Raw genomic sequence first — 100370 nt, 5'->3', positions numbered from 1 at the left:
CGGAAGGAGAGTGCGTGATGAGTGCCGACTGCGGAATGACCTCGGTCATCCCAAATCTCCCGTGGCTCGGAAGATTCCTCCTTGCTATGCTTTGCGCCGTTTGGTTGTTAAATTCAAACGAGAGCACGATGATGGCAAAAATAAAAAACTGGTTTTGCAAAAACCTGAACTTTGGATGCGTGAAAGGATCGGAAGTGGACGAGGTCAAGGCCCTGACGCGCCAGTTCCATACCACCCTGCGCGCCTATATCACCAAGATCGAGACCAAGATCAAGGAAACGGCACCGAATTCGGTTCCAGAGGCCCTGGAGCGGATACGGGAAATAAAGAAGGAAGATAAGGATCTGTCCTGGCAGGATGCCTATGAGATCGAGCAACAGCTGGTGCAGCTCTACGACGAGCCGACCCTACACGTCGAGATCGAACGGCGGCTCCTGGATGCGGAACAGTTACTGCCTGCGCCTGTCACAGATTGGTATCGGAAACGCGCCGAAGCGCTGCAGGAGGATCCCGAGGGCTTAGCAGCGCTCCTATCGGGCCTGATCAGTGACCTACAATGGCGACATACGAAGAACGAAGCGCGACGCGCATACACGAGAGAGATTACGGGCCGTACGGAGACGGTCTACATGCTCACCTTTGGGCTCGTGTTCGTACTCCTAATGTCACAGGGGTTGGTGTTTGGGGATAAGGTAAGCCCGGACAACCCCTGGCTGCTGCCATTCGTCGCGCTCGCCGGGGCGTTCGGCGCGGCCTTCAGCATGATGACCGGTCTGAGAAAGCGCCTCGCCGACAGTACGTTCGACGATCTCAAGCTGAACCGCTGCTGGTGGTTGATCCTCACCCGTGTCCTGGTCGGCATCGGAGCAGGCTTCATCTTGTTTTTTTTCGTCCGCTCCGAACTAGTTGACGGCGAGATATTTCCGAATCTTTCACCGGAATCCGATGGTTCAAACTATCTCTTAGACTATAAGGATTTCGCGAAGTTGTTCCTCGGTTGCTTCATTGCCGGGTTTTCAGAGAAGCTCGTCCCGAATCTGTTGTCCCGAACGCAGCAACGCTCAAGCGAGATGGCCGTCGGGCCGCCAGCTCATATGGCCCCACCTACGGGCCGGAGCCAGGGCCACTCGAAAGAGGGCACCGGGGGACAATCCAGGGCGGCGGATGTGACCCGGAGCCAAGGTCAAGACCATTCGAAAGAAGACACCGGGAAACAATCCGATGCGGGTAATGGGTAAATAGGGACGGAAAAGCGCCGAATCCGGCGCCTGTCGGTTGCCCTTGAACCAGTCTCGGCTTCCCACCGATTCAGACCTCGATGCCTGTCTGCTGCGCGACCGGCATGGTTTCCGGCGCCGACTGCGCGGCCTGAGACGGCGCACGCAGCAGGGGCAAGCCTGCGAGGGCGACCGCGCCGAGCTGTGGCGTTCCATGCGCCGTTCTCAGGCCGTTCTCGATCTGCGCGCATCCCTGGTCCCCGGGATCTCGTATCCCCCGGAGCTGCCCGTCAGCGAGCACCGCGATGAGGTGGCGGCGCTGATCCGTGACCATCAGGTGGTGGTGCTGTGCGGCGAGACCGGCTCCGGTAAGTCCACTCAGTTGCCCAAGCTCTGCCTCGACCTGGGGCGGGGGATCGCCGGGCGTATCGGCCATACCCAGCCGCGGCGGATTGCCGCCCGTAGCCTTGCCGGCCGCCTGTCCCAGGAGCTCGGGACCGAACCGGGGACGCTGGTGGGCTACAAGGTGCGCTTCCAGGATCGGATCCGGCCTGAGACCTGCGTCAAGCTGATGACCGACGGCATCCTGTTAGCGGAGATTCGGCAGGATCGGTTTCTCAATGAATATGACACCCTCATCATCGATGAGGCCCATGAGCGCAGCCTCAATATCGACTTCCTGCTGGGCTATCTGAAGGGGCTGCTGCCCCGGCGGCCCGACCTCAAGCTCATCGTCACCTCGGCCACTATCGACCCTGGGCGCTTCGCCGAGCATTTCGGGAGCACCGCGGGTCCGGCGCCCGTCATCGAGATCTCCGGGCGCACCTATCCGGTGGAGGTGCGTTACCGACCACCGGAGGATGAGCATCCGGGCGAGCGGGACGATGCCATGCAGCGTGCCATCGCCGCGGCCCTGGACGAGCTGGCTCGGGTAGGTCCGGGCGATGTCTTGGTGTTCCTCTCCGGCGAGCGCGAGATCCGCGAGACCGCCCAGACCCTGCGTAAGCACCACCCGCCGTCTACCGAGATTCTGCCCCTGTACGCCCGCCAGGGCCCCCAGGAACAGGCGCGGGTGTTCCAGGCCCACGGCACCCGCCGCGTGATCCTGGCCACCAACGTGGCCGAGACCTCGCTCACGGTACCCGGCATCCACTATGTGATCGATCCGGGGTTCGCCCGCATCAGCCGCTACAGCCGGCGCGGCAAGGTCCAGCGTCTGCCGGTGGAACGCATCTCCCAGGCCGCGGCGAACCAACGCAAGGGCCGTTGTGGGCGCGTAGCGGCGGGTCTGTGCATCCGGCTCTATTCGGAGGACAACTTCGCGGCCCGGGCCCCCTTCACCGAACCGGAGATCCAGCGCACCAATCTGGCCGCGGTTATTTTGCAGATGAAGCTGCTGGGCTTCGGGGCGATCGAGGAATTTCCCTTCCTCGACGCGCCGGATGCCAGGCTGATCGCCGACGGCTACCGGACCTTGGAGGAGCTGGCGGCCCTGGACGCCGGGGGCCGATTGACGCCCCTGGGGGAGCAGCTTGCCCGCCTGCCCGTGGACCCGCGCATCGGTCGGATGCTGCTGGCCTCCAAGGACTATCATTGCCTGACCGAGCTGCTGATCATCGCCGCGGCCCTGAGCCTCCAAGACCCGCGGGAGCGGCCCCCAGACTGGCAACAGGCCCAGCAGCAGGCGGCGGACCAGATCCATGCCACCTTCCGGCACGAGGACTCGGACTTTCTCACCTTTCTGAACCTGTGGCGATTTCTGGAACAGGAACGCACCCGGCTGTCCCGGAACAAGTTCAGGAAGCTCTGCCAACGGCATTTCCTGTCCTGGAACCGGGTCCAGGAGTGGCGGGACATCCATACCCAGCTCGGTCTCACGCTGCGGGAGCTGGGCTACCGGGAGAACCAGGCCGCGGGGAGCTATGAGGAGATCCACCGCGCCCTGCTCACGGGCCTGCTGAGCAACATCGGTTGTAAGGACGAGCACCGGGAATACCAGGGTGCCCGCAACAGCCGTTTCTCCATCCATCCGGGCTCCGGGCTGTTCCGGACGGCACCCAAGTGGATCATGGCGGCGGAGCGGGTCGAGACCAGCCGGCAGTACGGGCGCATTGTCGCCAGGGTCCAACCGACCTGGATCGAGCGGGCCGGCGCCCACCTGGTGCAGCGCAGCTATGCGGAGCCCCACTGGCAGGCCGGCCCCGGTCAGGTGGCGGCCTACGAGCAGGTCACCCTCTATGGGGTAACCATCGTCCCCAGGCGCCGTGTCAACTACGGACCCATCAACCCAGGCGAGGCCAGGGAGATCTTCCTGCGCTTCGGTCTGGTGGAGGGGGACTTCGAGACCCGGGCCCCCTTCTGGCGCCACAATCGGGAGCTCATCGAGTACGTCCGCTATCTGGAGACCAAATCCCGCCGGCGGGATATCCTGGTGGACGAGGAGGCTATCTATGCCTTCTACGCCCAGCGGGTCCCGAGCGGCATCTACTCCCGGCCTCAGCTGGAGCAATGGCTGCGCACGGCGACGCGCAAGGAACCCAAGCGCCTGCACCTGCGCCTGGACGATGTGATGCGACGGGACGCGGCAGCAGTGACCGAACAGGCGTTCCCCGACAGCCTCCAGGTCGGGGCCACCCGGCTGCCCCTCGAGTACCGGTTCGACCCGGGGGCGAGCGCGGACGGGGTGACCCTCACCGTCCCCTTGCCCCTGGTCAATCAGGTTTCACCCGAGCAGTGCGAGTGGCTGGTCCCCGGTCTCTTGGAGGAGCTGTTCGTCGCCTTGCTGCGGGGCTTGCCCAAGCAGACGCGCAGGGCCCTGGTCCCCATTCCGGAGACGGCAAGGCGATTGGTCGAGCGCCTGATGCCCTCGGATCGACTGCCCTCGGATCGGCCCCTGGTCCAGACGGTCTCCGAGGTGCTCAAAGAGATGACCAGGGTCGCGGTCCCCGAGGACGCCTGGGATATGTCCGTTGTACCCGGCTATCTGCGCATGAAGTTTCGTCTGGTAGACGATCAAGGACATCAGGTGGCGTTGGAGGAGGATTTCTCCTCGCTCAAGCGCCGCTACGGCGGCCAGGGGCGGCAGGTCTTCGCTGAGATTCCGTCCCGCGAGCTGGAGCAGACGGGGATCCGGCGCTGGGACTTCGATGCGCTGCCGGAAAGCCTGGACCTAGACCGCGGCGGCATTCGAGTACGCGGCTATCCCGCCTTGGTCGACCAGGGGGATAGCGTCGCCGTCCGGGTGCTGGACTCGGAGGCCGGCGCCGCATTAGCCATGCGCCAAGGATTGCGCCGGCTACTGATGCTCCAGCTGGGATCGGACCTGCACGCGCTGCGCAAGGACCTGCCGGAGCTGGACCGCATGCGCCTGCAGTACGCTAAGGCGCCGCAACCGGCGGGGGAGAACGAATCCAAGGCGGCGGATCTGGCCGACGAGCTGATGGCGCTGATCCTAGATCTCACCTTTCTGGAGGACCGACCGCCGATCCGAGACCGGCAGACCTTCGCCGTGCGTCTGGAACAGAACCGCCCCCGGTTGGCGTCCGTGGCCCGGGATGTCCAGGCGCTGACCGGGCAGATACTCACCCGCTACCAGGCCATCCGCAAACGGCTTGCGGACATCACCCAGACCTATTGGACGGCCTCGGTTTCGGACATGGGTCAGCACCTGGATGTGCTGGTCTTTCGCGGCTTCCTGCAGCAGGTCCCTTACCCCCACCTCAAGGATTATCCCCGCTACCTGAAGGCCCTGGACGCCCGGGCCGACAAGCTCTCACAGGCCGCCGCCAAGGATCGGCAGCGAATCCAAGCGATGGCCGCCATCCACGGGAAATGGCGGGAGCGCTCGACCGCCGCCCGTGAAGCGGGGCGACACGACACCCGCCTGGAAGAGATCCGCTGGATGCTGGAAGAGCTGCGGGTCTCCCTCTTCGCCCAGCAAATCGGGACCGCCTATCCCGTCTCCGTCAAGCGGATCGAGGCGCGCTGGCGGGAGCTGGGGTTATGAATCGGGTTAGCCGAAGATGTGGGGAAGTACCCTGATGATGGTCCTGAGCGGCTCCTCGAACATCCCGAAATCCCGAATGCAGCAATGCGGCAGCCGCAGATAAAATAGAATGAATAGAAAGACAAGCAGGTTGCCGTAGAAGCCAAGCGTCGGGACGGATGAGTTTATGACACGTGACTTTTGTTCGGTATTCCCACGGGAAAATTTAGCATGTTCCAGCTCCGTGAGAACGATATCTTTGGACAATATGATCAGCATGTAGTTGATACAGGTTACGGCAACCCAACGGCCGAAATCCGCGCCCACAATGTAGAGGGGCGCAGACACCAGCAAAGGGACAAAGAAGTATTTCAGGTTGAGCACACGCGCGTGGGGGGCTGCCAGGGCCGTCGGATCGAAGCTGCGCGTAGAGCCGCCCCTCCGCAGCGTGTCTATCACCATGCTGCCGATGTAAAGCGTACAAAACCCAAGGATCGCGGAGGTCAAAACCCAACTCAATAGCGTGTCTGCAGAGAGTGAGATAACCATGGACGAAGCCTGAGAGAAAGTCCAGGCGAGTCCCGTAAGTGCCGAGAACGTGCTGACTGAGGTCGATGAAATCACCTTGTCCTCGAGGACCTCCGCTCCCAGTCCGAACCCACCCAGAGCCTCCAAAACCCCTTGGTCATCGAGGACGCACCTACCCGGTCCGAGTTCACCTAGAAGCTCCCAGTTTTTACAGATGGCTGCGGCAACTTCGAAAGAGGGATGACCGAAAAGAAAAACGACCAGGAATGACAGGCAAACAGGAAGGTACACGAGCGGCAGGGTAAAAAACTTTCTATAGGAGCCGACCGAATCATCTTGTCGAATGATCGCGTGACTGATGAGCAGATGCACCGGAACGAACAAAAAGAACGAAGCCTCATGAATCAGTACATGCACCGGCAAGGCAACCAGACTCATGGGGATGATCTTTTTGATATAGCGAGTCGGCTCCCTATTCCTGGGTGCTTCCAACAAATAGAGGTGCCAAACTAAAATCAGAAAGCCGATAGTTTCTTTGCGTCCGAACGCCCCATGGTCATATATATAAAACGGCAGGAGGGACGGCAGAAAGAGCAGGCCGATCAATACTGTCGGAGTCAACTTGTCCAGAGAACGTCCGACCGATCGTATATAGGCAACGGTGAGAATCCCGAAAATACTCCATGTCAACGACGCAATAACAATTCTTGGAGGAACCAAGGGTGAGAGCAGCCCGATCAATTCACCCGACAAACCGCGCCTTACAAAGCCCGCAGAATAATCGATGAGCCAATCGGTATAGACATAGGACCAGGCGCCGGTTTCGTTTCCGAAAAAATCTATCCGCAGCCAATAACCGAGCTGCGCCAGGACAAAAAATACGAAGATACCCAATATCAATGCCTTGATCTCGAAAACCCGGCGTTCGTTACTATCCGGAGGTGAAGTTGTCATCATCATCTCGCGTGGACTAGTATCCCGTTTCAACTTAATTTTTGTATAAAAAGATGATTTTATGTAGGGAACGGCCTCCGTGCCATCCCTTAACATCTTTCAACTCAAACCAAACCGCGCGGCTGCCGGGGGTGGGATCAGGACCCACAACCGGCAGTCGGTACCCACCCGGAGGAGAGACGATTATGCCGAAAGTCACGCTGTCAACCGAGCTGCCGGCCAGTGCCGGAAGTGTTTGGAACCTAATCGGCGGCTTCAACGCCCTACCTGATTGGCACCCGGTGATCTCGAAATCTGAGCGCTCGGACGACGGTTCCAAGCGTACTCTGCATGTGTTGGGAGGCGGATCGATCGTCGAGCAGCTCGAGACCACCGGCGAGGGGCATAGGTACAGCTATTCCGTTCTCAAAAATCCTCTACTGATGCGGAACTACCAAGGCGCCATCGCCGTCAAGCCGAACGCCGACGGCAATGGCTGCATGGTCGAGTGGTCAGGGGACTTCCAGACCACGGATGTACCCGACAACGCGGCTGTCAGGCTCATCCAGGGCATCTACCAGGTAGGTCTCGACAACCTGAGTAGGATCTTCGGGATCTGATGAAGGAAAACCAAAATACCGAATGGAAAGAGTCTTGGCGGGACGACCATCTGAAATGGGTTTGCGGTTTCGCTAATGCGCAAGGGGGCGTTCTGGAGATCGGTCGCAATGACCAGGGCCAGGTTATCGGCCTGACGGGCGCGGAAAAGCTGTTGGAGGATATGCCCAACAAGATGCGTGATCTGTTGGGCATTTTGGCCGATGTGGATCTGTTAGAGGAGGAGGGCAGGCAATACCTGCGGATTACCGTCGAGCCCTATCCCTACCCGGTCAGCTACAAGGGGGAATATCACTACCGTACCGGCAGCACCAAACAGGTCCTTAAAGGTGTGGCACTGGACCGTTTCTTGCTGAACAAGACGGGCAAGCGTTGGGACGCGGTACCGGTTCCCGGCGTCACCCTTAGTGATTTAGACGCGAACGTGCTCATCCGTTTTCGGGAACGCGCCGCCTGGAGCAAACGCCTCGGAACAGGGGTTCTCGAAGAAGACGATGCCGGCCTGATCGAGAAACTTCGCCTGACGGACGGCGTATACCTCAAACGCGCTGCCGTCCTGCTCTTTCATCCCGAACCGGATCGATTCGTGACCGGGGCCTCGATCAAGATCGGCTTTTTCGAAAACGACAGTGAGCTACGCTACCATGATGAGATTACCGGCGACCTGTTTGCCCAGGCAGACCGAACCCTGGACCTGTTACTGACCAAGTACCTCAAGGCAACCATCGGCTACGAGGGCGTGCAGCGGGTCGAAACTTGGCCCGTCCCGCAAGACGCCCTGCGCGAGGTCCTCCTGAATGCAATCGCGCACAAGGATTATGCCAGTGGTGTTCCAATTCAGATCAGTGTGTATGACGACCGAATCCTATTTTGGAACAACGGGCAGCTCCCGGAGGACTGGACCGTAGAGCGTCTGACGAGCAAACATCCTTCCCAGCCGTACAATCCGGACATTGCCAATGCTTTTTTCCGGGCCGGGATGATCGAAGCCTGGGGGCGCGGGATCGAGAAGGTCATGCAAGAATGCCGGAACGCCGGCCTTGCATTGCCGACCCTGACGTACGAAAAACTCGGACTCTGGGTCGAATTCAGCTATCCACCAATGTCGCAGCCTTCGGGGAAGACTACCCAAGAAACTACCCAAGAAACTACCCAAGAACGGATCCTGGCCTTGTTGCGGCAAGAACCCACCCTGACACGCAAGGCTCTGGTAGCACACATCGGCGTCACTGCTGACGGCATCAAATACCATCTGACAAAGCTTACGGAGAACGGCCGCATTCGCCATGTAGGTCCGACGCGTAAAGGACACTGGGAAGTGCTTGCACAAGAAGTCGAATTCAGCTATCCACCAATGTCGCAGCCTTCAGGGAAGGCTACCCAAGAAACTACCCAAGAAACTACCCAAGAAACTACCCAAGAAACTACCCAAGAAACTACCCAAGAACGGATCCTGGCCTTGTTGCGGCAAGAACCCACCCTGACACGCAAGGCTCTGGCAGCACGTATCGGTGTCACTGCTAACGGCATCAAATACCATCTGACAAAGCTTACGGAGAGCGGCCGTATTCGCCATGTAGGTCCGACGCGCAAAGGGCATTGGGAAGTGCTTGCACAGAAAGAGGAAAAATAGGACCGACTCTGCAGGTCCACAGGCAAGTTCCATCCCAATGCCATTAAGTTAAGCCGTTATTCCGGCAGGGAGTGCCGGAATCCAGGCCACAGGGATGTGAAAATTCTCTTAATTTTCAGGGTCTTCCAGTCCCGTCAATCCCTGTCAGATCGGTATCATTGCCTTAACTGAATGACATTGAGTTCCATCCGAGTTCTTACCTTTTGTAGGGCAAGTTGTAGGGCAAGCCCATCTATCGGGGAGGGCGCGCTCTGGGCCTGTTGAGGGCCTGTGAGGAAGTTTCCGTAAGCGGCGGTTGAGGCTTAGCGTACGATATTCTCTGTTCTTATGGAGAGACCCCTCGGTCAAATCCTTATGGCCAACCGGATCTCTATCCTCATGTACCACCAGGTGGGCAAGTTCGCGCCCATGCGGGAGCACCGGGCGAACTATTGTGACCACCGCCGATTCGCCGGTCAGATGGCCTTCCTGAAGGGTTTCGGCTACCGGGTATTGGACCTGGACCAAGTACTGGCGTGCGTGCGCGGCGAACGGTCGATCCCGCCTCGGGCCGTGGCGCTTACCTTCGATGACGGCTACGCAAATTTCGTAAGCCACGCCCTGCCGGTGCTCCGGCACCACGGCTTTCCGGCCACGGTCTATGCCGTCAGCGGCCGGGTGGGGGGGCAGGCGCAGTGGTTCGCCCAGGACTCGGGGCGGCCGGTTCCCGAGCTGATGAGCGCCGCCCAGCTAAGGGTAATCCAGGCTTCGGGCATAACCGTCGGCTCCCATACGGTAAGTCACCTCAAGCTCGCTGAGGCAACCCCCGAGCGCCAACACCGAGAACTGATCGACAGCAAGGCGTGTTTGGAAGACCTGCTCGGTGAGGAGGTCAAGCATCTGTGCTATCCATACGGAAGCTTCGCCCCGGACACGGTACGCGCCGCCGCTGCGAGCGGCTATCTCAGCGCCACTACCTGCCTACGAGGTCCCGCGTTACCCGGCGATCACCCCTTGGTACTCCCGCGCAAGGCCATCTCCTTCGGTGACAGCCTGATCGGCTATTTCTGGAAGCTTGTCGTCAAGAACAAGCCCAAGCCTCAGCTGCTGGAATGGCGCCGGGCGAGCCCGTAGGGCGGGTCAGGCGCGTGCGCCAAGCGCCGCGATTGCTGCGGCGGTAGGCGCGCCGTCACCCGCCAGACGGCGGCGGGTGGTAGCCCGTCGGTCGGGTCAGGCCAAGCCCCATCCCGACGCAGGAGGGAGCCTGGCCGCCACCCGACGGAGGTGACTGGCATACGGCGGATGGCGCAAGCTTATGCGCCCTACGCGGACTCATGGGTTCGGTCATGCCGCGGCGGTTTCCGTGCCGCAACGGCTTGTCGGATGTTCCAAGCGTTGCGTGTTCATCGATCCACGGCCGGGAATGACAAACATGGATATTGGGCACGGCGTGCCAGAGGCCGTTGGTTCGAGCGCCGGCTCGGCAGTGCGCGCCTTTGTCCAGCCTACCCGACTGGGCAAGCACACAGGACTTTATTGCTCAAAGTGAGGTCCGCGCGGGCCAGGAGCACGGCGGGCGCCCCATGGGTAGGTTGTGTTAAGACGCCGGCATCGGCGCCGCAGGAGATCAGCAGCCCTTTGAGCGTCGCAACGCAACAGGTCCGGTCCCCCAGACAGCGCCAAATCATTCAGGATTGCTAATGGAGAGGCGCCGACGTCTGGTGGACGAATCCCTGTGGTAAACTTACGACTCTTTTTTACCCGATGCCGATCTTGTCCCCGCCGTGGCGCGGCTCTACAGCCTACTCCTCTATCTCGCCCTGCCCTTTCTGCTGCTGCGTCTCGCCTGGCGTAGCCGTCACGCACCGGCGTACCGCAAACGCTGGGGCGAGCGGTTTGGTCTCTACGGCCAACGCCCGCTGCGGGCCCACATCTGGATCCATGCCGTTTCCGTAGGGGAGGTTCAGGCAGCCGAACCGCTCATCAAGCACTTCCTCGCGCGTTATCCGAACGCCGGCGTCATGGTCACCACCACCACACCCACCGGCTCGGAACGCCTGCGCAGTCTGTTCGAGAGTGCCGTTCGCCATGTCTATACGCCCTTTGACTTGGCGCCGATCATGAGCCGTTTCCTCGATGCGGTCGGCCCCCGGCTCGTGGTCGTCATGGAAACCGAAATCTGGCCCAACATGCTGAGTGCCTGTGAGCGCCGCGGCATTCCGGTGGTGCTGGCCAATGCCCGACTGTCCGCCCATTCCGCTCAGAGGTATGCCCGACTCGGCGGCTTCACCGGCGAGACCCTGCGACGGTTCGCGGCGATCGGTGCCCAGAGCCCCGCCGATGCGACCCGCTTCCGGGCCCTGGGGGCACCTGCCGAACGGGTACGGGTGACGGGTAACATCAAATTCGATGTCCGCCGGTCCGGCAGTTTGCTCGACCAGGCGGAGGTACTGCGCCGCCGCTGGGGGATTCGGCGTCCGGTCTGGGTGGCCGCAAGTACCCATGAGGGCGAGGAGGAGCAGGTCCTCCGCGCCCATCGAAAGATCCTGGACCGGCTATCAGGAGTCTTATTGGTCCTGGTACCACGCCATCCCGAGCGCTTCGAGCGGATCGCGGCATTAGTCGAGCGCCGGGGCTTCGCACTCGCGCGCCGATCCGCCGACGATCCCTGCGGCGAGCAGGTCTCAGTATTCCTCGGCGACACCATGGGGGAACTGCCGGCCTTTCTCGCCGCGGGAGACGCGGCCTTCATCGGGGGCAGCCTGGTTCCCACCGGCGGCCATAATCTGTTGGAGGCGGCGGCGGCAGGGGTGCCCGTCGCTGTGGGGCCCCACACCTTCAACTTCGCCCGGATTACCGAGCTGATGGTGCAGGAGGGAGCGGCGATCCGGGTGACGGACGCCCATACGCTGGCGCAATGCATGGGGGAATGGCTGGAGGATGCAACGACCAGGGCGCACGTCGGCGAGCAAGGGCGACGGGTGGTGCGAGCGAACCAGGGCGCCTTGCAGCGGCTGCTGGATCTGATTGATGGGATCTACGAAGACGACTCTGGAACAAACGGTTACTAACCGTATCGAAACCAAAGTCAGATCTTCCGGACAACGCCAAATATTCAGAATGATCCCGTTTGATCCTGGCGCTGTTCGGCGTTATTTGGTGTTGCCTGAGCGGGCGTCGTGTTGGGTTACGGCGCGTTCGACGGTGTTTGTGTTCTTCGGGATCGGCAGCGCGCCTAACCCAACCTACACCCGGAGCGAGGTCTGCGCGGGGGGTCATGTGGGTGTAGGATGCGGTGAGCGCTTGCCTATAGCCCCAGGAACGCTTGCCTGTGCCGGCCTACCTGCCCCGCAGGGATGAGACAAGCTCGGCAGACAAACGGCAGGCGGCGAACCGCATCAAAGCCATCCTGAATGATTCGGCATGGTCTGAAGGATTTGACTTCGCTCTATCCGCGGATTACACGGATTTTCGCAGATTAAAAACGAAACAATCCGTGAGGGACTGCGACATCCGTGGATAGAAAAGATCATGTGATCTTTTGCGACCGATTTGCGTTCATTGGCGTTCATTTGCGGCAAAAATCTAACGGCATTGATCTTCAAATAGGCTCAGACGATGCAATGGGAAACTGTCATCGGGCTGGAGATCCACACCCAGCTCGCGACCAGGTCGAAAATCTTTTCCGGCGCGCCGACTGATTTCGGTGCCGCGCCGAACACCCGGGCCTGTGCGGTGGACCTGGGATTGCCCGGCGTGCTGCCGGTGCTCAATGAAGAGGCCGTGACCCTGGCGGTTCGCTTCGGCAAGGCCATCGAGGCCGAGATCGCGGAGCGCTCCATCTTCGCACGCAAGAATTATTTCTACCCGGACCTGCCCAAGGGCTATCAGATCAGCCAGTACGAGCTGCCGGTGGTCGGTAAGGGGCGGGTGCGGATCCTACTGGACGATGGTGCGATCAAGGAGATCGGTGTCACCCGTGCCCATCTGGAAGAGGACGCCGGCAAGTCGCTGCATGAGGACTTCCACGGCCTGACCGGCATCGACCTGAATCGGGCCGGTACCCCGCTGTTGGAGATCGTCTCCGAGCCGGATATGCGCTCACCGGAAGAGGCGGTGGCCTATACCCGGAAGATCCACCAGATCGTGCGCTGGATCGGCGTCAGCGACGGCAATATGCAGGAGGGCTCCTTTCGGGTAGACGCCAATGTCTCGGTACGCCCCCAGGGCGAGGCGAAATTGGGCACCCGTACCGAGATCAAGAACATCAACTCCTTCCGCTTTCTGGAACGTGCCATCCGCTTCGAGGTCGAGCGCCAGATCGATGTCATCGAAGGCGGTGGCCAGGTGGTGCAGGAGACCCGGCTCTATGATGCGGATCAGGGCGAGACCCGCTCCATGCGCACCAAGGAGGAGGCGAACGATTACCGCTATTTCCCGGACCCGGACCTGTTGCCCTTGGTCATCGATGCCGATTTCATCGAGCGGGCGACGCAGGCGATGCCGGAGCTCCCGGACGCCAGGCGCCGGCGGTTCCGGGACCAGTACGGCCTATCCGATTACGACGCCGACCTGCTCACCTTGAATCGGGAGCTGGGGGATTACTATGAGCGCGTCGCCGAGGACACGGGTGATCCCAAGCTGGCGGCCAATTGGATCAACGGCGAGCTGGCCGCGGCCCTGAACAAGGCCGGCCTGGAGATCGGCGTAAGCCCGGTCAGTGCCCCAATGCTGGCGGGGCTGATCAAACGCATTCAGGACCAGACGATCTCCGGTAAGCTCGCCAAACAGGTGTTCGAGGCCATCTGGAACGGCGAAGGCGATGCGGACACAGTCATTGCGGCTCGGGGCCTTAAGCAGATCACCGACGCCGGGGCCATCGAGGCGGTGATCGAGGGCATCCTGGCAACCAACCCGGCGCAGGTGGAGCAGTACCGCGGCGGCAAGGAGAAGGTGTTCGGTTTCTTCGTCGGCCAGGTCATGCAGGCCACCAAGGGCAAGGCCAATCCCCAACAGGTCAATGCGCTGCTGAAAGAGAAGCTCAGGGCCTGAGCGAATCGGTAGCGGTAAATTTTTAAGTGGTCGAGTACAGAAGTTCATTAACCACTCCCAGTTTCTTTTTGGATCCCCTCTCCCCGACCCTCTCCCAGGAGGGAGAGGGAACAAAACGCGTAGGTTGGGCAAAGCCGCCAGCCTGTCTGCGTGCGGAATGCACTGGCCGCGGACGGCGGCGTGCCCAACACACCATTCAAACCTTAACCACCACCGAGCGAATCTTATCAGGGTAGACTGCCTGCCGCTTCAATAAGGCCGAGGAGGGGGTTATTTCGGAAACAGCTGCGGAAACTCCTCGATCAGGATTTCCGCAACCGCACGGTTTCCCCCAGGGCCGAGGTGGGCATTTCCTTTCCAGTATATCTCGCTTGCCGTCAGCCCTCTCGCGTGGAAACGGGGGGTAAGATCGACGAAGCGGATGCCCTGATCGTCCAGAAAATCACGCACTTCCCGATAGTGCTCCGTATTTAACCCGTCCCCTCTCCAGGGATCATCCAGTGGTCCCACTGGAATCAACACGACGATGAGCGGTAGGTCGTTGCGTTCGGCGAAATCACGAAAATCGAGCAGTGCGGATTTATTCTCCTGCGCCATGGGATTATCGGAAAACCAGGAGCCTTTTTCACTCGTAGCCAGGCACATGAGGGCATAGATGTCCCCTAAACCCCATCGATTCTTGCACATGAGAGCATAGCGGTTCCTAAACCCAGGCGTGATGAGCGCGGCGGCATCGGGTTGCCCTATCTCGGCTACCTGTTTCCTTAACGACTTTATCAGATTTACCGTTAACGAATAGCGCTTCAGGACATCCTTGATCCGCTTCCCCCGAGCGGCCGAGCTTCTCTCTGCATGTCGCTTCAGTCTACGGGCGACTTGCTGCGCCAATTCCTGGTCCGTGTGCCGTACCAATCGGTAATTTTTATCAATGGATACGCTATTGACCAGCCAACCGTCGATGACCGTCGAGTGTGGGTGAGCATAGTCGTTAGCAACATCGTTCCAGTAATAGAAGACGAAGAGTGCTTGCGGCAGGTGGCCGATTTGTTCGGCGATTTCGATGAACTTTTGGTACTGGTGGCGCTGGCCAGTATGGGTAACCCCACACTTCAATATACGAACACCGGTCGTTTTTTCGATGAGGGTGCCGAATTTTTCCCCGAACGGCGTATACCCCCAGGTGAAGCTGTCTCCCGCGAAGTAAACATAGGAATCGTACCGAGTATGCTCCCTATCGAAGCAACCGATGGAGTTCGACCATATGGGGTAGGTGACACCCTCTACCCAGTGGTATGCCTGCCTGTTTGTCCCGATATCGAACCCGCGTTGAGGGTGTTTAACGAAGTAATGCCTGGGATAGCGATTGCGACCCGCAACCTCCGGCCGCGAATCCCGGCGGTATTCCTTGAGCTGAGATACATACCTGGCCGGCAGAAGCCAGAATGAGATGGTATCAAACGCCAGAACGAGCACCAGAAAAATCAGAATGTTAATGAATAAGGTTTTCATCCTACAGTTCCCAATGCCATTTATACTCATCCAATTGACAAGTTGCTGCCGGCTTCCAGTCGCCGGCTGCCGATCGCCGAGCGTCCGCTACGCGGATCCTCGGGGCGTCTCCCTATGGGCATCCCGGAATGATTGGAACACGGGCGATTCGCCTCAGGTGTTTGGTTGCTCCGTCGGCCGGATCATGAAGGCCACCAAGGGCAAGGCCAATCCCCAACAGGTCAATGCACTGCTGAAAGAGAAGCTCAGGGCATGAGCGAATCCCGTCAGGGTAGACTGCCTGCCGCTTCAATAATGAGGCTGAGAGCCTGTCTAAAAAAGAGCCGTAGGCCATGGTAGGCAGTCGGCTGGGTTGAGGAACGAAACCCAGCTTTTACGGACCGGCCTACCAGCTTAAAATCTTAGAAGCTGTCTGGTTAAAACGGATCCTAGCATCGTGTTGCGTTACGCCCTGTTGTTCCCCCAGGCGTTTTCGCGCGCGGCTTAACGCAACTATACACTTAAGGCGAGGTCCGCGCGTGAGACCGCGCGGGGGATAATGTGGGTGTGGGTTGCGTTAAGACGCTGGCACTGGCCTAGCCGTAGACCAACGAGCCGTTGGGCGTCGAACGCAACACGTCAAACTTGACAGCGCCAAATAACTCAGGATTGCTTAAGGACGGGTTATTTTGAAAACAGCTGCGGAAACTCCTCGATCAGGATTTCCGCAACCGCACGGTTTCCGGCAGGGTTGAGGTGGGGATCTTCTTTCCAGTATAGGTCGCTTGCCGTCAACCCTCTCGCGCGGAAACGGAGGGTAAGATCGACGAAGCGGATACCCTTATCGTCCAGAAAATCACGCACTTCCCGATAGTGCTCCGTATTTAACCCATCCCCTCCCCGGGGGTCATCCCCTGGTCCCACCGGCATTAACGCGACGACGAGCGGTAGGTCGTTGCGTTGGGCGAAATCGCGAAAATCGAGCAGTGCGGATTTATTCTCCCGCGCTATGGGATTATCGGAAAACCAGAAGCCTTCTTCACTCGGAGCCAGGCACATGAGGGCATAGATGTCCCTATTCGAAACCTTTGCCCGGCACAGGTGGGTATGGATGTTCCTGAGCACAGGCGTAGTGCTCGGGGCGGCGTCGGGTTGCCCTATCTTGGCCACCTGTTTCGCTAGCGAATTTATCAGGTTTACCGTTAACGAATAGCGCATCAAGACGTTCAGAATCCGCCGCCTCCAAGTGACCGGTTTTTCCTCCGCATGTCGCTTCAGGTTAAGGACGATTTTCTGCGCCAATTCCTGGTCCGTATGCCGTGTCAATCGGTAATCTTTATCAATAGAGATGTTATTGACCTGCCAACCGTCGATGACCGTCGAGTGCGGATGAACATGGTCGTTGGCAACATCGTTCCAGTGATAGAAGACAAAGAGTGCTTGCGGCAGGTGGCCGATTTGTTGGACGATTTCGATGAACTTTTGGTGTTGGTGGCGCTGACCGGTATGGGTAACCCCGCACTTCAATATACGGACACCGGTCATTTTTTCGATGAGCGTGCCGAATTTTTCCTCGAACGGCGTATACCCCCAGGTGAGACTGTCTCCCGCGAAGTAAACGTAGGGATCGTACCGAGTATACTCCCTATCGAAGCAACCGATGGAGTTCGACCATATGGGGTAGGTGACACCCTCTACCCAGTGGTATGTCTGCCTGTTGGTCCCGATATCGAACCCGCGTTGAGGGTGTTTGACGAAGTAATCCTTAGGATAACGGTAGCGACCCGCAACCTTCGGCTGCGGATCCCGGCGGTATTGACTGAACTGAAACCCATATCCGGTCGGCAGGAGCCAGAATGAGATGATGTCAAACGCCAGAACGGGTACCACCAGAAAAATCAGAATTTTAATGAATAAGGTTTTCATTTTTGGACAAGCCCTCCGGCAGGGGGATATGATTTTAACCGTCAGACCCGTTGCGGGACACCGTTCGGTGCCCTGTCTGCTCTTCGGCCCCGGCAAGAGGCGTTCGCTGATTTGAGGCTAAAGTACCAAGACCTCCCTAATATCATCAGTCTGTTGCGGCTGCTTGCCGTAATGCCGGTCCTGTACCTGCTGCTCGAGCGGGAGTTCGGCTGGGCATTGCTCCTGTTTGCGGCAGCGGGGTTTTCGGACGGGCTCGATGGTTTCCTGGCCAAGCATTACGGTTGGCAGAGTCGCCTCGGCGGCATTCTCGATCCCCTTGCGGACAAGATCCTGTTGGTGGCCTGTTTCCTGGTGCTCGGGGCCTTGGCGCTCATCCCCGCGTGGCTGGTGTCGGCGGTGCTGTTCCGGGACCTGCTGATCGTCGGGGGGGCCGTGCTCTACAACTACCGGGTCGAGGAAGTAGAGGCGGCCCCGACGCTGATGAGCAAGCTGAACACGGTGCTCCAGATCCTGTTGATCGTGCTGGTGATCACGGACGCCGGGCCCATGCCCCTGCCGGGATGGGTCATCCGGACGCTGATCTGGATCTGTCTTACCACCGTGGTCGTCAGCGGTAGCCAGTATGTCTGGATCTGGTCGCGTAAGGCAGCGCAGAAGGGCTGGAAAGAGAATTGACGGGGCAGCGGGATTACGACTTGCGGGCCCCGATGATCTGTCGTATCAGCCACCGCGTCGGGCGGCATTTCCTGCGCAGGCTCTCGCGGTCGATCTCTTCCAGAAGTCCCATCAGGTAGCTCGGTTCCCGTGGACAGCGACGCATGATGTAGGCGACCGCGTCCGGGCCGAGCTCAAGGCCCCGGCGCTTGGCCGACTCCTTAAGTAAGTGCTCGCAATCGTCCTCGGGCAAGGGGAGCAGCCGGTAGCCTGGCCCCCAGCCCAGACGCGAGCGCAGATCAGGAAGGGTCAGGGGCAATTCTGAGACAGGAGTGTAGGCGCTCACCAACAGGCATCGGCCGGATTCGCGTAGGCGGTTGTAGAGGTCGAACAGGCCCTGTTCCCAAGTCGCATCCCCGGCGATGGCCTGGATGTCGTCCAGGGCGACCAGATCCCAAAGCTCCAGGTTATCGAGTACGGATGGGGCCAACTCCCCATGCTCCAGGGGCACATAGATGGCCGAGCGATCGCCCTGCGCTACCTGCCGGCAGGCGGCTTGTAACAGGTGGGTCTTGCCGCTGCCGGCGGTGCCGAATAGATACAAGAAGTTGTCTCCGCTCCTCGCGGCCCAGGCCGTGACCGCGGCGACGGCCTCGGCGTTGGGACCGGCCACGAAAGCGGCGAAATCCGCTTCCGGCCGCAGCTGGACGGGGAGGGGAATCTGGTGCATCCGGGATCCGGATCAACCGACCCCATCCAAGGCCAAGGCGGTGCGGGCGAGGCGTTTGCCCAACGCCTGGCACAGGTGTCTTTCCGCGTCGGTCAGGGGCAGATTGCTCTCACTGCCGGCCAGGTGGGAGGGGCCGTAGGGGGTCCCGCCGCTGCTGGTCCGCAGCAACTCCGTCTCGCTGTAGGGCAGCCCGACCAACAGCATTCCGTGGTGCAGCAGGGGCAACATCATGGACAGCAGGGTCGTCTCCTGCCCGCCGTGGAGGCTGGCGGTGGAGGTGAATACCCCGGCCGGCTTCCCGATCAGGGTTCCCGCCATCCACAAGGAGCTGGTGCCATCGAGGAAGTACTTCATGGGCGCGGCCATATTGCCGTAGCGGGTCGGGCTACCGAGGGCAAGTCCCGCGCAATCCCGCAGGTCTTCCAGCTCGGCATAGGGGGGGCCTGCGTCCGGAATCTTGTCCTGGGTGGACTCGCATAGGGTGGAGACGGCGGGGACGGTGCGCAGTCGGGCTTCGATGCCCGGTATCTCTTCCGTGCCGCGGGCAATCTGACGCGCCATTTCCGCCGTAGCGCCGTAGCGGCTGTAGTACAAAATCAGTATGTAGGGCATGGTTGGTCCTCAGTGGAGAATGACCGATTCGGCACGCCGGGCGCCGAAGTAGTACGTGCGCAGATGCGCTCGGGTGCTGTCTGCATGCGAGACACACAGGCCGCGCGGGGGTAATGTAGGTGTAGGTTGCGTAAGACGCCGGCACTGACCTGGCAGACGATCAGTGAGCCTTTGAGCGTCGCAACGCAACACGTCAAACCCTGTCCCGACGCAGGAGGGATCTTTTCCCTCCGGACAACGCCAAATCATTCAGGATTGCTTTGATGCGGTTCGCGCCTCCTCGTGGTGCCATCCTGTATGACCTACCGCGCTCACCGCATCCTACAGGATATCGAGCACGGCCTCCGGTGGACGGCCCAGGGCGGCCTTATCCTCCGTGACGACGATTGGGCGCTCGATCAGCTTCGGGTGGGCGACCATGGCCGCGATCAGGGCGTTCCGGGACAGCTCCGGGTTCGCCAGCGCGTGCTCCTGGTACGCCTTTTCCTGCTTGCGCATGAGCTCACGAGGCTCCAGGCCCAACATATCCAGCAGACGTTCCAGCGTTGCAGTATCCGGGGGGGTCTTGAGGTACTCCAGGATCCGGGGCTCGAGGCCCTGGTCCCGAAGCAGCTCCAAGGTCCGGCGGGATTTGCTGCAGCGTGGATTATGGTAGATGGTGATGGTCATGAAAGCCCTCGATCGCGGCGGGGCGGACATCGCCCCTTGAATACTGCTATTGTAAGCCACGGTCGGAAAACTCCAAATAAGGTGAAGGAGGTCGGCGTTTATGAGTGAACAGGCATCTGACAAACGCGTATGTTTTCGTTGTCTGGTGGCGGGTCGGGTGCAAGGGGTTTTTTTCCGCGCCGCCGCCCGCGAGCAGGCCCAACGGCTGGGGCTGACGGGTTATGCGCGCAACCTGTCGGATGGCCGGGTAGAGGTCCTCGTCTGTGGCGAGCCGGACTTGGTGGGCCAACTGCGCGAGTGGTTGCGCGTCGGTCCGCCCACGGCCGAAGTCACGGGTGTCGCCTGCGAGCCGGGGGCCTTCCCGCACTTGAGTGGATTCGATATTCACTAGCCGTCTGCGTTTTCCGGATGCCGTCAGCGAACGTGGGCGCAAATACTTAGGTTTACTGCAGGCGGCGGTGGAACTGGGCAACCGCGGTGTTATGCTGTACGCCGTCAATCGGCCCGAGGGTCAGTGCTTTGCCCCGGCCTGGTCGATCGATCCCGCTTACACCGAGCGTTTAACCGCAGCGGCGGAGGCTGGCGTCGAAGTGCTCGCCGTGCGCATCAGGCACACGGAAACCCACCTGGAGGTCGGCGAGGGGTTGCCGGTGGATCTTACAATGCCGAATCTGCAATGACACTCAGTGAGCTTCGTTACATCGTGGCGGTGGCGAGAGAGCGCCATTTCGGACGTGCCGCGGAGGCCTGCTTTGTCAGCCAGCCGACCTTGAGTGTGGCGGTCAAAAAGCTGGAGGACGAGCTCGGGGTGAGTCTATTCGAGCGTGGTACGGGGGAGGTGACCGTCACCACCGTCGGTCAGCAGATCGTCGAGCAGGCCCAACGGGTATTGGAGGAAGCGGATGGAATCAAGCACTTGGCCCGACATGGAAAGAATCCGCTTGCCGGTATCTTGCGTCTGGGTGCCATCTATACCATTGGTCCCTATTTGCTGCCCCGGTTGATTCCCTGGATATCGGAACAGGCACCGGAAATGCCTCTGATGATCGAGGAGAACTTCACGTCCGTGTTGAGCGAACGCCTCAAGCGCGGGGATCTGGATGTCATCGTTATCTCGCTGCCCTTCAATGAGCCGGGGGTACTGACGAGGCCCATTTACGACGAATCCTTCATCGTGCTATTGCCGGGCAGTCATCCCTGGTCCGGACAAGCGTCGGTAGATGTCGATCAGCTCGGCAACGAGGATGTGCTGCTGCTCGGACCGGGGCATTGCTTCCGGGACCAGGTACTCGAGGTCTGCCCGAACTGCATCAGATCCACCGCGGGCGGCAACAGCCTGCAACGTGGGCTCGAAGGAGGCTCCCTGGAGACCATCCGCTGCATGGTGGCCAGCGGGGTTGGGATAACGGTGCTGCCCTGTAGCGCCGTCGCGGAGGACCGGTTCGTGGAGCCTTTGGTACGTGGCCTGCCCTTTGCCGGAAAGGCCCCGCGCCGCCGGGTGGCCCTGGCCTGGCGCAAATCGTTTTCGCGCCTGGAGGCGGTTGATGTGCTCGCGCGCGCCATCCGCGGGGCGGACCTTCCCTGTGTCTCGTATCTGGACTCGGCTTAAGGGAACCTTGAAAAATTGCTTCCCGGCAATTTTTCAAGCCGCGCAGATGGATCGATGGGCACGCTTCGCGTTGTGCATCCTCACGAACAGCCGCAGTGCGGAAACTGCCACGGAATGATCGAAACCTTGCGCTCAGTTTGATAAACGCTTGCTTTGCCCATCCTACTCGACTCGCTTCCAGCCACGTCCGGTCTCCCAAACAGCGCCGAATCGTTCAGGATTGCCCCTCACCGGATGGAGCGGTAGATCTCGCGCCGACCGTATTTGCTCAGCACCAGTTGCCAGAGTTGGCCCTGGCGGGAGCGGAAGTAGCCGGCACAGGCGTTCAGGTAGAACTTGAACATGCGATAGAAACGCTCGTCGTACCTGTCGGCGAACCGCGGCCAGGCGAGGTCGAAGTTCTTCCACCAAGCCATGAGCGTAGCGTCATAGTCCTGGCCGAAGTTGTGCCAATCCTCGAGGACGAAGTCGTGCTCGATGGCCTTGCTGACCTCCTGGAGCGAGGGGACGTGGCCGTTGGGAAAGATGTACTTGTCGATCCAGGGGTTCGGGGCGCGCGGGTGATCGTAGTCACCGATGGTGTGAAGTAGGAATAACCCATCTGCCACCATCACCCGCCCGATGGTCGCGAAATAGGCCGGGTAGTTCTTGGGGCCTACGTGTTCGAACATGCCCACGGAGACGACCTTGTCGAAGCGGCCCCTAAGGTCCCTGTAGTCCATCAGCTCGATGCTGACCGGCAGACCAACACAACGCGTTTGGGCAAAGCGTTGCTGTTCCTTCGAGACTGTAATGCCGGTTACCTCTACCCCGTAGTTCTGCGCCGCAAATCGGGCCAGTCCCCCCCAACCGCAACCGATGTCCAGCAGCCGCTCGCCGGATTCCAGCTCCAGCTTGTCGCAGATGAGGCGAAGCTTGGCGAGCTGGGCCTGCTCCAGATCCGCAGCGTCCTTCCAATAACCACAGCTGTAGCTCATGGTCGGGTCCAGCATGGCCGCATAGACATCGTTGCCGATGTCATAATGGTGTTCCCCGACCTGGAAGGCGCGCTTGCGTGATTGAGGGTTGAACAGAAAATTACGCAGGAATGCCCCTAAGAACCGGAGCTTACCGAAGCCCTTTATCGTGTTGAGGCGGGCGCTCAGCAGCTTGTAGAGGGTCTCGTCCAGACGCTCGCTGTCCCAGGCGTTGTCCATATAAGCCTCGCCGAAACCGAGGGAGCCCTGACGTAGAACCCGGTCATAGAGTGCCGGGTCGCGTACCTGAATATCCCAAGGCCGGCTGCCGTTGAGCTGCACGTCGGCTAATTCCAGCAGCCGAATCAGGACCTCGGGTGCCTCCCGGTCTTCTGGTTTGGGGCCATGGTTGGTCCCCATCGCCGTATCCTGTGCCAAAGCCATCCGAATGTTCCCGGTTTGCGATAGGTATCCGTCACATATAGTCTGCCGTGGTACAGATCTCTCGTATCTTCTGACGGCACTGCGCCGAAAGGCCGCGCTCTTCCGCTTCACCTTCCGGCCTGGGATTAGGTTTCTATATACCCGAGAAATCTGTCGGCTCCATGCTCATCCCGGGCTCATTCCGGAAAGACTTTACGGAAGGGCTTTACCGTGACCTCCGTGAAAACTCCGGCGGTGACATAAGGATCGGCGGCGGCCCAGGCATGAGCGGCCTCGAGGTCGGGAAACTCGGCCACGATCAGCGAGCCGGTAAATCCGGCGCTTCCCGGATCTTCGCTGTCGATAGCCGGGTGTGGACCCGCCAGCAGCAATCTGCCCGCGTCCTGCAGCTGCCGCACCCGATCCAGGTGCGCCGGACGCGCCTTGAGCCGGTCGTTCAGGCTGTCCGCCTTGTCCTTAGCAAGGATGGCGTAATACATGTTAGTGGGTCTCCTCCGAGGCCGCGGAATCTGAAATATGCCGGGCCAAATAGAATGCCTGGGCAACCACGAAGACAATCGTCAGCCCCATCATACCGAAGAGCTTGAAGTTAACCCAAGTCTCCTCCCGTGACTGGGCCACCATGCACAGCTCGAGCAGCTCCTTGGAAGATACCTCGCTGCAGGCAGCAAGATCGACCTCCAGCTGACCGGCAGCCGCGACGAGTGCCTGCTCGGCGGTGAAGAATTGCCCGGCCACATATAGATTCGCCAACCCGGCGATGATGAAAAAGATGGACCAGGCCAGATTCAGGCGGCGCCAAATGTGACGCGGCATCTTAACCGCCTGGCCCAGCATGCGCTCGATGAGCGGACGCTCACCAATGAAGTGGCTGCCGAGGAAGACGGCCGCGAACAACCAGTTGACGATAGACGGCTTCCACATGATGAAGGTACGGTCCTGCAAAAAGATGGTGAGCCCTCCGAAAACCATGAGCAGGCCGAGCGTGACCAGGTGCATGGTCTCGGTACGGCGGTGCTTGAGCCGGAACCAACCCACTTGGACCGCTGAGGCGACAATCGCTACTGCCGTAGCCACGTAGATGTCGTAGACTTTGTAGGCAATAAAAAAGAGCAGGACCGGAAAGAAGTCGATCAGGAATTTCATGCGTGTTCTGACTACTGACACTCGGAGCACAAAGTGCGGAAAGTAATTGGCCTGGTAGTGGTAAATCTGTAACTGATAGAGGGTAGGTCGGACCGCTGTGCGGATCGATGGACTGAAGTCTTTTGGGACTATCAAGCACTCTATCAGTTAAAAATTTACCACTACCCCTCATTTAACTGGTTCCAGTTAATGCAGCACACGCCGCCCACAACATTGTTGGTAGAAGCGTTGCATCAGATCCCGGACCTGGGATGGATAATTCAATGCGTCCATCTGCTCCATTCCCTCACGAAAGAAGGTGGGTGCCTCCTCAGGTAGGTACTCGATGACGGACTCGAAGGCCTCCTCCATCAGCGCCGGTTGATGGCTACGCGTCGCCACGATGGCCCGATTGAGCAGCAGGACCCGCCACGGGCGGGACGAGTCCGCGGAGGTCGTGTGCTGAGAGATTCGGGGGTCGACTGCATTGACGACCTCCGTGAGCAGGCCGTAAAGCTGCTCCAACTCGGATGGTCGCATCAGACGATTGGCCAGATGTGCCGCGCCGTTGACCACTGGCTCGAGGTAGCCAAGCTCTCCACCGCGGCGGGCTATCCAGCAGGCAAGCGGCAGTGCCAGCTCCTCAATAGCGCGGGCCTTTGGTGGCGCTAACAGAGTACCGGCGAGGGCTGCCAGGCGGGCCAACAGGTCGATGCCGTAGTTACCCAGGGAGTGGAGGTCCGCCGACGCCGGTGGAGTGAATCCATCCATCGCTACCTGATCCGGTGCGCCGTCCTCGAGTCGCCGTAGGTGATCGAAGAGATCGCTCAGGGCCTTCAACAGGACCCGTGGATCGGGATCTGCTTCGCCATTCCGGTCCTCGAGTACCTCGGTGAGCGCCTCCGAGTATATGCGGAGCGCTTCGGCGATATAGGCGATGTCGACCGGCGGTAACATAAGACTACTGATTTTAACAGCAGGCTTGGGCGCCGTCTGCCCATCTCGACAAGCGTTCCAAGCTGGTGTTCTAAGCTTGTCGTTTCTGATCTATAGGGTGCCTTGAAAACCCCATGACAGGGAATTTTCAAGTTGCCTATACTCGGCAGCAACAAAACTAGAACACCACCGGTTGAATAATTACGTTGCATTCCCTGCGTCCCAGCGGTTAATCAAAAGTCTCGCCGTGGTCGTGTTGAAATGGTCGGTGAAGGTTATACTTTCCCCCATGGAATTGATTCTGACCGTTGTCCGCTATCAAGATCGCCCTGCACAGTCGACGCCGACCGCGAGGATCGGCATCACCGGCGGGACCATCGGGCGCAACCCGGATAATGAGCTGGCGCTTGCAGACCCCGAGCGTTGGGTAGGGCGACAGCACGCCAGAATCAGCTTTCGCGAGGGTGCCTTCTTTCTGACGGATACCAGCAAGAACGGGACCTTCGTCAACAACGCCGCGGAACCGTTCCGTGAGGGTCAGGAGGTCGAGCTTCATGACGGTGACGTGCTGAGCATCGGTGCCTATGAAATCCGCGTCTCCCAGGAGGTTTCTCAACCGCAACCTGTCGCTTCGATCGACCCCCTTGCCGGCGGTAGGCCCGAATTCGAGTCCTATGCGCAGACCCCGTCCGGCGGCGCTGTGCCTGATATCATGGATCTGGTCGGAGAGACATCGGCAGCAAGCGATCCGTTCTCCCCCCCAGCGGCAAGCCAGGAAGCATCCGCAGGGCCTGACGACTGGCTGATGTCGGCGCCCTCGGAAGAGGGGCACCGGACGCTTAGGCCCGAGCGCGAGTCTTCCAGGGCCCCGGCTGCGGCGACGGAGCCGGATCATACCCCCGACTGGAACGCCTCCTACAGTCCGCCCGAAGCAGTTCCGGAGGACTATGACATCTGGGCGGATGCATCGCGCCCGCAACCCGGAGAACAGGACCTACCGACCGGCGGCCCCGAGTCTCCATCTGTCCCAGCCGTTTCGGACCCGGTCCTCCCCGTCGGTGGTCCCGAGTCTTCATCTGCACCAACCGCTCCAGAGCCGGTCCTCCATGTTGGTGACCCCGAGTCTCCGTCTACTCCAGCCACTCCAGACCCGCTTCCGTTTGAGGAGCAAAAAGAGTGGAACTTACCGACCGGTGGTCCTGAGCCTCCGATTGCCTCAGCCGTTTCGGACCCGGCTTCTCGCCTCGGTGGCCCCGAGTCTTCACCTGCACCAACCGCTCCGAAGCCGGCCCTCCATACCGGTAGCCCTGAGTTTCCGACTGCCTCGATCGCTCCGAACCCGGCCCCACGCGAGGGGCAACCGGTACCGACCCCTCCCTCGGGTGAAAGGACCCAAGAAACACGATCAGCGCCTACCATAGCCGGCGAGACGGATGCGCTCCAGGCCTTTCTCACGGGATTGGACACCGGAGAACTACCGGCCGATCGGCAGGCCCAAGCCGAACTTATGCGGACCACGGGGTTGCTCTTGCGGGCGATGACCGAGGGGCTGATGCGGGTCCTGATGGGTCGGGCCAGCTTCAAGAACGAGCTACGTCTGGAGATGACCAGGATCCAGGCGACAGAAAACAATCCCTTCAAGTTCTCGGTCGACCCAAGAGACGCCCTCGCTCACTTGCTGTTTCGACCGAGCCGTGGTTTCTTGCCGCCCCTGGAAGCGACCCGTGAGGCCTTCGACGACATCCAGTGCCACGAGATGGCACTCGTCGCCGGTCTCCGCGCGGCGCTCCATGCGCTGTTGAAACGCCTGGACCCGACGGAATTGGAAAAACGGTTTCGCGACCCTTCCTTCATCGACAACCTGATGCCGATGGCCCGCAAGGCAAAGTATTGGGACCTTTTCACTGAAACCTACCAGGCGATTGCGGCGGATGCGGCCGACGATTTCATGAACCTGTTCAGAGACGCCTTCACCCGTGCCTACGAAGATCAGGCAGCGCGCCTCAGACAGGCCAGGCCCCACGACAAAACATCGCCTTAGGGATCGACGCGAATGTTCCCGTGGGTACGAACCATCCAATTCGCGTGATTCGCAGTTTATGCTGCCTTTTCCAAGGGCCAAGCCATGCCCCTCAGCCAACGGAACCGAAGCCTCTCGGTCACCACCCCCCTTGGCGAAGACGTTCTGCTCCTGCGTTCCATGAGTGGCCGCGAGCGCCTGAGCACCCTGTTCGAGTACCAACTGGAGCTCATCAGCAAGTCCATGAATATCAAGCACGAAGACCTGCTCGGCCAACCCGTCACCGTGCGGCTGGAGCAATCCTGAATTATTTGGCGTTGTCTGGTGGGAAAAGATCCCTCCTGCGTCGGGACAAGTTTGACGTGTTGCGTTCGACGCACCAAGGCTTGCTGATCGTCTGCCAAGTCAGTGCCGACGTCTTAACGCAACCTACACCCATATTACCCCTGCGCTGCCGGTCCGCGCCGACCTCGCGTCGGGTGTAGGTTGGGTTAGGCGCACGGAGAAACGCCGCGGAGGGCACGGTGTCGAACGCGCCGTAACCCAACACGTCCGGTCCTCCAGGCCGCGCCAAATAATTCAGGAACTCGATTCGCACCTCTAGACGACCCCAAGCCGCACCCCCATGCGGCGCTGGAAATCTACGACCATCCGGGCGGCTACCGGCAACGCGATGCCGGCAGGAGCCGGTGCGGGTCCGCCTGGAGGAGCTGCACGCAGGCTACGAGACCCTACAGGGTACCGGCAGTGCCCGCGGGCTTGCCACCGGGGCGCTCTTTACACTGACCACGTATCCCCGTCAAGACCAGAGGGCACCTTGAAAAATACCGTTGCGGCTGGGGTTCGAGTTAAACTCTCAGCCATCCGACCTAGGAACCACAGGCGAGCAAACCTCTGGGCCAGTGTAGCTTCTTCGACCAAGAAAACCGGTTACAGGGCATCAGCCAGCTGGGCGACCCACTGGAGCGGCTGGTCGCGGCGATCCCGTGGGAGATCTTTCGTCCCCTGCTGGAGCCGGTCCACGAACGGGAACGCAAATCCAATGCGGGTCGCAAACCGTTCGATGTCCTGTTGATGTTCAAGATCCTGATCCTGCGGACACTCTATAACTTGGCGGATGAACAGGTCGAGTATCAAATTCGGGATCGGCTTTCATTCGCGCGCTTTCTTGGTTTAGGCCTCGAGGATGCGGTTGCGGATGCCACCACAGTCTGGCGCTTTCGCGAACGCTTGAAAGCATTGGGATTGCTGAAGACCTTGTTTCATCGCGTTGACGACTTTCTGGCCACGGCGGGTTTCCAGGCCAGGCACGGACAGCTCATCGATGCCACCATCGTCCCGGTGCCCATTCAACGCAACCACCGCGAAGAAAACCGGCGAATCAAGGAAGGCGAAGTTGCGGCCGATTGGAGCGGGGCCAAGCGGGCGCAGAAAGACGTGGCGGGACGCTGGACGGGAAAGCGGGGCAAACAGTCCTTCGGCGACAAAAACCACCTCGGTGTCGATGCCGAACACAAGCTCATCCGTACCTTCGAAGCCACGCCGGCTAACGTGCCTGACAGCCGCGTCCTCGACGCCCTCCTCGACCCCGACAACGAAGATCCGGGCGTCTGGGCCGACAGTGCCTACCGCAGTGAGGAAACGGAACGGGTGCTAGAGGACGCCGGCTACGACAGCCACATCAACGAAAAAGGACACCGTGCCCACCCGCTCAGTGACGAGCAGCAAGCCAACCATCGCAAACGTTCCAAGATCCGCTCCCGTGTCGAACACATCTTCGGCGTTCAGGAAAACAGCATGAAAGGGAAATTCATCCGCACCATCGGATTTGGCTCGTGCCGAAGTCAAGATCGGCCTCATGAACCTGACCTATAACCTCATGCGTTACCTCCAGCTCACCAAAGGCCGACTGAACAAGGCCGCCGCTTATGCCCGTAACGCCATCCCCGAATACTGGATCCTGAGCCTGCGCGACCGCCGTTTGGAGGTCTACCGCAGACCGAGCCATGGCGCCTACGCCGAACGTACTCTGCTCACCGCGGGCAAGACCATTTCCCTCCTGACGGCGCTGGCGCTGCGGGTCGAAATCGCGGCCCTGTTGCCTTGAGCATCGGGTCCTTTAGAGCTGGTCGGGCTTAATACCTCAGGCTCGAATGACTGCACCGGTGCGCCCGTCGCGGATGGTGGATGGACGGGCGCGGGTCCCGCAGTGGCCGGCCAGAACGAGATCCACCTGGTGGCCAAGGGTCAACCGCACCTGGAGGGGAGTACGCGCCGGCGGACGGTCGCTGATGTTCGCGCTGGTGGATACCAGGGCGCTGCCGGCAGTCGCGCACAGGGCCGCGGCGATGGGGTGGGCAGTGACCCGCACGGCGAGAGTTGCATGCCGCCCCCGGAGCCAGTCCGGCATGCCGGCACGGGCGGGCAGCAGCCAGGTGTTCGGGCCGGGCCAGGTCGCAAGGACGGCTTGCATGCGGGCCGAGTCCAGAGGCTCTACGAAGGGCTCGAGCTGGGCGAAATCGGCGCCGATGAGGATCAGCCCTTTGTGCTCGGGGCGCCGCTTGATGGCGAGCAGGCGTTGCACCGCAGCCCGGTCCCAGGGATCGCATCCGAGACCGTAGACGGCCTCAGTGGGGTAGGCGAGGATGCCGCTGCCTCGGATGCAGTGGGCAGCCATCCGCAGCTTGTACCGTCCGGGCAAGCTCTCAAGCTCGGTGGTCACGTCCGTATCCGTCAGAGCAAGGCCCCGTCGATACCGGCCTCGGCAAAGCTCGCCATCTCTCGGTGCAGGGCGCAGGCGAGACGCAGCAAGGGCAGCGCGGATGCGGCGCCGCTGCCCTCCCCGAGCCGCAGCCCCAGATCCAGCAGCGGCTCGGCGTCGAGCGCCGCGAGCAGGATCGCATGGCCCGGCTCGCAGGAGCTGTGTCCGAACAGCATCCAATCCCGCGCCCCGGATAGGATACGGGTCGCGGCCAAGGCCGCGCTGGTCGCGATGAAACCGTCAACGAGCACCGGAATTCCCAGCTGGGCCGCGCCCAGATAGGCCCCGGTCAGGGCCGCGATCTCAAAACCGGCGACTCGACGCAGGGCCTCGAGGGGGGTATCCGGCACGATCCGGTGCAGGTGCAGGGCGCGTTCGATCAAGGCCGCCTTGCGGGCGATACCGGCGGCGTCGAGGCCGGTGCCGGGACCGGCCAGCTCGGAGGCCGGGTGCCCCAGCAAGGCGCAGGCCAGCGCCGCGGCCGCGGTGCTATTTCCGATCCCCATCTCGCCGCCGATCACCAGCCGGCAATCCCGGTCGTTAACCGCACGCTCGACCGCCGCACGCCCGGCGGCCAGGCAGGCGTCGAGCTCGGCGCTCGACATGGCCGGCTCGCGCGAGAAATCCTTTGTGGACGGGGCGACACCGACCAGCCGCACCGACGGTGGCACCGGATCACAGGCAATCTCGCCGACGGTACCGAGCACGATCAGCTCCAGGCCGGCAGCGAGCGCCTCGGCCAGCACCGAGATCGCGGCACCTCCCGTTGCCATGTTGGTCACCATCTGGGCCGTCACGCTCTGGGGATAGGCCGAGACCCCGGCGTCGGCGACCCCATGATCGCCGGCGAAGACCAGGATCTGTACCGGGTCGACCGTCGGGTAGACCTCGCCCTGCATCGCCGCCAATGCGATCGCGATCTCTTCAAGCCGCCCGAGCGATCCCGGTGGCTTGGTCAGCCCTACCTGCCGTCTGGCGGCGGCGTGGCGTGCATCCTCGTCCAGGGGCCGCACGGGCTTGGACAGCCAACTCACGGCAACCGCCTCCCGGAAACGGACGACAATCGGACGCTGGTCGAGACCGGCTTGCCGCAGCGTGTGCTCCACGGGCCAGAGAACAAGTAGTAGGCCATAAGGGTTTTCCCTCGCTGATACGCCCCGGCAGTGCGGGAACAACAGCAGTGTATCTATCCTCGGCGGAGGGTTCCAGAAGGATCCGTAGGATGTAACGGCTTCCCAGGTACGCTCCATCAAATCCCTTTATACCCCATCCTTGGCTTTCCCTTGGAAACAGAACATACAAGGATGTGGTGAGCGCAGCGAACCACATCGGCCAGATTATCTTGTTCGTTCCCGGACTCCGGAGATTGTGAAAGCATTCACCTTATATCTGGCAGCAGTATAATCACCGTTCCAGTTCCCAATCGCCAAATCAAAGGAGAAATAGCATGCTCAAATCGCGCGCTTCCATAAGAACAGCCCTACTCGGGAGCATTTTGGTTGCATTGCTTGCGCAAGGTCTCGCCCAAGCCGCTGAGAAACAGACGGACAAACCCCTCTACGACAGGCTCGGCGGGGTGTATCCAATCGCTGCCGTGGTGGATGAATTCATCGATCTGTTGCTGGTAAACGATGTGCTCAATGCCAACCCGGCGATCAAGGCAGCCAAGGTCCGTGTGCCGGCGGCCGGCCTGAAGTATCACCTGACGGCTATGGTTTGCCGGGAGACGGGAGGTCCATGTGAGTATACGGGCCGCAGTATGAAAGAGTCCCATGGTCATCTCAAAATCAACGAAAAGGAGTGGCAGGCCACGATGGCGGACCTCCGCCGAGTGATGAACAACTATGAGGTGCCCGCAAAGGAGCAAGACGAGTTGATGGCCATCGTCGAGGGCATGAAGAAAGAGATCGCCGTTACCGAGTGAAACCGCTTTTCACACTTGGTAAAGCAGGAGAAGCCATGAGTTATTAGGACGAGGCCATCAAGCACTTGAAGCAGACCAATCCTCACAATATCCCGGAATTCAACAGAGTATAGGAAGCAGCCAGGGTCTGGAACCACGTGCAACACCGACAGCCACAAAAAAGCGAGGTCCGCGCATACAGGCAGCGCGGGGGTAATCCGGGCGTAGGTTGCGTTAAGACGCCGGCACGGACACCGAAGGAGATCGACAAGCCGTTAGGCGTCGAACGCAACCCGTCAAACCCTGTCCCGACGCAGGAGGGATCTTTCTTGTCCCGACGCAGGAGGGATCTTTTCCCTCCAAACAACGCCAAATCATTCAGGATTGTTCCGTGGTTATGGGAATGATAGTGATGTCCACCCGGCGATTGCGACGGCGACTCTCTTCGGTCTCGTTACTCGTGATAGGCTGGTCCTCGCCGTAACCGATGGCACTGAGGCGGCCGGGATACACACTCTCACTGAGCAGATAGCCTTCTACCGCCTGGGCACGCCGTTCCGATAGCCCCTGGTTGTGCGCGGCCGAGCCGGTACTGTCGGTATGGCCGGCGATGGTGAGCCGGGTCTTCCCGTACTTGTTTACGACGCCCGAGATCTTGTCCAAGGTGCTGTGGAAGCCGGGTTTGATCCGGTCCGAATCTATCTCGAACGTGGTCTCGCTGGTCATTCCGACCAATAACCGGTCGTCGGGAAGGGGCTTGACGCGGATGACGCCGGCGGCAATCTCCGGGGCCAGCAGCTTCTCGAAGTCACGGCGCTGCTGCTCCATGTAGTGGCCGATCAGGCCGCCGGCCAAGCCGCCTCCCACCGCCCCGATCACGGCACCCTTAGCCGATTTGTCCGCCACCGCGGCGCCGACGGCGGCGCCGGTAATGGCGCCGATGGCGGCCCCTGCCTGGGTCTCCGTAAGTGGCCGCCGGTTGCCGTACTCGTCGGTGGCACAAGCGACCAGCACCAGGCTGCCGGCAAAGAGTGTGGCACCGGGCTTCATCCAAGATTTGTTCATCGATCGATCTCCCGCCAAGAAATCCTATGAAAGAATCGCCGTAGCACTTTGTACGGCTTGGGTGGAATAGTATCAAAGCAGGATTCTGCCCGCGCTCTTTTCGGTTCGCCAGTCGCCATATGAAGCGCACAGGAAGATGCTAAAGTTATCCAGACCCTTCAGATTGGGTAGTGGTTAAGGTCTAAATGGAAGCATAGCCACTAGCGGCGTGTTGGGCACGCCACGCGCCACTCCCTCTCCCTCTTGGGAGAGGGTTGGGGAGAGGGGATCAAAAAAAAATGGAGCATAATGAACCCTTCTACGCTACCACTTAAAAATTTACCACTACCCAGAATTGCTGATTCCAGCACCGGTTGCCGATGAGCGACTCCCTGTTTCACCCCGCCGTCGGGGCTTGGTTTCGAGCCAGCTTCAATACGCCGAGCCCGGTCCAGGCCGCGGCCTGGCCGGCCATCGCACACGGTGGGCACACGCTGTTGGCGGCACCCACCGGCTCGGGCAAGACCCTGGCGGCCTTTCTCGCCGTCATCGACGGTCTGTTGCGCGAGGGCCTGGAGCGGGGTCTACCCGACCACACCCGGGTGCTCTATGTATCGCCCCTGAAGGCCCTGTCTACCGACATCCAGCTCAATCTGCAACGGCCACTACTGGGCATCGCAGACCAGCTGGCGGCGCGGGGCCTGCCGCCGGTGGCGATCCGGGCCTGGGTACGCACCGGCGATACCCCTCAGTCCGAACGCGAGCGGATGCGTCGTCTTCCGCCACACATCTTGGTGACTACGCCCGAGTCGCTTTACATCCTGCTGACCTCGGCCTCGGGGCGCGACATGCTCAAAACGGTGCGGACGGTGATCCTGGACGAGATCCACGCCCTGGCCGGCAACAAGCGCGGCGCTCACCTGGCCTTGTCCCTGGAGCGACTGGAGGCCCTTACCCCGGAAGTCCTTACCGGGCAGCCGCTGCAGCGCATCGGGATCTCCGCGACCCAGGGCTCCGTCACGGACATGGCACAGTTTCTCCTCGGCATCCGGGAGATGCCCTGCGCAATCATCGATCTGGGCCATAGCCGTCCCTTGGATCTCGGCCTGGAGGTCCCCGCCTCGCCCCTGGAGGCGGTGATGGCGGGGGAGGTGTGGGGCGAGCTCTACGACCGCCTGGCGGCCCTCGCCCTGGAGCACCGCACGACCCTGATCTTCGTCAACACCCGGCGGTTGGCCGAACGGGTGGCGCACCACCTCTCCGAGCGCCTCGGCGAGGGTGCGGTCATGGCCCATCACGGCAGCCTGGCGCGGGAGCACCGCCGCGAGGCCGAGGACCGACTCAAGGCCGGTGCGCTGCGGGCCCTGGTAGCGACCGCCTCCCTGGAGCTCGGCATCGATATCGGCGACATCGATCTGGTGTGCCAGCTCGGCTCACCGCGGTCCGTGGCCGCCCTGCTGCAACGGGTCGGCCGCTCCGGCCACGCCCTGGCGGCTACCCCCAAGGGCCGGCTGTTTCCCCTGTCCCGCGATGACCTGGCCGAGTGTACCGCCCTGCTCGCGGCGGCGCGGACGCGCCGGCTCGACCGCATCCGGCTCCCTCACCAACCCCTGGATGTGCTGGCCCAGCAGATCGTCGCCGAGGTCGCCGCCCAGGACTGGGATGAGCAGAGATTGTTCGATCGCCTGCGTCGGGCCTGGCCCTACCGGGAACTCTCCCGCGCCACCTTCGACCAGGTCGTGCAGATGCTCGCCGATGGCTTCTCGACCCGGGTCGGACGCCGCGCCGCCTATCTCCATCGTGACCGGATCAAGGGCCGGTTACGCGGGCGCAAGGGTGCACGCCTGACCGCCATCACCAACGGCGGCGTCATCCCCGACCGCTTCGACTATGATGTCCTCTTGATGCCCGAGGGCGTGCGCATCGGCACCTTGAACGAGGATTTTGCCTTCGAGAGCCTGGCCGGCGACATCTTCCAGCTCGGCAATACCAGCTACCGTATCCTGCGGATCCAGTCGGGCCGGGTGCTGGTGGAGGATGCAAAGGGTCAGCCGCCCAATATCCCCTTCTGGTTCGGTGAGGCGCCGGGACGTGACGACCTGCTCTCGGCGGGTGTCTCCGAGCTGCGCGCCGGGATTGCGGAGCGGCTGGAGGCGGGCGGCGACCAGGCCCGGGCCTGGCTCCTGGATACCTATGGCCTGGAGCCCGCGGCAGCCGACCAATTGCTGGCCTATTACGGGGCCGCCCAGGCCGCCCTGGGCCTGCTGCCCACCCAGGACCGGATCGTCCTCGAGCGCTTCTTCGACGAGGTCGGCGATATGCACTTGGTGGTGCACTCGACCTACGGCTCGCGCCTCAACCGCGCCTGGGGGCTGGCCCTGCGCAAGCGGTTTTGCCGCACCTTCAATTTCGAGCTCCAGGCCGCGGCGCTGGACGACTGCATCATCCTCTCCCTGGGCGCCGTGCACAGCTTTGCCCTGGAAGACATTCAACATTTCCTCAAGAGCGATACGGTGCACCGGCTGCTGACCCAGGCCCTGCTCGACGTCCCCTTGTTCGGCACCCACTGGCGCTGGAACGCCTCTACTGCGCTGGCGGTACAGCGCTACCGCGGCGGCAGCAAGGTGCCGCCCCAGTTCCAACGCTCCGCGGCCGAGGACCTGGTGGCGCTCATCTTTCCCGATCAGCTCGCGTGCCTGGAGAACCTCCAGGGTGAACGCGAGATCCCGGATCATCCCCTGATCGCTCAAACCCTGGGGGACTGTCTCACCGAGGTCATGGATGTCGCGGGCCTGGAACGCCTGTTGGCGCGCATCGAGTCCGGTGCGGTCGAGGTGATCGCCCGCGACCTGGCCGCGCCCTCGCCCCTGGCCGAAGAGGTCATCGGCGCGCGCCCCTACGCCTTTCTCGACGATACCCCCGCCGAAGAGCGCCGTACCCTGGCTATCCGTACCCAGGGTCTGATCGACCAGGAGCAGGCCGCGCGGCTTGCCCGCTTGGACCCGGCCGCCGTGGCCAAGGTACGCGAGCAGGCCTGGCCGAGTATTACTGACCCGGACGAACTCCACGACGCCTTGTTGCTGGCCGGATTCCTGACCTGGGACGAGCTGGGCGCCGGCACGGGTTTTTTTGCCCGGCTCGCCGCGGAGCAGCGTGCGGTGCGTCTGGAGATACCGAGGGGCACGGTCATCCTGTGTGCCACCGAACGGCTGCCCGAGCTGGCCGCCGTCTGTCCCCTGGATCCAACCATCGTCGCCGGCATCCCATCGAGCATCCCGTTTCCCGCGGAGCGGGTCACAAAAGCCCTTCTCCCACCGGGAGAGGGAGCCTGTCCCGAGCGGGCGAGGGATCTAGGGAGAGGGGATCGAGACAGCGCCCTGCGCGAGCCCGTAGGATGTGGTGAGCGCCTGCCCCGCCCCAGGGACGGGGCGGGTAGGCCGCGAACCGCATCGTTGGATAGTGCCATGCCCAACTTGGTGGAACACACCGCCATCCATCGATGCGGTTCGCCGCCGTCCCTGGCGGCTCACCGCATCCTACAAAGAGCGTCATCTTTTGCGACATCCTCCCCCCAGGGAGAGGGAGCCTGTCCCGAGCGGGCGAGGGATCTAGGGAGAGGGGATCGAAAGGTGACCGATGCCTTTTGCGACACTCTCCCTGCGGACCGGGATCACGCCCTGCGTGAAGTCATCCGTAGCCGCCTGGAGTGCCTGGGACCGGTCCGGGCCGCGGATCTCGCCCGCCCGCTGGATCTGCCCGTGAGTGACCTGGAGCAGGCCCTGGCGGCGCTGGAGCAGGAAGGCTTTGCCGTGCGCGGCCGCTTCGACCCGGACCTGGCCGGCGAGCAATGGTGCGAGCGCCGACTGCTGGCGCGGATCAACCGCTATACGGTGGAGGGACTGCGCAAGGCGATCGCCCCCGTGAGCCCGGCGGCCTACATGCGCTTCCTGCTCCACTGGCAGGGCCTGGCCGGCAACCGGGTAGAGGGTATCGAGGGCACCGGCGCCGTGCTCGACCGGCTCGCCGGCTTCAGCATCCCCGCCGCCGCTTGGGAGGCCGAGGTCCTGCCTGCACGCATTGCCGCCTACACCCCGGATCTGCTCGATAGCCTGACGGTCAGCGGCCGCTATCTCTGGCTCAGACTGCATCCGGGCCACGGAGGCAAGACCCCGATCCGCACCACCCCCATCGCCATTCTGCGCCGCGAGATGGCCGCCCTATGGCGACCGGACGGCCCGGCGGAGGGTCCGGTGGAGGGTCCATCGGAGAGAAGGGGGCTCTCGTCCCGTGCCTCCATGCTGCTGGGTCTGCTCCAAGCCCGCGGGGCCCGCTTCTTCGCCGATCTGGTGAGCGACAGCGGCCTGTTGCGCACCGAGGTCACAATCGCCCTCGGCGAGCTGGTGGCCGCCGGCCAGATCACCGCAGACGGCTTCGCCGGCCTGCGCGCCCTGATCGCGCCGGCGGCAAGCAGTGTCACCACACGCCGCCGGCGCGGTAATAGCTCCATCGACCCCATCGACCGGGCCGGGCGCTGGGACGCCTTGCCCACACCGGGCGCCGGTGCCCAACCCGAGTCGCCGGCAGCGCAGAGTGTCCGGCTGGAGAAACTAGCGCACCAGCTGATCCAACGCTATGGCCTGGTGATGCGCCGGATCCTGGAACGCGAACGGGGCCTGCCACCTTGGCGCGAGCTGCTGCGAGCCTATTGGCGCTTAGAAGCCCGGGGCGAGGTGCGCGGCGGACGCTTCGTCACCGGCTTCAGCGGCGAGCAATTCGCCCACCCGGAGGCCGTCGCCGCCCTGCGCCGCCACCGCGAGCCGGGGCCTGAATCCCCGGTAGTCGTCAGCGCCACGGATCCGGTCAACCTCACCGGTACCCTTACCCCTGGGGAGCGTATCTCTGCCATTCTCGGCAACCGGGTCCTGTACCGCCAGGGCATCCCGGTGGCCGCCCGCATCAACGGCGAGCTACGGACCTTCGCAACCCTACGCGCCGACGAAGAACGGCAGTATGGACAACTCCTAACCCAGAAGCGGAAAGGTAGGAACAGCGCCAGACACCGGCGGCAAGTGGGGCGTGGGTGGTGAGCGAAGTGCTGGGTTACGCGCCAGTCGCCGACCCTAGCAGATTCCCGCAGATGAAAATGAGAATCTACGTAATCTGCAAATCAAGAAAGTTTTTTTATCGGGTTACGACGCGTGCGAGTTTTGCGTCGCAAGTCCAAGCGATAGAATGCACGCCTAACCCAGTGAATCATCCACTAACTAACGGAAGCCGAAGCCGTGCAACGGCGGAGCCATTTGAAGCCGCGGGAACAGACCGTGGTCGTCCTGGGCGCGAGCCCGAAGCCGACCCGTTACTCCTATCAAGCGGTGAAGCTGCTGCATGACCGGGGCTACGACGTGATTCCGGTGCATCCGAAGGTGAGCCGTATCGATCGCATCCCGGTGGTCAACCACCTGCGTCGGATCCAAGGGCCGGTTCATACCCTCACCCTGTACCTGGGGCCTGCACGCAGCAAGGCGATGATTGCGGACATCCTCGATTTGGCACCGGGACGGGTGATCCTGAACCCGGGAACCGAATCGCACGCCCTCGAGCTTGTCCTCAAGGACGCCCGCATCCCTTTTGAACACGCCTGTACCCTGGTCCTGCTGCGGACGGGGCAGTTCTGAAGAAGGCACGGGAGAAAGACTGATGCGCGAGCTGATCAAATTGCGGACGGACAGGCGGGAGACCCTGGTCGATATTACGCCCCAGGTCCGTGATCTGGTGCGCCGCAGCGGCGTACGCAACGGGCTTGTGGCCGTCTATGCCCAAGGCTCGACCGCGGCCCTCATGATTCAGGAGAATTGGGACGATAGTGTGCAACGGGATGTGGTCGGGCTGCTGCGCAAGCTGATCCCACAGGGTGTGTGGCAGCACGACGTCCAGGATGGAAACGGAGATGCGCACCTCAAGTCCGGTCTGGTGGGGCCGTCGGAGACCATCCCTGTGATCGAAGGCCGGCTCGGCCTGTCTACCTGGCAGAATATCTTCTTCTGCGAGTTCGACGGTCCCCGTCGCGACCGGACCGTCATTTGCACCATCCTGGCCGACGCGGAGGCCGAATCTTGAGTGCGCTCGGTCCGATTCGGAGACGACTCCATCTGGTTGTCGTCTTGCTGGTGTCGATTCCCACACTGGTCACGGCCGTGACGGAAGATGAGGCCATCGAGGGTCGCAAGCGCGATCTGGCCGACATCGAGCAACAGGTACGGGACCTGGAGCAGAACCTGGATGTGCGCCGTGGCCGTCGGCAGGAGCTCAGGGCAGAGCTTGAGCGGCGCGAACGCAAGATTGCTGACCTGGCCCGGACGGTACACCGGTTGATGACGATGATCGGTAACCAGGAACGGGTTCTGGAGGAGCTCCAAAGCCGATTGGTGGTTGAGCGCGAAATCTTAGGCCGCGAACGCACTGCCCTGGAGAATCTGTTGCGTTCCGCGTATGCCATGGGACCGGAGAACCATATCCGGATCCTGCTCAATCAGGAAGATTCCAATCGCCTGAGCCGAGTCATGGCTTATTATGGGTTCCTCAACCGCTTCCGCATCCAGCGCATCGAAGCCGTAACCCAACGTGCGCGCAGACTCGATGACCTGGTCCGGGAAGCAGCAAAGGAAAGGGGGCGGCTCGTCTTGTTGGTACAGAGCCGGGATGAGACCCGGGCCCGCCTGATGATGGCGCAGGACAAGCACACCGCGCTCTTGACTTCCCTGGAGCAGACCATCGCCACCCGGGCGGAACGCATCGAAGAGTTGCGTGCCCAGGCCCGGGAGATGCACATACTGTTGGAACGGCTCGAGCAGCAGGCCCGAGCACTACCCGAAGCGGAGCTGCATCAGAAGCTGCAGCCGCTAAAGCAGCTGCGCGGACACTTGGCCTGGCCGCTTGCCGACGCCTCACTGCTGTCGCACTACGGCAGTCGCAAGGCGGGTGGTATCCAACGCTGGGATGGCGTTGTCCTGAGGGCGGAGGAAGGCGCCAAGGTGCGGGCGGTCCACCATGGCCAAGTGGCCTATGCGGATTGGTTGCGGGGTTTCGGGCTATTACTCATCATCGCACATGACGACGACTATATGACACTTTACGGCCACAACCAGGCCCTGCTCAAGGAACGGGGGGAGTGGGTTGCCGCCGGCGAAACGATCGCGCTGAGCGGTAGTAGCGGTGGCCGCCTGTCGCCCGGGCTCTATTTCGCCATCCGTTACCGGGGCCGTCCCCTGAACCCCGAGCAGTGGTGTCGGCCCGATGTCGGGTCGGGACGTGAGTCCGCCGCCGATACCTCGGCAGCGAAACGCGTCGAAACTTCTCTGCTCCCACCGAGTACCTAAGTTTCAGTCTATTTAACCAAACAGCTTTTCAGTGATATCCCGATGAAGAACCCGTTCCGATCGATCATGACGTTTGCAATCGGCCTGCTCCTTGCCGCTGCCGGCGGCTCTATCGGGGTAATCCTTGCTGAGGAGGAACAGGCACACGACGAGTTGCCTCTGAAGGAGCTGCGCATCTTTGCCGAGGTCTTCGGGCGCATCAAGGGCGAGTATGTGGAACCGGTGGATGACAAGAAGCTGCTCAAGAGTGCCGTCCGCGGCATGCTCTCGGGGCTCGATCCCCATTCCACCTACCTGGACCGGGAGGAGTACCGCGAGCTACAGGTCGGCACCAGCGGCGAGTTCGGAGGCTTGGGGATAGAGGTCGGGATGGAGAATGGGTTCATCAAGGTGATCGCCCCGATCGACGATACCCCCGCCCAGCGCGCCGGAATCAAAACCGGGGATTTGATCATACGAATCGATGACAAGCCGGTAAAAGGTATGAGCCTGAACGATGCCGTCAACACCATGCGCGGCAAGCCCGGCACGCGAATCACCCTGACCATCCTGCGGGAGGGCGTGAACCGGCCTTTCAACCTGGATCTGGAGCGGGACATCATCCAGGTGGCGAGCATCAAGAGCCGAACCCTCGAGCCGGGATACGGCTATGTGCGTATTTCCCACTTCCAGTCACGTACCACCGAGGATCTGCTCTCGGCCCTGAACGAACTCGAGAAAGCAAACGACGGCAGGCTCAAGGGCCTGGTCCTGGATCTGCGAAACAATCCGGGCGGTGTCCTCAACAGCGCCGTCGGCGTGAGCGATGCCTTCCTCGTGGGAGGGATCATCGTCTATACGAAAGGTCGGGGTGAGGACTCGGAGCTCCAGTTCAAAGCCGGTCCGGACGACGTGCTCAAGGGTGCCCCCATCGTGGTGCTGATCAACGGCGGGTCCGCATCGGCCTCGGAGATCGTAGCCGGGGCACTCCAGGACCACAAACGCGCCATCATCATGGGCTACCCCACATTCGGTAAGGGTTCGGTACAGACCATCGTGCCCATAGACGATGCCACGGCGCTCAAGTTGACCACGGCGAGATACTATACCCCTTCCGGTCACTCCATCCAGGCCCATGGGATCAAGCCCGATATCGAGCTGGTCAGAGGCGAGCTCAGCGTTACGGAGAAGCCGAGCGTGGCACCATTGAAGGAAGTGGATTTGCACCATCACCTGGATGATAAGGAATCGGCCGGCAAAGATCCGGACGGCAAAGACAAGGCCACGGACGATGAGGCCGGAAAAGATGGGACCGTAACGGAGAAACAGCCCTTGGCCGCTGAGGACTATGCGCTCAACGAAGCACTGAATGTACTCAAGGGTCTGAATATCCTGGGCCGTCACGCCGAGGAGTGAGAAGGAGACGAATATGGTACGTGTGTTAATCCCCCTGGCCGAGGGATGTGAGGAGCTGGAGGCGGTCACCGTCATCGATCTGTTGCGGCGCGCCGAGATCGAGGTGGTCACGGCCGGTCTGACGGAGGGGCCGGTACGCGCCAGTCACAGCACGGTGTTGGTACCCGACACCGTGCTGGAAGCGGTCATGGACCAGACATTCGACATGATCGTCCTGCCCGGCGGGCTCCCCGGGGCCCAACGGCTGGAGCAGGACGAGCGGATTCACGCGCTCCTCAAACGCTATCGAGCCGAAGACCGTTTCATCGCCGCTATCTGTGCCGCCCCCAAGGTGCTGGCAGGGGTGGGTCTGCTCGACGGGAAGTCCGCCACCAGCTACCCAGGGGCCGTCATCCAGGAGGATTTCCCGGAGGTGGACCTGCTCCAGGCGCCAGTGGTCGTGGACGGGAAGCTGATCACCTCCCGCGGGCCTGGGACCGCCATGGACTTCGCGCTTCAGCTCATCGAGTCGCTCGTCGGTAAGGCAAAGCGGGACGAGGTGGAGACCGCCTTGGTGCGGGAGGTTTGATCCGTGGTACATCTGCGCGCAGATAACGGAAGCATCACCCTACCAGAGATTTCGCCATGCTCCCGTCGAATGAGAATTCTTTTTTGCCGCAAATGAACGCGAATCAACGCAAATCGGTCGCAATCGACTTGCCATCATCGACATTTCTTCATCCCGTTACGTTGATTTGCGGCTAACTTTTCCATGCAGATCCTGCTCGCTCAATGTTATCGGTAATTGGGAGCATCTGTACTAGCGCGTGCTGTTGGTTCGGAGTGTGACCAATGAGCCAGGCCGTCGTTGCCTCTATCTCGTTGGTCGTGGCCTTTACGATCAGTGCCTTGTTGACTTGGTGGTTTTCCCGTTCTCCCGCGCTTTTCTCCCGCATGGTCGATCTGCCGAACGAACGTTCACTCCATGCAGGCGTCCTACCGCGCACCGGGGGGATTGCGGTCTGCACCGCACTTGCGGTTGCCTATGTCCTTGCCCTCGCGGCCTTTCCCCTACCTTCCCCCTGGGCCTGGATCGGGGGCGCCCTGCTGCTGGTCGGGGGTATCTCCCTTCTCGATGACTACGGCGGGGTCCGGGCCCGCTATCGTCTCACTGCTCACTTAGGTGCCGGTATTCTCTTGTTGGTTGGGGGAATCGCCTGGTCCGGTATCGAGCTGCCGGGCATCTACCGGGAGCTGTCGAATACCCTGTCCTGGTTCCTGACCCTCGGCTACCTGGTGTGGATGGTCAATCTCTACAATTTCATGGATGGTATGGACGGTTTCGCGGGGGGAATGGCGGTGTTCGGCTTCGGGGCCCTAGGGGTGTTGGGTTGGCAGGGTGAGGATCCGGGATTTGCGCTGGCCAACGGCGTCGTGGTTGCGGCGGCGGCTGGATTTCTATTCTACAATTTCCCGCCGGCACGGATTTTTCTCGGGGATCTCGGCTCGGCCGTCCTGGGCCTACTGGCGGCCACCTTATCTCTCGTCGGGACCCGGCGCGGTTTGTTCCCATTATGGGTGGCCTGGCTGGCGTTCTCGCCCTTCATTGTGGACGCCAGTTGGACCCTGTTACGCCGCTTGGTACGCGGCGAGCACGTCTGGAAGGCACACCGCTCCCACCACTATCAACGCCTGGTGCTGACGGGCTGGAGCCACCGCAGGACCGTCCTCTGGTCCTATCTGCTCATGGCGGCCTGCGCGGCTACCGCCGTGGCGGCGCGGGACCTGGGCGTGCGCGATCAGTGGCTCCTGCTCGGTGCCTGGGCGATCGTCTACCTCGTAATCGGTACCAAGACCCGCTTGGTTGAACGGTCGGCGGACACGCCCGCGCCATGAAGCCCTGGGTCGATCGACTGCGCTCGCGCACCGCGGCATTCGTCCATGACCTGGCGACGGTTCCGGTGGCCTGGCTCTGCGCCTATTGGCTACGTTTTAATCTCGGAGTGATTCCGGAACCGTTCCTGGACCGGGCGCTGACGGCCCTGCCCCTGGTACTGCTCATCCAGGCATCTGTCTTTTGGGTATTCGGGCTCTATCGCGGCATCTGGCGTTTCGCCTCGCTACCGGACCTGATGCGTATTGCCAAGGCGGTCCTGGCGGGAACGGCCCTGATCTTCTTTGCTCTGTTCATCTTCGACCGTATGCAGGGGGTACCGCGCTCCCTTCCCTTGCTGTACCTGGGACTGCAGATGCTGTTGCTGGCCGGCCCGCGCCTGCTCTACCGGCGGCTGAAGGATCACCGACTGGCCCTGCATGACGCGCAACGGGTCCTGATCGTGGGGGCCGGCCGCGCCGGGGAGATGCTGGTCAGGGATATGCTGCGAGATCCGCAGCCGGCCTATCTCCCCGTGGCCTTTGTGGACGACAAGTCGCGCCGACGCGGCAGCGAACTGCACGGTATCCCGATCCGCGGAGCAACGGCCGAAATTCCGGAGCTAGTCGTGAGGCTGTCCGTGGATTTGATCCTGTTGGCGATTCCCAGCGCATCGACCAGGCAAATGCAGCGCCTTGTAAAGCTGTGCCAGCGGGCCGGGAAGCCTTACCGTACCGTTCCACCGCTGCGGGACCTGATGACGGGGCAGGTGTCCATCAGCCAGGTGCACCCGGTCTCCATTGAGGACCTGCTCGGCCGCAACCCGGTGCAGCTCGATCGAGACGGTATCCACGGTTCCCTGGAAAACCGGCTGGTCTTGGTGACCGGGGGCGGTGGATCGATCGGCGCCGAGCTGTGCCGCCAGATTGCGACCGCGCGGCCGACACGGCTCCTGGTGGCGGACAACGGTGAATACAACCTGTACCGTATCGAGTCGGAGCTGCGGGACACTTATCCGCTGGTGGAGCTGGCGTGCGCTCTGCTCGATGTCACTGACACGGCGGCTGTGCGTGGGCTGTTTGAGCGGGAACGACCGCAGGTCGTTTTTCATGCCGCGGCCTATAAGCACGTGCCCCTGTTGGAACAGCAGATACACCCGGCAGTCCGCAACAATGTTTTAGGCACACAAGTCGTTGCCCAGGCCGCGGACGACTTCGGGTGCGAGGAATTCGTCCTGATCTCCACCGATAAGGCGGTGCATCCGATCAACATTATGGGGGCGACCAAACGGGTGGCCGAAATCCTCTGTCAGGCGATCTTCGAAGCTTCGAAGACCCGCTTCGAGACGGTGCGTTTCGGCAACGTGCTGGGCTCGGCGGGCAGCGTGGTGCCCTTGTTCCGGCGCCAGATCGAGTGCGGTGGACCGGTGACTGTCACCCATCCGGAGATCAAGCGTTTCTTCATGACCATCCCCGAGGCCTGCCAACTAATCATGCAGGCGGCAGCCATCGGGCGGGGCGGTGAGATCTTCGTGCTCGATATGGGCGAACCCATCGCGATTGCCGACCTGGCAGATCAGATGATCCGTCTCTCCGGCCAGCTCCCCGGTGAGGACATCGCCATCGAGTATGTGGGCTTGCGGCCCGGCGAGAAGCTCTACGAAGAGCTCTTCTACGAATCGGAAGACCTGGCGGAGACCGCGCATCCCAAGATTCGCATTGCCCGGCGCGGGCCGGTGCCGGAGTCGGAGAAACTGGCGCGCGGACTCGAAGCACTGGAAGCCGGCGTCCGGGCCGGTGACGAAGCGGCCCTGCACGCCGCGCTCGGTACCCTGATACCTCAATGGCGCGACCCGCTCGACGGCCCGCAAGTCGATGCTGCACAACTGGTCGGGGAGGCCGTCCATGGCTGACAGCCTGGAATTCGACCGCCCGGTGTCCGAGGGCCATCACGCAACCGGGGGAGATGGCCTTGCTGAAGATACGACGCGGACGGCCCTCGACCCCCCCTCCGAAAGCGGCGACGCAGGAGGTAATGGAGCCGCGGACGAATCCGTCACGTCGCGTGTCGTCGCTTTCTTGCAGGAAGGGGGCAAGCTCGGAAACTCGGATCTGACGCGCGCCCGGCGCCTGGGGGAAGAGAGCGGCGACCCGATCCCGCGGATGCTGGTTCGGCTCGGTCTGGTCTCGGAACGGGACATGGCGCTGGCGTTCTCGCACGTCTTGGACCTCCCCTTGGTGGAAGCTGCCGACTTCCCCCAATCACCGGTTGCGCCGGAGCTGTTCAGCCCCCGCTTTCTCAAGGACGCCGGCGTGCTGCCGTTGCGCGACGACGAGGCGGGGCTCACTGTTGCCGTGGCGGATCCCACCGACGCCTTCGTGCCGGATGCCTTGACCATGGCCGCGGCTAAAGGGGTAGCCTGCGCCGTCGGTCTGCCGTCGGAGATCGAGCTGGCCGTGACGCGCCTCTACGAGCAGGCGGAGGGCGAGACCGGAGCGGACGAGTCCACACCGGGGTTTGGCGAGGTCTCCGAGGACGACATCGAGCACCTCAAAGACCTGGCCAGCGAGGCACCGGTGGTCCGGCTGGTCAATCAGATCATCCAGCGCGCGGTGGAGTCCCGCGCTTCGGACATCCATATCGAGCCCTTCGCGGACCAGCTCAAGGTCCGCTACCGGATCGACGGCATCCTCAAGGAGACGGACTCTCCGCCAACCCATTCCACTGCCGCGGTCATCTCCCGCATCAAGATCATGTCCAAGCTCAACATCGCCGAGCGTCGCCTGCCCCAGGATGGGCGTATCCCCCTGCGGGTACAAGGCAAGGAGCTCGATCTGCGGGTGTCCACGGTGCCCACCCTGTTCGGTGAGAGCCTGGTCATGCGTCTGCTCGACAAGGAAAGCGTGCGCTTCGATTTCGACGCCCTGGGATTCGACGGCCCGCCCCGGGAGCGGCTCGGCACCATCCTGGACATGCCCTACGGTATCTTCCTGGTCACCGGGCCCACGGGCAGCGGCAAGAGCACCACCCTGTATACGGCATTGAGCCGCCTCAACACTCAGGAGCGCAAAATCATCACCGTGGAAGACCCGGTGGAGTATCAGCTGGCGGGCATCAATCAGATCCAGGTCAAGCCGCAGATCGGCATGACCTTCGCGGGGGCCCTGCGCTCCATCGTCCGCCAGGACCCGGACATCATCATGGTCGGCGAGATGCGTGACACCGAGACTGCGCGGATCGCCGTGCAGTCGGCCCTCACCGGTCACATCGTGCTCTCCACCTTGCATACCAACGACGCCCCGAGCGGCGTCACCCGCCTGCTGGACATGGGGGTGGAGGACTATCTGCTGACCTCCACCATCAACGGTATCCTGGCGCAGCGCCTGGTCCGTCGGTTGTGCCCGGCCTGCCGTGAGCCCTACCGGCCCCTGCCGGCGCTGGCTGCCAAGTTCGCGCGCCTGCGGGACCCGGACCAGGAGGACTTCTTGCTATACCGTGCGGTGGGCTGCGGGCAGTGCAACGACACCGGCTACCTGGGACGCCTGGTAATCACCGAGGTCCTGATCATGACCGACCGCATTCGCCAGTCGGTGCTCTCCCATGCTACCGCTACCGACATCCGACGTCAGGCGCTTGCGGAAGGGATGTCGACCATGTATGAAGACGGTCTGCGCAAGGCCCTGGCCGGACGCACGACGCTCGAAGAGGTCATGCGGGTCGCCGGCGAGGAGACCTGATCCGATGGCACGGTTCACCTACCAGGCGGTGCGTCAGGACGGCGAGGCCACGGAGGGCGAGCTGGAGGCACCCGATGCGGGGGCCGTGATTCGGCAGCTCCAGGGGCAGGGCCTGATTCCGCTCAAGATCCGACCTGCCGGCGGACTGAGTGACCGGTTGCGCCAGGGTCGGGTGCGCCCCCTCACGGCGAAAGAGATCGCCGTGCTTACCCGGGAGCTCTCGACCCTGTTGGAGTCTGGTCTGACCCTGGACCGCTCCCTCCAGATCCTGATCGATCTCTCACCGGAAGAACGGATCGTCCGGGTCATGACAAGCTTACAGAGGCGGGTGCGCGGCGGTTCCACCTTCGCCGCGGCCCTGGAAGAACAAGGCGGACAGTTCCCGCGCCTGTACGTGAACATGGTACGTGCCGGCGAGGCCAGCGGTACCTTGGAGGTGGTGCTCGGTCGCCTGGCCGACTACCTGGAGCGCACTGCCGAACTGAGAGAGACCATCACCTCGGCCCTGATCTACCCCCTGATCCTGTTGGTGGTAGCCGGTCTCTCGGTGATCATGCTGCTGGTATTCGTGGTTCCCCAGTTCTCGGTCCTGTTCGCAGACATGGGGGCGGCCCTGCCCGTGCCGACCCGCATCGTCATTGCCGTCGGCGACCTGTTCCGGGATTACTGGTGGGCCCTGCTCGCAGTGGTCGCGCTGATTGCCCTGGCCGTGGAACGCCGGCTCCAAGACCCGGCGGTGCGGACCCGGCTCGACCGGCGGCTGCTGGCTCTACCCCTGTTCGGGGACCTGATCTGGAAACTGGAGACCGCACGCTTCTGTCACACCCTCTCGACGCTGCTGAAAAATGGGTTGCCACTGCTCAGTGCCCTGAATCTATCCAAGGAGGTGGTGTCCAACCGCAAGCTCTCGGGGCTGCTGGATGAGGTGGGCGAAGACCTCAAACACGGCCGCGGCCTGGCCGAGCCGGTAGCACAGCGCGAGATCCTACCCCAGCTGGCGCTGCAGATGATCCGGGTCGGCGAGGAGTCCGGCCACCTGGACGCCATGCTCGCCAAAGTCGGAGAGATCTACGACAAAGAGGTCCAAGCCAGCGTCAAGCGCCTGCTCACCCTGTTGGAGCCCGTGCTGATCGTCGGGTTGGGCATCCTGGTGGCTGGGATCATCATCTCCATCATCGTCCCTATCCTCGGTGCCAACGAGTTGGTGATATAGGACGAAGGATGACGGAGGGAACACTCGATCCGGGGTTCCGAACGGTTCACGGGATGACACAGAGGCAGTTCTCTACAGGGGGAATCACAAGAGTTTGGGATTGTGTGGCCTATATCGCGCCGTGCCCAACAGCTATGGATTGATGGGCACGCTTCGCTTTGTGTATCCTAACCGGCAGCCGCGATGCGGAAACCTCCGCAGAATGACCGAAGCCCCGGACCATCTTGCCGGGCGCTTGCTTTGCCCATCCTACGGGCGGTGGCGCCGGTGTCTTAGCGTAACCTACGGCCCGCACGGACCTCATTCTCCGTTTCCTTTATCCCAGATTGCGCAGTTCTTCAGCGAGCGCACGCAGGCCGATGGCTTCGATGCCGTTGCCTTTCGGATACCGATCCGTACCTGAATAGACGAGGAAGGCCTGGTCCGGTCGAATATCATCGAGTGCGATGTGGAAGCCCTTTTCGGCTTTTGGGGCGAGTCCGCGTTTGATCTCGATGGCCCAGGTGCCGTGCCGAGCGCCGAGCTCCAATAACAGATCGACCTCCGCCCCGCGGGCCGTGCGGTAGAAGCTCGCACGGGCTCGGTGCGGTGCGACTGCAAGCAGATTTTCAATCACAAACCCTTCCCAGCTCGCGCCGACGACAGGATGTCCAAACAACTCATCACGGGTTTCAATGCCCAGGATCAGAAAACGGCCGGTCCGACGGCCTGAGCGACGACCGGCGTCGATGATGCCTCGCAGTGCCTCGAACAACGCAGGCATGCGGTGTATTTCGTCGAGAACGACCAGCTTGTCCACCTGTTGGTCGAGAAAGAGCACCGGATCGGACAGCTTCTCACGGTCCGCCATCGCCTCCAGGTCGAGATAAATCGCAGGTCGGCTCTGAGCGATTTCCAGCGCCAAGGTGGTCTTGCCGACTTGACGCGGGCCGATGACCGCCACCGCCGACTGGCGGGCGAGTGCGTCTTCTATAAGGCGCTGAGCATGGCGCGGTATCATCGTTGCAGATTAAAAACGATTGTTTTATTTTGCAACATTGGTTGTCCGGGCGACATTTTCGGCAGGCTGATCCCTTGTAGTTCTGTAAACCCCGATTGTCCCTTGCTATGTCCAACTCTAATCCCAAGGTTGCCGCCGTCCAGATGACAACCGGCCCTGATGTCAGGGCCAACCTGCAGGAGGCGGAACGCTTGATCCGCGCGGCCGCAGACGCCGGCGCCGGCCTGGTGGTGCTACCCGAGAACTTCGCCTTCATGGGAAGACGGATGCAGGACGTGCTTAGGCTGCGTGAATGGGATGGCGATGGGCGGCTGCAATCATTCCTCTCCGAGGCAGCCGCCCGGTACGGAGTCTGGATCGTTGGCGGCACCATTCCCCTGGTTGCCGACGACGCCGGTCGGGCCCGTGCGGCCTCTCTGGTCTTCAACGGACGCGGGGAGCGGGTCGCCCGTTACGACAAGATCCACCTGTTTGATGTCAATATCCCCGGCGCCGATGAGCAGTACACGGAGTCCTCTACCATCGAGCCCGGCGCGGATATCATCGTCCTGGACAGCCCTTGCGGGCGGCTCGGCGTAGCGGTCTGTTACGACCTGCGCTTCCCGGAGCTGTTCCGGCACATGCTCGACAGCGGGATGGAGCTGCTTGCCGTACCTGCCGCCTTCACCGCGGTTACGGGCAAGGCCCACTGGGAAACCCTGGTGCGGGCGCGGGCCATCGAGAACCTGGCCTACGTGGTCACCGCCGCCCAGTGGGGCTATCATGTCAATGGCCGTGAGACCTACGGCAACAGTATGATCGTCGACCCCTGGGGCGCGGTGCTGGCCCGGATACCCCGCGGTACGGGCTGCATCTGTTACCCACTGGAAAGGGACTCCCAAGCCTCGATGCGCCGCAGTTTTCCGGCCATCGAGCATCGCCGTTTGAAATGTCGGTGAAACGGCCCAGTTGGGGGGATCAAACGCCGGACAACCGCACGCCTGGCCTGGTCAACCCCATCCGCCGGGGACGCCTCGTCCCACCTGCTTAGATCCCGCAGAACCAAGTTAGCGTAGGGTCCTCTGCGCGGACCTTCTAAAAGTCAACAGCCCTTAGAGGCTGTCTAAAAAAGGACCGTAGGCCGTAGGCTGGGTTGCGGCCAGAGATGGCCAAAACCCAGCAATAACCAAAGCTGGGGTTCGTTCCTCACCCCAGCCTACCGATTTAAAATCAATAGGTTAGTTTTTAGACAGCCTCTTAGCATCGGGTTGGGGTAGCAACAACCAGTCTTTTCTAATCCTTAGTAGAGTGGTTCATTAAGATGTTTCCATTTAAACCTTAACCACTACCCCATGGGCGTCACGGGAGAACTCGGCCGGGGACAGGTCCGTGCCGAACAAGACCGTTCGTACAGACCTGCGGTACTTTTCAGCATGGGATTTCTCCAATTCATAAAGAGCCCAAAAGAATTCCCACCGGAAACCGGGCTCAGTCCGCGAGTCGGTAGTGCGCACCACAATAGGGGCAGACCGCTGCCCCGGATTGCTCGAGGGGGAGATAGACCCTGGGGTGCATGTTCCACACCTCATCCTGGGGGCGGGGGCAGGATAGGGGCAGGTCCTTGCGGCCGACCGCTATCGCTTGCCGGCTGTCCTGGGTCTTAGTGGCGGTTTCTGTCATCTTCCGGCCCTCCGACACCGATGTCTTGTCAGCTTGTGGGTAGTTACTAAGAAGCTGTCTGGTTTCCCATAGGAAAATTAGGCGATCAGCGGCAAGCGCTCGCCTCAGACCAGGGTCAGCCATTGGGGATATTCGTCGCGGCGGCCGTGGACCTGATCGAAATACAGGTCCTGGAGGCGCTCGCTAATAGGGCCCCGGGTGCCCGTGCCGATGGTACGTCCGTCCACCTCCCGGATCGGGGTGATCTCCGCCGCGGTGCCGGTAAAGAAGGCCTCATCGGCGATATAGACCTCATCACGGGTGATGCGCTTCTCCACCACCTGGATGCCCAGCTCGTCGGCCAGGGATAGGACCGTCCTGCGGGTGATACCGTCGAGGGCGGAGGTCAGGTCCGGCGTATAGAGCACGCCCTCCCGGACGATGAAGATGTTCTCGCCGCTCCCCTCCATGACATAGCCCTCGGCGTCCAGCAGTAGGGCCTCGTCGTAGCCGTCACGCAGGGCCTCCTGGAGGGCCAGCATGGAGTTCATGTAGTTGCCGTTGGCTTTGGCCCGACACATGGTGATATTGACGTGGTGGCGGGTAAAGGACGAGACCCGGACGCGGATGCCCTCCCGCATGTTCTGCTCGCCCAGATAGGCGCCCCACTCCCAGGCCGCCACCATGCAGTGGACTTTCAGATTATCGGCGCGCAGGCCCATGCCTTCGGAGCCATAGAAGCACATGGGGCGAATGTAGGCGGAGTCGAGCCCGTTCGCCTGCACCACGGCCCGCTGGGCCGCGTCCAGCGTCTCCCGATCGTAGGGCAGGGTCATGCCCAGGATGTGGGCCGAGTTGAACAGGCGGTCCGTGTGTTCGCGCAAGCGGAAAATGGCGGTATCCCGTTCGGTGCGGTAAGCGCGTACGCCTTCGAAGACCCCCATGCCGTAGTGCAGGGTGTGGGTCAACACATGGGTCTTGGCCGCGCGCCAGGGCACCAGCTCACCGTTCAGCCAGATGTGGCCATCACGGTCTGCCATTTTCGTCATGTCTGTCTCCGCTTGTTCTCAAGGTGTCCGCGCAACCGCGTAACCAGGCACTAAGGTTTGTCCCAGCCCATTTCTTTGATTTTCCCATTCTTATCGGTAACGATAGAGAAATAATTATCGAGAACAAGATCGGAGAAATACCTCCTTTTCAATGCCTTTTTTCTCTCTTCATCCAATTTGCTAGGGAACATTATATAGAACCTATCCCCAGGATCGATCAATAGTAATTCCTCTTCCCTCTCGACCTGGTTGATATAGATATCCCGTGGGTGATTGCGGATCATCCCCATATCCAGATAGCCATTATATTTCACCATAATTTCTTTCCATAATTCCAAATGGTCGGCAATACTATAGACCCGCTCCTTTTCTCTTTCCAATGCCTGTCGGCAACTATAGACTACGATCAGCGACCCTGCCACGTAGAGAACGGCTAGGGTGGAAACCAATACGGATATGATACGACCTTTATTCACCATGATGATATCTGACCTCGATCGGTACGCTCTTTTGCCCGAGTGTCTGGGCCCTGATAAGCATATTCTTAAGTTTTTTCATGTCTTTGGCGTTTTTCAGGCCAATACAGCCTCCTGTGCCGGGATTACCCCCGTCGTGATGCAGAAAGAAACCAAACCGTCCACCCCACAAATTGTCGAGTTTTGCCCAAAAACTCTCCTCCAATATCCAACCGCCTTCCCCCCATCCGCGGAGATCTCCTGCCGCTACCGACTTGTCATAAGGCATATTTAGCTTTAACCGCAATCCGTAATCACCTTTCGGAATAGGTCCGGCATCCTTGACATGCTGATAGCTCGGCCTTGTATAGTCGGTGTCTATCTTCAGATCTTTTCTGCCTTCTTCTTCTATCAATTTCTTCAAATGACTCGCATTTGCTGGTAGGCCGGAGGTTGCCGGGTACCTGGCTAAGACCCCACCCTTAATGGAATAGACGATAAGTTCCTTCCCATTGAATACCATCCTTGAAATCTTGAGTGCATCAGTAGCATCCGTTTTATCGGATATTCTGATCTCCATCTCTGGTAATATGCGATGTGGGTTTTTTCTCAGATGAGGATTGAGCTGTATAAGTCTTGCAAGCGTGGTTCCATATTTCTTTGCTATACCGGATAAAGTATCGCCCCTTACTACAACATGAACTTTGTCTGACATTGTCGTTCTCCTCAGCTAGTATTCTTGAATGATCCATTTGACAAATGAGTCAGATTTTTCACCGCACAAAAAATTCGCATGTGGGGTTGTCTCGACCTCCTCTCCCCAACCCAATACCATTAAGCTTGTAGGATAAGCAAGGCGAGCGCCTATCAGGATGGTTTTAAGGCTCGGTCATTCCACTTCAGTTTCCTGAACCCCCGACTATTCGGCAGGATGCACGAAGCGATGCGTGCCCATCGTTAAGCACAACCCGCGCTGTACCTGACTACGTGCTTTACTGAAACAAAAGTGGCTGATGGGTACGGCGTTAGGTCGATGTGTATGTTATGCGTCTCAATCAAGGGTTATTTTATAAAATTCGTATTCGGCGTGGTTTACAATACCGTCATTGTTAATATCCATGAAAGCAACCATGTATAGGTTATCTCCTATTGTGACAGGTTCAGCGTCCTGCGCCCGAGCCGCAAAACCGGAGATCGAGATATTATGTGTGCCATCCACGGTTCCCAATCGTGTATCTATAAAATAATTGACTGCTTCTTTAGAAACAGTAAGCTCGAAAGGCCCATATCTTGCCTTAGCCAATCCGCACCCTTTGCAAAGATAAGGTACCTCGAAGACTTTCATACCCCTCTTTATTTGATTGAAAATCGTGTTATCTACCCACGGAGTGATCATAAGCGCATCACCATCACTTTTTTGTGGAATTAAAATCCTGAATGGATCGGACGAAAGATTTACCCCGATCAGGTAGTGTGGTCCATCTTTGTAGGTTTTATGTATATCTACCCGATCCAACTTGACATAGCGCTTTGACTGTTGAAACGACAATTCGAGCCATGGTGATCTTTGGTCTCCATATTCGTTTGGGTCTTTAGGTTCTTCTTTTACAGTGACGAAATTATAAACAGCGACCATAAAAGCTGCCAATCCTAAGATCATTGATGAAATAGTAAGGATTCCTTTCAATTTTACTCGTAGTGTTTTCATATGAACAACGATCTATTAAGCAATCCTGAATGATTCGGCGTTGTCGGAAGGGAAAAGATCCCTCCTACGTCAGGACAAGGTTTGACGTGTTGCGTTCGACGCTCCAAGGCGCGCTGATCGTCTGCTTAGGTCTTGCCAGCGCCTTAACGCAACTACACCCACATGCCCCCCCGCGCGGCCTGTGGACCTGGATCTGTTTTAACCAGACGGCTTCTTAAGGCGAAGCGTCGCTAGGCTTCCATCAACTCCCGCCACCAGGCCCGTACCTGCTCCCGCGGCCCCACCAGCTGATCATCAGGGATGCGCGTAGGCTGCTCTTGCAAGGCGCTACGGTGGTAGGCGGCGCGCAGCGCCTTGTAGGCACCGGTCAGATCTGCGGCCGCGGTGCCCGGCAATAGATCGCAACGGGCCAGGGTCTCGAGCAACCGTATATTATCGGTCCAATCGGCAAGCGCCGGGTACCGCGCGGCCCACCGCAGCACCAAGTATTGAACCATAAACTCGATGTCGGCAATACCACCATGCCCTTGTTTCAGGTCGAACCACCCGTTGCGGGTCCGGTCCAGATTCTTGCGCATGCGTTCCCGCATTGCCCGCACGTCCGGACGTAGCTGCTTCGGCTCCCGCTCCCGGCAGAGGACCTCGCGCCGTACCTGGCCGAAGCGTTCCGCGAGCACCCGGTCACCGGCCACCGGGCGGGCGCGTACCAGGGCCTGGTGCTCCCAGGTCCAGGCCTCCCGGGTCTGGTAAGACGCGAATGATTTGAGGGAGCGCACCAGCATACCCTTGTCACCATCGGGGCGCAGGCGCATATCCACCGCATAGAGCTGGCCGGAGGGGGTGCGGGTGGTGATGATGTGGATCATGCGCTGTCCCAGGCGCAGATAGAACTGGTCGTTGGCGATCGGGCGGTCGCCACGGGTCTCGGCATTGACCCTATCGCTGCCGTGCAGAAAGACCAGATCCAGGTCGGACCCATAGCCGAGCTCGAGGCCGCCCAACTTGCCGTAGCCGAGCACCAGCAACCCGGAACCCTCGCCCGCGATCCCGCCGGGTCGTCCGTGCCTCGCCTGCAGGTGGTCAGAGGCCAGCGCCAGCACCCGGGAGACCGCGACCTCGGCGATCTCGGTCAGATAATCGCTCACGATCATCAGGGGAATGACGTCCGTGAGGTCCGCCGCCGCTACCCGCAGGATATTCCCCTGGGCGAACTGGCGCAGGCGCTCCATCTGCTGCTCCAGGTCGTCGTCGGCCAAGGGGGCGAGCAGGCTGTCGAGCTCCGCTTCCAGATCCGCCCGACGCAGGGGGGCATAGAGGCGCCGGGGGTCCAGCAGCTCGTCCAACAGCAGGGGGTGATGCACGATCCGGTCGGTGAACCAGGGGCTCATTCCCGCCAGTTGTGCCAGTTGTGACAGGATGATCGGATGCTCGATGAGCATCGCCAGATAGGCAGTACGGCTCAGCACGGACTCCAGCACCCGCAGCACCCGTTCCAACACCAGATCCGGGTCATGGGTACCGGCGGCCAGGTGCAGGACCAGGGGGATGAGCCGGGCCATCCGGTCGTTGCCGCGCCTGCCCAATCCCTTGCGCAGCGCCGCATCGCGCAGGGTCCGCAGACGCCTCAAGACAGTGCCCGCGTCCTTGAAGCCGGCCTGGGCGAGCTGCTCCAGGTAATGTCCATCGTCCGCCGAGCCGCTCCAGAGGGTCGCAAACGGCCGGTCCCGGGGCTCTTCCTCCGCGTGGGGGGCGGCGAAGACCCGATCGAACTCGGCCTGGACTCGATGCCGATGCCCTTTAAGCACCCCGCAGAAACCCTCCCAATCCGTGCAGCCCATGGTGCGGGCAAGCCGCAGGCGCCCGACCGCATCCTCCGGCAAGGCGTGAGTCTGCCGGTCCTGCCAGGCCTGGAGCCGGTTCTCCACCCGGCGCAGATAGCGGTAGGCCGCACCGAGCCCTTGCGCGGCCTGGGCCGGCAGCAGATCCTTCTCCCCCAGCCGTTGCAGGACGGGCTGGATGGCGCTGAGCTGGAGCTCGGGGTCGCGGCCGCCGCGGATGAGCTGGAAGGTCTGGCCGATGAACTCGATCTCGCGAATGCCGCCGGGGCCGAGCTTGATGTTGTCCGCCAGGCCCTTGCGTTTGAGCTCCTTGTCGATCATCCGCTTCATGTCGCGCAAGGACTCGATGGCGCCGAAATCCAGGTAACGGCGGTAGACGAAAGGCCGCAGCATCGCCATGAGCCGCTCCCCTGCCGCCGGGTCGCCCGCCACCACCCGCGCCTTGATCAGGGCGTAACGCTCCCACTCCCGGGCCTGGGATTGGTAGTAGCCTTCCATGGCGCCGAAGCTCATGGCCAGGGGACCCACATCGCCGAACGGACGCAAGCGCGCATCGACCCGAAACACAAAGCCGTCCGCTCGATTGGTATCCAGGGCCTGGATCAGCCGTTGGGCGAGACGGACGAAGAACTGCTCATTGGTCAGGGGGCGCCGACCATCCGTTTGGCCGACCCCGGTATAGGCGAAGATGAGGTCGATGTCCGAAGACAGATTGAGCTCCCGCGCCCCCAGCTTTCCCATCCCCAGCACCACCAGATACTGCTCGGCGCCGGCCGCGTCGCGGGGGGTGCCGAGCTCCGCCGTCAGCCAGCCGTGCAACAACCGCAGGCTGTGACCCACGCAGGCATCCGCCAGGGCACTCAGGTCCTCCAGGGTCTCCTCGAGTCCCGCCAAGGCGGCGATATCGCGCCAGATGATGCGGACCAACTCGCGGTGCCGAAACCGGCGCAGGACCGCCGCGAGGGACTGGTCGTCGGTGACGCCTTCCAGCTCAGCGGCCAGCAGGCGCTCCAGCTCGCCCGAGGCGCAGGCAGCCTCCAGACGCCCGGAAGCGAGCAATTGCGGCAGGATGTCCGGGTAACGGATACAGCTCTTGGCGACATAGTCGCTCGCCTCCCAGACGCCCGGCAAGGTACGTTCAAGCAACGGATGCGCGGGCACCGTCAGACCCCGCTCGGCGAGCACCGCCTCCCAGACCCGTCGCTGCTCGACCACACCTGCAATCAGCTCATCGGCCGCTGCCATCGGGAGCTCCTTAAACTTAAGAACCGTCGCCAGAGGATATACCCTTTGCAGGTCAAGCGTTCGGTAAGAATGGCTCGTTCCCACACGCTGCGCGGGAACGAGAGATAAGGGTAGGGTCCGCTGTGCGGACCGCGTAGGTTAGGCAAAGGTGCACCAGAGACGGTGCGCCGTGCCCAGCGAGCTGTAGATGTTGGGCACGCCGCCGTCCCTGGCGGCTTTGCCCAACCTACACTGTCGATAACGACTTGTTGATCGATAAGCCCGCGTAGGGCGGATAAGCTTGCGCCATCCGCCGGATGCCTCACCCCTTGCGGTTGTCCCAACCCAGAGAACCACGGATGGACACCGATGGACACGGATATGGACCCATTCGGGACCCGGATCTGGCCGATCCGTGTCGATCCGTGTGTATCCGTGTGTATCCGTGGTTCTTCGATACGGCTCGTGCCGCGTAGGCTGGGCTGTGCCCACCGGAAAACTCCGCAGCGCGGAGCTTCCGCGTTCCTACGCGGCGCGTGGGAACGAGAGAACTGGCCACCACCCGCCGGAGGTGGCTGGCATACGGCGGATGGCGCAAGCTTATCCGCCCTACGCGGGCTCGGGGTAGGTCAACATTCGGTGGCGGGAAAACCCTCACGATACTTGCGCAGCCAGTCCTCGAACAGGGGCACCCGCAGCCGCGGTCGGCCCTGGTCCAGGACCAGGTAGCCGTGCTCTTCCAGCCGCATCAGGCTCGGGCGGTCGGCAGGGATTTCGCCGGCGAGGATCTGTTCGATACAGGCGCGGCAGGCGGGAGCACGGCAGAACTCGTTCCAGAAGCGTTCGATGGGGGCGGTGTCCCGTATCAGCACGACGGCGACCGCCTCCTCCAGATCTGCCATGGACATGGCCTGCCGGCCCTTCTTATTTGCGATGGAGACCAGCTGTCCGCACAGGCGTTGCAGCAGATCCGGGTGGCCTTGGGTCAGTACGAACAGCCGCTCGGTGACCGCGGCTGGATACCGCAGGGGCACCGGCTCGGTGATCAGCCGCAGGGCGTCGTCCCGCGCCAGGTAATCCACCCGGAAGAGCTGGGTCTGGACGAAGTAGCGACTCCAATCCGGGTCCCGCAGCTCGGACAGGGGCGTAGCGCCCACGAAGAGCAGGACCACCCGGTTTTGGTGTTGAGAGAAGCTGCGGATCGCCGCCAGCAGGCGGCGGCCCTGCTCCGGCTCCTGGGCCAGATAGCCGTGCAGCTCCTCGAACTCGTCCAGGGCCAGGATCAGCTTGCGACCGCCGTCGGCCCCGATCCCTTCCAGCCACTCCCGCAGCTCCCGCCAGGCGGCGAGCCACTGGTCGGGCGGCGTCCAATCCCCGTCGTCCCGCTCCAGCTTGTCCGCAATCAGCCGTCGCAGATCCGCCAGCCAGGCCGGCACGCTCTCTACCCGGCCGTCCTGGAGGTCCTGGGTAACCACCACAAAGCCACTGCCCAGCAGCTCGGGCAGGAAATTGAGCAGACTGGTCTTGCCCACCCGGCGCTGGCCGAGGATCAGGAACAGGGGCATCTCCGCCGCTGTCATGATCTCCCGGGCCAGATTCTGGCGCAGATCCTCCCGTCCGAAGAATACCGCCTGGTCGTCCCCCGGCCGCAGGGGGGTCCCGGTCCGGTAGCGGTTGACGGCGATGGACTCCTGGCTCGCCGCCTGATCCTCGATCCGGTGCAGCGCCTTTGCCGCTTCCGACCGCCAGGCATCCAGGGCCTCCAGATACCAGCGGTTCCAGCGGGACGATTCGAGGAGGGTCAAGTCACGAAAGGCGTTGAGCTTGCGGGAGAAGTCGTCATAGGCCGCGCGCTTGAAGCTGATCTGGTTCTGGCCACGCGCGGCGATCAGATCTTGTCGCAGCCCGGCGAGCGCACGCTGCCACCCGGCGCCGGGGGCATAGGCCGGTTGGTCGGCAGGCACCGACGGCGGTGTTAATCGCTCCGGCTCCAGGGGCCCCAGGCGCCAGCGCCCGGCATGGGCGGCGTGCAATATCGCCGCCGCCAGTCTCCGCTGCAGCGGACGGTATTCGAGCAGAAACTCGGCAAACTGCCTGCCGGTCTCGGGGTCGCCGAAGGCCTGCTCGGTCAGCCGGCGCCGGGCGCCCCAGATGGGCAGGCGCACCCCCGCGTCCCACCGATAGGGGTTGTGGTAGAGATCGAGACGTATCAGACCGACCACCGCCTGCGGGATGTAAAAGGGCAGGCGCAGCATGCCGATGGCCCAACCCGAGAAGCATCCGATACCCAATGCCGGGCCTTCTGCCAGACCCCCTACCAGGCTCGCTAGGCCCAACGCCAGGCCCAATGCCAAGCCCACTGCCAGGCCCACCGCCAAGTCCACTGCCAGGCCCAATGCCAGGCCCGCTAGGCCCATTGCTAGGCCCACTGCCAGGCCCAATGCCAAGTCCCCTACCAAATCCCCTGCCAGGTCCCCCGCCAGGCCTCCTGCCAGACCTAATGCCAGGCCCAATGCCAGATTCCCTGCCAGACTCCCTGCCAGGCCCAATGCCAGGCCCAATGCCAGCATTGCCGCAAACTTCCATCCAGTAACTGACAAGAGGCCGATCAGACGTTCCCCGAAGCCTGGACTGTCCATGAAGATTTGGACGACAGCCGGCTGGAATTGGGCGGGGAAGTCCAGCGGCAGCTCCCAGATAATGAGCACCATAAGCGACAATATATAGAACCCGGTCGCAAGCAGCAGGATCCAAGGCACGGCACGCAGATAAAGGACCAAAATACGCCCGCGGGTAAGGCCCTCGGACCAGTCAAGAAGCCGCGGCAACTCGAACAGGGTCCACCGGATCAGCGCCCGGCCGGTCCTGGGCTCCGGCGGCAATTGGAACGGATTCTGTTTGGGTTTACCCATGGGTCAGCTCTCCCCTGGTACGAATGTTCTCAACTGCCGATTAAGATTAAGCGGCAGGGTTTTCACGGAAGATTTGGCCGCAAATAAACCTGAATGGACCGGAATCGATCCGCAGATTGCGCAGATTCCCGCAGATTAAAAAGGAAACACTCTGTGGGAATCTGCGTAATCTGCGGACAGATAAAGTAATGTAATTTTCGACCTCTAGCTCCCATGCTCCAGCGTGGGAGCAAGCCTGTCCCGACGGAGGAGGGATCTTGACGCTCCAGCGTCATGAAACCTTGGCCGCTGGAGCGGCCATAACGGCATTCCCACGCTGGAGTGTGGGAACGAGCCAATAATGGAATCTTTTGCGACCGATTTGCGTTGATTCGCGTTCATTTGCGGAAAAATAATTTTCCTCTAGCTCCCATGCTCCAGCGTGGGAGTAAGCCTGTCCCGACGGAGCAGGGATCTTGACGCTCCAGCGTCATGAAACCTTGGCCGCTGGAACGGCCATAATGGCATTCCCACGCTGGAGCGTGGGAACGAGCCAAAGGTCCGCGCAGCGGACCCTACGCTGACCAGCTGATTCTCTCGTTCCCACGCGCTGCGTGGGAACGCGGAAGCTCCGCGCCGCGGAGTGTCTCGGAGCGGACCTGTGGGATGTTGCGGCCATCTAGCCTGTGAAAACCATTGGTTAGTGCAGATAACAACCGGAAAGAGAACCAAGGATGAACACGGATCGATTCGGATGGAGACCAATCCGTGTCTATCCGTGGTTCGAGATAGTGAGGATTAGATCGTTTGTTAATTGAGAACACCCCCTAACCTTTCCCCGCAAGCCGGCGCCCGAGCTGCTTGATGAGATCTGCTAAGGGGAGCTTGATGCGATTGCATCCCAAGGCACGGCACCAAGTGGCCACCCGTTGGCGCAGCTTATTGGCATCAGCGACGGCAATGCCTTTGTCCAGGGCCTTGAATGCGTCCCCCCAACGGTTCAGTCGTTCCTTGAATGCTTGTTCGGCAGCATCGCCGTCCTGGAGCTGTTTCCGCACGTAGTCCAGAAAGGAGAGAGGCCGCGAGTGCCTGAGCACCGCATCGGCAAGCAGATCCAGGTCGTTCTCGTCCAGATCCGGTAGGCAGCGGTCGAGCTCTGATCTGATCTCGGCCTGGGAGAGTGGTCTCAGCGCTTCGGGCTCCAGGGTCAGGGTCGAGACCCGCCGCTCGCCGGATTTCGTCATCATCAGATAACGGTTGTGGGCACGCTCGGTGACACAGAGGAGGGAGATGCCGCGGTTCTTGAGCGCATTCAGGGCATCAAGGAAGGCTACATCGAAGCCCTTATCGAGGCCGGGATTATTGAGGATGGCGTCGAGGTGGTGCAGCAGCAGGCAGACCGGCCGCTGGTCGTCGGCGAGCTTGTCGATCAGGCCCCCGAGGGTGCGCGGAGAATGGCCGGTGAGACCGGTCTGGTTCCACAGGGTCTTGAGCATCCCGGCAAAGCTGTAGCGATGTTCCTTGAGGTCCGCCCGTAACCAGAGAATGGCGTCGGGGTCGATGCGCGTCAGGTCCTCAAGCAGACGGCCCCGGCCCTGGCCTGGCTTTCCGATCAGGTTGATGGGGCGGCGTTGCTCCAGCAGCTCCTTGGCAATGCGGCTGGTCTGGGTCGGTCGCAGGCAATGGTCGCAGTTCGGTGGCTTCATGGCGATGGATGACCCCTTTATACTTAGTGGTTCAAAATTAAGCCACAGCCCTACGCGGGCTCTCTGTTGAGGCTCCGAACCTCTCCGGTGAGTCTTCAACACTCATCGTTGAGTGTTCAGGACTCTCTGTTGAATGTTCAAGACTCTCTGGTGAGTCTTCAGGACTCTCCGGTGAGTCTTCAACACTCATCGTTGAGTGTTCAGGACTCTCCGTTGAGTGTTCAAGACGCTCCGGTGAGTCTTCAACACTCATCGTTGAGTGTTCAGGACTCTCCGGTGAGTGTTCAAGACTCTCTGGTGAGTCTTCAGGACTCTCTGGTGAGTGTTCAAGATTCTCCGGTGAGTCTTCAACACTCATCGTTGAGTGTTCAGGACTCTCCGGTGAGTGTTCAAGACGCTCCGGTGGGTCCTCAACACGCGCTCTGGCTCCCAGGCTCCAGCGTCATGAAGCCTTGTCCCGACGCAGGAGGGATCTCTCTGGCTCCTACGCTCCAGCGTGGGAGCAAATCCCAACGCTCCAGCGTTGACAGGTGACCCGTGTAACGCCGGCCAGGCTTGTGGCGGGATGCGCTGCGCTTGCCTGCCCTACGGTCCTCGACCGAACACCCAAGCACGCGCCTGACCCGCCCTACGGTCCTCCCCCTACTGCGAGTGCGGGGAGGCTTGGGTTTGAGCCGTGTTTTCCTATAGGAAAAACCGGCTTTCCCCCTAGGGTCCTGTGGTTTGATTTTGAACCACAGAGAACACAGAGAATTGACGGGTTCCCTTCTCAGTGTCCGCTGTGTTCTCTGTGGTTTAATAAGGCATGTCTTCGGGAAGCTGTATAGGCCTTCGCTCCGTCTAAAGTCATTTCCCGCTATTTTCCCCTATCTCTTTGCTATAATTAAGACTTTATTACATGCTGGCCCCGCGTTACCGCCGCATCTGCCGTCATGAGTGCCCTGCTCGAGCTGTTCCGCGCCTCCACCGCCCTGTACGGCGGTAATGCCGCCTTTATCGAGGATCTCTACGAACGTTATCTGCAGGACCCGGAGGGCGTGGATCTCGCGTGGCGGGTGCGCTTCGATGCCATGCGTCCGGAGGCGGCCGACGAGGTCCCCGCCCCCGAAATTCCCCATGGACCCGTGCGCCGGAATTTCCTGCGCCTGGCCCAGGAGAGCCGCGGGCGGGCGCTGGCGCGCTCCACCGAGCGCCTGGAGCCGGCGGCGGCGGAGCAGCAGGCGGCGGTCCTGCGGTTGATCAACGGCTACCGTTTCCGGGGTCACCAGATCGCCGATCTGGACCCCTTGCGGTTGCGCGAGCCCCCCGCGATCCCGGATCTGGACCCGGCCTATCATCGGCTGGAGGCAGCGGATCTGGATCAGGTCTTCCACACCGGCTCCCTGTATGCCCCGGACCGCATGCGGCTGCGGGATATCATCGCTCTGCTCCGGGAGATCTACTGTCGGACGGTCGGCTCGGAGTACATGCATATCACCGGTACCAAAGAGAAGCGCTGGCTCCAGAAGCGTCTCGAGGGCGGCCGGGCGCAGCCCGAGCTCGACGCCGCCGCCCGGCGTTGGCTATTGACCATGCTCACCGCCGCCGAAGGCATCGAGAAATATCTGCACGCCCGCTACGTGGGCCAGAAGCGGTTCTCCCTGGAGGGCGGGGAGGCCCTGATCCCGTTGCTGGATGCGCTTATCCAACGCGCCGGCCGCAAGGGGATCAAGGAGATCGTGATCGGCATGGCCCACCGCGGTCGGCTCAATGTGCTCACCAACATCTTGGGCAAACCGCCCCAGGATATCTTCGACGAGTTCGAGGGCCGCCCCCTGCCCGACTGGCAGGAGCTGGCCGGGGATGTCAAATATCACCTGGGCTTCGCCACCGATGTGGATACGCCGGGCGGGGCCGTGCATCTGGCCCTGGGGTTCAACCCATCGCACCTGGAGATCATCGACCCGGTGATCGAGGGCTCGGTGCGGGCCCGCCAGCGCCGCCGCCGGGACTCCGCCGGCGAGCAGGTGTTGCCCCTGTTGATCCACGGCGACTCGGCCTTCGCCGGCCAAGGGGTGATCATGGAGACCCTCAACCTGTCCCAGACCCGGGGCTTTGCCACCGGCGGCAGCATCCATGTGGTGGTCAACAACCAGATCGGCTTTACCACCAGCAACCCGCTGGATACCCGCTCGACCTTCCATTGCACCGATGTGGCCAAGATGGTCCAGGCCCCGGTCTTCCACGTCAACGGCGACGACCCGGAGGCGGTGGTCTTCGTCACCCGGCTGGCGCTGGACTTCCGCAACGCGTTTCATAAGGATGTGATCATCGACCTGATCTGCTACCGCCGCTTGGGTCACAACGAAGCGGACGAGCCGGCGGTCACCCAGCCCATGATGTATAAGAAGATCCGCGCCCACCCCACCCCCCGCGCCCGGTACGCGGACCGCCTGGCGGACGCCGGCATCCTATCCAGGGAGGAGGCGGTGGCTATGATCGAGGACTACCGGACCTCGATCGAGCAGGGGGTGGTGGTCGCCCGGCCGGTCATGTGCGGGCTCGACAATGCCTACCGGGTGAACTGGAAGGACTGCCGGATCGTACCCTGGGACCATCCCACAGACACCGGGGTCGCGCGTGAGCAGCTCCAGGCGCTGGCGGAACGCATGCTCGCGGTGCCCCCGCAGTTCGAGCTCCATCCCCGGGTGTCCAAGCTTTGGAACGAGCGCCGCAAGATGGCCAACGGGGCCCAACTGGTGGACTGGGGCTTTGCCGAGAACCTGGCCTACGCGACCCTGGTCGATGCCGGCTTCCCGGTCCGCCTGTCCGGGCAGGACTGTGGCCGCGGCACCTTCTTTCACCGCCACGCGGTCATCCACGATCAGGCCACCGGCAATAGCTACACCCCGCTGCAGCATCTGGGCGCGCATCAGGGTGATTTCATCGCCATCGACTCCATCCTGTCGGAGGAGGCGGTGCTCGGCTACGAGTACGGCTATGCTACCGCCGAGCCTAACGCCCTGACCCTGTGGGAGGCCCAGTTCGGCGACTTCGCCAACGTCGCCCAGGTGGTCATCGACCAGTTCATCACCTCCGCCGGCACCAAGTGGGATCTGTGCTGTTCCCTGGTGATGCTGTTGCCCCACGGCATGGAAGGCCAGGGGGCCGAGCACTCCTCCGCCCGTCTGGAACGCTTCCTGCAGCTGTGCGCCGAGTCCAACATCCAGGTCTGCGTCCCGACCAGTCCGGCCCAGATGTTCCACCTCCTGCGGCGCCAGATGCTGCGCGGTTATCGCAAGCCGCTGATCGTCATGACGCCTAAGAGCCTGCTGCGTCACCGGCTGGCTACCTCCAGTCTGGACGAGCTGGCGGAAGGCCGCTTTCGGCCGGTGATCGGCGAGCTGGACCCCATGGATCCCGCCCAGGTGGTGCGTATCATCCTGTGCAGCGGCAAGGTCTACTATGATCTGTTGGAGGCCCGTCGTACCCGTGGGATCGGCGATACCGCCATCCTGCGTATCGAGCAGCTCTACCCCTTCCCGACCGAGTTGCTGCGGGAGGCCATCGCGCCCTATGCCGCCGCCGGGCAGCTCATCTGGTGCCAGGAGGAGCCCCAGAACCAGGGCGCCTGGGACCAGATCAAGCACCGTTTCGTCCCCCTCCGGCCGCAAGGGGGGCAGATCTTCTATGTGGGGCGTCCCACGTCGGCCGCCCCTGCCGTGGGTCTGCGCGCAGTCCACGTCGAGCAGCAGGAGCAGCTGATCGACGAGGCCCTCACCGGCCGCATCAACCCGAGCATGAATCGCAGGATCCCCGTATGAGCACTGAAGTGCGCGTCCCCGCCCTGCCCGAATCCATTGCCGACGCCACGGTGCTGGCCTGGTACAAGCAGCCGGGCGAGACGGTGCGCAGAGAAGAAAATCTGGTCGACCTGGAGACGGATAAGGTGGTGCTGGAGGTCCCTGCCCCCATCGCCGGCGTACTCGGGGAGATCAAGGTAGCGGCGGGCGAGACCGTCCAGGCCGATACCCTGTTGGCCCTAATCGAAGCAGGCGCCGAAGCAGGCGCCGAAGCAGACGCCAAAGCAGGCATCGAAACAGGCGCCGTCACGGAGCCGGCGTCTTCCCCGGCAGCGGCGGAAGCGGCGGCAGCGGCGACACCGACGGAGCCGGTGCTCGCCCCAGCCGCCCGGCGGCTGGTCAAGGCGCTGCATCTGGACCCTGCGGAAATCCCCGGCAGCGGCAAGGATGGACGGGTGCAGAAAGCAGACGTGACGGCCTTCCTGGATGCCCAAAAGCGGGAACAGGCCCAGGCCCAACCGCCCACCGAGCCGGATGCGACCGCCCCTGCCCCCCTCTCCACGGCAGACCAGCCGCGCCTCACCGGCGAGGCCGGGCGGCCGGAGCAACGGGTCCCCATGACGCGGCTGCGCGCCCGGGTCGCCGAGCGCCTGGTCCAGGCCCAGCAGACGGCCGCCATCCTTACGACCTTTAACGAGGTGGACTTAAGCGCCGTGATCGCGCTGCGCAAGCGCTACCAGGACCAGTTCGAGAAGACCCACGGCGTGCGCTTAGGCTTTATGTCCTTCTTCGTCAAGGCCGTGGTGGAGGCCCTGCAGCGCTTCCCGGTCATGAACGCCTCCGTGGACGGGAAGGACATCATCTACCACGGCTACTACGACATCGGCATGGCGGTGAGCTCCCCCCGCGGCCTGGTGGTCCCCATCCTGCGCAACTGCGACCGGCTCACCATGGCCGACATCGAGCAGGGCATCCTGGAATTCGGCCGCAAGGCCAAAGACGGCACCCTGAGCTACGAGGAACTCACCGGCGGCACCTTCTCCATCACCAACGGCGGCGTCTTCGGCTCCCTGCTCTCCACCCCCATCCTCAATCCGCCCCAGAGCGCCATTTTGGGCCTGCACAGGATCCAGGACCGCCCCATGGCGGCACAGGGTGAGCTGGTGATCCGACCCATGATGTATCTGGCCCTGTCCTACGACCACCGCCTCATCGACGGCCGCGACGCCGTGCAGTTCCTGGTCACCATCAAGGACACCCTGGAAGACCCGGCGCGGCTGTTGTTGAGGATTTGAGAGGGAGTAATGCTCTCGAGTAATTTGCACCAGCCGGTGTTGTTTACGATACCATTCCAATGAATTTCGATCAGGAGCGGCCTGTGGGACAGTCCGTAGGATGGGCAAAGCAAGCGTCCGGCAAGATGGTCCAAGGTTTAGATCGTCCCGCACAGGTTCCCGAACCGCGGCAGCGCGGTAGGGTGTAGCAAGCGCAGCGTGCCCATCAATCCCTAGCCGGATTTGATGGGCACGCTTCGCTTTGTGCATCCTACAAACAGTCGCGGCTCGGGAACCGCCGTGGCATGATCAAACCTTTAAGGACCCTTGCCGAACGCTTGCTTTGCCCATCCTACGCGGCTCACACCCAGTAAGCACGCGTAGGGCGGATAAGCCTGCCCCATCCGCCGTATGTTAGCCACCTCGGTCGGGTGGCGGCCAGGCTCCTTCCTGTGTCGGCACGGGGCCTGACTTGACCTACGGGCTCACGTTGGGTGTAGGATGCGGTGAGCGTGGCAGGTCTTACCGGGTGGCACTGCGAGGAGACGCGAACCGCATCGGTGATGCGATGAGTATGGCAGGTCTTACAGGGCAGGGTAGTGGTTAACATTTAAGTGTAACATGGCTAATAACAGTGTGTTGGGCACACCGCCGTCCCTGGCGGCTTTGCCCAACCTACGAGCTGCACCCCCGCTCCCACCGAGGGGGTCGCAAAAGCCCCTCTCCCGCCGGGAGAGAGCCTGCCCCGAGCGCAGCGAGGGGGCGATGCCGAGTATGACCGGCTTTGAGTTCGGCACTTCGGTTAACAACCAGTCTTGGGCCTGCGAGACTGGTGAGGTCCGTACCCACGGCGCGCACTCCAGTCCAATGCCGTCGAGTTAAGCGTCACCGGCACCGTTTGTGATCGAAACCCCTCTCCCGGCAGGAGAGGGGCCTTTGCGACACCCTCCCACCGGGAGAGGGGCTTTGGGGCTTAACTCAACGGCATTGGTGTTTGATCTCCACCCCTGCCGTCTCTCGCATCCCGACTAGTACCCCGTTTCAGCAAAATTTTCGGTAAAACCAGTCTCTGTCATCTCGACCGAAGGGAGAGATCTGTGACGATGAGACAACCACAGAGTCACAAGATCCCTCCTTCGTCGGGACAAGGATTTCTCGCTTCGCTCGAAATGACAACCAGCAAAATTGGATGAAACCTGGTACTAGAGCCATCCCACATCATGGACATCCGGCTGTGCCAAAATGCACGGACCACGCCGGCGATTCGTCTCGAGTCGCGGGCCCAACCCCCAAGGGTGAGCAACCGGGAGTCGGCATCCCGCCCGTGCTCCCGGTACGGAGGGCTGCATGGCTGAAGCTTCACTTAAACAATCCGTTGTAAGGCCCGAAACTCCCCCTGTAATGCCTCAAGACACGCGTAAACAGCCGGGCCGAGGGGGGGCGGCCGCATCCATCGGCAGCGCCGGTCACCCGGCAAGGGACCTCTATTTCAGTCCCAAATTCCTGCTGTACTCCATCGATGCCTGGGAGCACGATCGGGATCAACGCTTCGACCTTGCCGCCTTGACGGACTCCTTTCGTGAATCCGTCCCGGTGCTGGACTTTCTGGACTGGGAGATTACCGCCATCGAGCGCGGGTATGCCCAGACCCAGCTCCCCCTGACCCCCAATGCGTCGAATCAATACATTACCCACCAGGCGGCCTTGATGCTGCTTGCCGCCGACTACACCGGCGGCCTGGCCTTGGCCTCCCTCCTGCATCTGGTCCCCATCATTGGATTTTGGCCGTCCGTGGATGACAATGCGGGCTATATGTGGGGAGCCAAGGCCGTGATCCGCTGGCACGTCCCCAGTTGCCACAACCTGATCTGCAAGGCCCGCATCGACAAGCCGAGGTGGGAGGGCTTGGCGAGACGATTCACCAACAGCCGGAAGCTGGTAGCCACGATCCCGGTGGAGATGTTTAATGGCGACCAGTTGGTGGCGGAGGCCGATTTCACCTATTGGGTGCAAGACCTCGCGGGTATGAAGCGGCATGCCTTTGACCAGGGGCAGACCGATCTGCTTTATAAGCACAAGACCAAGACCACCGCCAAGCTGATTGTGGGCCTGCGCGCCCTGGAGCAGGAGCGACCGGTGGCCGAGCGGCGCTTCGACGACCCCTATGCCTTTATGCTGGCGGGCAAGCAGGGCATTACCCTGGCCAGACGCTTCGGCATGGGCACGCCGCAACTGCAACATCTGGTGGCGGGCAGGACCCGGCACCTAGACCGGAACGTCACGGAATTCGCACGGGAGTTCACGCAGAAACAGGCCAGCTTCAATGTGGTCAATATCGGCGCCGGTTATGACAGCCGCTTTTGGCGCTTGAAGTTCGAAGGGGCCACCGTCTATGACCTGGATCTGCCGGTGATGCTGAATGAACGCCGGCGGATCTTTGATTACACCAGGGATCGGCAGATCCATAATCTCGAGATCGACCTGGAGACCCAGGCGATCGATGCGGTCTTGTCAGCCAGCGGTCGTTTTGATTCCAGTGTCCCTACCTACTTCATCTGGGAGGGCGGCTCCATGTATTTTCGCGACCGGCATATCGACCGCATCTTCGGTGCCATCACCAGGGTTATGGCACCCGGTTCCCGATTTTGGTTCGATTATGTGTCCAAGGCGATCATCGAGGGGACCACCGGCATCCGCGAGGCAGAGAATTTCATTCAGACAATGCGGAAGCTGGGGGAACCCTTTGTCACCGGGTTCGATGACATGGGCCCGCTGGCAAGGCGATATCATCTCGAAATAAAGGAAGACGCCGCTGCCGGATCCGTCTTGGGTATCGGGGAGGCGATCTATAACCACTATCGCTTTTGTATCTTGGGGAGGGGCTAGCACCATGGCCTTCATAGGTTCCGTCATTGTCGCTTGGTTCACCAGATCGATCGAGTTTCTCCGCCGGGATTATGCACGCAACCAGATCACGCTGGAGTTTGCCAGATATGTCGGCTGGTGGGCCCATCCGCTCTATTATCTGATCTGGACGGCCATTCTGCCCCAACCCTATGAATCCGCCTGGTTGCGCTTCGCCTCGGGCATCAGCTTTATCCCGTTTATCTTCTATAAACACTACCCGGTAAGATTCCAGCCCTGGTTGAATCTCTGTTGGTATCTGTGGTTGACCTTTACCCTGCCTGTCATCTTCACCTTCCTGATGCTGATGAATGACCTGTCCGGGATGTGGCTGGTCTGTCAGACCATGATGTTTCTCGTGTTCGTAATATTTGTTCCCAATCTTTTCCTGATGACGTTCTTCCTGGTCGCGGGCATGGCGATCGGGTATCTGGGCTTTGTGTGGACCACCGGCAGCCACCTGGTCCTGACCACCGAGATCATCGAATACATGCTCCCAATCCCCATGGCGATGCTGTGCGCGATACTGTTCAATTTTACGAAAAAGCGAGGAGAGGTCGCCCTAGAGAAAAACCAGGCATTGCAATCCTTGGCTGGCGGTATCGCCCATGAGATGCGCAATCCGCTGGGACAGCTCCGCCACAGCCTCAATAGTATCCAAAACCAACTGCCGGTCTATCACCCGGAGCGACCGACCGCGGCCCTGGATGAGACGTCCCTCGAACGCATCTATCAGGGGGTTGGTCACGGCCAGATGGCGGTCAAACGCGGGATCCAGATCATCGATATGATCCTGGACGAGATCCGAGAGCGGCCGATCGATTCCGATCGCTTCGTCTATCTCTCGGCCGCCCGCACCACCCACAAGGCGCTCGACGAGTATGGCTATGACTCCGCGGGCGAACGCGGGCGGGTCCATTTGGAGGCGCAGGAGGATTTCAGCTTCCGCATCGACGAGACCCTGTATATCTTCGTCCTCTTCAACCTGATGAAGAACGCCCTCTATTATTTCAGACACCGCGGCGAGGGCGAGATCCGGATCCGGCTGGCGTGCGGGGACGCGCATAACCGGGTGTACTTTCGCGACACCGGCCCCGGCATCCCCAAACCGGACCTGGCGCGGCTCTTCTATCGCTTCTTTACCGCCGGCAAAGCAGGGTGGACCGGCCTCGGCTGCCTACTGCAAACGGGTGGATGCATTCCTCGGCGGCGAGCATTACCTGTGATTCGGTCCTGGGGAATACACCGAGTTCACCCTCAGCTTTGGCGGTGGTGGAGAGAACCTGGCCGCCGACGAGGCCTGATCATCGCCGCGGCCCGGCCTGCGGTGCCTGCGGTAAGCGCCTGGTGGTCGATGACGAGTCCTCTCCACCGCGCGGTGGTGCAACAACAGCTCGCGCCCCTTGGAGGTGGTGTGATCGACGAGGTAAGGACGGTCGCCAGGCCATCGAGCTGGCGCGCACTAACCCTATGACCTGGATCCCCGCTGGATCTCAACATGCCGGTCGCGAACGGCTAGCGAGGCGCCGCTGAGCGCTCCTCGATGGGGCGAGGCCTGGGGAACAGGCACCGACGCGGTGGCGGCTATCCCCATCGTCGCCCACACCGCCGAGCTGCCCTACATCGCCCGCGGCAAGACGCGGGTGCGTCGGGATGCGGGAGTTGGTCGCTCGCCGCAGCCAGGCCGAGCTGATCCGCGCCCGCGTCCGGTCCTGGAGGCCGGTCCGAATCCGGGGGTTACCTTTGCTGACACCGGTGGATTGCCGGTGCTGCTGGTGGACGACTCGGCCCCTCAACCGCGACCTGGGCTGGCACTCAGTCTGACCAACGCCGGCCTGGCGGTGGACAAGCCGTCGACGGGGCCGGAGGCCTGGGATCCGCTGCAGGTGCAGGCGCATGTCTGCTCATTAATACCCATCGCCGAAAAGCTGGATTTGCCTGGCACTGACCCGTCGTGGGTCCGGGTAATTCAGCTTCGGACGCTGGCTGCGCCGACTGCCGATTATCGCCTTTAGCGGTGCCGAAGAGGAAGCGGACGTTAAGGCGGCCGGGGTGGATGCCTATCGGCTCGTTAATCGACCATCGAGGCTACTGGCGACCATCGGCGTTGTTGACCGGACGCCCCAGCCTGCGTCTGACGCGTCCCCGTCAAATTCAAGTGGACTACCTGCCGCCACCCGCGTTCGACCTCGGTCTCGCCGCCAGGCTCGGGGTGTCGCTGGCGAAAATGGCGGAGTTCTTCGCGGTCTTCCGGGCTGAATCCTCGAGACATCCTGGCCATCCTGCGCCAGGCCCTGAGTGCGGACGAGGGATACGGCTGTGGCTGCTTTGACGCGCAGGCGCACAAGCTCGCTGGTCCGCTGCCGCCTTATGCGCCGAACGTCCGGGCGGCCGCCGAGGCCCTGGAGAATAAAGGTGTCGTGATTTATCGGACCGGAAGCCCCGAGGACCTGACGACAGACCTGGTCCTGGCCCCCCGGAGGCCTGCTCGCGGCCTGAAGCGGGTGGAGACGTGTAGGGCGCAGGGCCAGCCCACCGAACACCTGATCGCGCGCGGTAGCCCAGGTAGGTCGGGTAAGACGCGCCTGCTGCGAAGCTGCTGCCATTAGCCGCGGTGATTGGCGCGTCAAATTGACACCGGGTGGTTGAAGCGTCGGGTACGGGCCCGGTGGTGAGTTGTTACGAAGCAGGCTGGCTTCTGGCGGCACCGCCAGTTGGCCGAGTTGGGGATCGCGAACCAGTCACACGGTAGTGGTGGGCACAGCCCACCCTACCGGTTCCGTTCATCGAGCCGCGACTTAATTTGACTCAACGCGGACGGCGCAGCCGCCGGCGTCCCTGGTAGGCGGCAATCTGGCGGATGATGGGCTGGTAGGGGAGAGCAGCCAAGGTATGGAAGTGGTCCAGTGCTGCCGCGATGATGCCGTGGATGTCCTCGATGGTTTCCGGGATCGGCGCGTCGGGCATCGCGACGGCGTGCAGTCCACGCAGGCCGCCGACCTGGACCCGCATGGCCTTGGCATGGGGCAGGGCCGCGTCCTCGTCCGTGGCCTTTAAGGCGAAGCGGGCCTGCCGGCGCAAGAGCTCGAGCAGCTCCAGACACCGGGCCTGGGCCGCGTCGGAGCCGCAGTTGATCCCCTCGCGCTCGGCGATGCAAAAGCGCCGTCCGCGGCTGCATCCGCAGTTGTTGGTCAGGATGCTCTTCTCGAATGGGCAGAAGCGCTCGTTGATGGCGCGGTAGGTCTTACGGAATACCTCGTTATCCATGTCCGCCGGTGCCTAGTACATCATTTCGCTTGATAGTACATAAATACGCCGCCATTCAACGCCAGAGACACAGCAGGGCGGGCGCGTATAAATTTCTTTTTGATTAACAAGTTACTACCAGCCGTGTCGATTGGGCAAAGCTGGGAGCGCCGGCATCCTGCCGGCTCGTAGGTTGGGCAAAGCCGGATCAGGGACGATCCGGCGTGCCCAACATCAACATTTCGTTGGGCACGGCGCACCGTCCAAAGATGCGGTTCGCTGCGCTCACCATATCTTACGGCCCTTGCCCAACCTACAAGATCATGTTTTCGGGAGGATTTATACGCGCTCGCCCTGAGAGACACAGAGGACCCAGAGAGTACACCGAGGAATTTTTCTTCAGACCCGGCGAGCATGGCGAAAGCATGCAGGAAATGCTCTGATTTCTCTGTGCCTCTGTGGTGAAACGAAAAGGCCCGGTAAGCAGTGACAAGTCAGGATTCACACCACTGACGGCAAATCGATTGCGACCGATTTGCGTTCATTTGCGGCAAAAAGGAATTTGCCGTACCGGATTAGTCATCCGCTTTGCGGGTAAAGCGTTGGATCAGCCGCCGCTCCCGCTTGTTGGGGCGGCCCCTGGCCCCCGGTGCGGCAGCACCGCTCTCACGCCGCTCCTGCACCTGGGCCTGGCGACGTAGGCGGCTCGCTTCGCTCTCCTCATAAAGCAGAGCGGCCTCGGAGGCCGGACGGCGCTGCCGAGAGATGCCCTTGACCACCAAGTCCCATTGCAGGGAGCCCTTGTGAATGACCAGGTGTGTCCCCGCCTGGATCGCCTTTCCCGGTTTAGTGCGCTGGCCATTGATCTGGACCTTGCCCCCGTTGATGGCCTCCACCGCCTGTCGGCGTGTCTTGAAGAAGCGCGCGGCCCAGAGCCATTTATCGAGGCGAAGATCGGCGTCCCCGCCGGCGGTGTTTGCGCTCATCGTCCCAGCAGGGGGTCGAGCTCCCCGCGTGCCTCCAGGGCCGCCAGGTCGTCGAAGCCGCCGACGTGAAAGTCATCGATGAAGATCTGAGGGACCGTGTGGCGCCGGCTGCGTTCCATCATGATCCGCATTTGCTCCCGATCGGTGTCGATACGGATCTCGTCGAACTCGATGTCCTTGCGCTGAAGCAGGTGTTTGGCCCGGGTGCAGTAAGGGCAGATTCCGGTCGTGTAGATGATGACTTTAGGCACCTGTACTACCTGGTAACTTCGATAAAACGAGCTGCCGGACTGGACGCTATCGCTCATTATCACCGATTGCCTGCGGTGGGTATATGCGCTCAGGGAGAGTATGTATAAAGCTTCCCAGAAACATGGTCTTGACGGAACGGTTTTCCCGGCTTCCAGTCGCCAGCCACCAGCCGTAGCGGAATCATTAGGTCTTGGCTCTTTATGGATTCTGGACTGCCAACGATCATGGAAGGGTCCCACCGGACGTTTTGGAGTGCGGCGGCAACCTCACCCCGATGCTTACCGGAACCTACAGCGCCAGGCATAAGCGGGGGGTCGGCCAAGTGGCACGATCCTGCCGCCGCTTTGGATTTGGCGATGTATCCGTTCCCAGCAAAGGTGTTGCGGCCAGGGGAAAGCGCCGTCGCCGCGGCGCGGGTGGAACCTAAGTGCCCGGATTCCCGGCCAACGCCGCTGGTATCCCCCGTGGCTGAGGTTCGATGCGACCGCACCGCTTTGCCGGCGCACTCCAAAGCAGTCCGGAATCCATAAAGAGCCTAGGTCTTTTTCAGGGCACCTTGGAAAATTCAAGGCATTCATGTAAAATCAAGAACGTCCTACCATTTTTCAAGGCCCCTTTCAGAACCCATGTCAGTCCGGTACGGGCTGATCCGTGGCGATCTCGAAGTCGCGGATGCGGACATCGACCCGCTTACCGTCGGGGAAGGACATCTCTTTGTACAGTTGGATGTTCATGGTGCGTAATCGGTATACTCAGGATTTGGGGTGATGGGCGGGCCGGGTCAAACCCTGCCCACCTGCCCCGCGGCTCCCTTCGCGCGCTCCTCAACGCTCTCTCCGGCGAGCAGGCGTAACATCTCTCTGGCTTGCAGCAAAGGGTAGCTTCTTCTCGTGAGGGGGGCTGAACGGTTAGCCGCAATCGAAGTCAATCAGGTGATCCGCTTCGAACACGTCACGAAACGCTATCCGCAGCACGGGAATGCCCTCAGCGACCTGAGCTTCGAGCTCAAAGCCGGCGAAATGGCGTTTCTCACCGGCCACTCGGGTGCGGGCAAGAGCACCCTGTTGCGATTGATCGGTTTGATCGAACGCCCGACCCGGGGCCAGGTCATGGTCAACGGACGCAACCTGAGACACCTGCCCACACGCAAGATCCCCCTGCATCGCCGCGAGGTCGGGATGATCTTTCAGGACCACCGCCTGCTCGCGGATCGCACGGTATTCGACAATGTGGCCCTGCCCCTGGTTGCGGCCGGTTACCGGCACAAGGAGATCCGCCGCCGGGTACGTGCCGCCCTCGACCAGGTAGGTCTGCTGGGCAAGGAGCGGACCTTTCCGGTCACGCTGTCCGGCGGCGAGCAGCAACGGGTCGGCATTGCCCGGGCAGTTGTCGCCCGCCCGCCCCTGATCCTGGCCGACGAGCCGACGGGCAACCTGGACCCGGAGCTCTCGCGCGAGATCATGGGGTTGTTCGAGCGCCTCCATCGGGTCGGCATCACCCTCCTCATCGCCAGTCATGATCTGGCATTGATCGCGAGCCTGCCCTACCGGACCTTGACGCTGACCAACGGTTCGTTGGTGGGGGACACGGGCACCCGGTAACCTCATGCGCGCACATCGCCGCTCCGTCCACAGACGCGTTCGCGTCCACCCGTTTCACCTTCCGGCCACCTGGTTGAGCTACCACCTCCAGGTGGCATTGGGCAGCCTCGGGCGCCTGTTGCACAACCCGTGGGCGACAGGCATGACGGTTGCCGTAATCGCCATCGCCATCGCCTTGCCCGCGAGCCTGTACGCACTCACCCGGAACCTGAACCTGCTGAGCGAGTCCTGGGGCCAAACCACTGCCATCTCCCTGTTCCTGACCCCGGATACGGATATTGAGCAGGCACGGGCATTGGCGGTGGAGCTGAGGGCGCACCGCAATCTGGACCAAGTCACCCTCATCAGTCCAGATCAGGCGCTGTCGGAGCTCGGCGGTTACGACGGCTTCAGCGAGGCAGTCACCCAACTCGAAGAAAATCCGTTACCAGTGGTACTTGCGCTGCAACCGACGCCGGAGGTCCGGATACCCGAGGCCCTGGAACGCCTGGCCAAGGAAGTCGAAGCGCTGCCCCAGGCCGATTTTGCGCGTCTCGACACCCGCTGGGTACGTCGCTTTCAGGCCATCCTGAACGTGACGCAGCGCGGGGTCGTGCTGCTCGGCGGTGCACTGGCCCTAGCCGTCCTGCTGGTGGTCGGTAACACGATCCGCCTGGAGATCGAGAACCGCCGCAACGAGATCGAAATCATGGAATTGGTGGGGGCCACACCGGCGTTCATTCGTCGCCCCTTCCTTTACACCGGCGGCTGGTACGGGTTGTTCGGCGGGATCGGCGCCTGGTTGCTGGTAACCTTGGCGCTGGCCCTTATCCAGGGTCCGGTTTCCCGTCTCGCCGCGCTCTATCATACCCAGTTCCCGCTTGCTGGCCTGGAGGCGACCGCTTCGCTGACGATACTCGGCGGTAGTCTGGGTCTCGGTCTGCTCGGGAGTTGGGTCTCCGTCGGGCGTCACCTCAGCGCAGCGCAACCGCACTGAATCCCCACGTAGGTAGTGGTAAATTTTTAAATGGTTAGCATAGAGCAGTTCATTATGCCCCATTGCTTCATTTGATCCCCTCTCCCCGGCCCCTCGCTGCGCTCGGCGCAGGCTCTCTCCTGGGGGAGAGGGGGTGCAGCTTGTGGCGTGCCCAACCCCCTGCTAGTGGCGATGTTTCCATTTAGACCTTAACCACTACCCCTACATAAGCCCCATCCTGAACGCCAATTCGATATTGCCTGCGCACCTTTGCCGGTGCTAGTATATTTCTTATCGAAATACTCAGGTATAAGCCAAGATGACTACAGATATTGCAACCCTGCCGACAGGCAACATCGACGCCTATATCGGTGGCGCCTATCAGATACCCATCCTCACGGCAAACGAGGAACGCAGGCTCGCCGAGCAGCTACGTGACTATGGCGACATGGAGGCAGCACGGCGGTTGGTATTGTCCCATCTACGCTTCGTGATTCGAATCGCCCGCGGCTACCTCGGTTATGGCCTGCCGCTGCCGGATCTCATTCAAGAGGGCACGGTGGGTCTCATGAAAGCGGTCAGGCGCTTCGAGCCGGACATGGGCGTACGCTTGGTGTCCTTTGCCGTCCACTGGATCCGGGCCGAGATTCACGAGTACATCCTGCGCAATTGGCGGATCGTTAAGGTGGCCACCACCAAGGCCCAGCGCAAGCTGTTCTTTAATCTGCGCAGTGCCAAGAAGCGTCTGGGATGGTTCTCCCGAGAGGAGGTCGAGGGGGTCGCCGAGGATCTGGGCGTCAAACCGGAGACGGTGTTGGAAATGGAATCGCGACTGGCCAATCAGGACCTCGCCTTCGACGGCGACGATAGTGACGACGATGAAGGTCCGTCGGCACCAGCAGCCTATTTGCCGGATATGCGGATGGAGCCGGCAAGCACCATCGAGCGCGAAGACACCATGACGGATCGCCGCCGCCGTCTCTTGAGTGCGCTCAATGGCCTAGATAACAGGAGCAAAACGATCCTGGAGGCGCGCTGGCTGACCGAGAAGAAGCAGACCCTGCATGAGCTTGCACAGCAGTTCGGCGTTTCCGCCGAGCGCATCCGGCAAATAGAGAAAACCGCCATGAAGACGCTACGACTACAGCTGGAGGTCTGATGCCTTCTTTGCAACATAGGCAACCGCCAGCACGGGTCGACTCCTACCCCACATCCTGAAATGCCGGTAGTGGGAGACACGGAGTTCGATCGGTTTTCCGATTGATAGCGGGTTGATAGGGGGGAGGCATCCCTGCTCCCACACGGGTACCTTAGAAATTTCTCAAGCTACCCTCGAAAGAATTATTTGATGAGCTTCTTGACCAGGCCAACGACGGCTAACAGCACGCCGCCGCCCACACCGCCTCCGGCGACACTGGTGAGGATTCCGGCGAGGTCTAGGCCTCCGGCGGCCTCGGCACCTCCTACGCCCAACATACCCAGTAGCTGGCCACCGAGCCCACCACCGATGATGCCGGCGATCGAGTTACCGAGTGTCCCCAGCGAAAGGTTCTTAAACAGCCCTCCAGCGATGTTACCACCGACCGCTCCGCTGACAAGCTGGATAATCAATCCGGTCAATCCTTCCACGATGTATGCCCCTTTGTATTGATGAACAACGAAATTACCGGTCGCACATGGGTTAACGCGACGCCACTCTCGATACCGGAGACGTGCAGCGCGGCGAAAAATCCATGCGTGACAGGTATACTATGAATGAAAACCTACCGGGTCGCAACGGATAGGTGTGGCGAATGGTGCCAGACTTCGAATCTAAATAACCCATCGAGCCTGACGGTAAGACTCGAAGTGGCCCCCTCGTTACAACGCGATATCCTGGACATACACATAGGTGCGACAAGAAAAGGGGTTAGGTAGGGCGCATGAAAGACAAGGCTAAGCACTCGCGGACAACCAAGATTGCTCCGGGCCACCGCCACGCCACACAGGCGGTTTTGGTTCGTTGCCATGCATCGCAAGATGCGAGGGGTCCGTTCACCAAACAAACCAAACCCTTCGAACGGGATCCATTCCGCCGCCGCTCGTTGCTCCATTCGGCAATATACGCCCTTCTGACCGCATCTTCCCTGTCCCTCCTGGCATCCTGCGCTCAACTTCAGCTATCTCGGCCTCCGAAGGTTGTATCCACACCACCACCGAAGCCAAAGCCGAAGCCGGTAACACTCTATCAGTGGCAAGGGAATGGACGCAAAGTCTCCCGCATCGAGGTCGACCTCGACAAGCAAAAGGCCTTTTTCTACGCCGGACCTAATGAGATCGGCTGGGCGAGGGTAGCGGCCGGTGTGCGCTCGACTCCGACGCCGGTGGGAAAATTCAAGATCACCGAGAAGGTCGCGAAGAAGCGTTCGAATCGCTATGGGAAAATCTATGACAGCAAGGGTAATCTGGTCATTCGGAATGCCGCAACCAATATTGACACCATTCCGAGCGGGGGACGTTTCGAGGGTACGCCCATGCCCTTTTTCATGCGGTTGACCAACGGCGGCGTCGGTCTACATGGGGGGCCAATCCCCCGGGCGGGCCGACCAGCCTCTCACGGCTGCATCCGTCTACCCCCTAAGCTCGCCCCTATTCTGTATCAACACACGGCAATCGGAACCCCCGTACGCATCTTCGGCGGCCCCTCCGACAAGCGCTACTCCGGCACCTGGGTGCGAAGGCAGAGGACGTAAGAAAACAGGAGCTAAGGGCTGATCGGTTGCGGCGGGCTGATCGCACTCCCACTGCTCCCAGTGTCAAGTGCGGCGGCACCAACGGCACCGGCACCGACAATGCCCGCTACTATAGGTGCCGCAGCTATAGCAGGAGCAGGCGCTGCGCTAGGCGCAGCGAGTGCGGGTTCGGGCAGCAACGCGAGGGCCGCACAACATTCTTCGGCGTTAACGGTATAGGGCGATACCTCCTCCGTTACCTCGTAGTCACAACCGAAATAATACTCGACCATGGCGCTCGAGTCTTCCGAGGCCATCACACGATCCCCCCCCTTGAGCTCCATACCCACTACGCCGTCGATATACTGGGGTCCTCCCTTGTCCACCGTCACCTGGCCATCGAGGCGCCCGAACACAGCAATCGCGTCATGCCGCGAGTGCTTACTCGCATCGAGGCGTGCGTAACAATCGCACTGCTCCTTGTTCACAGAATAGTCTGCGCCCCCTTCCACCGTGTAGCGGCAACCCTCACGATACTCTATGACGGCGGTTCCGCCTTCGGCAACACTCACCCGATCACCCTCTTTCAGCGCTGCGCGGACAGACTGCACCTGCCCATCGACCTGCACCTTCCCCTCGACCCGCACCAGCTCAGCTGCCGCATCCTCGGTGACAGGTTCAGCCCCCGGATTTTCGGCAGCACTTCCAACCCCCTCAGCTACCGCCTTCTCGGCGACAGGCTCAGCCCCCGGACCTTCGGCAGCACTTCCAACCCCTAACACCAGGGTTAGGCCCATGCCGACGAGAAGGTGGGATGTGAAAATTCGTTTGAACATAAGCATTGCCTTAGCTCCTGACAAGCCGGTTAGTCAACTTTACTACATTATTGGTTAAGGTGTGGTTACCAACTTAGGGTTTAACCAAGGGTAGTGCTTATGTATGTAGTGATCGTGTAGTCTTCCCATCGAAGAGGGAAAAGGCTCAGTAGCACGCTCATCACTACACATTAGGCACTGCCCCCAACCTAACGGATCCACAAGATTTCACAAGGTTTTCGAGAAAACCTACCCTGAATGCCTTCCCCCTCCGCCCGCCAGTCAGGGAAATTGATCTAGCGCAGCTAAAAGCCACGTATCTAAATCCCCTCTCTAGGGAGCTTCGCCGACCAAGGTCGGGTGTCTTCCATGATTGTGAGCAGTCCGAAATCCATGTGGAGCCTTGATCAACCCAACACTCCGCAGTCAGGGCACCCTTCTTCCTGAATGTCCGCTGAATCCGATACCATCCTCAATTATAGTATAGCCTAATCTTTGCGAGGGCCGAAACGGAAAAGACGCGGAAAAGACGCTTAAGGATAAAGATCCTCCCATCTTCAAGCACACAACTGCTTTGACAAATGGAGCGAGGCGGAAACTGCGTTTTTACTTCGCGTCTTAGAAATTGCCGGGGAAGCAATTTTTCAAGGCCCCTAACTAGTACCTAGTTTCGACCGATGTTGCAAGTTCATAGTACCTGCTGGCTCACACGCTCCAGTACGGGGACTAGCAATATCGAGCGAAACTACGTACTAGAATTGCACCCAATTGCGCCGGGTGTCCACGCCAGATCCAAGTGCCGGGCGGCACCTACTTCGTCCAGGCGGCGGACCGGCATCCGGTGGGGTGCTCCCTTGACCAGGTCCGGTTGCTCCCGCGCCTCCGTTCGGATCTTTACCAGGGCCGCCACGAAACCGTCCAGCTCCTCCCAGGTCTCGCTCTCCGTGGGCTCGATCAGCAGGCACTCGGGAACCAACAGCGGGAAATAGGTGGTCGGGGCATGGAATCCATAGTCCAGCAGGCGCTTGGCAAAGTCCATGGCACCGATCCCCAGCTCTTTAGCCTCCCGCTGCAGGGTGATGATCAGCTCGTGGCCGGCACGACGCCTCCCGTAAGCGGGCTCGAAGCCGGCCTCGGTCAGGCGCTTGAAGAGATAGTTAGCGTTGAGGGTGGCAATTTCGGCCACCCGTTGCATCCCCTGGGCACCGAGCATACGGGCGTAAATAAAGGCCCGCAGCAAGATGCCCATATTGCCGCCGAAGGCCGTGAGGCGACCGATGCTGTCCGGGCGCGCCGTCTCGTCGAGCCAGGCATAATCGGTACCGTCACGGGCCACCAGGGGCACCGGCAGATAGGGCTCCAGGCGTTCCGACACCCCGACCGGACCGGCGCCCGGACCGCCGCCGCCGTGAGGGGTAGAAAAGGTCTTGTGGAGGTTGATGTGGATCACGTCGAAGCCCATGTCGCCGGGGCGTACCTTGCCCAGGATGGCGTTGAGATTGGCCCCGTCGTAATAGAGCAGGCCACCAACGGCATGCACTCTAGCGGCGATCTCCCGGATGTTGCGATCGAACAGGCCCAGGGTGCTGGGATTGGTGAGCATGATGCCGGCGGTGCGGGGACCGACGGCATTACGCAAAGCGGCGATATCCAGGTCACCGTCGTTCCCGGTGGGGATCTCCTTGACCTGGTAGCCGCACATGACCGCCGAAGCCGGGTTGGTCCCGTGGGCCGCATCGGGAATTAGAATCTCGCGGCGTGCAGCGTCCCCTCTGGCCCGATGATAGGCGCGGATCATAGCCACGCCGGCGAATTCACCCTGGGCGCCGGCGGCCGGTGCCAGGGAGACCGCATGCATGCCGGAGACCTCCTTGAGGATCTCCTGCAGCTCGTACAGACAGGCCATGACGCCCTGGCCGTGACTGGTGGGGGCCAGCGGGTGACGCCCCAGAAAACCCGGCAGCGAGGCCAGGCTGTTGCAGGCCCTGGGGTTGTACTTCATGGTGCAGGAGCCCAGGGGATAGAAGTGGGTATCGATGGAGAAGTTCCGCTGCGACAGCCGGGTGTAGTGACGCACGACCTGAAGCTCGGAGACCTCCGGCAGATCGGGCCGCCGCTTGCGGCGCAGACGTTCCGGTAGGTCGTCCGGCACCAGGGCCGGCGCGAGCGGTGCCTGAGCGCCGGCACGGCGTCCGGGGCGTGATTGGTCGTGGATGAGCATGGATGGATGGCCGCGGAAATTCACGTGTTAGAAATAGCCTTCGTTCAGCACGTTTCCTTCTTCCGGATCTTGGTCGTTCAGAACACCCTCTATATGAGACACAAGGCGTGCGAACACGTACGTAGAGAATGGATTCTCGATGAGGTATCCAGCATATTCCTCACGAACTTGTTGCCGGCTTTCGTATGTTGCGTAGTGGCGCCTTACCTGAGAACCAACTCTTTTTGCTTTTCGAAGAAGCAATACTTCATCAATATCGGTTGGTGCAGTGCTGATTGGAGTCATATCGAGCCATTCGCAAAGAAGATAATATTTCGCTCCTGGTACTGCCGTCTTTACATCATGTGCAGTCGCTGATGCCTCCTGAAACATTGTTTTATCAAGATTCGTTTTGCATTCTGCGCATATATAGCCAAGATATGTTTCTCTGCCTAAGACATGCTCATTAAATCCCGGATCATATGATGTTTGTATAAAGAGCTTTCGTGCAATAGTGAAGTCCTGATCCTTTGTTTGTATATGGAGCCCACCTCCACTTTCACGCCGCGTTAGGGTGGACGTAAAATATGCGGAAGAAAAACAAGATTGAGGGCCTAAATGCATTTCTTCGCCAAGATTCGGCAGAGATTTAGCGATCAGGTGAGGTAGAAATTCTTCGATTACTGTATTATCAAGTTTTAACTGACCCTTTTGCCGATACAGAAAATCACTCTCACTATCGAATATGGTATCGAGGTCGATAAACCGCTTGTATCCAGAGAGTAAGGAAACTAAATGATCAATCATAACCAACTGCTCTCCTTCGGCGTCAGTCATTTCCCGTATCCATTCGTGATATTTTTCTATCGCGTAGTCTATCCTCTCCTTGTCATCGACAGGGAGCTTGTCGTTGTCAAGCAGCGCATTAAGCTTATCCAGGTGCGGAGTCGGTAATGCCATTATTCTTTTGCCTGTGACGGTACAAATTGCGGAGAAGGCTTTATATCCTGGACACGTGAGATTGCATCTTCGAGAGATTCGTGCTTATCTTCCGGCACGGTCTTCCGCGCATCCGAGAGCACCTCTTCCCCAATTCTTCGGGCATGACTAATGACAAGAGAAGACTCAGGCTGAATTACGCCCTTCGGAATGAAGTGCAGTATATCTTCTTTGATAATGTTACCAAATTTGTTCTGGAACTGTCGTTCTTGCCGTAGAGCCGTTCGCATACCAATAACTTCTTCAGCAAGTCGGCGTAAAATAGCGCCATTGAAAAAGGCGGTTTTATGAACATTCGATTCTCGGCCTACAACAAAAATAATTCTTCCACTATCACGACAAACTCTTACCAACTCGGAAAGGGATTGGCTCATGTCGATGCAATATTGAACAACCGTTAAAAACCGGTTCTGCCGGAACTTTCGGTTTGCGCCAATTTCTGACTTTGCTGATACGAGCGGCTTCCAACCCAGCATTTCGACTGAAGAACGGTAATTGTGATGGTAATTGAACACGTTAATATAAGGCGGAGAAGTAAGAACGAAATCGATAACACTATCGTCCAGTGGTAAATATCTTGCGTCTCCTAGTGTTACAGAAACAGTTTTTCCGGATTGTGGCAAGGATTCGACAAGGGAACGCAGCTCATTCCATTTTGACCAAAAGAATTCTGCCGAAATGCTTTTGTCTCTTAAATCTAGTTTTACGATCAAGGCTTCAATCAAGGTTCTGACGTCCCGATTATCCAGTTTAGTTAAACTAGAAATAAGTGGCGTGATAGATACGTCATCGTTAGAATCCGCACCTATTGGTTCAAATAGAGGAAGCCCCAAAGGAATATATGTTGATAAGTAACTGTCTGTGCTGGAAATCAAGGAAAGGCGTTCCCTTCTGTTGTAAACAGTGAACGTGTAAACTTTAGCCAATAATTCTGCGGCAGGATTTACTTCGTACCCAAATGCTTCGTGACCTAAATGAGCAGACTCTACCAGCACTGTTCCGCTACCGACAAATGGGTCTAGAACCACATCATCCTTATGGGCGTAGCTTGCAAGGATAGCGTGGGCGAATTGGGGCGAAAATTGCCCGCGCCAAGTAAGGAGATTGGCTCGCCTTTTGTCGTCAATATCCAGATAGGTTCTATCCAAGGGTCGGTCGAACGGCATAGACTCATCCGAAAAAGAGGTCTTTTCCTCTCTACAAATAATACATTCCGTCATCTATGAACCTTTTGAACCTCTAACGCACCGATTGAGGGAGGTAGGATGCGGTAAGCCGCCAGGGACGGCGGCGAACCGCATCATATCGACCACGAAAGTCACGCAAGGACAAACATGAAGGTTCGTGTCCTTTCGTGCCGTTCGCGGTTCGAGGAAAATCAGCCCAGAGCAGCCAGGGCGGCGTCGTAATCCGGCTCTTGGGTGATCTCGGGGACCAGCTGGGTATAGAGGACCTTGTTGTCCTTATCCAGGACCACCACGGCACGGGCGGTGATGCCCGCCAGGGGGCCGTCATCCATCAGCACGCCATAATCCTTGCCGAACTTACGCGAGCGCATGATGGACAGATTAACCACGTTGTCGATGCCCTCGGCCTTGCAGAAGCGGTCGGAGGCGAAGGGCAGATCGGCCGAGATGACCAGGGCGACGGCATCGCGCTTGCCGGCCATAGTCTCATTGAATTTCTTAGTAGAGGTAGCACACACTTCGGTGTCCAGGCTGGGTACGATGTTGAGCAACTTCTTCTTGCCGGTATAGTCGGACAGGGTCTTGTCGCTCAGATCACCGGCGACCAGCTTGAAATCCGGGGCGGTCGAGCCGACAGCGGGCAAGTCGCCGGCGAGCTTGACGGGGGTTCCTTTGAGGGCGGTTTTAGCCATGGGGATGCTCCTATTTGGCTTGTCGGATGGTTGTGGTTTATTGATTCTTCAGGAATAAGGTGCTTTGGTCTTAACTGCCTTCTGAAGAATTCAGCCGCAAATGAACGCGAATGAACGCAAATGAAATCACTGCTTAAATTTGCGTCTATTTGCGTTCATTTGCGGCAAAAAATAAAATCAGTGTACTTAGTTTCTAGACAACTTCTTAGGCATGTACCGGAACACTGAACATGGTAACCAACGGATGCCTCGAAGAGGGAAGAGGAAACTCCGACAGATAAAGCGCTGTGGCCTCTTGCAAGTTCGCGATAGCCTCTTCGACTGTTTCGCCTTGGGTGGTCGTACCTGTTTCCGGGTTCAAGGCGACGTAGCCACCCTCTTCAGCAGGGGTGAGGACCGCAGTCAGTTCCATAGTAGCCTCTAGGGTAAGCGTATGGGCTTCTTGCAAAACTCAAAGATTAGCCCGAAGGCGGGCTCAGGATGCCTCTTCTTACTTGTTCTCGAACATCTTCCAATCGATTCCAAGTTGTCGTTGCTGTCCGTATTGTTCCAGCTTGAGATCGCGACTGCCAATCCGGTAACGACGTAAACCCGCTGTGTTATCCGGATTGAACCATTACGATGAGAACCACCGCCCTTGCGCGGTAACTCATAACACTCAAAGCAACCAGTTTTCGGTAAGCGCGTATAGGGCATCTTGCAAAAACTCGCAGTTGCCACCAGCGTTTCAAGCCAAACAGAACCACTTGTGTCAGGAAGCTGTAAGCTGGCAGGTAAAGAACGCCCCAAATCCCGATAGGCTTCAATCACTGCCAGAAGGGCATCTTGAACGTTAGCTAAAACTTCCTCAACGGTATCTCCTTCCGTGACTAATTCCGGTAATATCGGTGAAGTAACGGTAAATCCACCTTCCGACTGCGGATCTAAAACCAAGGGGATTTTATAAAGCATTTGAGAACTCCGAACCTTTTCTATGTCACTCTTGCGAGCTTGAGTGTTTGTTCCTCTACGACCTTGACAAGGGCTTGCATGGAATCGACTTCTGTTGCTTCGAAATAGGATTCACCACATTGGGAGCATAACCATGCCGGAACCTCATCCAGGCTGACATGAATTCCTTTCCTGTCAATGTGGAACGGCACCGTACTTTGTTTCATTTCAGCGTGGCAGTACATACATTTCATTTTCTTCTCCGAGACTTGAAATCATTAATCCATTGATCCGACCTGGGAATGTAAGCAGTGATGATTGCCAGATATTCGTCTTTTGGAGAGCAGACTATGTGTAACGCCCGGTTGTTCTCACCATACCCACCTATAAGACAGCTATGGCCTCTTACATCTTCTGGATAATCTTCAATATGATATTCAAGGCGTTCAAAAATCGCACTTTGCGGTCGTCGTCATGAAAAGCATTGAGTATGGGATTTTTCAAGGTCCCCTTAAGGTGCTTTGCTATATGATCGCCTCTTCACTTAGCTCTTTTATCAGCTCATCATGAGAAATCGTAGGCTCATCCCGTCTTTCAGCAATAGCTACCAGATCTTCTATGTCGTAAAGCAATTCCTCAAAATCGGAGATTAGGAAGAATGACGGACTTTTTTTCGCCTTTTTCGTCCGTGATATATTTTGGATGCAGCGCTCTAATGTTTAACATATTTTCCACCTCTCTGCCTTGTCACATAACGCCACATTTCGGCTTGGCAATACATGTATTTCATCGCCATATCACGATGAGACACCTAACGGATACGCCCAACTACTAGCCATTCACAGCCTTGGCGCAATCGGACAAGGGGTCTGATTACGGGTGGCAATGATACGTGCGAGCTTCCCGGCGTATGCCGTCATCTCTTCCTCGCTGCGCATCTCGGTAGCACACACGAGCAGCGCGGGATCGAGCTCGGGATAGTGTGGCCCTAGATCGAATCCGCCGAGGATATTGTGCGCGGCCAGAGCGCGCAACAGATCCGCCGTAGGAGCGGGAAGCCGCAGGGCCTTTTCATGGAAGACGGGTCGATCGAACAAGGGCTCGACACCAGGTATCTCGCACAGCAGGTCACTGAGCCTTGCGGTGTTGGCATGGCATGCGCTTGCTACCCGCTCCAACCCCTCGGCACCCAACAGGGCCATGTGGATGGTGGCGGCGGTTACCAGCAGCCCCTGGTTGGTGCAGATGTTCGAGGTCGCTTTGGAGCGGCGGATGTGTTGCTCGCGGGCCTGCAGGGTCAGGGTAAAGCCGGGTTTGCCTTCCTGGTCCAGGGTGCGCCCGGCGATGCGTCCGGGGAGCTGTCGCACCAGGGCCTGTCGGCAGCAGAGAAAACCGGCATAGGGACCGCCGGAGGCCAGCGGCATCCCCAAGGGCTGGGCCTCGCCGCAGGCGATATCCGCACCCTGCTCGCCCCACTCCCCCGGCGGTGACAACAGGGCCAGGGCCACGGGGTTGACCACGCCTATCGCTAGGCTATTGCGCCGGTGGGCCCAGTCGGTGAGGGTGTCGACCTCTTCCAGGACCCCGAAGCAGTTGGGCTGGTTGATCACCAGCGCCGTGCACTCCGGGCTTGCGAAGGCTTCGAGCTGCTCTAGGGTCGTGTGTCCGCCGGTGCGGTCGAAGGGGACCTCTATCAGCTCGATGTCCTGTTGGCCGACGATGGTGCGCAGGGTACGGCGGTAGGCGGGGTGCAGCGCCTCGGGAACCAGCACCCGGTGCGGTTTGCGATTGCGATTGCAGCGCACCGCCATGAGCACCGCTTCCGCCAAGGCCGAGGCACCATCGTAGAGGGAGGCGTTGGAGACGTCCAGACCGGTCAGGGCGGTCATCATGGACTGAAACTCATAGAGTACCTGCAAAGTCCCCTGGCTCGCCTCCGCCTGATAGGGGGTGTAGGCACTGTAGAACTCGCCGCGGGTGGCAATCTGCCACACCGCCGCCGGGATGTGGTGCTCGTAGGCACCGGCACCGATAAAGCACAGGGGCTGGCCGTCCTCTCGGCTGCGCTGCTGCATCAGGCGGCCGATCTCCAGCTCCGAAAGGGCCGGGGGGAGGTCGGGAAGACCGGTTGCCATGAGGTCCGGGGGAATCTCGTCGAACAGGTCGTCGATCCGCTCGACGCCGATGACCGCCAGCATGGCGGCCACCTCTTCTTGGGTGTGGGGGATGAAGGGCATGGAATCCTCGGTCCCTTAGCGCCAGTGCAACAGTGCCGAAGTACCGATAACCTCGGTTCGACTCTTACATTGGGAATTCCTTTTTGCCGCAAATGAACGCGAATCAACGCAAATCGGTCGCAATCGGCTCACCATCATCGACAGTCCTTGACCCGGTTGCATTTATTTGCGTCCATTTGCGTTAATTTGCGGCTAACGCTTCTGTGAAGATTCCGTTCGCTCAATGTTATCGGTGATTGAGAGCATTCGTACTAGCCTTCCTCCTCCACCAGGCTCCGGTACTCGGTCGCGTCCAGCAGGCCATCTAATTGTGAAGTATCGGATAGCCGCAGCTTGAATAGCCAACCCGCACCGTAGGGGTCGTCGTTGATGGTCTCCGGAGCATCGCCCAGGACCGTATTGACTTCCGTCACCTCGCCGTCGAGCGGGCTGTAGATATCGGAGGCCGCCTTGACCGACTCGACAAGGGCGCAGGCCTCCCCGGCGGTGACCCGGCGTCCCACTTCCGGCAGCTCGACGAACACCAGGTCGCCCAACTCGTCCTGGGCATGGTCCGTAATGCCGACCGTCACGGTGCCGTCACCCTTGTCCCGTACCCACTCGTGTTCTTTGGTGTATTTGAGGTCATCAGGTGTATTGGTCGTCATGCTCCGTTCCCTATCTTGGTGGTCGAGTGCCCGATCTTACCCCATCACAGGTCGATGCGCGGTTTTCCGTTGCGCACGAACGGCGGCTTCACCACCCGTGCCGGCACGGCTTTGTCGTGGATCAGCACCCGGCATTCCTCGCCGCTGCCCGGCGCAATCCGGGCGAAGGCGATGGACCGCTGCAAGGTGGGCGCAAATCCGCCGGAGGTGACCTCTCCCACCGGCTTACCATCCCTGAGCACCGCCTGCTGCCGGCGCAGCACACCGCGACCGGTCAGCAGCAGGCCTACGCAGCGCCGCAGTCCGCCGCGCTCACGCTGGACCTCGAGGGCACTGCGGCCGATGAAATCCCGCTCGGCAGGCTCCCAGGCGACGGTCCAGGCAAGTCCGCTCTCGAGGGGACTTACGGCTTCGTCCATGTCTTGACCGGAGAGGTTCAGGCCTGCCTCCAGGCGCAAGGTATCTCGAGCACCGAGGCCACAGGGCGCGACCTCGGCACCCTTCAGACCCCGCCACAGGGCGGGGACCTCGTCGGCAGGACAGATGAGTTCGAGGCCATCTTCTCCCGTGTAGCCCGTGCGGCTGATGAACCAGTCGCCTTGCTCGGCGGCGACGAAGGGTTTCAGCGCCAGCGACCGTTCGCGCAACGCCGCGGGGATCAGGGCGACCGCCTTGGCCCGGGCGTTCGGTCCCTGGACCGCGATCATGGCCAGATCTCGCCGCGGCCGAATAGCGATAGCCATACCCACTGCCTGGTCCCGAATCCAGGCCAGGTCCTTCTCGGCGGTAGCAGCATTGACCACCAGGCGGTAACGGCTGGGGGCGCGGAAATAGAGGATCAGGTCGTCGATGACGCCGCCCTGCCGGTTGAGCATACAGCTGTAGAGGGCCTGTCCGGGAACCCGGAGCCGCGCCGGGTCGTTGGCGATCAAGCGACCCAGAAAGGCCGACGCCCCGCTCCCCTCGAGGTCGATGATTCGCATGTGCGAGACATCGAACATGCCGGCATCCAGGCGCACCTGGTGGTGTTCCCGGACTTGGGAGCCGTAGTGCAAGGGCATGTCCCAACCCCCGAAGGGCACGATGCGGGCGCCTAGGGCCCTATGCTCGTCAAACAGCGGGGTTTTGTATCCCATGTGGCGCTTCCAGATTCCAGTCGCCAGCAGTCTAGTTGGGGTGATGGAGAAAGCCCAACATTCTTTCAATCCACAGACTATGCAGATTTTCACAGAGTTTCGTTTTCGACCAGTGAAAATCTGCCTAATCTGCGGATAGAGCGAGCAAAACCGGAACCCTAGGATGGGCTCTACCCACCGAGAAATCCATACGTGTTTGCCCTGATATTGAGGTGATACCGCGTGGACCTGGGGCTAGAATTTGCTATCCTTTTTGAGTCATACCAAGATTAGCAATCGAAACGGGCCATTTATGCTCCAGCATGGATGGGACAAAATTATAACGCACGTGAGGATATGGATATGCCGCCGAAACGCCCCCTCGGGGTGATCTTTCTATCCTGGTTGCTCCTCCTGCCACTCGCTGGTATCGCCGGCACCGGCGACAGTGTGCGGGCGCGTTTGGAGCAGCTGCGGGACGACGGCAAACCGACCGTTGCGGGAGCACCCCTCGTATCCGTGGGGCTTCTCGACGACTTTTACCGCCGGCGCAACGATCGCTCCGTGTGGCACAGCAGCCGACAGGTCGATGACCTGTTGCGCTTGGTGGAACACAGCATCGATGAGGGCTTCCAACCGAGCGATTTTCATGCCGGAGAGATCGTCGCCACCGCGCGAGGTCGGGCCCCCTCGGATCTATCCGCCGCCACACGTGCGGACCTAGAGATCCTCCTAAGCGACAGCCTGCTGCGTCTGATCCATCACTACCGTCACGGTAAGATCGACCCGCGCCGTTTGGGTAAGCATCGGAATCACGGGCAGGGAGCCTCCGCGCATGACCTGATAGACGACCTGGAGCGGGTGATCCGCGCGGAGGATCTGCAGGTCGCAGTCGAGGGCCTGGCCTCCCGGCCACGCTTTTATAAGCGGCTGCAGCAGGGGCTGGTACGCTATCGCCGGATCGCCGCCGCCGGCGGCTGGCCGCAGATCCCGGCGGGTCGCTCGCTCAGGCCCTTCATGCGTGACTCCCGCGTGCCCATCATTCGCGAGCGCCTGCGGGCGACGGGCGACTTCACCGGTGCCGCCTCCAATAGCCCGCTCTACGATCAGGCCCTCAAGACCGCGGTGCTTGCGTTCCAGAGACGCCACCGGCTCGGGGCCGACGCCACCGTGGGTCCGACGACCCGAGCGGCTATGAACGTCTCCGTTACAAAGCGGGTGAACCAGATCCGCATCAACCTGGAGCGTATGCGATGGATCTCCGACGGGCTTCCCGACGACTTCTTGCTGGTGAACATCCCGGAACAGCGCGTCAAGCTCTTCCGTGATGGGCGGCCGGTCTGGAGCTCACGGGTTATCGTCGGGCGCCGCGACCGGCCCACCCCGGCGTTCCGGGATCAGATGGAGTACCTCGAGATCAACCCCAGCTGGACCATCCCCCCCACCATCCTGAAGAAGGATATCCTGCCCGTCGTGCGCAGGAATCCGGGGTACCTGAAACGAAGAGGTCTGCAAGTGGTCACCCGCAGCGGCAAGCCCGTCTCGCCCAGGTCCGTCAACTGGAAGGTGTCCCCCGCGAGCTTTCCCTATCTGATTCGGCAGCCGCCCGGCACCCGGAATGCCCTGGGCCAGGTCAAATTTATGTTTCCTAACCAGCATTCCGTTTACCTGCACGATACCCCCAGCCGTAGCCTCTTCAAGAGGGCCAGACGCCTGTATAGCTCTGGTTGTGTGCGCGTCGAGCATCCTTGGAAGCTCGCGGAGCTGCTTCTGGATGATCCCAAACGCTGGAACCGGACCCGGTTCAAGAAGATCGTTGCCTCGAAGCAGACCCGTCTGGTACATCTCAAGGAGCCCCTGGCGATCGTCCTGGCCTATTGGACGGTGGAAGGGGATGCGGACGACAAGGTCCTATTTTGGAAAGATATCTACACCTGGGACCCCGCCATGCTCAAGGCCCTGGATAGGCGCAGTCAACCACGCATCCTGCGTCACAGGCCGGTACCGCCCGAACCGGCGACCCCCGCTCCACCGGAGGAGCCAGAGGCCGCCGAGCCGCCGCCGGTGTGGAGACCCACGATCAAGACCCTGTTCGACTTCCCCCCGCTCGATTTAACCCCCAGTGAAGGACCACTGGACGTGCACTGACGCGCAGGGAAGCGCCTAAAGATCCCTCGCTCCGTTCGGGACAAGCTCCTCTCTGGCTCCCACGTTCCAGCGTGGGAGCAAGTCCAGACGCTCCAGCGTCGAAACCTTGGCCGCTGGAGCGGCCACACTTGCGTTCCCACACTGGAGAGATTGTGAAAGTATTCGTTGCTGGTCGTCGCGAGCGTAAGCTGGCGGTCGAGTCAGTTGCGAGGGGCCAACCTTCACGGCAAGACGTTACAAACAAGGCCAAGCCCGTAGCCAGGCCGCCCTCCTGCCGCCACAAGAAACAGTTGGAAAGCCAGCTGAAGCAGATTGAACGTGATCTGGAAGCCGACACCCCGTGCCTTGATGCCAACGACGCGCCGGAAAACCCGGCCGGTGACCGGTTGGGTGAAGCCCCCGCGCTTGCCGACAAGCTGGCCGCCCTCAAGGAACGCCAAGCGCGCCAGCAGGCACAACTTAAACAGCTGGCGGACCGTAGTGAAACCCAACTGTCGCGCACCGATCCCGATGCGCGGGCCTTGAGCAAAGGCAACCAGCACGTCACCGGCGACAACGTACAAAACCGCGTTGATAGCAAACACCAACACGAAGTGACCAACGCCGGGAATGATCAAAACCAGTTGAGCGGTCAATGGCTGGGTGCCATGGCCGCCCTATCGGTCAATAAACTGACCGTTGTGGCCGACAGCGGTTACTACAGCGAGACACAACTTGCTGCCTGCCAAGCCGCCAACGCGACTGTCTACGTCCCGATCCCGGACAAGCACAAGGCCGTCAATGCCCAAGAACGCCTCCGTGGCGAGCACTTTCATTACCACCGTACCCTTGATGGCTACACCGGCCCCACTGGCGAGATTCTGCGGCCACGCGGCAGCGCCCACAAGCAAAATGGTATCTGGCGGATCTGTTTTTATTGTCTCTTTCTATTCTTCCAACCGGTCGCGCGTTGGCTGACGTTCAGCGGCCAGACGCGGCCGATCAAGCGCCTTGGCCTGGTTTTTCGCGCTGCTGAGGCCGAGGCGTGCACACCGTGGCTCCGCGTGCGAATACTTTCACAGTCTCCGGAGCCTGGGGAGCCAGCCGAAAATCAATGCCAGTAGAAAATCAATAGGTTAGTTTTTAGGCAGCCTCTAAGGCATCCCGGCGGGATGCGGCCATTCCTGGCCTATCCCGCCCTACGGGGGATCAATATTCGATTTCGAACCGCGGATGTACCCACAGGAACTCCTGCCGCTTGTTCTGTACCCGCACCAGACCGCCAAAGCCGGGGTCCTGCGCCTTCAGCCACGTCTGGAGCTGCCGCAACACCGCGCCGCGGGCCGCGATCGCCTCGCCCTGCTCCGGATCCGGCGCATCACCATACCCCGGCCAATCGGCTATCCGTTCCCCGATCTTGAGTACCGCCTCGAAGGTCTTTTGGCCCAGATCCAACTGCCCTTCGATTGCCTTGTAAGCCGCCTCGTCCAGGACCAGTTTGGTGGCCGACGCGGCCACGGGGACCACCAGGCCCAGAGTGCCCGTCAATAGTTTCAGGAAGGGCGCCGATTTCACGAGCCACTGGCGCGGCAGGTCCAGGTCGTATACGCCCTGCTTGCTGTCCGCGCCATTCAGCGCCGGCAGCGGCAGTCGGGAATGTTCGCACCATAGGGTCACCCGGAACTTGGCACTGACCCACCTGGGTCTGTCCCAGAAGCCGGGCTCCACCGGCTCCAGGCTGAACAGCCGCGGACCCTCCTTCGCCTCATCCACCAGTGTCCGCATCAGGCCAGCGTAGGCGGCCTCCACCTTGCTCAGCAGCTCCCGATTGGTCGCGTCCAGGCGGTCGAAACGCCCGATGATTTGGGCCTATTGCGTGCCTTGTTGCCGATATATGGCCTGTAACCTCCGCATTATCTCCCCGGAATTGGTGAGCAGTTCATCGAGCGGATTCGGACGGGCGGCGGGGGCGTTGCGCAGCAGTTGTTCGATATTCTGCCATTCGTTGCAGACGATGCACGGCTGCTCGGGTCGGTTGCGCCCCTTGTTCTCGATCAGCTGACCGACCTCGAATAGACCCTTGCAGGGCTGGCCGTCTTCGCGGATCGTCAGGCAGGGCACGGTCACCTCGCACCGCAGGCCCTTCCAGAAGCTCTCTACCAGCCACTTCACCTCATAGGTCAGCGCCGCCAGGAAGCGTTCCGGGTAGGGCGACCGCACCCTGATCCGCACGTCGTCGCCCATGTGCTCCAGGAAGGCCCGTGCCCCGGTATCGTCCTCCAGGACCAGGCCGCGCTGCCAATGGACGCTGGCCTTATGGTCGGTACGGCCCAGGGAGTATTTGTGCAGGCGCACGATCAATTGGTAAAAGAGCCCCTCGGCCGTGGCCGACTGGCCCTTGGCCGTATCCAGAATCCGGCAGATCTGTAGCTGCTGTTGGTCCCCGGCGGCCGGATTCTGGGGCCAGTGGGGACCCAGCTCGGGGCGCACGTCCGGCACCAGTTGCCCAATCAGGCTGGTATCCTCCGTTTCATCAGCGACCCGATAGGACAGATCGAAGCGCTCCATCAAACGCAGGAAGATCCGATGCAGTCGCTCCGGGTAGCGGTCCTCTGGTGGCCGGTCCGGGTCCTTCCATAATTGGCCCAGCCGGGCGAAACTCACCAGGCCATAGGTCTGCTTACGGGTCTGCTCGTCGTCCAACACAAAGCTGATCGCCGTCGCCAGCCAGTCCGGCTTGAGTATCACCAGATCCCGCAAGATCGGGTCGTGCTCATAGTGGATCAGATCCCCCAGCCGGTGGCAGATGCGTAGCAAGAGCCGGGCGTCTTCCCGCCCGATTCCCTGTTCCCGGCAGAGCTCGAACACCCGCTCCAGGGGCAGATAGGCCTCCTCGCTCGTGCGCAATTGCTCGCGCACCGCCTGCCAGTGCTTGGGGAAGGTGCGGCCCATCTCCGGCAGACCGGCGGCGACCCGCGCGATGGCCTGCTTCAGCTCCGCAATCCCCCGACACGCCTGGGTCCCGGGGTCGGGCCTGCTGTCTATGTGGAAGAACTCGATCACCATTTCCTTGCCGAACCGGTCCCAGAACGCCTGGCGGTCGATATCCGGCTGCCGCTCCTTGGGGCCGCCGTGGGTGGCGACCACCAGGATCCTGGCCTCCGGTGCCCGGCGTCGTATCAGCTCGATCCACTCCTCCACGAATCCCTGTTGGGGGCCTTCCCGGGGCTTCCACACCACCAGATAGAGGGCCGGATCGCTGAAAAACAACTGATGCGTGGGCCGATAGACCCGCTGCCCGCCGAAATCCCAGCCGTTGAGCCGGATCTGGGTGCCGGTCTCGGGATCGGTCACTTGCACCGGCTTGATCTCGATCCCGTGGGTCGTAGGACGGCCCTCTTCCCAGGGATCGCCGCGCAAGGCACTGAGCAGGCAGCTCTTCCCCACCTCGCCCTCGCCGATCAGGATCAGCTTGGCCTCGTTCAGCACCACCTGCGCCGCGGCCTGCGCCCGCAGATACTGCTTGACGGCATCCAGTCCCTCATCGACGGCCGCCGCCAGCTCGGGATGGAACCGATTGGATCCGACCCTCAATCTTTCGAGCCTATCCAACCGGATCAGTGACGCCGGCAGTGTCGTCAGTCGGTTTCCGGAGAGGTACAGCTGCCGTAACTGGGTGAGCTGGCCCAGAGCTTCCGGCAGTGTTGTCAGTTGGTTCCCGGAGAGATCCAACCACTGTAACTGCATGAGCCGGCCCAGCGACTCCGGTAGCGCTGTCAGCTGGTTCCCGGAAAGGCTCAGTATCTGTAACTGGGTGAGCTGGCCCAGTGACGCCGGCAGTGCTGTCAGTCGGTTCCTGGAGAGGTCCAGCCGCCATAACTGGGTGAGCCAGATCAGCGACTCCGGCAGCGTTGTCAGTTGGTTCCTGGAGAGGCCCAGCCCCTGTAACTGCGTGAGCTGGCCCAGGGATTCCGGCAGTGCCGTCAGTCGGTTCCCGGAGAGGTCCAGCCGCCGTAACTGGGTGAACCGGCTCAGGGATTCCGGCAGTGTCGTCAGTCGGTTCCCGGAGAGGAACAGCGCTCGTAACTGGGTGAGCTGGCCTAGCCATTCCGGCAGTGCCGTCAGTTGGTTCCAGGAGAGGTCCAGCGACTCTAATCAGGTGAGCCGGCTCAGTGACTCCGGTAGTTCGGTAAGCCACAGCGAGTCCTCGGCACCGTGGTCAAGGCTCAGATCGAGTCTGGTCGCCCAGGTGCGGAGTGCCGCTTCGATCTTGCGTTCCGCATTGCGGTAAGCAGCCCCATGTGCCATGGTCGGTTCCTCTCGCGTCGGGAAGGTGTCGCAAAAAGGGTGGCGTCAACCGCCAATCCGTGAAATTTTAAACCACAGAGGACACAGCGAACGCAGAGAAAAGAATCGGCCAATTCTCTGCGTTCTCTGTGTCCTCTGTGGTTCGATCATGATTCTTGCGACACCCTCATCAGGAGGGTGTCGCAAAAGCCCCGCTCCCGGTCTCTGGTTCCCACGCAGCGCCTGGGAACGAGAAAACTAAGCCTGACTGATGACCATTTGGAGCGGCAACTCGGTATTCAGGTTTTACCCGATAGCCAGAAGGGCCAACGAAATATCGGTAGTCCCGGGAGCCGACAGGATGTCGGCGGTCCCAGGGCCGGCTGGGACCGCCGTCTTTCAGACGGCTTACGGACCCCATCACCAGCTGGCGGCAACGCTCAGAGCAGACGCCTTCCGGGCCGCACCGGATAACGCTGGACAGCCGGCAGGTTTGATTCCCGTGTATACGAATGCTGGACACCGGCCTGATGCTCTCCGCGGCGCGGAGCAACCAGCTTCCCACGCAGCGCGTGGGAACGAGAAAGACCGCGTCGGGCCTCACCTTTTACGACACCCTCATCAGGGGGGTGTCGCAAAAAGGGTGGCGCCAACTGCCAATCCGTGAAATTTTTAAACCACAGAGGACACGGAGAAAACAGAGAATTTTCTCCGTGTTTTCTCTGTGTTCTCTGTATCTCTGTGGTGCAAAAACGCAAATTCGGAATCAATTCAATTTGCGTCCATTTGCGTTTATTTGCGGCTAAAAAATGTCAACAGGACCTAATATGTCAACACGTCCTAAGATCTGTCTCATCTACACCGGCGGTACCATCGGCATGATCCGGGAGCCCAAGGGCGAGGGATATATCCTGCGTCCCCCGGAAGATCCGAGCGAGTTTCTGCGTTATCTCAAGACGGAGGAGGAGATCCGGGAGCTCGCCGAGCTGGATTGCGTGGCGCTGTTGAACAAGGACAGCACCAACATGGTGCCCGCGGACTGGACAAGAATGGCCCAGGCCATCTACCAGCGTCTGGACCGGGGCTACCAGGGCTTTGTGATTACCCACGGCACGGACACCATGCACTTTTCCGCGTCCGCTCTGGCCTTTGCCTTCGGAGACCGGCTGAATCTGCCCATTGTCTTCACCGGCGCCCAGACCATCCCCGCGGTCGTCCACGGGGACGCCCGGGTCAATCTGCTGCGGGCGGTCAAGGTCGCCTGTGAGGATCTGGCGGAGGTGGTGGTGGCCTTCGGTGAATCCGTCTTTCGCGGCTGCCGGGTGCAAAAGAAGGACGCGCGGCGCTTTGATGCCTTCGAGTCCCCGGCGGAATCCCCGATCGGCTCGATCACCGAGGAGATCCTGTTGGCGACCGGACGGGTGCGGATGCGCCGCAGCCGATCGGGGCCACTGGAATTTCACCCCGGGTTCGCGGACGGCGTGGTCCAGTTCTCATTGATCCCCGGCCTGGAACCCGAGGCCCTGCGCCCGGTCCTCCACAGCGATCGCTGCAAGGGGGTCATCCTCCAATCCTTCGGCGCCGGCAATGTGCCCAACGCGGGGAGCTACTCCTTCAGGGGATTCATTCGAGAGGCCGTCAGTCTCGACAAGCCAGTGGTCATCACCAGCCAGCTCCCTGCTACCTCCACCCTCGCTTCCCCCTATGCACCCGGCCGGGAGGCCCTGGAGGCCGGCGCCATCCCTAGCGGCGACATGACCAACGCGGCGGCGACTACCAAGCTCCGCTGGGTCCTGCACCAGATACAATCGGCCATCGATAGCGGCAGTCTGGCGCCCACGGATAGGCTGGCACGGGTCAGGGAAATGATGGGCAAGGTCTATGTCGGGGAGATGACACCCAGCGATGCGCCGAGGGGAAATTGACGCCTCCGCCCTGTGAAATCTGGTAGTCGTCAAATTTTAGGTGGTTCAGTTGGGCGACGGCTGGTTTCAATTTGTCATTTCGAGCGCAGCGAGAAATCCTTGTCTCGACGGAGGAGGGATCTTATGCCTAAACAATCCCATTAGGATGAATCCTCAATGGAAAGACTTGCGTATGGGTTGGTTTTGAAGATCCCTCGCTAGGCTCGGGATGACAGGTCCGGTTGAGATGAAAAGGATCAGGCAGACTTCACGACTCAAAATTCAACCACTACCTGAAATCTTTACGGCGGTTGGCCGAGTGTGGACTAAAAATAGGCCTTTAGGACGAGCGAGGCAACACCGGCCAGCAGCACTCCGATCATCCAGCGATTGAGACGGAGCTCACCGTCCACACGCTCGAAACCTGCATCTAGCTTGGCTTCCAACCGCTCGATATCGAGTCTTGTGGCTACTTCCGCTTCTTGCTGAGCTTCCGAAAAGGCACCGACCACCGCTTCGGCCTGCCGCGACTCGAATCCGGCCGCCTCCAGCCTGCGGATGAATTTGTGCGTATCGAAAGTTACAGTTGTCATAGGGCGAAGAATGAAGAACGTCCGCAAAAGCGTCAATGTCCTGCGCGGGAGACATTCACGTCAGGGTGGAAAATCAGCCCCAAAGCCCGTAGCCGGAATCATCGGCGGGATGCGCCGTCCCTGGCTTCTCCCGCCCTACGGGCTCATGAGATGAGGGGCTGGTCGTCCGATGGATGGCGCGGAGCGGAGTGATTTGAATCACAAGGACGTATTAATCTTCCCAAAGTGGTAGTGGTTAATATTTAAATGATTTGTTGGGCACGCCACCGTCCCTGGCGGTTTTGCCCAACCTACGAGCTCCGCCCCTCTCCCACCGGGAGAGGGCCGGGGAGAGGTGATCAAACAAGAAATGGAGAGTGGCTGGTGAACCTCCTCTAGGCTACCACTTAAAAATTTACCACTACCCCAAGAACAACTTGAGGAATTCCACCAGTTCCCATGCTTCCGGTAGGGTGGGCTGTGCCCACCGACGATCCACCCGGCATCAATGAGACTGCGTCTTCTGGCCGCCGGACAGCCCAGGTCGGATTGAGTATGGGAAAAACGAGCGGGTCGCTTCGATGAGGCCATAGCGTTGCCCGCGAGGGGCATGGGCGTCTCGCCCGCAATCCGCAGTCGATCTCGCCACGGCGGAGGAATAGCATTCCCTGCCTGCCGCGGACAGGTCAGACCCCGGCGGGCTATCGGTTAATGCTTAAGTGATGCCGGTTGGGCAAAGCCTGTAAGATGGACGTAGGATGTGGTGAGCGCCGGGAGCGGAGCGACCGGCGCGAACCGCATCGATTGGTAAGGGACAGGGGACAGTTGCCGCACTCGTTCCCAGGCTCCAGAGACTGTGAAAGAATTCGCCTGCACATCTGCGCCCTGGGTTTCTGCGCATCGGAGAAGCGCAGAAATCGTGTCCAGGCGCTCGATCGGCGGCGTCTGGCCACTGACTGCCGGAACCCGCGCTTGCGCTTGCCATGAACGGAAATAGCCAATAAAAAGTGAGACTTAGGTCTCATCCGGCCAGTTGCGCGACG

General features: G+C 60.8%; 80 protein-coding genes and 2 pseudogenes. 40 read left to right on the top strand and 42 right to left on the bottom strand.

Features of this window, described 5'->3' with window-relative positions:
* Positions 1–179: 179 nt before the first annotated feature.
* Positions 180–1238, top strand: coding sequence for a hypothetical protein (locus tag E1958_RS12575; protein WP_133512175.1), 1059 nt, complete (start codon positions 180–182; stop codon positions 1236–1238).
* Positions 1239–1281: 43 nt separating this feature from the next.
* The gene (hrpA, locus tag E1958_RS12570; protein WP_133512183.1) at positions 1282–5223 is read left to right on the top strand and encodes an ATP-dependent RNA helicase HrpA; all 3942 of its coding nucleotides are present in this window, start codon (positions 1282–1284) and stop codon (positions 5221–5223) included.
* Positions 5224–5229: 6 nt separating this feature from the next.
* Here hrpA and E1958_RS12565 read toward each other — a convergent pair whose 3' ends face one another.
* A complete protein-coding gene (locus tag E1958_RS12565) occupies positions 5230–6690 on the bottom strand; it encodes a hypothetical protein (RefSeq protein ID WP_133512174.1) in 1461 nt (486 codons plus the stop codon).
* Positions 6691–6869: 179 nt separating this feature from the next.
* Here E1958_RS12565 and E1958_RS12560 point away from each other — a divergent pair, with 179 nt between their 5' ends.
* From E1958_RS12560 to gatB, 5 genes are all read left to right on the top strand, one after another.
* Positions 6870–7283: an SRPBCC family protein gene (locus E1958_RS12560; RefSeq protein WP_165742126.1), complete on the top strand. Its 414-nt coding sequence runs from the start codon at positions 6870–6872 to the stop codon at positions 7281–7283.
* Entirely contained in the window at positions 7283–8914 is a 1632-nt protein-coding gene (locus E1958_RS12555; RefSeq protein ID WP_208108596.1) for an ATP-binding protein, read from the top strand. Before E1958_RS12560 ends, E1958_RS12555 begins: the two co-directional genes overlap by 1 nt.
* Before the next feature lie 327 nt (positions 8915–9241).
* A complete protein-coding gene (locus tag E1958_RS12545; RefSeq protein WP_243448487.1) occupies positions 9242–10027 on the top strand; it encodes a polysaccharide deacetylase family protein in 786 nt (261 codons plus the stop codon).
* 650 nt (positions 10028–10677) lie between these two features.
* Positions 10678–11964, top strand: coding sequence for a lipid IV(A) 3-deoxy-D-manno-octulosonic acid transferase (gene waaA / locus E1958_RS12540; RefSeq protein ID WP_133512172.1), 1287 nt, complete (start codon positions 10678–10680; stop codon positions 11962–11964).
* Positions 11965–12511: 547 nt separating this feature from the next.
* Positions 12512–13945 carry an Asp-tRNA(Asn)/Glu-tRNA(Gln) amidotransferase subunit GatB gene (gene gatB / locus E1958_RS12535; protein ID WP_133512171.1) on the top strand — a complete coding sequence of 478 codons (1434 nt, stop codon included), beginning with the start codon at positions 12512–12514 and terminating at the stop codon, positions 13943–13945.
* A gap of 270 nt (positions 13946–14215) precedes the next feature.
* Here gatB and E1958_RS12530 read toward each other — a convergent pair whose 3' ends face one another.
* Positions 14216–15454: an alginate O-acetyltransferase AlgX-related protein gene (locus tag E1958_RS12530; RefSeq protein ID WP_133512170.1), complete on the bottom strand. Its 1239-nt coding sequence runs from the start codon at positions 15452–15454 to the stop codon at positions 14216–14218.
* Here E1958_RS12530 and E1958_RS21660 point away from each other — a divergent pair.
* A complete protein-coding gene (locus E1958_RS21660) occupies positions 15393–15710 on the top strand; it encodes a hypothetical protein (protein ID WP_207787645.1) in 318 nt (105 codons plus the stop codon). The genes E1958_RS12530 and E1958_RS21660 overlap by 62 nt on opposite strands.
* Before the next feature lie 407 nt (positions 15711–16117).
* On the opposite strand, the gene E1958_RS12520 is transcribed toward E1958_RS21660, so the two are convergent.
* Positions 16118–17455 (bottom strand): alginate O-acetyltransferase AlgX-related protein, encoded by a 1338-nt coding sequence (locus E1958_RS12520; protein ID WP_133512169.1) that lies wholly within the window; start codon positions 17453–17455, stop codon positions 16118–16120.
* Between the two features lie 15 nt (positions 17456–17470).
* Here E1958_RS12520 and E1958_RS12515 point away from each other — a divergent pair, with 15 nt between their 5' ends.
* Positions 17471–18034, top strand: a complete 564-nt coding sequence (locus tag E1958_RS12515) for a CDP-alcohol phosphatidyltransferase family protein (protein ID WP_089726066.1) — start codon at positions 17471–17473, stop codon at positions 18032–18034.
* A 13-nt stretch (positions 18035–18047) separates the two neighbouring features.
* On the opposite strand, the gene hda is transcribed toward E1958_RS12515, so the two are convergent.
* The 3 genes from hda to arsC all read right to left on the bottom strand — a co-directional run bounded on the left by hda (position 18048) and on the right by arsC (position 20024).
* Entirely contained in the window at positions 18048–18743 is a 696-nt protein-coding gene (hda, locus tag E1958_RS12510) for a DnaA regulatory inactivator Hda (protein WP_133512168.1), read from the bottom strand.
* 12 nt (positions 18744–18755) lie between these two features.
* On the bottom strand, positions 18756–19355 hold the full coding sequence (gene wrbA, locus E1958_RS12505) for an NAD(P)H:quinone oxidoreductase (RefSeq protein WP_133512167.1): 600 nt from the start codon (positions 19353–19355) through the stop codon (positions 18756–18758).
* 321 nt (positions 19356–19676) lie between these two features.
* Positions 19677–20024 (bottom strand): arsenate reductase (glutaredoxin), encoded by a 348-nt coding sequence (arsC, locus tag E1958_RS12500; RefSeq protein WP_089726059.1) that lies wholly within the window; start codon positions 20022–20024, stop codon positions 19677–19679.
* 100 nt (positions 20025–20124) lie between these two features.
* On the opposite strand from arsC, the gene E1958_RS12495 reads away from it, so the two are divergent.
* From E1958_RS12495 to E1958_RS12485, 3 genes are read left to right on the top strand one after another with little or no spacing between them, the layout of a single operon-like run.
* On the top strand, positions 20125–20415 hold the full coding sequence (locus tag E1958_RS12495) for an acylphosphatase (protein ID WP_089726057.1): 291 nt from the start codon (positions 20125–20127) through the stop codon (positions 20413–20415).
* On the top strand, positions 20396–20704 hold the full coding sequence (locus E1958_RS12490) for a DNA/RNA nuclease SfsA (RefSeq protein WP_133512166.1): 309 nt from the start codon (positions 20396–20398) through the stop codon (positions 20702–20704). Before E1958_RS12495 ends, E1958_RS12490 begins: the two co-directional genes overlap by 20 nt.
* Positions 20701–21633, top strand: a complete 933-nt coding sequence (locus tag E1958_RS12485) for a hydrogen peroxide-inducible genes activator (protein WP_133512165.1) — start codon at positions 20701–20703, stop codon at positions 21631–21633. Before E1958_RS12490 ends, E1958_RS12485 begins: the two co-directional genes overlap by 4 nt.
* A gap of 227 nt (positions 21634–21860) precedes the next feature.
* Here E1958_RS12485 and cfa read toward each other — a convergent pair whose 3' ends face one another.
* The 4 genes from cfa to E1958_RS12465 form a co-directional block, all read right to left on the bottom strand.
* Positions 21861–23033: a cyclopropane fatty acyl phospholipid synthase gene (gene cfa / locus E1958_RS12480; protein ID WP_165741683.1), complete on the bottom strand. Its 1173-nt coding sequence runs from the start codon at positions 23031–23033 to the stop codon at positions 21861–21863.
* Positions 23034–23209: 176 nt separating this feature from the next.
* Complete coding sequence (locus tag E1958_RS12475) at positions 23210–23512, bottom strand: YciI family protein (protein WP_133512164.1); 303 nt, start codon at positions 23510–23512, stop codon at positions 23210–23212.
* Position 23513: 1 nt separating this feature from the next.
* A complete protein-coding gene (locus tag E1958_RS12470) occupies positions 23514–24179 on the bottom strand; it encodes a septation protein A (protein ID WP_133512163.1) in 666 nt (221 codons plus the stop codon).
* Positions 24180–24365: 186 nt separating this feature from the next.
* Positions 24366–25115 carry a hypothetical protein gene (locus tag E1958_RS12465; protein ID WP_089726042.1) on the bottom strand — a complete coding sequence of 250 codons (750 nt, stop codon included), beginning with the start codon at positions 25113–25115 and terminating at the stop codon, positions 24366–24368.
* A 268-nt stretch (positions 25116–25383) separates the two neighbouring features.
* Between E1958_RS12465 and tagH the strand changes: the two genes are divergently transcribed.
* From tagH to E1958_RS21310, 4 genes and pseudogenes are all read left to right on the top strand, one after another.
* Entirely contained in the window at positions 25384–27135 is a 1752-nt protein-coding gene (tagH, locus tag E1958_RS12460; RefSeq protein ID WP_133512162.1) for a type VI secretion system-associated FHA domain protein TagH, read from the top strand.
* An 84-nt stretch (positions 27136–27219) separates the two neighbouring features.
* On the top strand, positions 27220–27420 hold the full coding sequence (locus E1958_RS12455) for a hypothetical protein (RefSeq protein ID WP_133512161.1): 201 nt from the start codon (positions 27220–27222) through the stop codon (positions 27418–27420).
* 588 nt (positions 27421–28008) lie between these two features.
* Positions 28009–29041 (top strand): annotated as a pseudogene (locus tag E1958_RS12445) (IS5 family transposase); the annotation flags it as partial.
* The gene (locus E1958_RS21310) at positions 29024–29221 is read left to right on the top strand and encodes a Uma2 family endonuclease (RefSeq protein WP_243448348.1); all 198 of its coding nucleotides are present in this window, start codon (positions 29024–29026) and stop codon (positions 29219–29221) included. The pseudogene E1958_RS12445 and the gene E1958_RS21310, both read left to right, overlap by 18 nt.
* Positions 29222–29257: 36 nt before the next feature.
* Here E1958_RS21310 and tsaC read toward each other — a convergent pair.
* Together tsaC and cobT are read right to left on the bottom strand one after the other, a co-directional pair.
* Positions 29258–29823 (bottom strand): annotated as a pseudogene (gene tsaC / locus E1958_RS12440) (L-threonylcarbamoyladenylate synthase type 1 TsaC).
* Between the two features lie 24 nt (positions 29824–29847).
* Positions 29848–30909, bottom strand: a complete 1062-nt coding sequence (cobT, locus tag E1958_RS12435; protein ID WP_243725267.1) for a nicotinate-nucleotide--dimethylbenzimidazole phosphoribosyltransferase — start codon at positions 30907–30909, stop codon at positions 29848–29850.
* Between the two features lie 413 nt (positions 30910–31322).
* On the opposite strand from cobT, the gene E1958_RS12430 reads away from it, so the two are divergent.
* A complete protein-coding gene (locus E1958_RS12430) occupies positions 31323–31799 on the top strand; it encodes a group I truncated hemoglobin (RefSeq protein ID WP_089726036.1) in 477 nt (158 codons plus the stop codon).
* 357 nt (positions 31800–32156) lie between these two features.
* On the opposite strand, the gene E1958_RS12425 is transcribed toward E1958_RS12430, so the two are convergent.
* Positions 32157–32843: a YiaD family glycine zipper/OmpA-like lipoprotein gene (locus E1958_RS12425; protein WP_243448346.1), complete on the bottom strand. Its 687-nt coding sequence runs from the start codon at positions 32841–32843 to the stop codon at positions 32157–32159.
* Positions 32844–33202: 359 nt separating this feature from the next.
* Between E1958_RS12425 and E1958_RS20920 the strand changes: the two genes are divergently transcribed.
* The 10 genes from E1958_RS20920 to E1958_RS12375 all read left to right on the top strand — a co-directional run bounded on the left by E1958_RS20920 (position 33203) and on the right by E1958_RS12375 (position 48395).
* A complete protein-coding gene (locus E1958_RS20920; RefSeq protein WP_207787643.1) occupies positions 33203–37909 on the top strand; it encodes a DEAD/DEAH box helicase in 4707 nt (1568 codons plus the stop codon).
* Between the two features lie 195 nt (positions 37910–38104).
* Positions 38105–38497, top strand: coding sequence for a CoA-binding protein (locus tag E1958_RS12415; protein WP_243725266.1), 393 nt, complete (start codon positions 38105–38107; stop codon positions 38495–38497).
* A 22-nt stretch (positions 38498–38519) separates the two neighbouring features.
* Positions 38520–38939, top strand: coding sequence for a secondary thiamine-phosphate synthase enzyme YjbQ (locus E1958_RS12410; protein WP_133512159.1), 420 nt, complete (start codon positions 38520–38522; stop codon positions 38937–38939).
* Positions 38936–40198 carry a murein hydrolase activator EnvC family protein gene (locus E1958_RS12405; RefSeq protein ID WP_133512158.1) on the top strand — a complete coding sequence of 421 codons (1263 nt, stop codon included), beginning with the start codon at positions 38936–38938 and terminating at the stop codon, positions 40196–40198. Before E1958_RS12410 ends, E1958_RS12405 begins: the two co-directional genes overlap by 4 nt.
* 66 nt (positions 40199–40264) lie before the next feature.
* A complete protein-coding gene (locus E1958_RS12400) occupies positions 40265–41593 on the top strand; it encodes a S41 family peptidase (protein ID WP_279381377.1) in 1329 nt (442 codons plus the stop codon).
* Positions 41594–41606: 13 nt separating this feature from the next.
* The gene (locus E1958_RS12395) at positions 41607–42161 is read left to right on the top strand and encodes a DJ-1 family glyoxalase III (protein WP_133512156.1); all 555 of its coding nucleotides are present in this window, start codon (positions 41607–41609) and stop codon (positions 42159–42161) included.
* Between the two features lie 263 nt (positions 42162–42424).
* Complete coding sequence (locus E1958_RS12390; RefSeq protein WP_133512155.1) at positions 42425–43468, top strand: MraY family glycosyltransferase; 1044 nt, start codon at positions 42425–42427, stop codon at positions 43466–43468.
* The gene (locus E1958_RS12385) at positions 43465–45357 is read left to right on the top strand and encodes a polysaccharide biosynthesis protein (protein WP_133512154.1); all 1893 of its coding nucleotides are present in this window, start codon (positions 43465–43467) and stop codon (positions 45355–45357) included. Before E1958_RS12390 ends, E1958_RS12385 begins: the two co-directional genes overlap by 4 nt.
* Complete coding sequence (gene gspE / locus E1958_RS12380) at positions 45350–47182, top strand: type II secretion system ATPase GspE (protein WP_133512153.1); 1833 nt, start codon at positions 45350–45352, stop codon at positions 47180–47182. The genes E1958_RS12385 and gspE overlap by 8 nt, the downstream gene beginning before the upstream one ends.
* A gap of 4 nt (positions 47183–47186) precedes the next feature.
* Entirely contained in the window at positions 47187–48395 is a 1209-nt protein-coding gene (locus E1958_RS12375; protein WP_133512152.1) for a type II secretion system F family protein, read from the top strand.
* 316 nt (positions 48396–48711) lie between these two features.
* On the opposite strand, the gene E1958_RS12370 is transcribed toward E1958_RS12375, so the two are convergent.
* A complete protein-coding gene (locus tag E1958_RS12370) occupies positions 48712–49395 on the bottom strand; it encodes an ATP-binding protein (protein WP_133512151.1) in 684 nt (227 codons plus the stop codon).
* A 107-nt stretch (positions 49396–49502) separates the two neighbouring features.
* Between E1958_RS12370 and E1958_RS12365 the strand changes: the two genes are divergently transcribed.
* A complete protein-coding gene (locus tag E1958_RS12365) occupies positions 49503–50333 on the top strand; it encodes a carbon-nitrogen hydrolase family protein (RefSeq protein WP_133512150.1) in 831 nt (276 codons plus the stop codon).
* 529 nt (positions 50334–50862) lie between these two features.
* Here E1958_RS12365 and E1958_RS12360 read toward each other — a convergent pair.
* The 8 genes from E1958_RS12360 to E1958_RS12325 all read right to left on the bottom strand — a co-directional run bounded on the left by E1958_RS12360 (position 50863) and on the right by E1958_RS12325 (position 61904).
* Positions 50863–51054, bottom strand: coding sequence for a zinc-finger domain-containing protein (locus E1958_RS12360; protein ID WP_133512149.1), 192 nt, complete (start codon positions 51052–51054; stop codon positions 50863–50865).
* A 104-nt stretch (positions 51055–51158) separates the two neighbouring features.
* Positions 51159–52082 carry a branched-chain amino acid transaminase gene (locus E1958_RS12355; RefSeq protein WP_133512148.1) on the bottom strand — a complete coding sequence of 308 codons (924 nt, stop codon included), beginning with the start codon at positions 52080–52082 and terminating at the stop codon, positions 51159–51161.
* Between the two features lie 50 nt (positions 52083–52132).
* Positions 52133–52561, bottom strand: a complete 429-nt coding sequence (locus E1958_RS12350; protein WP_133512147.1) for a hypothetical protein — start codon at positions 52559–52561, stop codon at positions 52133–52135.
* On the bottom strand, positions 52551–53252 hold the full coding sequence (locus tag E1958_RS12345) for a LysM peptidoglycan-binding domain-containing protein (RefSeq protein ID WP_133512146.1): 702 nt from the start codon (positions 53250–53252) through the stop codon (positions 52551–52553). The genes E1958_RS12350 and E1958_RS12345 overlap by 11 nt, the downstream gene beginning before the upstream one ends.
* A 336-nt stretch (positions 53253–53588) precedes the next feature.
* Positions 53589–54245: a hypothetical protein gene (locus tag E1958_RS12340; protein WP_133512145.1), complete on the bottom strand. Its 657-nt coding sequence runs from the start codon at positions 54243–54245 to the stop codon at positions 53589–53591.
* 230 nt (positions 54246–54475) lie between these two features.
* Positions 54476–57328, bottom strand: a complete 2853-nt coding sequence (gene glnE, locus E1958_RS12335) for a bifunctional [glutamate--ammonia ligase]-adenylyl-L-tyrosine phosphorylase/[glutamate--ammonia-ligase] adenylyltransferase (protein WP_133512144.1) — start codon at positions 57326–57328, stop codon at positions 54476–54478.
* A gap of 608 nt (positions 57329–57936) precedes the next feature.
* Complete coding sequence (locus E1958_RS12330) at positions 57937–60219, bottom strand: nSTAND1 domain-containing NTPase (RefSeq protein ID WP_133512143.1); 2283 nt, start codon at positions 60217–60219, stop codon at positions 57937–57939.
* An 806-nt stretch (positions 60220–61025) separates the two neighbouring features.
* The gene (locus E1958_RS12325; protein ID WP_133512142.1) at positions 61026–61904 is read right to left on the bottom strand and encodes a hypothetical protein; all 879 of its coding nucleotides are present in this window, start codon (positions 61902–61904) and stop codon (positions 61026–61028) included.
* Positions 61905–62836: 932 nt separating this feature from the next.
* Between E1958_RS12325 and E1958_RS12320 the strand changes: the two genes are divergently transcribed.
* The 5 genes from E1958_RS12320 (at position 62837) to E1958_RS12300 (ending at position 71879) form a co-directional block, all read left to right on the top strand.
* Positions 62837–65707 (top strand): 2-oxoglutarate dehydrogenase E1 component, encoded by a 2871-nt coding sequence (locus E1958_RS12320; protein WP_089723934.1) that lies wholly within the window; start codon positions 62837–62839, stop codon positions 65705–65707.
* The gene (gene odhB, locus E1958_RS12315) at positions 65704–66981 is read left to right on the top strand and encodes a 2-oxoglutarate dehydrogenase complex dihydrolipoyllysine-residue succinyltransferase (protein WP_133512141.1); all 1278 of its coding nucleotides are present in this window, start codon (positions 65704–65706) and stop codon (positions 66979–66981) included. Before E1958_RS12320 ends, odhB begins: the two co-directional genes overlap by 4 nt.
* A 1380-nt stretch (positions 66982–68361) precedes the next feature.
* On the top strand, positions 68362–69846 hold the full coding sequence (locus E1958_RS12310; protein ID WP_165742277.1) for an SAM-dependent methyltransferase: 1485 nt from the start codon (positions 68362–68364) through the stop codon (positions 69844–69846).
* 4 nt (positions 69847–69850) lie between these two features.
* Positions 69851–71338 (top strand): sensor histidine kinase, encoded by a 1488-nt coding sequence (locus E1958_RS12305; RefSeq protein ID WP_133512139.1) that lies wholly within the window; start codon positions 69851–69853, stop codon positions 71336–71338.
* Between the two features lie 103 nt (positions 71339–71441).
* Positions 71442–71879 carry a hypothetical protein gene (locus tag E1958_RS12300; protein WP_133512138.1) on the top strand — a complete coding sequence of 146 codons (438 nt, stop codon included), beginning with the start codon at positions 71442–71444 and terminating at the stop codon, positions 71877–71879.
* A gap of 793 nt (positions 71880–72672) precedes the next feature.
* Here E1958_RS12300 and E1958_RS12295 read toward each other — a convergent pair.
* From E1958_RS12295 to grxC, 3 genes are all read right to left on the bottom strand, one after another.
* The gene (locus E1958_RS12295; protein WP_133512137.1) at positions 72673–73131 is read right to left on the bottom strand and encodes a hypothetical protein; all 459 of its coding nucleotides are present in this window, start codon (positions 73129–73131) and stop codon (positions 72673–72675) included.
* 554 nt (positions 73132–73685) lie between these two features.
* The gene (locus tag E1958_RS12290) at positions 73686–74096 is read right to left on the bottom strand and encodes an RNA-binding S4 domain-containing protein (RefSeq protein WP_133512136.1); all 411 of its coding nucleotides are present in this window, start codon (positions 74094–74096) and stop codon (positions 73686–73688) included.
* On the bottom strand, positions 74093–74347 hold the full coding sequence (gene grxC, locus E1958_RS12285; RefSeq protein WP_089723738.1) for a glutaredoxin 3: 255 nt from the start codon (positions 74345–74347) through the stop codon (positions 74093–74095). The genes E1958_RS12290 and grxC overlap by 4 nt, the downstream gene beginning before the upstream one ends.
* A gap of 933 nt (positions 74348–75280) precedes the next feature.
* On the opposite strand from grxC, the gene ftsE reads away from it, so the two are divergent.
* The 3 genes from ftsE to rpoH all read left to right on the top strand — a co-directional run bounded on the left by ftsE (position 75281) and on the right by rpoH (position 78063).
* Positions 75281–75949, top strand: a complete 669-nt coding sequence (ftsE, locus tag E1958_RS12280; protein WP_089723740.1) for a cell division ATP-binding protein FtsE — start codon at positions 75281–75283, stop codon at positions 75947–75949.
* A gap of 73 nt (positions 75950–76022) precedes the next feature.
* Entirely contained in the window at positions 76023–76925 is a 903-nt protein-coding gene (gene ftsX / locus E1958_RS12275) for a permease-like cell division protein FtsX (protein ID WP_243448520.1), read from the top strand.
* A 298-nt stretch (positions 76926–77223) separates the two neighbouring features.
* Entirely contained in the window at positions 77224–78063 is an 840-nt protein-coding gene (gene rpoH, locus E1958_RS12270) for an RNA polymerase sigma factor RpoH (RefSeq protein WP_133512134.1), read from the top strand.
* Positions 78064–78245: 182 nt separating this feature from the next.
* On the opposite strand, the gene E1958_RS12265 is transcribed toward rpoH, so the two are convergent.
* Positions 78246–78515: a hypothetical protein gene (locus tag E1958_RS12265; RefSeq protein ID WP_207787917.1), complete on the bottom strand. Its 270-nt coding sequence runs from the start codon at positions 78513–78515 to the stop codon at positions 78246–78248.
* Positions 78516–78826: 311 nt separating this feature from the next.
* Here E1958_RS12265 and E1958_RS12260 point away from each other — a divergent pair, with 311 nt between their 5' ends.
* Positions 78827–79636 carry a L,D-transpeptidase gene (locus tag E1958_RS12260; RefSeq protein WP_133512133.1) on the top strand — a complete coding sequence of 270 codons (810 nt, stop codon included), beginning with the start codon at positions 78827–78829 and terminating at the stop codon, positions 79634–79636.
* Between the two features lie 11 nt (positions 79637–79647).
* Here E1958_RS12260 and E1958_RS12255 read toward each other — a convergent pair whose 3' ends face one another.
* The 12 genes from E1958_RS12255 to gcvT all read right to left on the bottom strand — a co-directional run bounded on the left by E1958_RS12255 (position 79648) and on the right by gcvT (position 90458).
* On the bottom strand, positions 79648–80451 hold the full coding sequence (locus E1958_RS12255; protein WP_133512132.1) for a hypothetical protein: 804 nt from the start codon (positions 80449–80451) through the stop codon (positions 79648–79650).
* Positions 80452–81175: 724 nt separating this feature from the next.
* Complete coding sequence (gcvPB, locus tag E1958_RS12250; RefSeq protein ID WP_133512131.1) at positions 81176–82651, bottom strand: aminomethyl-transferring glycine dehydrogenase subunit GcvPB; 1476 nt, start codon at positions 82649–82651, stop codon at positions 81176–81178.
* Between the two features lie 27 nt (positions 82652–82678).
* Positions 82679–83590 (bottom strand): Bpu10I family restriction endonuclease, encoded by a 912-nt coding sequence (locus tag E1958_RS12245; protein WP_133512130.1) that lies wholly within the window; start codon positions 83588–83590, stop codon positions 82679–82681.
* Entirely contained in the window at positions 83590–84795 is a 1206-nt protein-coding gene (locus tag E1958_RS12240; RefSeq protein ID WP_208108595.1) for a DNA methyltransferase, read from the bottom strand. Before E1958_RS12240 ends, E1958_RS12245 begins: the two co-directional genes overlap by 1 nt.
* A 212-nt stretch (positions 84796–85007) precedes the next feature.
* Complete coding sequence (tpx, locus tag E1958_RS12235; RefSeq protein WP_133512128.1) at positions 85008–85508, bottom strand: thiol peroxidase; 501 nt, start codon at positions 85506–85508, stop codon at positions 85008–85010.
* A 205-nt stretch (positions 85509–85713) separates the two neighbouring features.
* Positions 85714–85920 (bottom strand): type II toxin-antitoxin system HicB family antitoxin, encoded by a 207-nt coding sequence (locus E1958_RS12230; protein ID WP_133512127.1) that lies wholly within the window; start codon positions 85918–85920, stop codon positions 85714–85716.
* 8 nt (positions 85921–85928) lie between these two features.
* Positions 85929–86459 carry a type II toxin-antitoxin system HicB family antitoxin gene (locus tag E1958_RS20915; protein ID WP_208108594.1) on the bottom strand — a complete coding sequence of 177 codons (531 nt, stop codon included), beginning with the start codon at positions 86457–86459 and terminating at the stop codon, positions 85929–85931.
* Between the two features lie 20 nt (positions 86460–86479).
* On the bottom strand, positions 86480–86683 hold the full coding sequence (locus tag E1958_RS22030; protein ID WP_424945082.1) for a YgiT-type zinc finger protein: 204 nt from the start codon (positions 86681–86683) through the stop codon (positions 86480–86482).
* 5 nt (positions 86684–86688) lie between these two features.
* A complete protein-coding gene (locus tag E1958_RS22025) occupies positions 86689–86868 on the bottom strand; it encodes a DUF4258 domain-containing protein (RefSeq protein WP_369406462.1) in 180 nt (59 codons plus the stop codon).
* A gap of 409 nt (positions 86869–87277) precedes the next feature.
* On the bottom strand, positions 87278–88675 hold the full coding sequence (gene gcvPA / locus E1958_RS12205) for an aminomethyl-transferring glycine dehydrogenase subunit GcvPA (protein ID WP_133512125.1): 1398 nt from the start codon (positions 88673–88675) through the stop codon (positions 87278–87280).
* Between the two features lie 251 nt (positions 88676–88926).
* Positions 88927–89322, bottom strand: a complete 396-nt coding sequence (gcvH, locus tag E1958_RS12200; RefSeq protein WP_133512124.1) for a glycine cleavage system protein GcvH — start codon at positions 89320–89322, stop codon at positions 88927–88929.
* Between the two features lie 44 nt (positions 89323–89366).
* Positions 89367–90458, bottom strand: a complete 1092-nt coding sequence (gene gcvT, locus E1958_RS12195) for a glycine cleavage system aminomethyltransferase GcvT (RefSeq protein ID WP_133512123.1) — start codon at positions 90456–90458, stop codon at positions 89367–89369.
* A 342-nt stretch (positions 90459–90800) separates the two neighbouring features.
* On the opposite strand from gcvT, the gene E1958_RS12190 reads away from it, so the two are divergent.
* The gene (locus E1958_RS12190) at positions 90801–92585 is read left to right on the top strand and encodes a L,D-transpeptidase family protein (protein ID WP_166664645.1); all 1785 of its coding nucleotides are present in this window, start codon (positions 90801–90803) and stop codon (positions 92583–92585) included.
* Between the two features lie 152 nt (positions 92586–92737).
* Entirely contained in the window at positions 92738–93688 is a 951-nt protein-coding gene (locus E1958_RS12185; protein WP_133512121.1) for a hypothetical protein, read from the top strand.
* A gap of 85 nt (positions 93689–93773) precedes the next feature.
* Here the strand turns inward: E1958_RS12185 and E1958_RS20910 are convergent, their stop codons facing one another.
* The 3 genes from E1958_RS20910 to E1958_RS20900 are packed head-to-tail and all read right to left on the bottom strand — an operon-like array spanning position 93774 to position 96872.
* Positions 93774–94373, bottom strand: coding sequence for a hypothetical protein (locus E1958_RS20910; protein WP_207787962.1), 600 nt, complete (start codon positions 94371–94373; stop codon positions 93774–93776).
* A 60-nt stretch (positions 94374–94433) separates the two neighbouring features.
* The gene (locus tag E1958_RS20905; protein WP_279381430.1) at positions 94434–96710 is read right to left on the bottom strand and encodes a COR domain-containing protein; all 2277 of its coding nucleotides are present in this window, start codon (positions 96708–96710) and stop codon (positions 94434–94436) included.
* A gap of 9 nt (positions 96711–96719) precedes the next feature.
* Entirely contained in the window at positions 96720–96872 is a 153-nt protein-coding gene (locus E1958_RS20900) for a hypothetical protein (RefSeq protein WP_207787964.1), read from the bottom strand.
* Between the two features lie 806 nt (positions 96873–97678).
* On the opposite strand from E1958_RS20900, the gene E1958_RS12175 reads away from it, so the two are divergent.
* Positions 97679–98776 carry an asparaginase gene (locus E1958_RS12175; RefSeq protein WP_165742378.1) on the top strand — a complete coding sequence of 366 codons (1098 nt, stop codon included), beginning with the start codon at positions 97679–97681 and terminating at the stop codon, positions 98774–98776.
* A 305-nt stretch (positions 98777–99081) separates the two neighbouring features.
* On the opposite strand, the gene E1958_RS12170 is transcribed toward E1958_RS12175, so the two are convergent.
* Entirely contained in the window at positions 99082–99348 is a 267-nt protein-coding gene (locus E1958_RS12170; protein WP_133512119.1) for a CCDC90 family protein, read from the bottom strand.
* Positions 99349–100370 lie beyond the last annotated feature (1022 nt).

Origin of the sequence: Candidatus Thiosymbion oneisti (assembly GCF_004359955.1) — a bacterium.
Lineage (GTDB): Bacteria > Pseudomonadota > Gammaproteobacteria > Chromatiales > Chromatiaceae > Thiosymbion > Thiosymbion oneisti.
This window is presented reverse-complemented; position numbering and strand designations above follow the sequence as displayed.

Excerpts from the sequence above, each read along its gene's own strand:
- E1958_RS12330 (WP_133512143.1), bottom strand. The coding sequence starts at position 60,219 with ATGGGTAAACCCAAACAGAATCCGTTCCAATTGCCGCCGGAGCCCAGG.
- E1958_RS12530 (WP_133512170.1), bottom strand. The coding sequence starts at position 15,454 with ATGAAAACCTTATTCATTAACATTCTGATTTTTCTGGTGCTCGTTCTG.
- E1958_RS12465 (WP_089726042.1), bottom strand. The coding sequence starts at position 25,115 with ATGTTACCGCCGGTCGACATCGCCTATATCGCCGAAGCGCTCCGCATA.
- E1958_RS12390 (WP_133512155.1), top strand. The coding sequence starts at position 42,425 with ATGAGCCAGGCCGTCGTTGCCTCTATCTCGTTGGTCGTGGCCTTTACG.
- E1958_RS12175 (WP_165742378.1), top strand. The coding sequence starts at position 97,679 with ATGTCAACACGTCCTAAGATCTGTCTCATCTACACCGGCGGTACCATC.
- E1958_RS12545 (WP_243448487.1), top strand. The coding sequence starts at position 9,242 with ATGGAGAGACCCCTCGGTCAAATCCTTATGGCCAACCGGATCTCTATC.
- glnE (WP_133512144.1), bottom strand. The coding sequence starts at position 57,328 with ATGGCAGCGGCCGATGAGCTGATTGCAGGTGTGGTCGAGCAGCGACGG.
- E1958_RS12350 (WP_133512147.1), bottom strand. The coding sequence starts at position 52,561 with ATGGTGAATAAAGGTCGTATCATATCCGTATTGGTTTCCACCCTAGCC.
- tpx (WP_133512128.1), bottom strand. The coding sequence starts at position 85,508 with ATGGCTAAAACCGCCCTCAAAGGAACCCCCGTCAAGCTCGCCGGCGAC.
- E1958_RS12375 (WP_133512152.1), top strand. The coding sequence starts at position 47,187 with ATGGCACGGTTCACCTACCAGGCGGTGCGTCAGGACGGCGAGGCCACG.
- E1958_RS12555 (WP_208108596.1), top strand. The coding sequence starts at position 7,283 with ATGAAGGAAAACCAAAATACCGAATGGAAAGAGTCTTGGCGGGACGAC.
- tagH (WP_133512162.1), top strand. The coding sequence starts at position 25,384 with ATGGAATTGATTCTGACCGTTGTCCGCTATCAAGATCGCCCTGCACAG.
- E1958_RS12410 (WP_133512159.1), top strand. The coding sequence starts at position 38,520 with ATGCGCGAGCTGATCAAATTGCGGACGGACAGGCGGGAGACCCTGGTC.
- E1958_RS12355 (WP_133512148.1), bottom strand. The coding sequence starts at position 52,082 with ATGACGAAAATGGCAGACCGTGATGGCCACATCTGGCTGAACGGTGAG.
- gcvH (WP_133512124.1), bottom strand. The coding sequence starts at position 89,322 with ATGACGACCAATACACCTGATGACCTCAAATACACCAAAGAACACGAG.
- E1958_RS20920 (WP_207787643.1), top strand. The coding sequence starts at position 33,203 with ATGAGCGACTCCCTGTTTCACCCCGCCGTCGGGGCTTGGTTTCGAGCC.
- E1958_RS12240 (WP_208108595.1), bottom strand. The coding sequence starts at position 84,795 with ATGCCGTTCGACCGACCCTTGGATAGAACCTATCTGGATATTGACGAC.
- E1958_RS21660 (WP_207787645.1), top strand. The coding sequence starts at position 15,393 with ATGGTATCAAACGCCAGAACGAGCACCAGAAAAATCAGAATGTTAATG.
- E1958_RS12305 (WP_133512139.1), top strand. The coding sequence starts at position 69,851 with ATGGCCTTCATAGGTTCCGTCATTGTCGCTTGGTTCACCAGATCGATC.
- gcvPB (WP_133512131.1), bottom strand. The coding sequence starts at position 82,651 with ATGCTCATCCACGACCAATCACGCCCCGGACGCCGTGCCGGCGCTCAG.
- E1958_RS12495 (WP_089726057.1), top strand. The coding sequence starts at position 20,125 with ATGAGTGAACAGGCATCTGACAAACGCGTATGTTTTCGTTGTCTGGTG.
- gcvPA (WP_133512125.1), bottom strand. The coding sequence starts at position 88,675 with ATGCCCTTCATCCCCCACACCCAAGAAGAGGTGGCCGCCATGCTGGCG.
- odhB (WP_133512141.1), top strand. The coding sequence starts at position 65,704 with ATGAGCACTGAAGTGCGCGTCCCCGCCCTGCCCGAATCCATTGCCGAC.
- E1958_RS12370 (WP_133512151.1), bottom strand. The coding sequence starts at position 49,395 with ATGATACCGCGCCATGCTCAGCGCCTTATAGAAGACGCACTCGCCCGC.
- E1958_RS12470 (WP_133512163.1), bottom strand. The coding sequence starts at position 24,179 with ATGAAATTCCTGATCGACTTCTTTCCGGTCCTGCTCTTTTTTATTGCC.
- E1958_RS12320 (WP_089723934.1), top strand. The coding sequence starts at position 62,837 with ATGAGTGCCCTGCTCGAGCTGTTCCGCGCCTCCACCGCCCTGTACGGC.
- E1958_RS12290 (WP_133512136.1), bottom strand. The coding sequence starts at position 74,096 with ATGAGCGCAAACACCGCCGGCGGGGACGCCGATCTTCGCCTCGATAAA.
- E1958_RS12190 (WP_166664645.1), top strand. The coding sequence starts at position 90,801 with ATGCCGCCGAAACGCCCCCTCGGGGTGATCTTTCTATCCTGGTTGCTC.
- gcvT (WP_133512123.1), bottom strand. The coding sequence starts at position 90,458 with ATGGGATACAAAACCCCGCTGTTTGACGAGCATAGGGCCCTAGGCGCC.
- E1958_RS12260 (WP_133512133.1), top strand. The coding sequence starts at position 78,827 with ATGAAAGACAAGGCTAAGCACTCGCGGACAACCAAGATTGCTCCGGGC.
- cfa (WP_165741683.1), bottom strand. The coding sequence starts at position 23,033 with ATGGCTTTGGCACAGGATACGGCGATGGGGACCAACCATGGCCCCAAA.
- E1958_RS12310 (WP_165742277.1), top strand. The coding sequence starts at position 68,362 with ATGCCTCAAGACACGCGTAAACAGCCGGGCCGAGGGGGGGCGGCCGCA.
- E1958_RS12455 (WP_133512161.1), top strand. The coding sequence starts at position 27,220 with ATGCCCCTCAGCCAACGGAACCGAAGCCTCTCGGTCACCACCCCCCTT.
- hda (WP_133512168.1), bottom strand. The coding sequence starts at position 18,743 with ATGCACCAGATTCCCCTCCCCGTCCAGCTGCGGCCGGAAGCGGATTTC.
- E1958_RS20915 (WP_208108594.1), bottom strand. The coding sequence starts at position 86,459 with ATGCTTTATAAAATCCCCTTGGTTTTAGATCCGCAGTCGGAAGGTGGA.
- E1958_RS12170 (WP_133512119.1), bottom strand. The coding sequence starts at position 99,348 with ATGACAACTGTAACTTTCGATACGCACAAATTCATCCGCAGGCTGGAG.
- E1958_RS12565 (WP_133512174.1), bottom strand. The coding sequence starts at position 6,690 with ATGATGATGACAACTTCACCTCCGGATAGTAACGAACGCCGGGTTTTC.
- E1958_RS12360 (WP_133512149.1), bottom strand. The coding sequence starts at position 51,054 with ATGACAGAAACCGCCACTAAGACCCAGGACAGCCGGCAAGCGATAGCG.
- E1958_RS12365 (WP_133512150.1), top strand. The coding sequence starts at position 49,503 with ATGTCCAACTCTAATCCCAAGGTTGCCGCCGTCCAGATGACAACCGGC.
- E1958_RS22030 (WP_424945082.1), bottom strand. The coding sequence starts at position 86,683 with ATGTACTGCCACGCTGAAATGAAACAAAGTACGGTGCCGTTCCACATT.
- E1958_RS12400 (WP_279381377.1), top strand. The coding sequence starts at position 40,265 with ATGACGTTTGCAATCGGCCTGCTCCTTGCCGCTGCCGGCGGCTCTATC.
- wrbA (WP_133512167.1), bottom strand. The coding sequence starts at position 19,355 with ATGCCCTACATACTGATTTTGTACTACAGCCGCTACGGCGCTACGGCG.
- E1958_RS12230 (WP_133512127.1), bottom strand. The coding sequence starts at position 85,920 with ATGGAACTGACTGCGGTCCTCACCCCTGCTGAAGAGGGTGGCTACGTC.
- E1958_RS12340 (WP_133512145.1), bottom strand. The coding sequence starts at position 54,245 with ATGAAAACACTACGAGTAAAATTGAAAGGAATCCTTACTATTTCATCA.
- E1958_RS12425 (WP_243448346.1), bottom strand. The coding sequence starts at position 32,843 with ATGAACAAATCTTGGATGAAGCCCGGTGCCACACTCTTTGCCGGCAGC.
- E1958_RS12395 (WP_133512156.1), top strand. The coding sequence starts at position 41,607 with ATGGTACGTGTGTTAATCCCCCTGGCCGAGGGATGTGAGGAGCTGGAG.
- gatB (WP_133512171.1), top strand. The coding sequence starts at position 12,512 with ATGCAATGGGAAACTGTCATCGGGCTGGAGATCCACACCCAGCTCGCG.
- E1958_RS12325 (WP_133512142.1), bottom strand. The coding sequence starts at position 61,904 with ATGAAGCCACCGAACTGCGACCATTGCCTGCGACCGACCCAGACCAGC.
- E1958_RS12475 (WP_133512164.1), bottom strand. The coding sequence starts at position 23,512 with ATGTATTACGCCATCCTTGCTAAGGACAAGGCGGACAGCCTGAACGAC.
- E1958_RS12255 (WP_133512132.1), bottom strand. The coding sequence starts at position 80,451 with ATGTTCAAACGAATTTTCACATCCCACCTTCTCGTCGGCATGGGCCTA.
- E1958_RS12385 (WP_133512154.1), top strand. The coding sequence starts at position 43,465 with ATGAAGCCCTGGGTCGATCGACTGCGCTCGCGCACCGCGGCATTCGTC.
- E1958_RS12485 (WP_133512165.1), top strand. The coding sequence starts at position 20,701 with ATGACACTCAGTGAGCTTCGTTACATCGTGGCGGTGGCGAGAGAGCGC.
- E1958_RS20900 (WP_207787964.1), bottom strand. The coding sequence starts at position 96,872 with ATGGCACATGGGGCTGCTTACCGCAATGCGGAACGCAAGATCGAAGCG.
- gspE (WP_133512153.1), top strand. The coding sequence starts at position 45,350 with ATGGCTGACAGCCTGGAATTCGACCGCCCGGTGTCCGAGGGCCATCAC.
- E1958_RS12430 (WP_089726036.1), top strand. The coding sequence starts at position 31,323 with ATGCTCAAATCGCGCGCTTCCATAAGAACAGCCCTACTCGGGAGCATT.
- E1958_RS12295 (WP_133512137.1), bottom strand. The coding sequence starts at position 73,131 with ATGGATAACGAGGTATTCCGTAAGACCTACCGCGCCATCAACGAGCGC.
- E1958_RS12345 (WP_133512146.1), bottom strand. The coding sequence starts at position 53,252 with ATGTCAGACAAAGTTCATGTTGTAGTAAGGGGCGATACTTTATCCGGT.
- arsC (WP_089726059.1), bottom strand. The coding sequence starts at position 20,024 with ATGACCATCACCATCTACCATAATCCACGCTGCAGCAAATCCCGCCGG.
- rpoH (WP_133512134.1), top strand. The coding sequence starts at position 77,224 with ATGACTACAGATATTGCAACCCTGCCGACAGGCAACATCGACGCCTAT.
- E1958_RS12245 (WP_133512130.1), bottom strand. The coding sequence starts at position 83,590 with ATGGCATTACCGACTCCGCACCTGGATAAGCTTAATGCGCTGCTTGAC.
- E1958_RS12560 (WP_165742126.1), top strand. The coding sequence starts at position 6,870 with ATGCCGAAAGTCACGCTGTCAACCGAGCTGCCGGCCAGTGCCGGAAGT.